The sequence below is a fragment of the Microcoleus sp. Pol11C2 genome (genome assembly GCF_036701505.1).
GTDB lineage: Bacteria > Cyanobacteriota > Cyanobacteriia > Cyanobacteriales > Microcoleaceae > Microcoleus.
Map to the genome: position 1 here is coordinate 1 of NZ_JAUBQX010000025.1, position 91062 is coordinate 91062.

Here is a 91062-nt window from a genome sequence, read left to right on the forward strand (position 1 = left end):
TTTTGAGCCAAAATTCTCATGAAACTACTGCTCGATCGAACCCTCGATCGATTTATGAATGATGTGCGCTCGCTATAGAATTTTCTGAGGTTAGATAATTTGTGCCAGCACCAAGATGATTATAAGCAGAATAGTGTGAAATACGATTTGGCATTAGGTCGCAATAATTGACCTAGATGGAATTGACCGCGATGCAAAACTCGGCAAATCCCCTCGCCACGTCCTGCGAACCCTCAGAGGCCGCTTAAATGCCACCCTTCATGCCCCGGATGGCGAAGCAATATCGTCGAGTGACAAGCTGCGATCGAAAATTTCTTCTAAACCCGAACATTGGGCCGCCGCGCGCAAATTGTCCAAGCAAGTCAGCAGCGACGACGTGATATTTTGTACGGGCGAGGACGGGATTCCAGTGGTGGCGGTGTGTGGTCAATTGCCCGATCGCCCGAAAATTCTTGTACATTTCCACAAGGTCGATCGGTCGCGCGGTCGCCTCGCCCTGAAACGATTCGGTTTGGCTGACAAAATTGACGTATTCATGGTCAATCCCCGCCCTCAAACAAACTTCCTCCGCAGCTATTGAGCTATACTTGAATCGCGCATTTTAGTGCTTCTAGAACAGACAGACACCCAATTTCTCACACCGCGTTCCGTTTCTGAAAAAGCGGCAAACAATTGTTAGCGTCGCATTATAAAAGTGCGACTACCGACTCTTAACAGCAGCAAATGCTGACTTAGATGTTGACGTAAAAATTAGCGGTTTTTCTAAAGATACCAAGGCTTTATCGAAAGCTTTCCCCGATACTATGCCAGAAAATATTTCCCGCCAATTCTACGAATGGCTGGATTTAGTGCAGCTTTACCGCGATGCAGACGTAGTTGCAGTTTGTTTAGTGGACAATAAATATGCTGCAGGAGTGCAGGGTTTGGTGGAAGCCATGGCCTGCAAGCGACCGGTCGCCATTACTCGGACTCAAGGTATAATCGATTATTTAGCGGTGGATATTGCCAAAGTGGTAGATGTGGGAGATGCAGCAGGTTTGCGCGAGGCGATCGTCAATTTGCTAAAAAATCCTCAAGAAGCTGAATCTCAAGCGCAGCGGGGCTAAGAAATGGTTGTGAACCAGCACAGCAGCGAACGTTATGTCGATGTTTTAGCCCAGAAGTTGCGATCGCTTTAATAAAACTGTAGGGTGCCCCTCGGCGCACCATAAACCACGTCCGCAGGATGCACAATGCACACCTTACTGATACAGATAAAAAACCCAACTCTTTATTACCTAAGTCATATTTAAAAAATCATGAATTATGAGTTGCAGTTCCTAATTAAATCTCACAGCAGTTACTTACCTAGTAAATAAACCGGGTTTGACAAAGATAATCGAAAGGCTTAAGGAAGTATTTTCGTTCATCAAACCCGGTTTCTGTGTCTAAAAAGGTTTCACTCAAAACTCCGACATCAAAACTATTAAGACTCCCGTCCACTCGCCCACTTATCCCGCCATTTCACAGTCCCTTCCGAAACTAAAACCCAGCGGCGACAAACCAGATTTTCTCGCAGCGGCGACAGTCCTTCCCGTAGCAGCGCATACTTATAAGAAATCAACTTCCCCGCACTTTCATTAAAAGGAATTTCCCCAAACCAAGTATTAGTATTGATATACTCTAAGGGGTAGCCCTTACTAATATCCCAATTCCCCAATTCAGGACAATCTCCAATCACCACAATTCTTTCCCCAGGCTGAGTTCTAACGCTGTTAAGCTGCGCCCGCACAATAGTTTTCGCCTTAACTCGCTCTCCGACGCGGCTAAAAATCATTACTTCCCGCGAACCCAACTCTAAGTTGTACAGCATTCCATCTTTAACTTCAAACTTACGGCGGGATAAAACCTCCGTATGCTCTCCATCAGGCAGCTCAGTATCCACCTCTTTAAGTGTGACAGAATTGCCACGGTTCATCGCTACAAACACTACGGAATCGCGATAGCGGCGCACGTAACAATAAACATCAGGAGTTAGATATTTTTGCCACTGACTCCCCATCGAAATAGCTGGATTCAGCCGCCGCAATCCCGACAGCAACCGCACATCTCGATAAATCGGCGAATCAGTATCCCACTTTTCCATCATCGGGCGGTTGTAGGGGTCGTTTCCCCCTTCGGTATCATCGTGAAGATACTGTTCGGTGCCGTAATAAATGCAGGGAATGCCGCGAGTCGTCATAATTAAACCTATCGCCAACCGCAGCATTTCTGGATCGGGATTCAACGACTGAAACCTCGGCATATCGTGGTTGTCAATAAAAGTAATCAACTCCGTCGCCCCGTAGTAGCGGTGATCCAAATTCAGGACATCTTGGACTAACTTAAATCCCGCCTCCGCACCCTTTCCCAATACTTCTCGAATTGCCACGCACAGACCAAAATCTAAAATAGTCATCCCCGACTCGTTGACAAATTCCACAGAACGATCGTTTCTAGGGTCGCTGTAAATCCATTCGCCAAAAATGAAAACATCAGGTCTGTGTGTTAAAATGTCAGCATTAAATTCCTGCCAAAACCAAATAGGCATATGCTTGACTGTATCAACCCGCAAAGCATCAACGCCTCTGTCCAGCCATTGTTTAATTGCTGACTTAATGTAATTGCGGTATGCAATATTGTTTTCGTTGAAAGTTGCTAAACCCGAGAGTTCGCAGTTTTGGACTTGCCATTCATCTTCCCAGTTTGTGACTTCGCCGTAGTGGTGATACCAGTCATCTTCATCGTCGTTAAAGTCAGCTATTTTTACGCCGTCGTCGTAAAGTTCCCCTTTTTTACCACTAAAATCTGGATTGCTGTGATTGCAGACAATATCGAGCACGAGTTTCATATTTCGCTGGTGCAACTCGTATACTAATTTGTCAAATACGGTATCTTTAGTTTCTTGTGTTTGGTTGATAGAAGGATTGTCGCCTGTGGCAATGAAGCGGGGATTTAGTCGCTTAAAATCTTTAGTCCAGTAGCCGTGAATTGCAGCTTGTTCGACAAATAATGCTTCAACTTGCTCGAACAGTGGAGTCAGCCAAACTGCGGTAACTCCCATATCTTTTAAGTAATCGAGTTTGTCGATAACTCCCTGCAAGTCGCCGCCCCAATATTTGCCCCAATCTTTGCCTTCTGGATCGTAAAGTTCTGGGTTGGGGCCTTCGTTATTTGCGGGGTCGCCGTCGTAAAAGCGATCGACTACAATGAAATAAATTGTTTCTTGTCGGAATTCAATGTCTCTGGTGTATAGGAATTCTAAATCGAGTTCGCTTTCTGACTTAACTTCTTCTACCAGAGAGTCAATTTTTTCTTCTGGTTCGCTAACTTCGTATTGAGAGGAAGTTTGATTGGGAGTGACTGATGTCATGAGATGTATTTTTTTATATTGTAAGATTGGTCAGTTATTCGGAGCTACAGTCGGAGATAGCTTTCCCCTCTAACTGACTTTTAGAGCATCATACGGAATTTACTCGTTTAATGAAATCTTCCTTTAGAGAGAGGGCAGGCTCATCCTTGAGTATTAGGTGGATGAGAGTTAATATTTAGCGTAATTATCAATCACAGAGGCAGAGCCTCAAAAACCAGTGCTACCAGGCTGAGCCTGGTAACGAGAAAAGGTGCACTCATTGTGTGATCGCACTTTTTCCCTTCCTTCTCTTCCTCCCGCAAGTTTTGGATATCTTCAACGCTCAAACCAGTAGTTTGACTAATCGTTTGATTGTCAAGGACATTGAGAAGTTGCCTAGCAATTTATAGAGCCTTTTCTCTCATTCCTAGCGCGAGTCCTTCTTCTCTGCCTCCTGGGATGCCTTGTTCTCTGCCTTGTGCGATGCGTTTTTCAATTCCCTTGAGCAAGACACGCTGCTGATCGAGAATAAACATTTCGTGTTCTTCTAAATATGCCAACTCCTCTGGATTCAAATTAGTTTCATGGGCAATCGCAAAGGCTTGCTGTATTTCCGATACTGTTTCCATTGTTGACGGCACTATTTCCAAGCTGGGAGCATTTTTCATAAAATAAATCCACTTATCAGTCAAATTTTATAACTCATCCAATTGTGTATTTTATTTGGGCAATTCGATAAATATCAGTTCACTCTATGGGGCGAGTTAATCAAATAAACTGTTTTTCTTCTTGAACACAAAATGAGAAATTACTTCTTGGTAATTGTTAAACATTTCAAAATCAGTAATTGTCAAAGCAATTAGAGATTTTAACTTAAAGTAACCTTGACCGCGAATCAGTTGAAAAGAGCGATCGCCCTACATTTACCCCAACCCTAGCTAACTACAGCCACCGCAGACTCTGGAACCTGAGAATGCTCCACCCGGAACACATTCGCGCTCAAATTAGCAACAACTTGTTTCCCCTGCTGCGTCAGTTCCAAATAGCCGATCGCATCCTTCACATACCGATGAACCACATTCCAATAAAACTTCGGATAACCATCCCGCAACTCCCCCGGATTCTGATAGCCCAAAATCAGATTCTGCCCAGTTTCCTCAAACTCGTAAAACAACGCAGCAATCTTTTGCAAATATCGCGGATCGCTCAACTGACCAATTAAATCCGCAGCGCGAACTAAACCCGGATAATTTACCGTATCTTGATAATCTTCGTCGGTCGGAACCGGGAAACGAGTCAGCTCAATATTATGCTTAACCAGCTCAGCATCAATCAATTTATGACCGCCAAAACGCTCGTCAATAAACATTTTTCCGCGATCGACATGATAATGCATCAAACTAGCATCCGTCGCCCCCGGAGGCAGCGTTAATTTCAGGTCGCCTATTCCCGTTGCATACAGTCCCAAATCTGTTCTATCTTGTCGGCAGACACCTTTAACATATCCGATATCGTGACATAGCAAAGCAATGTGGAAGTGCAGCCAATCTTCGCAGGAAACACCCCCTTCGCGGATGTGCTTCCCACCCAAAATTGCTTGTCCCACCAAGGTTACTAAAATAGTGTGTTCGACATTATGGTAAAGAGCATCGCTATTAGCAATATTTTCTAAAGCCATACTCGCCACCCAAGCAATAATCTCGCCATAGTCAGATTTAAACCCGCCATAAGTGTGGCGGTAGCCCTCAATCAGGCGATTGACAAAAGCCTTAATCAGCAGTTCAGTTGCGTTAAACATATTCAGTTCCCTGATCCCACCTAGATTATTAAATTATTTTTATAGTTATTGTTTTTGCTGCTACCGCTTGATGTTATTTTTGGCTTAAGCGCCACGATGGATACCCACTCCTATCGACAGGCATCCATTGATATTATCAACAATTATGGCTTAAATTAGGGCTCTCGCAACTACCAGAGCGACAGATCCCATAAATAATTGATATCAATGGGTGATCGAGGTACGACACCCCTCAATCAGCAGTAGAGGGTTACATCTTCGCCGCATACCTCAGTCGATTTTAGATGTTAGATTTACTCCACAGATACATCTGGGAGTTGGAACTAGGATCTAAAACTTTGGGTTGCTCACTACTCTTATCGGAAACTTGTATCTGTTCTGGCTGACCCCACCCCAAAACGAGAGAGATCAACAGCTTAACCCCATTAATTCCTCATACACAGGATTAAGCTTGCACATAGGCAGTATGTGGAAAAAATGGTGTCCCCATAACTAGATATCTCTCTCACAAGAACACCGGGCGAGTATAAGTTGGCACACCACTGAGTTACTGGTGGCTCTCCCACTGAAATGCTATCGAGCCACTGTGGCACTTGTTGCAAGAGGCGATCGCAAAAAGTTAAGTTTTGGCACTAATTTTTCGGGAAAATACTTGTAGTCAAGTTCATGATTCATCTCAGTAATAATTACTAACAAAAACTTATGAGTCACTCGACTTAATCCTCAACCAAACCCACTGTTACTCCGGTGACATGAATAAGTTTTATGGGTGACACTCACAGTAGCAAAATGTGATGCGAAGAGCTAGCATTTGTGATTTAAAACTCGCTAAAGTGTGAGACAGATCACGCTCTCTGTTGCATCCAGAATGTATATTTAGATAGATGGCAAGAAAATAAGACAGAATAAGTGCAGCCCTCCCTCGCAGATCCCCTCTCCCATCCTCTGCGATCTACTACTCTGTATACTTACTAATATAAGGTTTCAGGCAATGATTAAACAAAAACATAAATATGCCGACCTTGCTCAACTCCCCCACACAGATACCGTGCTGCAAAAACTCCCTGTAGAAGTTAAAGAATGGGCCCAAAGCTTGCCTTGGAACCAACGGCGCTATGTTTTGTCCCTCTGCTACATATTGTGTGCATCTACTCCCGACTTGCAAGCAGAATTTTTAGATAATTATACAGCCGACGGTTTAGTCTCAAAAATGTTTGAAGATGTAGATACTCTACACCGAGTCAAAGAGTATTTAATCAGATTTCGGGTCAAAAAACAATTAAACGAATCAGATTTAAGAAGCTACATCAAACAATTTTATATCCACTCAGCTCAACAATCGCGCCGAGAAACTGACCAATATTTAGAATCTGCACTCCGCTTCGTCTTGAGTACAGAAGAACGTAATAATGTTTTTAACTACATTTTGGGCTTTGAATTTATTAAAATTGTGTTTCAAATGAGCTGGTTGCAACACGAAAGATTAGCGAGACTGCAAAAAAATCAGTCGCAGTTTATTGAAACCTATATCAAGCCGATTCAACACGCACACAGAATTAATGGCATAATTCTCCCGAAAGATGAGAGAATCTTTTTTGCCAGACGCACCTATTACGTTCAACTACCTAACATTTCCTACAGAAGGCTAATTGAGTTAGTTATGGCAACTTTTACTACAGAAATGGTGAGTAATTGCGGATTTTCAATCAGTCGCCACTCTCAAGCTCTGCGTTTTGACTGCGATTACATTTATGATCCAGAACCAGAAGAAGAAAGATTTCCTACTGACTTGCAATTTATTCATTGACTTGACGCAGTAAGGTGTATCCTAAGTTACTTTTTTCTCTTTATTTTTAGTTGAGCTTTGGGTACAGGAGAGTTTTTGAAGCATGGGACTTCTAGTCTGCCGGTTAAAACTGAATTTTTCAGTAAGATTTGATACCAAATAGGATGGCTGTATCAATTAACCCTCCGCTTGCATTTCTTCAATGTCAAACCAGCTAACTATCACTCCCGCTAGCGGAATCGCCAGAAATATACCTAAAAGTCCTGCTGATCTTGCCCCGACTAACAGTGCAAAAAATACCACTACCGGATTGAGGTTAAGGGAATTTTGCATCAGTCTGGGATGAATAAAGTTGTCTTGAATTTGCTGCAAAACAATGCAAGCTGCCAATACTTTTAAAGATAGCCACACATTTTGAGACAATACAATAAAACAAACTAAGCTAATTCCCAGCGTCGCTCCGATCCCTGGAACTAAATCAAACAATCCGATAATAAAGGCTAAAATCAAGGGAAATTTCACATCTAACAGCAGAAAAATTAAAAAACTTGCTGTTGTCAAAAATAACATTAATAGGATTTGTGCCTGAAAAAATCCTAAAAAGTTTTTCTCTATTGTTACGCTTAAACGCCTGTGCAGGTGTCGAGGTATAAATTTGAGAACTAACACCCACAGCCTCTCTCCATCAAGTAACATGAAAGAAGCCACCACCAAAATTAATATTAAATTCAATAAATTGGTTAAAAATACTTGTAAAAAAGCAATACTCGATACAACTCCCGCCAAAGCTTGATTTCGCAGTTGTTCCTCAATAACTCGCAGGTTAACTTGCAGGTTTCTCGCCCGCAGAAATGCTTCGATGCGCTCGGACAGAGGCGCCAGAGCATTCAAAAATTCAGTCATGCTGTCAATTAATTGCTGTCCTTGAGATAAAAGAGTGACGCCTACGGTGACGGTGAGACCGCCAAAAACTAAAATGGTGAGCAGGACAACGAAGGCGACAGCTAAACTTCTCGGTAAAAATCTTTGGAGAGTTCGCACCGGATAGTTGAGCAAAAAAGCCACGAGTGCAGCAATGGTGAAAACCGCGACGGCAGTTTCAAAGTAAGCTAAAAGTTGCAGTCCAGCCCAACCAGAAGCAAATAAAAGCAAAAACCGGACTAAGGCTAAATTGCTTAGCATATTCCAAAAATTGGGAGGGGTTCTTTCTTGCTCTTTCACAGGGATTTTTAGGGGTTAATAATAGCTCAAAACTATTGCAGAGTGATCTTTTAGAATCGCACCCAAGATATATCTGCGGCTATCCCCCTCAAGGCAGAAAACAGATGACGAACTGAGGCAGGAGTGGGTTCTATTCACCATAAGTTCGATCGTCACGAATGCCCAATGAAACACGCCCGCGATCAAACAAACAGCCTTTTTGACTTGAAAACCGCCTCGGAAACTCGTTGTGATGGCAGTATTTGTCGCGGCAGCCCGATCGCAACTAACACACAAACGCTCAAAGTTGCCGGCGCCGAAAAACCGGGTTTCAGTGCCAGTCGCGAAAAATTTCAACTCTGCCTCGTGGAAGATAGTATGAACAGGTCAATTTTTGGGATACTTGAAACTAGCACTCAACTTAGCTGAGGAACAAACGTGCTGCTATCAAAAGGCTTTGAAGTAGAAATGTATACCGGTACTCCCGAAGGTGAGGTTGTCGGTCTCTCCGATCGCATAGTTGCCGATCTAGAGGGATTTGTCCGGGAGCCTGATAGCCGTAATGTGGAGTACACGACCGCCCCGCTGTGCAGCTACGATCGCCTGTTGTGCGCCTTAGTCAAGCCGCGAGTCCGGTTGCGCGAGTATTTAAAACAATTGGGCGACTATACCTTGCTGCCGGGAAGTACCTTGTCTCTAGGAGGGAGCGATCGATTTTACAGATCCGATCCCAACAACCCCTACCACACCTACATCGAGCAAACCTACGGCACCAAAGTCGTCACCGCCAGCATTCACATCAACATCGGCATCTCCCAACCAGAAATGCTGATGCGGGCCATCCGCCTCGCCCGCGTCGAAGCACCGCTATACCTTGCCTTGAGCGCCTCTTCCCCCTTCCTCGACGGCGAAGTCACGGGCTATCATTCCACTCGGTGGGGTTTGTTTCCCAAAACTCCCGCCATCGTCCCCCTGTTTGAAAGTCACAAGCATTACATTCAGTGGACTGAAGAACAGCTAGAACTCGGCACCATGCAAAATGTCCGCCATTTGTGGTCTGCCGTGCGGCCCAATGGCGATCGTCGCCCCTACTGTCTCAACCGCCTCGAACTTAGAATTTGCGACCTCGAAGTCAATCCTCTGGCTTTGTTGGCCATCACTGCCTTACTAGAAGCTCGCATTTGGCAGATGATGGAAGACCCCAGCTTAGACCCCTTAGAACTCAGCACCTTACCTGCGGCCACCCGCAACCAAGACTTAGTTGCTCTCACAGACGCCAACGAAATTGCTGCATCCCGGCAAAGTTTGGATGCTCCACTAACCCACTGGCAAGACGGCAGGACTATTCTGGCACGAGATTGGATTGAGGAAATTTACCGCGAAGTGTGGCCTATAGCCAAAAAACGCGGCTTTAGTTGCTTTCTCTCGCCACTCAAAAAGATTCTCCGGGAAGGCAACACGGCCCAGCAGTGGTTGAAGCTACACGAGGGCGGTTCGGACACCCGCAGTATTATTCTGCAAGGGATTCAGGGGATGGCTCACCAAGAATGGGAGCTAGAAGACAACTTGTGCGCCCAGTTAGTTGCCTGAAGTACCCGCCGTTATTATAACGGGGGCTTTCACTAGCCCCCTGGCTATGCGTACTCAGCCAATACAGATAGCCCGCACCTCCCGGTCAAAAGTTGCAGAGCGACTCCCAAAAACAAATCAGAATATTTAATCAATGGAGTTCGACAAAGGTTATAAATAAAAGCTATAAGGTATATCTACCTGTGGGTGGTTTTTAAAATTTCTCAATAGTTGTATTGTTCGCTTTTAATTAGCTTCATGCCCCAACTTGTCTTGATTCACCCGCAAATCCCCCCAAATACTGGCAATATCGCCCGCACTTGCGCTGCCACAGGCACAGAACTGCATTTAGTGGGCCCGCTGGGGTTTGAAATTAGCGATCGCTACCTGAAACGGGCAGGCTTAGATTACTGGCCCTATGTCAACCTCCACTGCCACGAAGACTTAGCGGCTTTTCAGGCCTATCGGGAGCAGCGCGGGGGACGATCGATCGGATTCAGCACTGGCGGGCGATGCAATTACGCGCAATTCCAATTTCAGCCCAACGACTGGCTGATGTTTGGCTCGGAAACTGTAGGCATTCCCCAATTCGTCTTGGATGCCTGCGACGCCACACTTTTTATTCCGATGAGCCAGCCTGGAGTCAGGAGTTTGAACCTCTCCGTCAGCGCCACTGTGGGTTTATTTGAGGCTAAACGACAGTTGGGAGAGCTGGGATAAATCATTATCAACACATAAATATATAGATATTTAATAGCTGCCGGAGGGTGCCAAATCTCCATTTAAGTATAAGAAATTTGTATCAAAGGGGTGAAAATCTAGATAGCAGACATTAATATATTTTATTCATTCAAAAACAGATTGTTATCAGCAACACCAAATTACTCCCAAGATGATTCAGCAACAAAAACAGAGGATTTTAGCGATTTAGGGCGTGAGCGAGTACCAGCTTGGGTCTGAACACTATATCTAGTAAATATACGGTTGTAGGTTGTCCGGAAATTAGCCTAAAGTCTGATAATAGGTGAGAGTTCAGAGCCTTACCGGAACGAATATTTTATGTATTCGTTCCAGCTATTGCGGTGTAAGGCTTGTGGGGTTAATTGCAGCAGGTTTGACCGATAATTTTAAAATTTATGACGGTTTGAGCTTGTCTAAATTAAAAAAGCAAGGTAATCTGGCCTAAGCATGATAGCTGTCAACAATCAGAATATTTTTGCTTGTTGATTTAAACTCAGCGTCATGCGATCCCCTTGAGTGTTTCCAAGGACAGTTAGCGCTTCTCAGTAGGAGGTCGTTTTTTTGAAACGAACATATCCCCAAATTAAGCCTGTTCAGGCTAGTGAAATCGACAGAGACGGTTCTGCGGAACCATCCAAACAGACAACGCTCAGCACAGGCAGAGTTCGCTCTCTCGCCACAATCGGGCTGGCAATATCGGTAGGTGCTTCTGGCATCCTGCTACCGAGAAATGGAGACAGCGCTCGCGCGTCTGAACTCGCACCGACATCAGAATCCACCGCTGAAGTACAGCCAGTATCGGCCAACGGGTCCGCTACGTCCGCACAAGTTGACGGTTCCAAGGCCCAACAGCCCGGAGCACCTTCTGAGCCGGCGACGGTTAAGGTGCAGGAGGGGCAAAGCCTTTGGGAGCTTTCTCGGGATTATGAAGTTGAACCGTTGGTATTAGCAACTGCCAACGACATCCAACCCGATACCATACTCCAAGTTGGCCAACAGCTCAGAATTCCGACTGCGACGGAAGCCACACCACAACAGAACGCCGGCTATAGCACATCGGCTTCGCTAGAGCGCGCAGCGACGGTCAATCCCGAACAAGAGTTAAATCTGACTGGCTCCGAGCCATTGGATAGTGCAGCCATGACAGCGCTGCCATCAACCGCAGCGACCCCGCTGGTTACGACGGTACCGGAACAAAGTTCGATCGAGATCCCGAATGCAGACGGGGCGATCGACAGTTTGAAAAAACAGGAAAACCGCACCACAGAATCGGGTCGAACTATGTTCGGGTCGGAGGGGGGAGCAAATTTATCTACACCTGCGGCATTTTTGCCCGAGTCAGCAACGACGCTGACCTCCCCCGGATATGCAACTGGGACAACTATTCCTGACCTCGATGCCACACCTGTAATTCCCAATTCTGGGGGAGGTAAAGCAGCATCGCCAGATCAAGCATTCGAGTCAATTGAACAGTCTTTGGCAACACCCAGTTTGCCCTCGGCTGTGCTAGTCCCCCCTGCGGGAAGTACCGCCGCGCCGGCTGAGGTTCTCTACAGCGTGCGTCCGGGAGATACGGTAGATGCGATCGCCAAAGGTCACGGCGTATCGCCCAAAGATCTGATCTCCGTCAACAAGCTCGGCAACCCCAACTTGCTGAATGTCAATCAACGGCTCAAAATTCCCCAAGTTGGATTTAAAAATCCAGGGGTGGAGGTGGCAGCATCTTATTCTGCCTCCAACTCTACATCTGTCTGGGCAGCGAGTTCGGTTCCCGCATCTTTGAACCCCAGCTCGTCTACCTCGGAAATAGCCGGTGCTGGCGTTGCAGCACCCGCGCCCAAAGTGCCTGTTGTATCTCCCCTGGAGAACCTGGAAGGTCTGAACAATATTTCAGCGCCGATGGTTCCCCAAATTAACAGCATTCCGCTCACTCAAGTTTCCCAAACGATTCGCGATCCAGGGAAGCTGGCTCTTCAAGGCGAACCAACATTTACAGGTGCAGTTGACACCACTGCCCTGCCTGGGCCAGCCAGTGCAACTGCTACCGCCATCGCTACGGGAGAATACCCGCAGCCGCTCAGCTTCGTGGCAAATACTAGCGCTCAGGGTTCAAATGCCGATCCGACTAGCGCTTTACCAGAGTCGAATTCGGAGGCTCTCCCTACCGCAGAAGCTCTCAACCCTTATTCCGAACGATTGAGGGCAGAAGTTGTCCGGCTGCGAGAGGAATATCGTGCCTCGCGCAATTCGATCGGCCCCAATGCGGTGTCCCTGGCTCCAAATGACGGGTCCTCGGTCAACCCGTCTGAGGATATGCCAAGTGTCAATCCATATCTTTACACCCCCGACTATACTGAGGCGGTGCAGAATGAAATCAGCAGACCGCCATCGAGAGCGTGGTCTGAACAGGTTCAGAAGCAGCAGCAAGAGCGTTTAGACCCCGCTCGCGCAGCGGAACTGCAACCGATCAACCTGACGCCGACCTCTGCTGGGCAGCAGCCTGTGGTCGCAACTGCTCCTTTGGGAGCCGACGGTTACGATCCCCTAAGCAACCCGTCTTTGGGACGCATGGTTTCTCCAGAACTGCCTCCGCTTTCTAGCCCAGATACCTATCTGCCTAACGGCAAACAACAGTCGGCTAAGGGGTTTATTTGGCCGTCTAAGGGCGTTCTTACTTCTGGCTACGGCTGGCGGTGGGGACGGATGCACAAAGGAATTGATATTGCAGGGCCGATCGGCACGCCAATTGTGGCAGCATCAGACGGGGTGGTTACCTATGCTCAGTGGAACGACGGCGGCTACGGGTATCTGGTGGAAATTACCCATCCTGACGGCACTGAGACTGTCTATGCCCACAACAGCAGAATTTTGGTGCAAAAGGGTCAGAGAGTCGCTCAAGGGGAACAGATTTCAGAAATGGGCAGCACTGGCTTCAGTACCGGGCCGCACTTGCACTTTGAAATTCATCCCGCCGGACAGGGTGCTATCAACCCCATGGCTTTACTGCCCGACGATGCGTCCAGCGCTTCTCGGTAACGACTGGTCGGAAGTTATGGGTTTTGAATGATTACCAAAACTCATAACTTTTACTGTCACTTATTAGAAATACTGTTGTTTTAAAACAAGACATAGCTAGCCCTACCGTGCTACGATAGTAAATCGTGAAGTAGATTTGGCTCAGTGGCGCAGTGGTTAGCGCAGGGGACTCATAAGCCCAAGGTCGCAGGTTCAAATCCCGCCTGAGCCATTATTTAATCAAAAAAACTGCGCTCTCAAATTTGAGAGCGTTTTTTTTGATCGAGAAGATACTTGTAGTCGTTATGAGTATGATATATTTGTAACAGTTCGTAAAAAAGGAAACAAAATCTATGACCAGTGAATGCCTCCGGGTTGGTCAAGCTGCACCCGATTTCGCAGCAACAGCCGTAGTGGATCAGGAATTCAAGACAGTTAAACTGTCAGACTATAAAGGCAAAAAGTATGTAGTCCTGTTCTTCTACCCCTTGGACTTCACCTTTGTGTGCCCGACTGAGATTACAGCATTTAGCGATCGCTTCGAGGACTTCAAGAAAATCGATACCGAAATCCTCGGCGTATCCGTTGACAGCGAATTCTCTCACCTCGCTTGGATACAAACAGACCGCAAATCAGGCGGTGTCGGCGACCTCAACTATCCCTTAGTTGCTGACCTCAAAAAAACAATTAGTTCTGACTACAACGTCCTCGACCCAGAAGCAGGCGTTGCCCTCAGAGGTCTGTTCATCATCGACAAAGAAGGCATCATCCAACACTCTACTATTAACAATCTTGCGTTCGGCCGCAACGTGGATGAAACTCTCCGTACTCTGCAAGCTATCCAACACGTCCAGTCTCACCCCGATGAAGTTTGTCCCGCCGGCTGGCAGCCCGGTGACAAGACTATGACTCCCGATCCAGTCAAGTCTAAGGTATTCTTTGCTGCGGTTTAAGCACATTATATTTGTACGGACACGGCGCTGCCGTGTCCGTACCCGCAGAGGCATTATTTAAGCGGATTTTTAATTACCAATTAGCAATTAGCAATTACCCAATTAGGAAATATGCTGACTTCTACTAATTTTAGCGGCTTGTTAAATGAGCGGTTTTTCCAAAATTTATTGCCTGTTCCGGCTAGTAATGTTCTGAAGCTGGGACAGATGACGCCAGACTTTGAATTGCCGGATATTAATAATGGCAAATTGGTGCGGCTGTCGAATTATCGGGGCGATAAGCCGGTAGTTCTGGCTTTTACGCGAATTTTTACTGAAAAGCAATATTGCCCTTTCTGTTTTCCTCACATTAAAGCTTTGAATGAAAACTGGGAAAAATTTGCCGATCGCAATATAGAATTATTGATGGTTGCCAGTACCAACGATCGCCAAAGCCAAATTGTGGTTAGAGATTTAGGCTTGAAAATGCCTCTGCTTTCTGATCCAGGCTGTAAAGTATTTCGGGCTTATCAAGTCGGTCAGGCTTTAGGTGCTCCTTTGCCGGCTCAGTTTGTTTTGGGTGCAGATGGAAAACTCCTCTTCAAACATTTGTTTTCTTTCATAGACCACAATGCTAGTGTGGACACTTTGCTGAAATATGTCGGTAAGGAAACCGCTGCTGTGTCCTAATTTGGAGTTTTTCACCGCTGATGTACGCTGGTTTAGGCTCATCAGCGGGATTTTTTCGCAGGTTGACACTGGCTGCGACCCCTCTTTAGTAATAAATACTTATTGTGCCAATTTCAATGGCGGAATGTTGCCATGTTGGCTCGACATTAATCTAGGCTATAGCTTGAAGGTACTTAGTACAAGTTTAAGCCAATGTCGTCTCCCAAAGGTCGATCGAGCAAAATTGAATTGAGCGTCTTAGCGTCGCATCCTGAGTTGTTGAGAGGTTTAGATGCGTGGCTGCGGCTAGGTTTACTTTCGCCCGCTGAGGTTGAGGAATTGTGCCGGCAGTATTTAGTCTGCCCGCTTCCCGAGCCCGCTGTAGATATTTCTGAAATTGAGGGCCCGCGAGATCCTATTGCCGAGCCAAAAGTACCTGCCTTATCAACGCAAAAAGCAGTACCTAGCAGCAGGGAAAGCGTTGCTAGGCCCACAGAAACTACTCAAACCCCTAATTTTATCGCTCAAATTTTGCACTCGCTAATGGCCGAAATTAGCGTGGTGTGGCTGTTGTTTTTAGGAGTGTTCATGGTAGTTGTCTCCTCTGGAGTCTTAGCTGCCAGTCAGTGGGAAAGATTTCCGGCCGCCGGACAATATGGAGTTTTGTTAGCTTATACTTTAACCTTTTGGGCAATTAGCAGTTGGGCAAACAGACAGCAGAATTTGCACTTGACTGCTCAAACTTTGCAAGAAGTGACGCTGTTGCTAGTGCCGATCAATTTTTGGGCAATGGATACTTTTGGATTGTGGCGGTATCCTTGGGATTGGGCGGTAGCAATCGCAGCAGCACTTATTTTGACTTGGATAACTGCCCGGATTATAAAAGATCAATATCAAAGCTTTTCAGGAAAAAACATCACTCGCTCGATCGCCCTAAATCACTTGGGATTGAGTTATTTGCACTGGGGGTGGGCATTGGCCGGCTTTTCCCTTACTGCGGTTTATGTAGGTACAGTGGGTACTGCTGCTACTACAGTTTATCAAGTTCAGCAACAACGATTGCAATCTATCCAACGTGGGGGAAATACTGAAACATTCCCCCCTGCTTTCAGTTTGAGCAGAGATTTTCTGACTTACAAAAAAGCGGCTTTAGTAGCTTATTCGTTAGGAATTTTACTGGGTCGAGCGATATTTGTCAAGGATGTAAATATCGCTGAAATGGGTTTAGCTTTGGCGATTTGTGGCGTGCTTTTAGCATGGCTGGATTGGCAGCACCCCCTCGCATCTGGGACTATTGAAAACAATATATCCGACCAGCCAAATCCCAGCAATTTTTTTAAATGGCAATTAGCGGGAATGGGTTTGTTAGGTTTGGGGTACCTGGTTTGTTTTCGCGACATTCCGCTACAGGCGATCGCAGTTAGCTGCTTGGCTGTTTGGTTTTTTTATAAACGTTTAGTGCGGTTTGGGCAAGAGTTTGATTTGCTAATGCTTGAGGCGGTGGGACTTCAGAGTATTTGGCTGTTTTGGCGAGTGCTTCCTTTAGGGATTAAAACACAAGTTGTAGCCTTTTTAACTCAGCTTACAAACTCTCAGGAAACTCCTTGGGCTTTTTGGGGTGTTCTGCTGTTGCCTTATTTAATTTTAATGGTAAGTGCAGCGCAGTGGCTCTACCGCAAGCGAAAGTTTCAACTTGCCAGTTTTGGCGAAAACCTGGCTTTCGGTTTGGGGAGTGCTTTAACTATTATTAGTTTTGTCAATCCGTTTTGGCGAGCGCTCAATTTATTGGTATCTACTTTAATTTTAGGTTGGATAACTTGGAAATACGTAATTCCCGATAATTACCGGCGAGTTTCGAGACCTGCTTCTGCTGTTGAACAACCGGGAAATCCGGCAATTTTGGTTGCCATAACTCACATTATTGGTTTAGGCGCGATCGCTTCGGCAATTGACTTATTTTTTCCCAACCAGCTACCAAATATTTGGTCGGCAATATTATTAATTTTTATGACGGCTGAATGGGGATTTTTTGTCTGGATGAAAGCGGCTAATTCCCGAGAAAGTTCTGCGTTTTTCCGCTGGCCTCCTGCATGGTTCCAAAGTTCCTGGTATCTGGGCTTAGTATTAGCAGGATTTAGCTTTGTCTTGTTGCAAAATTATTTGATTGCGGGTACTGCCACTCATCGCCCTCAGTGGAGTTTGCTCTGGCTGGCGACTCCTTTAGCTTTGACTGCTGTTGCTAAATATACTGAGAGTCCTCACAAACAAGTTGCAAGTACCTTTAGTGCGATCGCTTTAATACTCGCACAAGTTCTAATTTTTATTTTTCCGGGATATCGGTTAATTGGTTTGGGCTTGGCAGCCGGATTAATGTTGGTTAATACTTACTATTTAGTCGAGTTACCAGCGGCTGCAATTGGAGTGGGGTTTGGCTTGAGTTTCGTAGCTGCGGTGATCGATCAATTAGGTTTTGTGTCTGGTTGGCTTTGGGGAATTGCCGGGGCGATCGCACTTTTGTCTCTGTGGTTGCTTCGCACCATAATAGTTCGTTTTTCCAGCCGTTTGCCTGAGTCTTCTCAATTAGCTGAAATTTACGAGCGAGCTTTAGATGGGTGGGCAATCTTATTGGCAAGCTTGCTGTTAACAACTATTACTTTTTATTCCTTTGACTTCTACGCAGGCAGTAACTTGAGTTCCTCGCCCTCTGCTGAAGTTTTGGCTGCTATTTTGGTGATAATGGCTGCGATAATTTTCCGAAGTTTACGCCAACTTTCCCCTCTGGCAATTTATGCCTTGGCTTGGAGTTTAGAGTTGTTGACAGCAGTCGGTTTGAGTTTTGTCGATCGCACTACGATTAATTTAGCAGTTGCTAATATCGCTCTCGGATTGTTTACTCAATTATTGGGTGATGTGTGGCGGCGCCGCCACCGCGATCCAACAATTTTACCTAGCATTCATATTATACCTTTGGTTTACGGGGTATTGGGTTTAACTTTCCGATCGCACACTTTGACGAATTGGACTGGTTTAACTGTGTTGGGGGCGTCTTTAATTGCGATCGGCATTGGTAGGCGGGAGCCAGAATTCAAACCGTTGGTTTATTTAGGATTAATTGGCGTGTCCCTTGCTGCTTACGAATCGCTACTCTATCAACTTTTTCAAACACCGGGAGGAGCTTTTGGCGACGGCTTAATTGTCCTGGCCACTCTCGGGACAACTTTAACCTATATCTATCGCATTTTATCTCCTTGGCTCAGCAATTATTTACATTTAACCCATGCAGAGTTAAAAATATTTGCTCACCTGCACTGGGTTGTGAGCAGTTTGCTGCTGATTTGGGCTTCTGCCGATGATATTAAGTCCGGCCTAAGTTTAGGATTAGTCACTGGTGCTTTATTAGTTCAATACGCTTTCTTGCAAGGGCGAAATAATCTCGATCGCCAATGGGCAGAAATTTGGATTTACTTGGGCTGGCTAGAAGCCTTTGGCATCCGGCTTTATTGGATCAATACGCCTTTAGTTAAGTATATTTCCGGGCCGCTGGGGCCTTGGAAAGTTGCCCTCGCTTCTCTATTAGCCTATTTCATTTACATTTTGCCTTGGGACAACTGGGGTTGGTCAAAAAAACCTTGGCAGGTAATTGCTTCGCTGATTCCAATAGTTACTATTTTGGAAAGTCCGGCTAAGTTTTATCCGATTAGCTTGCTGATAGCTGCCACCTTCTATGTTTTCCTGGCTTGGGAAAGGCAGGAAGTCCGTTTTACCTATGTGAGTGTGGCGATAATTGACTGGATAATGCTGCGGTGGTTCTGGCAAATAGGATTGACTCAGCCAGAGTTTTATGTTACTCCTTTAGGACTTTCTTTACTTTACATTACTCAGTTCGATCGCACTCTCAAATTACCAGCACAAAAACCGCTGCGCCACACTCTGCGAATGCTCGCAACTGCGCTGATTTGCGGGATGCCTCTTTTGACTCAGCAAAGCCACGGTTTAGTTGCAGGAGCTTTTAGTTTAGTGGCGATTGCAGCGGGTTTGGCGCTGCGAGTTCGGGCGTTTTTGTTTGTGGGAACGGCTGTATTTTTAATCAATGTTTTCTATCAGTTGGTGGTTCTGATTTTCGATTATCCGCTGATTAAATGGGCGATTGGTTTGGCTTTTGGGATTGTGTTTATCTGGATTGCTGCTACTTTTGAAACTAGGCGCGATCGCATTTCTGCTTTTGTGCAGCATTGGGTTGGGCAATTGCAATCCTGGGATTAGATTCATCGATAAGTTGCTTTTTTTTAGTGATATTTAATGAAAAACCCGGTTTCTCAAAGAAACCGGGTTTTTAATCAACAGTATTTATCCGTCTGTGGAGCGCATTAATGGCTCAATGCGAATTCTGGCAATTTCGGCTCAGATGAACCATCGGGTACTACCTTAACCTGACCGTTTTCATCCACATCAACGATCGCCTTTTGGCCGTCTTTCAGCTTCCCAGACAGCATTTCCTCAGCCAGTACATCTTCCAACAACCGCATGATTGCGCGGCGTAAAGGTCGAGCACCGTAGCTGGGATTGTAGCCTTCTGTAACTAACAAGTCCTTGAACCGTTCCGTCACCGACAAAGTAATACCCTGTTCGGTTAAGCGGCTGAAGACTTGTTGCAACATAATGTCCGCAATCTGCTTGACTTCTTCCCTGTTCAACTGGCGGAAGACGATAATCTCATCCAAGCGGTTGATAAATTCGGGACGGAAAAACTGTTTCAGTTCTTCGTTTACCAAGCTGCGAACGCGGTTGTACTGACCGTCTGCGGCACTTTCAGCAAACTCGAAACCGAGACCGCCACCACCTTTTTCAATCACTCGCGAACCGATGTTTGAGGTCATGATCAGCAGTGTATTCTTAAAGTCTACTGTCCGACCTTTAGCATCCGTCAAGCGGCCGTCTTCCAAGATTTGCAGCATCATGTTGAAGACATCCGGGTGAGCTTTTTCGATTTCGTCGAACAAGATGACCGTGTAAGGACGGCGCCGGACTGCTTCTGTTAGTTGGCCGCCTTCATCGTAGCCGACGTAACCGGGAGGCGAACCGATGAGTTTGGAAACCGTGTGGCGTTCCATGAATTCGGACATATCTAACCGAATCATGGCTTCTTCAGAACCGAAGAAATAAGTTGCCAGGGCTTTTGTAAGTTCCGTTTTGCCGACGCCTGTGGGACCGGAAAAGATGAAACTGGCGATCGGGCGATTTGGATTTTTCAAGCCTACCCGCGCGCGACGGATAGCCCTAGAAACTGCGCTGACAGCTTCTTCTTGACCGATCAATCGCTGGTGCAAAGTATCTTCCATGTGCAGCAGCAATTCCGATTCCGATTCTGTCAGCTTGCTGACTGGTACTCCCGTCCAATTAGCCACGATGTGGGCGATGTCTTCTTCGGTGACGATGGGAGAAGTTTTGAGTTGGCTTTTGTTGATCGTAGCTTCGGCGATTTCGGCTTCAATTTCTAATTCGCGATCGCGCAATTTTCCAGCTTTGTCGAAGTCTTGCTCGCGCACTGCTGCATCTTTTTCTTTTGTTACTGCAGGCAGTTGCTTTTTGAGTTCTTTAACTTCGGGCGGGGTTTGTGAATTCATCACGCGGACGCGGGAACCTGCTTCGTCAATTAAGTCGATCGCCTTGTCTGGCAAAAACCGATCATTAATGTATCTGTCTGACAGTGTAGCGGCTGCTTCTAAAGCTGCGTCGGAAATTGTCAGTCTGTGATGCTGTTCGTAAGCCGATCGCAACCCGTACAATATTTCTATTGTTTCAGCCACGCTCGGTTCGCCGACTTTGATCGGTTGGAAGCGGCGTTCTAAGGCAGCGTCGCGCTCGATGTGCTTGCGATATTCGTCCAAGGTAGTGGCGCCGACACACTGCAATTCACCTCTAGCAAGGGCGGGTTTGAGCATATTGGAGGCGTCCATGCTGCCTTGAATTGCGCCTGCACCGACTAAGGTGTGAATTTCATCAATTACCAGAATGATGTTGCCGGCAGCGCGAATTTCGGCCATGATTTTCGTCAGCCGTTCTTCAAATTCGCCTCGGAACTTTGTACCAGCAATCAGCGAACCCATATCGAGGCTGATTACTTGTTTGTCTTCTAAAATTTCCGGGACGTTTCTATTAACAATCCGCTGGGCTAAGCCTTCGGCGAGGGCTGTTTTGCCCACTCCCGGTTCGCCTACTAACACTGGATTGTTCTTCGTGCGGCGGCCTAGCACTTGGATCACGCGCTCGATTTCATTTTCGCGGCCCACTACGGGGTCGAGTTTGCCGGTGGCCGCTAACTTGGTCAGGTTTGTGCCGAATTCTTCTAAAGTTGGGATTTTGCGATCGCCACTATCTCCCCTAGCTCCGGGTACCGCCGCGACTTCTCCCACGGCACGAATTACCTGCGTGCGGACTCTCTGGCGATCGATCCCCAAGTTTTGCAGCACCTTCGCCGCCACCCCTTCATCGTCCTGAATCAGCCCCAGCAGGATGTGCTCGGTGCCGATGTAATTGTGGCCTAACTGTCGCGCTTCGTTCAGCGCCGTCTCAAAAATGCGCTTGACGCGGGGCGTAAAAGGAATTTCCGGTGGGAGGAACCCGGAACCTCTACCGATGATATTTTCGATTTCATTGCGCGCCTCTTTCAAGTTGAGGCCCATATCCAGTAATACTTTTGCAGCGATGCCAGTGCCTTCGCCGACGAGTCCCAGAAGAATTTGCTCGGTGCCTACAAAATTGTGACCGAGGCGTCGCGCTTCCTCTTGGGCTAGCATGATTGCTTTAATGGCTTGTTCTGTAAAGCGTTCAAACATATTTTTTCTATCCTACTGTCTTGGCGAGGGCTGTATCGCTGCTGGTGAGGAGCGATTTGGAACACTACACAAATTATAGATGTAAATTTTTGTGTATTTCCTTCTATAACAATGTATCTTGCTAAAGGGGTAGGGACAGTGGGGAGACCCGAATAGTAGGGGTGTGGTTGCCGTCCGCTGTCGATCGGATATTAATTGAGAATAATAGTAGCAAAATGGCTTTATTGCCTGAATACTATCATTTTATGTAGAAATTATATTCTTGTCCGAGTAAATAAAGCTTGATTTTTCTTTGCCTAAGTACATGGTTGAATTAAGCATATAACAGTTGCCCTGTCAAGACTGGTGACGGTTGAGAGTGGTCGTGCCGTCAGCCAACAGCCCACAGTCAACAGCGAACAGCGAGTAGAATCAGATATATTTTCAACTCTGAGGAGAACTCCATGCAATTTCTCTCGCAATACCAAATCCACTCCACTCTCCACGAAGGTATCGAAACGATTATTTATCGAGGAAAAATCCCCACCCACCAGGATACAACCGTACTCAAAATCCTGAAAGCTGAATATCCTACACTCGATGCAATTACCCGGATCAAGCACGAGTATCGCATTCGCCAACATTTAGACCATCCGGGCCTAGTTAAAGTCATTAGCCTAGAAACCTTTGATAACCGTCTCGGCTTGCTTTTAGAAGACTTTAATGGCGAATCTATCGATCGCCTCATGTCCAGACAAAAGCTCGAAGTCATCACCTGTGTGAGGTTTGGCATCCAACTCATTAAAACCTTAGAATATCTACACCTTCAAAAAATTATTCACAAAGATATTAAGCCGAGCAATATCATCATCAACAGCAAAACAGGAATTATTAAACTGACAGATTTCGGGATTGCTTCACGATTGTCCAAAGAAACTCCCCCAATTAATAATCTTAACTCAATAGTCGGTACTTTTGCTTATATGTCTCCAGAACAAACCGGGAGAATGAACCGCACCCTCGACTACCGCACAGACTTTTATTCTGTCGGAATCACTTTATATGAAATGCTTACAGGTCAATTGCCATTTATGAGCAACGACCCTTTAGAAATAGTTTACAGTCACATAGCTTCTCAAGCAATTTTACCGCATCAAATTAATTCAGACATTCCACCCGCCATTTCACAAATTGTGATGAAATTAATGGCAAAAAATGCCGAATATAGATATCAAACAGCAGGCGGATTGTTAGCCGATTTAGAAATTTGTTTACATCAGTTAGAAACTACAGGCCAGATCGTCGATTTTACGCCCGGAAACTTAGATATATTGAGTCAGTTGTTGATCCCTCAAAAATTGTACGGTCGGGAAACACAAGTCAGCGAACTATTGGCAGCATTTGAACGTGTAGCTAATCCTTGCGAGGAAAATTCTTGGCCTTCCCAAATTGAACTGATCCTAGTGTCGGGTTATGCAGGTATAGGCAAATCTGCCGTAGTTAGCGAAATTCAAAAACCCATCACCAAACAGCGGGGTTATTTTATTTCAGGTAAATTTGACCAATTCAAGCGGAATATACCTTACGCATCTTTAATTCAAGCTTTTCAATCTTTGATCCAGCAGTTACTTGCCGAAAATAACAAAAAATTACAAGATTGGCAACATAAACTTTTAGCCGCACTAGGCGATGCCGGACAAGTAATTATTGACGTGATTCCCGAACTAGAATTGGTAATTGGCAAACAGCCTGCCGTTGCAGAACTTGCCTCCACAGAAGCACAAAACCGCTTTAACAGGCTATTCAAAGAATTTATCCACGTATTCGCGCAAAAAGAGCATCCATTAGTTATATTTATCGATGACTTGCAGTGGTCAGATTCAGCGACATTGAAATTAATGGAATTGCTAGCGACTGACCCAGATAGCAAATATTTACTATTTATTGGAGCCTATCGAGACCATGAAGTTAGCTCTACACATCCTTTAATGCAAACAGTAGAGTACCTTCAAAAAACGGGTATTATTATCAACAATTTAGTCTTGGAACCTCTTTCTTTAGCCCAGGTTACTGAGTTAATTTCTGAGACATTGAATGACTCAGAAAGGATTCAACCTTTAGCGGAGTTAATTTGGAATAAGACTGGTGGGAATCCTTTTTTCTTGACGCAATTGCTCAACACTCTTTATCAAGAAAAACTTTTGAGATTTGACTTTTCCCGGCTGCTGTCTCCCGGAAGAAGAGGGGAGTGGCAGTGGAACATTGAGGAGATTCACGCTATTGGCATCACAGATAAGAGTGTAGTTGAACTGGTAGCCAGTCGGATTCAACAATTGCCAGAGACTACACAACAAGTTTTGAAATTGGCTGCTTGTGTTGGGGACAAATTTACTTTAGATGTTCTCTCTACTGTGAACGCAAAATCTCCATCAGTCACGGCGACTGAACTTTGGGATGCTTTGCAAGCAGGGTTAATACTTCCTTTGAATGAGAGTTACCTCATTCCTTTATTTTTAGATGGAGAAGGAGGAGCTAATTTAACTTTCGATTCTTCCCGAATCAGCTATAAATTTTTGCACGATCGCGTCCAGCAAGCTGCATATTCGCTGATTCCTGATGATGAAAAGAAAGCCACTCATCTTAGCATCGGTAAATTGCTGTTGGAAAATACGCCCGCCGATAAAGTAGAAGAGAAAATTTTTGATATTATCAACCAGTTAAATGTAGGAATTGATTGTCTGATCCTGCAATCAGAAAAAGATGAATTAGCAGGATTAAATTTAATTGCTGGACATAAGGCAAAAGCAGCTAATGCTTACGAACCTGCTGTTAAGTATTTGAATGTGGGAATGTCGTTATTAGCACCTGATAGCTGGGACCGCAACTATAGCATGACGCTGCGCTTGTATGTAGAGACGCTAGAAGCGGAATATTTAAACACCAACTTTGAGCAAGCAGAAGTTTTGGCAGAAGTGGTTTTGCGAGCGGCTAAAAACCAGCTTGACATAGTGAAAGTGTATCAGCTCAAGATCCTATTTTATCAGGCTCAAAGCCAGATGCTAAAAGCTGTTGAAACAGGTCTAGAAGTGCTGGAAATGCTGGGACTCAACCTATTAGACAACGAAACCATTGCAGTGCCAAAATTGCCGCGAATTGAGGAATTAGAAAACCTGCCAGTTATGACAGATCCATATCTACTGGCAGCTATGGAAATCCTGACAGCCCTCTATCCTCCTGCTTATATTGCTAAACCTGAAATTGTGTCCTCCCTCGTCTTGACTATGGTCAATCTTTGTATCGATCGCGGTCATTCAGCATTAGCTACTTTTCCCTATACTCTTTATGGAATGATTCTGTGCGGCATCGAAGGCGACATCGAAGCTGGCTACTACGCTGGATTAATCGCTTTAAAGCTGCTAGAACAATTTAATGCTCGCCAACAGAAAGCTAAGGTTTATGTAATGTTTAATGGTCATATAAGAATCTGGAAAGAGTCTACTAAGAATACACTTGCTTCCTTTATAGAAGGAATGAAATTTGGTGTCGAAAGTGGAGATTTAGAATGGGCAATTTATAATTGTAAGCACTATATTACCAATTTATTTTTGGTGGGGGAAACGCTAGAATATGTCGAAGATAAACAAACCATTTATATGGAGTTTTTACTAAAAAATAAACACGAATTTGCCCTAGGTTATGCTCAAATTTGGCAAGTAACTGCTTCAAGCTTAAGAAGCAAAACAGCAGAGCAAGTACGGTTAGTTAGCGGCAGGTTAGATGAACCTGCTGTGATGTCCCGTTGGCAGAAAGAAAATAATAGAATGTCGCTGTTTGCAGCGTATGTTGGTAAATTGATCGTCCTTTATTTATTGAAAGATTATGCTGCGGCTGTTGCCCGCGGTAAATTAGCGGCAGAATATGCAGATGGGGCGATCGGCTTAATCACTGTTGGGGTACACAATTTCTACTATTCGCTGGCCCTCCTTGCTCACTATCCTGACAGTGACAATCAAGAAGCATACCTAGCTATTGTTAACTCTAATCAGCAAATTATGAAAAAGTGGGCCTACCATGCACCCATGAATTATCAGCACAAGTACGAGTTAGTTGAAGCTGAGAAAGCTCGACTTTTCAGCGATAAACTTGCAGCCATGGATTATTATGACTTAGCTATTAAAGGAGCGGCTGCTAACGGTTACATCCAAGAAGAAGCATTAGCTTATGAATTAGCTGGAGAGTTTTATCAATCTTTGGATAAAGAGATAATTGCTCGCTCTTATCTGACAAAAGCTTATTATGCCTACCTCCGCTGGGGAGCTATAGCAAAAGTTAAATACTTAGAATCCCGTTATCCTTATTTAGTCGATCGCCATCAAGACGCAAGATATAAAAATGTTGTCACCACTGCCAAAACTACTATCAACAATAGTTTGGTGCTGGATTTATCAACAGTTGTCAAAGCATCTCAAGCTGTTTCGAGCGAAATTATTCTCAGCCGCTTGCTAGAGAAGCTCGTACAGCTTGTAAAGGAAAACGCAGGCGCTCAAAAAGTATTATTTCTTGCCAAGACAGGTAATCAATTATTCATAGAAGCTGGACTTACAGGTCAGTTTAATGATGTAACCGTGTTACAATCTCTCCCGATTGCCGAATCCGAGAGCCTCCCCATTTCATTGATTAACTATGTAGAAAGAACCCAAAAATACTTGGTTTTAGATGATGCTACCCGATCCGAGCAATTCCAATTTGACCCTTATATTGTAGCCAATCAACCCCTATCTATCCTGGTATTGCCAATTATCCATCAAGGCAACCTTACGGGAATTTTTTACTTAGAAAATAATTTAACAAAAGGTGCTTTTACTAGCGACAGGGTAGAAATTTTGGGAATCCTGTCTGCACAAGCAGCTATTTCTCTAGAAAATGCTCGTTTTTATAATATTCTGGAAACGCGAGTAGCCCAAAGAACTGAGAATTTGCATACTGCACTGGAAGAACTTCGCCACACTCAAGTGCAGCTAATTCAAAGTGAAAAAATGTCCAGTTTAGGTCAAGTGGTCGGGGGAATTGCTCACGAAATTAATAACCCGATTAACTTTATTTATGGAAATTTATATTACACCAACGAATACGCTGAAAACTTACTAAGTCTACTACGTTTATACCAAAATAATTACCCAAATCCCGTGTCCGAAATAGTAAATGAAACAGAGCAAATAGATTTAGATTTTTTAATGAATGATTTTACTAAAATGATAGATTCAATGAGAGTGGGCGCTGCGAGGGTTCGCGATATTGTGCTGTCGCTGCGAAACTTTTCTCGGCTCGATGAATCTGATAAAAAATGGGTTAATATTCACGAAGGTATCGACAGCACATTGATGATTTTGGATCACAAATTCATTGATATTCAAGTGATCAAGGAGTACGACAATTTGCCTTTAGTTAACTGCTATCCGGGAGAAATTAATCAGGTATTTATGAATGTACTGACCAATGCGATTGATGCTTTTTGTCGCGAAGGTGGGAGTGAAGTTGACTCGAAACAGACTCCGACAATTCAGATTTGCACTGAAGTTGCGGAAGGAAATCAAGTAGCGATTCGCATTGTTGATAATGGTGTGGGGATGAATTCGGAGGTGCTGGGTAAAATATTCGATCCGTTTTTTACTACTAAAGAGGTAGGTAAGGGGAGTGGTTTGGGATTGTCTATCAGTTATCAAATTGTTGTAGAACAACATGGAGGAAAGTTAATTTGCAAGTCGGAACATGGACAGGGCAGCGAGTTTACTATACTGCTGCCGTATTGATGAATTAAAGCCATCGTGAAAGCAACTGTTTAATTACTTCCACAAAGCCGATCGCAATTTGGATCAACGGCCAACCCACAAAACAAATTAACACCGCCCAGCGAGTTTGAATATCCAAACCTTGGCGAACCGCCACAATTACAGCTAGCAAACTCCAGACAGCTAATATCCGCTCTATTCCTTCTCCCAGCAAGGGAATTAAGGTTAAAAAATTCAGCACTTGGGGCGCGTAAGCAAAGCCGATCGGAACCAACAACTCGCCATAAGTTACGTGTCCCGGCTTCAGCCACTCCCCGATTTTAAAGATAGTGAAAGTCCAAAAATAATAACCCCCTGCCACTGCCAAACCATCTATCCAAAGTGCTAAAAATAACACTGATAGCTCAGTTCGATTGATTAACAAGATGACGGCGCTGCCCAAAACGCGGGACAGCGCAGCTAAAATTACAATTGTTAAAGCTATGCGCTTAGTTCTGCCAGTGTAGGGAGTTTTTTCGTAAAAATTGCCGTTCAAAGAAAGTGCGTTCCAAAGCGTTGCGCCCAAACCTGCAATTGAATCTTCTCCCTTCACGTTGAACTCCTGCTCCTCAAGATAGTTGACAACTTTTACAAAATAAGCTCTAATACAGCAGAATCACCGAACAATTTCTAGGTAATTAAGTAATTAATTGGCATTCTACCAGATTTTATTAAATGCTAAGATTGATTTTACGGATACTTGCATGGCTGCGCGGGGGAAGTTTAAATTTGTTGATCATCGCAGGTGTAATCCTGATAATTTGGGGCATTCTTTCGCCGGTGGGGACTGTTATATGGTGGCTGAATCAAAGTGCCGAAACTTTGGGTATCAAGAAAAATCCGCCGGAGATATTGCCCTCTAATAAGGGCAATCTAGAAGCGCGCAAGTCTTCGCCACTCAATTGCTATATCATCTTTTTACCGGGAGTTGGCGATTTTTCGGGGGACGAATTAACCCCTGGCGAAGAGTTCTTTCTCAAGCGTTTAGTTACAACTCACCCGCAGTGCGTAGCAGTGGGCGATGTTTTTCCTTATTCAGCGTCTAACAAAAGTTTAGGAGGAGAGCGGTGGCTAGCTCCTTTTTGGCGGTTTGCAGAACAGGCACAAAAAGGGCCGATTGCGGGGAATATATTCATCAAAATTCGCAACCTTTGGAGGTTTGCAATTTCTCTAGATTATCGCTACGGCTTTGCATATAATCAGGGAATTGCTAATGCAATTATCGATCGCATGAATGCTCAATCTCCCATTTCCGTTAATTCTAAACAACCTTTGAAAGTTATTTTAATTGGCACTAGCGGCGGCGCACAAGTTGCTTTGGGTGCTACTCGCTATCTTAAAGAATGGCTGAAGGCAGAAATTACGGTTGTTTCGGTTGGGGGCGTGTTTTCTGGAGAAAATGGTTTTGCAGAAGCCGATCGCGTTTTCCATTTTCGTGGCACTCGCGATTCAATTGAGGATATTGGCGGCATAGTTTTTCCGAGTCGCTGGTACTGGTACGCAACTTCTCCTTTCAATCAAGCTCGTTTGCAAGGCCGCTATGCAGAAGCTTTGAGCGGCCCTCACAAGCACGACGGCGATGATGGATATTTTGGGGAAAATCTGGCGGCGGACGGTAAAAAGTATGTAGATATAACCCTGGACAAGATTAATCAATTGCCTGTTTGGTCTAAGGGCGCGTCCGATTGATGAGTTCTTGCATATTCAATGCCTGTACAATTATAATTAAGTTAGGAGGAAAGTTTTTAGTTTTAATTTATTCATAAATAGAGGAGTAGCGTTCATCATTAAAAACCAATTTTATTATAGTCAATAATAATAAAAATTTTCTGGGCAGTTGCTCAGAGGAACGCCAGGAATATACAAGTTAAATACACAACCGCTTAGTCATTAGTCATTAGTTATTAATTGTGTCATTGTTGGTTTTGCGTCGCTTGAAGCTTGGTATTGTTGCCTTCTTTGTCTCTACCGCAATTCCCGATGCCCGATGCCCAATTCCCTATTCCCAATTCCCTATTATCAATGTCTCGACCAACATTATATATTGCCATCACGAATCACGGATTCGGCCACGCTGTCCGAGTTGCGTCCGTAGCTGCAAAAATTCAAGAATTAAATCCAGATATCTTACTAATTATCACAACAACAGCACCTCGCTGGCTGCTAGAATGTTATATTGGTGGCGACTTTATCCACCGTCCCCGCGCTTTTGATGTGGGTGTCGTGCAAGCTGACAGTTTGAATATGGATAAAGACGCGACGCTGGAAAAATTGCGGGAAATTCGGAAAAAGCAAAATTCCCTAATTGCGAGCGAAGTTACTTTTATCAAGCAAAATCGGGTGGGTTTGGTGCTGGCAGACATTCCTCCTTTGGCAACGCGAATGGCGGCAGCGGCTGGCGTTCCTTGCTGGATGATGAGCAATTTTGGCTGGGATTTTATCTATCGAGATTGGGGCGGGGAATTTGTAGAAATGGCAGATTGGATTGGTGAATGTTTCGGAATGTGCGATCGGCTTTTTCGTCTTCCTTTGCACGAACCGATGGCAGCTTTCCCCAATATTCAAGATGTGGGCTTGACTGGCGGCAATCCTCGCTACAGTAACGAAAAAATTCGGGAAGTATTCGGCATCGAAACACCGCTGGAAAAAACTGTATTGTTGACTTTCGGCGGATTGGGTTTAGAGGAAATTCCTTATCAAAATTTACAGCAATTTAGCGACTGGAAATTTATTACTTTTGATGCGGGAGCTCCCGATTTGCCGAATTTGATTTATGTCAAAAATCAGGAGTTTGCACCATCTTTCCCGATTTTACCGCGTCCGGTCGATATTATGCCTGTCTGCGGCCGCTTAGTTTCTAAACCGGGATACAGCACTTTTGCGGAAGCTTTGCGCTTGGAAATACCTGTTGTTTCTATAATGAGAGAAGGTTTTGCAGAAGCTGCGGTGTTGCTGGAAGGGATTCAAAATTATGCGGAACATCAAATTTTGACGGCGACGGAGTTTTTTGAGGGCGATTGGGAGTTTTTGCGACAACCGCTGCATCCGCCGCGTTGGTCGGATAAATTGGATAAGAATGGTACGGAGGCGATCGCCCAAGCTGTTGTAGACTATTTTTCATAAGTGCAATTAGAAATCGCTCTTACACAAACAAAGTCTACCTCCGCCGACAGAAGACTTTTGCATCAGTCTCATCCAAAATCTAAAATCTAAAATCGAATGAATCACTATCAACAGATACTCAAGATTCAAACTACAGGGAAATCTCTGTGCAAAATCACTCCTAAGATAGAAGATGTGGTGGCGAATTCAGGTATTAAAACGGGACTTTGTAGTTTATTTTTGCGCCATACTTCTGCTAGTTTGGTGATTCAAGAAAATGCTGACCCGGATGTACTTAAGGATTTGGCTAACTTTTTGGCTAAACTGGTACCGGAGGGCGATCGCTACATTCACGATGCGGAAGGCCCAGACGATATGCCGGCGCACATTCGCACTGCGCTGACTCATACTTCTGAACAAATCCCGATCGATCGCGGCAGGTTGCTGTTAGGAACTTGGCAGGGAATTTACCTGTGGGAACACCGCCAGCGGGGTCACATTCGCGAATTAGTTGTTCACGTCAGCGGCACTTGATCGGAATTTGTACCTCGCTGATTTTAGTTGCTTCCGGCGTCATCGGGGAATTGTAAAAAAAGCGGCGCGGCGGCCCGACTATTTCGTATTCGGGATGTTCTTGAAGCCAATCTTTGAGTTTCTGGAGGTTATTTTCATAGCTTTCCCAAGTGTAGGCCCCGCGCACGCCGATGCTGACAACTGTCATCGGAGAAGTATCTGTGACTTCTACAGCGGAGTTAACGCTGCTGGGGGCGATATTTGGTGCGGGATAGAGGAACGAAACTTCTGCTTGGGGAACTGCATCGATTTGCCCGGAAGTTTCCGTGTAGCGCGCTTCTACTGGCGTTGTCATCGCTATTTGGTTGTTGCTGATGTGTTGAAATAAGGGATTGAAGGCAATGCCAGTTGCTTGTCGCAAATCGCCCGCGTGGGTGTAGGTGACAGCGCGGTAATGAGGATATTGTTTAACTTCTATGACCCCAATCTGTGCGGGTTCAGGGAATCCAGTAGGTAATACCATTTGAGATTTAAAAGTTTAGATTTTACATTGAATAATGGGGAAGACTTACTCCGCAAGGGTTTGGAACTTGCTTGCAGTTGCATTATTTTTGGCAACTGGTATAAATAGGCTGAGATTGTTTGCAGACAATCGTTCAGGTGGCACAATTAGTTTAGCAGTTATTTAAGGCGCTGCTAACTATCGATCGCCTAGAATTAGTTGAGAGATTATTAATTAACCTCGTAATAATACGGACGGCACTGAGTAACCAGAGAAACATTAATCTAGTTGTGCTTGAAAAATTAGCGTTTTTCCGGTGTTTGCTATTTGTGTCGGAAAATATTCCGCTGTTGGGCCCATCGAGCTGTGCGTTCTCAGTTATTGGGACGCTTATCGCGTTCAGTAACGCCTATCAATTATATCGCTTTCAGGGAATGACGTATGAAAAAGATTCTAGTGATTGAGGACGAGCAAGTAATTCGCGAGAATATTCTCAAACTCCTCAAAGCTGAAGGTTTCGACGCGAGGGGTGCAGAAAATGGAGCACAAGGTTTATATGCGGCAGTGTCAAATGTTCCCGACGTGATTATTTGCGACGTGATGATGCCAGAACTTGACGGGTATGGGGTGCTGATGGCCTTGCGATCTAATCCTGTTACTGCTACAGTACCTTTTGTTTTTCTCACCGGTAAAGCCGATCGCTCTGAAATGCGACAAGGTATGGAATTGGGAGCAGATGATTACCTGACTAAACCTTTTAGTAAAGCTGAACTGGTGGGCGCGGTATCGAGCCGTTTGAAAAAACAAGAAGCTGTCGCAGAACAGTACAATATTTTGCGATCGCAAAGCAGCGAATTTATCCAAAATACTGCCGACAAATTAGAGCAGATAAGAAGCCGTTTGTGCAACGCACTGGAACGAGAAGAATTCCAAGTTTACTATCAGCCGCAAGTCAATGTCCAGACAGGTAAGATTATGAGCGCAGAAGCTTTAGTGCGCTGGGTACATCCAGAAAAAGGGCTAATTTCGCCTGCCGAATTTATTCCCCATGCCGAAGAAACTGGCTTCATTGTAGAGTTAGGCGAGTGGGTTTTGCAGACAGCTTGCCAGCAAATGCAAGTTTGGCAAAATGCTGGTTTTCCGCTCCGAATAGCTGTGAATCTGTCGCCGCGCCAATTTCACCAACCGGATCTCAGCAGCAGAGTTGCCCAAATTTTAGCAGAAACTGGTTTGGAAGCGAGCAGTTTGGAATTAGAGCTGACAGAAAGTTTGATGGTAGAAGATGCCGAAAGTGCGATCGCGACTTTGCAACACTTGAAAAATTTGGGAGTTTGTATATCTCTTGACGATTTCGGAACTGGGTATTCTTCTTTAAGCTATCTGACGCAATACCCTTTCGATACTTTAAAAATAGACCGCTGTTTTATCAGCAATATCACCGATGGTTGCACAAATGCAGCGATTGTGAAAGCTATTATTGAAATGGCGCACAGTCTCTGTCTTGAGGTAATTGCCGAAGGAGTTGAAACAGAAACCGAAAAAGATTTTCTCTGGCGCTATAAATGCGATATAATGCAAGGATATTTGTTTAGTCCTCCTTTGGCTGCAGCGGATTTTGAACAGTTGTTGAGGGCAGGAAAATAGAATACCTATTAAGTCAATATTGAGCCGACAATTAAGTGCGATCGGGGTGAAATATGGTTTTAGAATCCAGCAGTAACGTTGACACACTCAAACCCAGCAATAAAAAAAATAAGGATGTTTACATAGCTGTTCAACTAGCTCTAGTGATAGTGTTGTTAGCTATTTTGTCCAAATTTTTTGTCATTGTCAACGCTGGAGAACGGGGCGTGGTGATGCAGTTTGGTAAAGTGCAAGAACAGGTACTCGGAGAAGGGATTCACCTAATATTCCCCACAGTTTATACTGTAAAAAAATTGACCGTCAGGGTACAAAAACAGGAAAGTTCCGCTGAAGCTTCCTCCAAAGATTTGCAAGATGTTTTTACAGATGTAGCGCTCAACTGGCATATTATTCCAGAAGAAGCAAATGCTATTTTTCAACAAATAGGTGACGAGAAAGAAGTCATTGCTCGCATTATAGATCCGGCGGTTGAAGAAGTATTAAAAGCAGTGATGGCAAAATACACGGCTGAAGAAATAATTACTAAACGGGGAGAAGTTAAAGCCGCAGTTGATGATTATTTGACCTTGAGGCTGGTTACATATCACATTGCCGTTGACGATATTTCTTTAGTACACGTTCACTTTTCGGAGCGGTTTAGCGAGGCGGTGGAGGCGAAACAAATTGCCGAACAGGAGGCAAAAACAGGGGAATTTTTAGCGCTGAAGGCAGTAAAACAGGCCGAGGCTAAGGTGAATTTAGCCAAGGGAGAAGCCGAAGTGCAAAGGTTGCTGCGGGACAATTTGACTCCGGAACTTTTGGAAAGGCAGGCTATAGAAAAATGGGATGGGAAATTGCCGCTGATTGTTGGTGATGGGGGTAAAAATTTATTGGACTTGAGGAAATTGGTTGAGAGATAATTATAATCCTGGACGCACAGGTGGGGAGAAACCGGGTGTTTTTACGACACAATACACGGCCTTTAGCTTCTTATGTCGGTAAAAAAACTCGTTTCTTGAGTATTGGTGCGTAAGTGCTCAATTAGCAATTACCAGCACCTTAAGTTAATATCTGTTCAAAAGCTTTAGTAATTGCAGTTTGAAAACGCTGTCGGTGCTTCAGTTTTAAAACTGGTTTAATTATTTCAAAACATACATTAGAACTTGGTTGGCTATCTATAATTTTAATCGCTCGTAGTGTAGATAGCTGCAATTCTTTTTTTACCATCAATTCAGGAATAGCGGCTGCACCTGTGCCACTTTCCACCACTGCTTTTACCATTTCACTGCTATTCAAAACTAAAGTTACATTCAATTCATTGGGATTAATGCCCCAACTTTGCAAAGCTTGTTCCAGCATTTGCTGAACTCCAGAACCAGCTTCTCGCATCACCCAATCCGTTTCCGCAATTTCCGCTAAACTCACATCTGCACGTTCAAACCAAGGGTGAGATTTGCCAACTACAATCAGCAAGCGTTCGCTGCCTACAACTTCTTCTTCCAGAGTGATCTTAAGCGAAGCTTTGATGTCTCCCGTCACTAAACCCAAATCAAATGTTCCCGTCGCCGTCCCTGCACAAATTTCTTCGGCATTTGCCAAAGTACAATTCACGCAAATACCAGGATATTTTTGTTTGAACTTGCTAAGTTTATCAGGCAACCAATAATTGCCAATGGTCAGACTGCAACCCAAGTTTAAATCGCCTCGTTGCAAGTCGTTCAACTCCCGCAAACCTCTCTCAGTCAAAGCAACTTGGTCGAGAATTTTCTGAGTTTCAACTTGCAGCAACTTCCCAGCATCTGTGATTTCGATGCGGCGGCCGATGCGGTGAAATAGTTTTACTCCGTATTGCGCCTCTAAGCTTTGGATTGTCGCGCTGACAGCGGGTTGGGTGATGTAAAGTTCCTCCGCTGCGCGGCTGAAGTGCAGGTGTTCCGCGACAGCTAGAAAAACTCGCAGTTGGTCAAGCGTCATTCCGGCCATGCTGAGTACCCTTTTACTAAATACAGTTATTTTTTGAGATTAAAATCTCTGGCGGCTAAACTTTGACTTGAACTTTTCGATCGAGTCTCTGGTACAGGTTGGAATTCCCCAAAAATCACGGTTGCCAGCCGGTATTTGAAGTTTACTTTTAAGGTCAAGGGTTTGAGCTTTTGACGACAGATAGGTCTGCTATTCCAACAGTTATTTTGCCGCGGCACTGCATCACTTGTATTTATTAATTCGATAAAAAACAACATTTGATTCTACCCCTCAAGAGCCTTAATGTGATACTTAAGCTTCTAACGCAGGGCCCCATGCTGAAGCAGCACCGACAAGTTTAAGCCGATCGCCAAAAGTCGATCGACAAAAAGAGAGAAGATAAATGACCAAGAAAACGCAAAAAAATCACAGTCCCCACGGCTTAAAGCCGGACTGCCTCTCCTTCGGGGAGGTTTTAGCTCAATCCTTTGCCGTCATTGCACCTACAACTATACCAGCATCTAATATAGGGTTAATTGTCGCTCTTTCGGGTAACGGGGCTTGGCTGAGCTTTCTCATCGGCTTGATAGGCCTAGTATTTGTCAGCATCAATATCAACCAATTTGCGAGTCGATCGGCTTCTGCAGGTTCTCTTTATTCTTATATTGTTAAAGGACTTGGCCCGACTGCCGGCGTAATTTGCGGCTGGAGTTTGGTACTCGCTTATCTATTTACTGCGATGGCCGTTTTGTGCGGTTTTGCCAACTTTACGGGTATTTTCATCGGTCATTTAGGCATCCATCCCTCACCGATTACGCTGTTATCGATCGGGGCTGGCGTTGCTTGGTATGCAGGTTACAAAGATATCCAGCTTTCAGCTATGGCGATGCTGTGGCTAGAGGGGGCATCAGTGGCGGCGATCGCACTTTTAGGAATTATCATCTGGGCGCACAAAGGTTTTGCATTAGATATGTCCCAACTGACTTTGGAAGGCGTAACTCCGGGGAACATAGCGACGGGGCTTGTCTTAGTAATGTTTGGTTTTTCTGGTTTTGAAAGTGCTACATCTCTGGGCGACGAAGCGAAAAAACCCTTAAAAAATATCCCCAGAGCTGTCATGGGCAGCGCTGTAATGGCAGGCTTATTCTTCATTTTGATGACCTATATTGAGGTTTTGGGTTTTAGCGGTACGGGAGTTTCTATTACTAATACTGAAGAACCTCTGAGTTTTCTAGCGCAACAAGTGGGCATGGGGTGGTTGGGAGAGTTAGTTGCTTTCGGCGCTTTATTTAGCTTTTTTGCTTGCGTGCTCGGCAGCATCAATCCCGCGGCGAGAGTGTTTTTTATGATGGCGCGACACGGTTTGTTTCACTCTTCATTAGGTGTAGCGCATTCATCTAATAAAACTCCCCACGTTGCAGTAACGATGTGTACATTTCTGACATTCTTGGTGCCGGCTGTGATGTCTATGTTTAACATCAAACTGTTCGATTGTATGGGTTATTTGGGGGCAATTTGCAGCTACGGATTTTTAACCGTGTACGTCTTAATTTCGATCGCAGCCCCGGTTTACCTGCACAAAATTGGTAAATTGCGTGTGCGGGATGTAGCGTTCTCGGCTGTGGCGATCGCATTTATGATGATTCCGATTGCGGGCAGCGTGGGCATTCCCGGCAGCACTATGTTCCCACCTCCAGAAGCTCCTTACGATGCCTTTCCTTACTTGTTCTTGATGTACTTGGTGGTTACTTGCGGATGGTTTTTCTGGCAGCGGCTGCGTTCTCCTGAACTGACGGGATCGATGCAGCAGGGTATTGACGCAATTCACGCCAAATTCGAGGAAGAAAATGCAATTTACGGTGGTGTTCGATTGAAAGCAGTTCCCTTTGACAGCGATCGTTTTTGATTAGCAGTTACCACTTCGCTGTTCGGAGAAAGAGTTTTTAAGCAACTGGGTTTTTACTGAGATACTGCAGCATTGTCGATCGGCATTTCAAGGGCGTTGCTCAAATCTACAGCCCACAATAAAATTTAATTTTTGTGGAACGGGCATCTTGCCCGTTCCGAAGATACGAACCCAGCAAGTACAACGAAATAAAAAATCGGAGGAGACACAGAAATGAATGAATTACTAACAGCAATTTCTACGGGTATGACAGCTTTTACGGCTACGAATCTAGACGATATTCTGATTCTGCTGCTGTTTTTCTCACAGGTGAATGCAGTATTTCGGCACAGGCATATCGTCTTCGGTCAGTTTCTGGGTTTTACTGCACTGGTTTTTGTTAGCCTTCCGGGCTTTTTTGGCCGCTTAATCTTTCCGCCAGATTGGATCGGAATGCTGGGTTTGCTGCCAATTGCGATCGGGCTTAGCCGCTTACTGAATTCCGAAACTGACGATTCGGAAGCTGAGGCAGAATTAGAGCAATCTGAGAAATCTTTTTTTAGCAGTTTTCTGTCTCCTCAAACTTACAGCGTAGCAGCGGTGACGGTGGCAAATGGGGGCGACAATATCGGCATATATGTGCCGCTTTTTGCTAGCAATACTTTAGAAAGTTTGGCGGTGGTTCTCACTGTATTCTTCGGGATGGTGGGCGTTTGGTGCTACGCTGCTTATCGGTTAATTCAGATGCGGGCGATCGCAGATACTTTGACTCGCTACGGCAATCAGCTTGTGCCTTTTGTTTTAATCGGATTGGGAATGGCGATTCTGGTTAAAAGCGGCACTCTGGCAAGCCCAACTTTAAGTATAATATCTTTAGTGGGTTGCGGTTTCTGTTTGATAACTATGAGCAGAAGTAACGCCAGGGAAACTGAAGTTTAGAAAAATTGAAGGGACAGCACATGAATTGGATTGCAGCAGCGATTCTTGCCGGGATTACATCTTTTGCCGCAACCAATATCGACGATATGGTGATTTCGATGCTGTTCTTCGCCCAGGTAAATGATACTTTCCGCCCCCGGCATATCTTTGTCGGTAAGTACCTCGGATTTGCAGCACTCATCGCTGCTAGTTTGCCCGGTTTTTTTGGCGGTTTAATTGTGCCGAAAGCTTGGATTGGCTTGCTGGGTTTGGTTCCGATCGCGATCGGCATTAGTCACTTAGTCAAGAGAGATAATGAGGAAAATGACGTACAAGCGGTATCGGGCGAATTTAACCGTCAATCTAACTCATCTGTGGTGTCAAAACTCGCCAATCTTTTCAACCCCCAAACTTTGAATGTGGCGGCGGTAACAGTGGCCAACGGGGGAGACAACATCGGCATCTATTTGCCACTGTTTGCTAGCAGCGATTTGCCGAGCTTGGTGGTGATTTTGGGGGTTTTCTCGGTGATGGTAGGTGTTTGGTCTTATGTCGCGTACCGGTTAACTCGCCAAAGGGCGATCGCTCATATTTTGACTCGCTATACCAAGGCTGTTGTCCCTTTTGTCTTGATTGGTTTGGGAATATTCATCCTGATTGAAAGTGGTAGTTATCGGCTGCTCCCGCCATTTCAATCTAACTAACGCTCAGCCAATTTTCCGCTACGTTCATCCCTCTCTAGATAGATAATTTGCCATAAGTCACAAGTCCTAACTCATCACTTTTTCCTTAAAAATTGTTTGCTTAAAAAATGCGCTAAATCGCTTGATTTTAATCAACAATTATGCTAAGTTAATAATGAAGTGAGTGACCCAGCTAAAAGCAGCTTCAAACTAATTTAGCCTCAAGTATTCACGCCACTTAAAACCATCTTTTAAGCTAGCCAATTGCCCGACTTAGGCAACAATACACCTATTGTCTCAAGAAATCCTGTAGTGGTGAATCAAACTGAGCTAAAAACTTGACGATGAATCGCTAAAAGCTCGCCCTATCGCTTCGCCACTACCCCACGCTGAGCGACTTGGACAATAGGTATAATGCAAAAAAAACAGATTTTTTGCTTCTGCAAAATTTGGTTTCTCAGGCAAACCCGTTAAATAGATATCGTTTTTGCCTAAGTCCTAAAATAGCAAGCAAACAGAAAGTTGGAAAAAACCTGACAATCGAGAAAAGGAGAAAAATTGTGAAAATCTTCAAATTTGTTTTAGTGCTCTTGGTAATGACCGCCAATTTAGTATTCGTTCCCCCATCATGGGCCGATGCTCCAAAAACGCCGAAATATGCCAGCAATCCCGATTACATAGAGGTGACTCAAGCTCTGAACACTCTCAGGACAGCGAAAGATGCACCCAATCTCGCCCAGACTTATACCCCTGAGCAACTTCAGCAAAAAATTGCTCAATTGGAGTTTCAAAAATACACTTTAGAAACTGGAAAACCTTGGGGTCAGTGCCGCAACGAAACAGGAAAAACCCTGGCCGTCTACGGCCCGAAAGCCAAAAAAGCTGCTTCTTCTACTTACGAGAATGGTCTTTATTTTCTAGCTGACGGCCAAACAACTGAACATAAATGGGATTGCGATGGAATTTATCTACCCAGCGATATCAAAGCAACTGATTTAAGAACGACAGATCAACCTTCAGAAGAATTGACGGGCGGTCTAGCTGTTAAGATAGTTGACGGAACTCAAGTTGTAGCGAGAGCTAATCCCGATACGGGGGCTGTAGAGTTTAACGTTCCTACTGCTAAAGTTTTCCAGCCGGGGGATGCGAATTGGTTTGTTCCTGATGTGACTCAGGCTTACATAGATACGCAAGTTCCCAACGCACCTACTGAGGAAAATGATTAGTTTTGGTGAAGTTGTAATGCACTCGGCTGTGTAAAGCCCGTTGCAACGCAAAATCCCGCCGGGTATCGCTCCCGGCGGATAATCATCCAAGCGAAAATATATCGGTTTACCTTCTTATTTCCCGTTAAAATTAAAAGGTTGATCTATGCTATTAAATTGGAAATCCACGAAAGTAAATACAGAAAAGATTAAGCGACCAAATCCGTCGCGGGTGCGGGATCACTTGGCCAACGAGCGCACTTATTTAGCATGGATGCGGACAGCAATATCGTTGATGGGTTTTGGCGTAGTTATCGTCCGCCTTCGCACCTTTCATCCCCCTCTACTCCCAACTCCCGGCAATGGCTGGAAGTTGGGTTTGCTTTTTTCAGCAGTGGGTTTGCTGACGGTGTTATTCTCAACTAAGCACTACTTTGGCGTCCGTCACGATATCGATTACGATACTTATGAACCTACCGATCGCTGGGTAATTCTTTTTAGCCTCGCGATCGCCATCCTAGGGGCTGGGGTAATTTATTATATGTTCACCGTTCCTTCTAGCTCATTTGGTTTGATGGCACCTGAATAATGGTGGCGGTTTAATATGAATATTAAAGAATTCGATCGCGTGCAATTATCGTTCAAACCGATGCAAGTAGATGATGAGAAACCACAGCAGCACAATCTGTCGCGGGCGATCGATCGATCGGCAAATGAACGCACCTTCTTAGCCTGGATGCGGGCAGCTATCGCACTCATGGGTTTTGGCGTCGTCATCATCCGACTTCGCGTCGTGCAAATGCCCGTACAGTACCGCCAGGCGATGGGGTGGAAGTTGGGTTTAATCTTCTCTCTAATAGGTTGGGTGACAGTCTTAATCTCAACTAAGCATTACTTCACCGTTCGCCACCAAATTGACCACGATACCTACAATCCCCCAGACGCAATGGTTTTATTGTTCAGTTTTGCTGTGGGCTTATTGGGAATTGGAGTAATTTATTCGATTTTGGCAGTCGCCCTCGCCCCAAGTAGTTCTGTCATACCCGATTGATTGTCAACAGGAGTTAATTATGAACAGCGATACAGTTGCCACGATCGCTTCCATTCTCATCTTAGGTGCTGCTATCTGGGCCACATTCGTAGTGATCGAGACTGTCGCGAAAATAGTCCCTAAATTGCTGGGCGTGACAGTCGCGATCGGGCTTTTGCTCGTTTACCTGCAATTTTACTGGGGCATAGATACTGCATATCTTTGGCAAACAGTCAAGCATTTGCCTGAAGCTTTCAATTTCTCGCTCTCAGTCTAAACAGACACCAGCCAGCATTCTCAACAACCTCTCCCTCATCGATATTTTTGTACCCGAAAGAAAGTAGATTGAGCCGAACGCCCCGCAAATACGGTAACTTTATCGACTTACTAGACATAACCGATTTAGGCTGTTAAACTACGGTAAGTCGATCGAGTAATGAGTTATTAACGTGGAAAACGCTAAAAAAGTCATTGAAGAGTACCAGCTTGCAGGACAACTGACCCAACAGTTGCCACAAGCTAAGGGCTTTAAGGAAGTCTGGTTTAAAAAAATCCGAGGCGGGCTGCTTCTGGCAATTGGATATTTGCTATCACCGCTGTGTTGGTGGAACGACATATTTTTCAATCTGCCAATTGCCTACGCCTTTGGGTATATCTGTAGTTGGCTTTCCGCAGATTTACTGTTTCCTTGCACAATAGTCGGCTACTGGCTTTCCAATATTGCGGGAATTCTATTGATGCAGCTAGGAACTTTAGATGTTTTTACAGACAAACCCAAGGAAAAAAACCTCAAAAAAGAGTTATTGACGGGTTTAGTATCATCAACCGCCTTCACTGTTGTCATTGTGGCATTGATTCATTTTAATGTTCTCGAAACTCCCGATTTCTTTGCCGACCAGCAGTCGGTTAACCTCAGCTCTGTTTTACCTGTGACGCTCGTCACTTCAAGGTAGAATGCCGAATATAAACCCCATAAATGAATCCAGGGTTTTTCATCAGTTACACAGGTACATATAAGAAAATCAGGGAGCTTTGATACTACAATTTATGTAGTCTTGTTCATTTGCATTTACTTGTTTTTACCAATAATATTGTTCCTGAAAACGCGGCTAGTCAAAAGCCTTTAAAAGACCAATTTTTGGTAATAATTATTGAAATGCAAGTGAGATTTAGCCTGTGTAGCTGTGTTGTTGTAGCCGCCCAAGTTATCTATTTGTTGGTTGGCAGCGCTTAAATACACAGTTTTTGGGCATAACCGTGAACTACTTATTACTATCATTTCTCAGCTTTTTCGTGGGCATTATCGTTGGTTTGACCGGAGTTGGCGGAGCCTCGCTCATCACCCCAATGTTAATTTTTGTTTTCCAGGTTCCGGCATCAATTGCTATTAGTTCGGATGTCGTAGCTGCTACACTGATGAAAGTTGTTGGCGGCTTCAAACACTGGCAGCAAAAAACCCTCGACTTGCAAGTAGTTAAGTGGCTGGCTTTGGGCAGCGTGCCCGGTTCGCTGACTGGCGTGTGGATTTTACACTGCATCAAATCCAGCGGAAGTCAGGACTTAGACAGCATATTGCTGCGCGTTCTCGGAGTAGGGATCGCCCTAATTGTCACTTTATCGCTGACCCAATTAGTGGTCAAAACATTTTTCCCTAAGTTTAAATGGCCTGCGACCCCAAAATGGGACTTAAATACTAATTATGGCCGTATTTGTACTGTGAGTGCAGCAGCAATTTTAGGCTGCATAGTGGGAATAACTAGCGTGTCTTCCGGTGCGATGTTTGCACTGTTGCTGATTGCTTTTTTCCGCCTGGATACTTCTAAATTGGTGGGTACAGATATTTCCCAGGCGGCAATTTTGTTGATGTTTACATCTCTGGGACACCTCAGCCTCGGAACAGTAGACTGGAGTTTAGTATTGCCAATTTGGTTGGGTTCGGTGCCGGGAGTTTTGGTAGGTGCTAAATTCTGCCAAATTATGCCTCAACGCCCGCTAAAGTTTGTTATTTACGGAATGTTGGCGATGGCTAGTTGGAAGTTGTATCAAGTCTGAAAAGTAGGGGCGATCGCCCCGTGGCTACCCCAAATTTGGAAGGGGCAACCACGGGGCGATCGCGCGACCTACAATTTAATAATTGCTGACTAATGATTCGAGTTCGCGGATCGTCGGCAATTCTAAATCTTTGAACAAGACTGTACTGAGGTAGCGTTCGCCATAAGAAGGCTGCACAAAAACTATCAATTTTCCAGCATTTTCCGGACGCTTGCCGACTTGAATTGCGGCACACAAAGCGGCGCCAGCAGAAATTCCTGACAACAATCCTTCTTCTCTGGCCAGCCGACGGCTGTAGGCGATCGCATCTGCGTCGCTAACTGCGATCACCTCATCAATTAACTCGGGTTTCAAAACTTCCGGGATGAATCCTGCACCAATCCCTTGAATTTTGTGAGCACCAGATTTGCCTCCAGAAAGCACGGGGCTGGTGGCTGGTTCAACTGCGATCGTCCTAAAACTCGATTTCCGCTGTTTAATTACCTCAGCAACTCCCGTAATCGTACCGCCGGTGCCAACTCCAGCCACTAAAAAATCTACTTTACCCTCTGTATCTTCCCAAATTTCCTCGGCCGTGGTTTCTCGGTGAATTTTCGGATTAGCGGGGTTGCGAAACTGTTGCAGCATGAAAGCGTCGGGGGTTTCTTCTACAATTTCTTCCGCACGGGCGATCGCGCTTAACATCCCTTCATGTCCCGGAGTTAATTCCAACCGAGCTCCGTAAGCCTTTAACATCGATCGGCGTTCCGTACTCATCGTATCCGGCATAGTTAAAATCAGACTGTACCCTTTCGCCGCCGCGATCATTGCCAAAGCAATTCCAGTATTGCCTGAAGTCGGTTCAACTAAAATAGTTTTCCCGGGTTGAATTAACCCCGCCTCTTCTGCAGCCTGAATCATGCTCGCCGCAATCCGATCTTTCACCGAAGCAGCCGGATTCATCCCTTCCAATTTAGCCACAATTTGAGCCACTACTCCTTCGGCTTGGGGAATTTTATTGAGCTGAACTAAAGGAGTTCTGCCAATTATTCCTGTAACATCCTTAGCAATTCTCATGGCTTAATTTCTCTCCCTTTAAATGTAGTACATGGGATGTGCTTGTTTGCGAATATCCCGCTGTTCGCACAAATCTTGTAATGTGTATTTGCCCAAAACAGCCCAAGATGCCTGTTGAGCTTCCTGCCAGATTTCTAGCACCGCAGTTTTTTCTATTGTTACAGATTCCGAAACTTTTTGAGTCTGGCCGCTGCCGTCGCCTTCGAGTGTCGAAAACACCTCTAGCAAAGTAATCTGCCAAGGCTCTTTCGCCAGCAAATAACCGCCTTTAGCACCCCGCAAACTCTGGACAATACTTGCACGCCGCAGCACGGCAAGAATTTGGTCTAGATAGCGTTCCGGTATCTCTTGAGAAGCAGTAATTTCGTTCACTGTTAGGGGCGAATCCTTCGGGTGGTGGCTCGCCAGTTCCAAGAGCGCTAACAGGGCATATTCTACTCTAGAAGATAGTTCCACATTCCCCACTGGCGATCGAGTTTAAATTGTACATTATATCATAGTACACAATTCCGGTAGGTGTACAGGTGTTAGTATATTTTTATTACAAAAACGGTTGGAGAAATCCCGTGAGCAACGTAAATGTAGGTTTAAGCTGTCGGCACTGTCGGTATTACGAGCAGCACGGACACAGGGGCGGAAACTGCCTGATGCTCGGCGTGGGGGTACAGGGTGGGTGGAAAGCTTGCTCCTTCTTGGTTCCACCCTTTGCACCGTCTTGGGAAGGCCCAGAAGCGGGTAGAGCAGGAGAGTCTCAAATGTTGCAGGGAGCGAGTATATTAAAGGCAATACCGCCGCCTTAAAGTAACTATTAAGTAGGTAGGCGGATATATGCTGTCTCATCGTTAAGTTTATTCATACTCACCTACTTAACGGTAGTCAACAGGTGCGAGATATCGCATCTGTCGGCAGTGAGAAGAAAGAAATCAACACAAAGAAAAAAGCAAGTGCGATAGTCGCCTTTGCTTTTGAACTTATTGACCAGTGGAGGAGAAAATTTAATAAATGCAAATTCTCACAAAACTGGGTTTAAAACCCCGTCCTTTTAGGACGGCTTTCTCTTAATTTAGGGATACGCCCGTACTTGTGTTTGTAGATTTTTGTGAATAATTAGGCAATATTAAGCCAGTCCCGCTAGCATAAAGATATCGTGATGAGGTCGAAGTCATGCTAGTTTTTGAGTTCAAAGCAGTCGGTAAAAAACAGCAATTTGACGCTGTAGACGAAGCAATTAGAACGGTGCAGTTCATCCGCAACAAAGCATTGCGCTTTTGGATGGGAAACACAAAAGTCGATAAATACGGCTTAAACAAGTACAGCGCTGTTCTAGCTAAAGAATTCCCGTTTTGCGATGACTTAAACAGCATGGCTCGCCAATCTAGCTCAGAAAGAGCGTGGTCGGCGATCTCCCGATTCTATGACAACTGTAAAAAGAAAGTCCCAGGAAAAAAAGGATTTCCGCAATTCCAGAAAGACAACCGCTCGGTCGAATACAAGACTACTGGCTGGCGTATGGCAGATGACCGGAAATCTATTACTTTTACCGATAGGAAAGGAATCGGGAAACTCAAATTAAAAGGAACGCGCGACTTGCATTTCTACCAGCGCAGTCAAATCAAGCGAGTGCGCTTGGTAAAGCGAGCAGACGGATATTACGTCCAGTTCTGCATTCAAGTTGACCGCTCTGAGAAGATTGAAATTACTGGCAACGCCATTGGATTAGACGTGGGACTAAAAGAGTTCTACACAGATTCCAATGGTGTTGCAGTCGAAAATCCGCGATTTCTCCGCAAGTCCGAGCGCAGGTTAAAAAAAGCCCAAAGACGAGTTGCCAAACGAGTCAAGGGTTCGCAAAATAGAAAAAAGGCTAGAGTGATTTTAGGAAAGCGCCACCTCAAAATAAGTAGGCAACGTAAAGATTTTGCCGTGAAATTGGCAAGATGGGTGATCCAGTCTAACGACTGTGTAGCCTACGAAGATTTGAGGATTAAAAATATGGTGAAGAATCACTGTCTAGCAAAATCGATTAACGACGCATCTTGGTATATGTTCCGAGTTGGGCTGGAATATTTCGGCAAAGTATTCGGAAGAATTACGATTGCCGTGCCAGCCAATGGAACAAGTCAAGAATGCTCTAACTGCGGAACAATTGTTAAGAAAACTTTATCAACGCAAACCCATGCTTGTCGGTGTGGATGCGTATTAGATCGTGATTGGAATGCCGCTAAAAATATTCTAAGTCGAGGATTGAGTACGGTGGGGCACACCGGAACTTGGATTTTGGATCCGAACGCTTGTGGAGAATTGACCGCTACCGATGTTGAAGTAATTCTGCATCGGCAAGTCGATTCTGCGAATCAAGAATCCCCTCGCCTTTAGGCAGGGGAGTGTCAAATTTCGTAGTGCCACACCTCACAAGGTTGCAGAATAATCCGGTGGAGTGGCAGACGATCGATCAAGCCTTGCTGCTCAAAATGACCGAGGGTGCGAGTGACAGTTACGCGACTTGTACCGATAATTTCTGCAATGTCCTGATGTGTTAAAATCATATCGATCAGATGTCCTCGCTCTACCTCAGAACCAAACCTCTTAGCCAGCCAAGTTAATAGTTGATAGAGCATAAAATCAACTCTTTTGTAACCTCGCATTACCATAAAGTTTTCAGCCTGCTGAATGTGATTGAGCAAAATATCTCTATTTAGCCAGCGATCGCCCGATAGTAAAATTGCCTCGACTTTAGTGAGGCATTCAATTTGAAAAGGATCGCATTTTGATATCGCTTTGCCGATCGTATCACCAGGCCCCCACAATCCCAAGGTGATAATTGTGCCATCTTCAAGCCAGGTTACAGTTCGCACTACTCCAGTTTCAATTCGCCACAGAGCATTGCTTCTGTTGGGCAAGTGCGAGCGGCGAGGAAATATATGTCGGCTCGTCTCATCAAAAGTTTTAGTGGAAAGAGAAGCAATAGTCATAGCGAGTTACTTAAGGAACCAAAGTTAGTCTGTACAATGGCAGCAGGATAGGGTTGCGGGTAAAAATCTATATAAATTAAAGCTTTACTAGATTCCTGCACCGTCTAAAAACTGTGTAATAAATAAATCCGAAGACAGAAATAATTCATTTTTTTCTCTCTCTGCTTGCTCTAATTGAGTTGCTTTGTTCGGAGAGAGTTGAGATTTCAAAAAAGCAACTTGATCTTCTAAATCCTTAATTCTATCGAACAAAGCTCGAATCGCTTGAGCTTCCAAATCCGGTATTCCTTGAGAATTTAGAGCATCTTCCGCCTGCTTTTTCCGAGAGATAATGCGACCGGGAATTCCCACAACAGTGCAATCGCTAGGGACATCCCGCAGCACTACCGAACCCGCCCCAATCCGAACATTATTGCCAATTTGAATATTGCCTAAAACTTTAGCACCGGCTCCCACGACTACATTTTCTCCCAGCGTCGGATGCCGTTTTCCTATTTCTTTACCCGTGCCGCCAATGGTCGCTCCTTGATAAATTACAGCATAATCTCCAACGATCGCAGTTTCGCCAATTACCACCCCCATGCCGTGGTCGATAAACACGCCCCTACCAATTTTTGCTCCTGGGTGGATCTCAATACCTGTTAAAAAGCGGCTCAGTTGGGAAATCAAGCGGGGTACAAACGGCAGGCCAGCGGAATAAAGCCAGTTTGCTGTCCGGTGCAAAAAAAGTGCTTGCAGTCCGGGATAGCAAAATAATACTTCCAGCCAGTTGCGGGCCGCGGGGTCGCGTTCGTAAATAATTTGCAAGTCACTGAACATATTTACTCTCGCCGTGTTTGGGTTATACAGTATCCGCAGTGCCAACGGTTTAAGCTGCATAAAGCAGTATTGATTGTGGCATTCTTACATATAATACTATAATCCGACCAAATTACAGTAGTTAATGAGAAAAAAATTTTCCTTCCCCAGCCCTTTCTAAGCTGCCTCGGATATTTTCCGCGAAACAAACGGTACAGCTTGTCTGACTTCTTGCCGCAGCGGAATCTCGATCGAGAATTCCGTCCCCACTCCCGGTGCCGAATCGCAGCGCAGCGTACCTTTGTGCTTTTCTACGACAATTTTATAGCTGATTGACAGTCCCAATCCTGTCCCTTTTCCCACAGGTTTAGTCGTAAAGAAGGGGTCGAACAGCCGTTTTTTGACATTTTCTGCCATACCGGGGCCGTTGTCAGATATCCGCACAATTATTTTATCGGGGATGGAATATTCTGTGGTTATGGCGATCGCGATCGGATTGGCTTTCGCTGCTTTGGGCCCGCGATCGAGGTTGTAACTCTCAAGAGCGTCGATCGCATTAGCCAGAATATTCATAAACACCTGATTTAATTGTCCGGCATAGCACTCTACTAAAGGTAAATTGCCGTAGTTTTTAACAATCTCGATCGGCGGGCGATCGCCTGTAGCTTTCAGGCGGCTTTGCAGAATTAGCAGAGTGCTGTCAATGCCTTCATGGATGTTAACAGGTTTCATTTCGCTTTCATCTAAGCGAGAGAAATTCCGCAAAGATTGGACGATTTGAACAATGCGATCTGCTCCTATTTTCATCGAAGACAGCAGTTGGGGTAAATCTTTCCTGAGAAAGTCAAAGTCAACCTTTTCTAAATACTCTAAAATTTCCGCTGCAGGGGATAAATAGTGTTTTTGGTAGAGTTTTACCAACTCCAACAAATCGCTAGTATATGCGCTGGCGTGGTGGATATTGCCGTAAATAAAACTAATAGGATTGTTCACTTCGTGGGCGACACCAGCGACTAACAAACCCAAACTAGACATTTTTTCCTGCTGAATTAGTTGACTTTGAGTTTGCTGCAATTCTTGCAAAGTTTGTTCTAGACGTTGAGATTTAGCTGTGCGTTCTGCTGCTATTTTTTCAATTAAAGCGGTATAATTCCACAAGCTCATTAGATAAAGTGTCGCCGCCAAAGTTAAGATTGTCCCAAAAATTAAAACAGTCAAAGAACGCCAAAATCTTAGAGGATTAATGTACTCTGGCGTTAGCCGCAGTTGCAGCAACCACCTGCGATTTTCAATATTGAGAATGCGGGTGCAACTGCTGCCATCCGGGCAGTAAGCTCTTTCCCCAATTAGGAGTTGATTTTTAATGTTTTCGTCGGTGACGATCCTTTTAGTCTTTGCTTCGTAAAAAGCTAGAAATTTTTCTGCTTCAGGAGCCATAGCATCTTGAAGATACACATTAACAAAGTTGAGTTGAGTTTCCTGTAAAGCTGACTTAACAATAGCATCAACGAGCAAAATTCCCAAAGCAAAACCTTTCAAATTTTCTGGATTTCTAGCAGGTAAATTTTGCGGCAATTCTGCAGTATCGCCAGCCGACATTGGACTAAAAATTGGCAGAAAGAAGAAGACGCTTGGTTGATTTTCTGAAGACCATTTTTGGCGATGAGTCGCGATAATTTCTTGTCTTTTGGCGGCTTTTTCTAACGCTAGCCGATTGGCAGTCAAATCTAAACCTAAATCTATTTCATCAGTCAGGAATTGCGGAGAGTCAGAAACACTGGGCAGCCAAGCGATCGCCTTCAGGCTCGGATGGCGGTATAGGGCAGAACCAATAAATGTCTTCATTTCTGGTTTTTTAACGCCGTCAAATACGCTGTAAAATGCTCCAGCAGCACGAATTATTTCTAAATTGCCGCTAACATCTCTCTGAATGTCTGTAGCTATTTTGTCCAGCCTGTCTTGCAGTTCGGCTTGCATGGATTTGTATTCCCAATTGTACGCAACTGAAGAGGCGATCGCAGACAGTCCCAATCCTGCACAAAGTGTTAATCCTGCCTGGAGGTAACGGCGATAACTAAGTAAAGTGCTAGTTGCTAAATTCTTGAATTTGTTAGCAGTCATATTCTTCACCTATCTTTTTTTTAGTTCTTCCAGCCTCTGCCTGGGATTTCTCGTTTTTCTTGTTCTCAGGCTCTGCCTGGGAATGAATTTCAGGAAGCTCTGCCTCCGATTTAGAGCCACGAGACAGCATTACCAGGCACAAGCCTGGTAACGATATGGGAGCAGTGTTTTGTAGAAGCGCCCGGATAGTATTTTGAGTAAGATGCAGTCGCTGATTTAAATTGAATAAGCAGGAAAAGTCATCGCGTGTTTGGGCTTGACGTAAACTTGCTGATCTCGCGTTAACTGTAGAGAATCGAAGCGCTCGCGACTCACGTAAGCTGTTACTACCTGCTCGGATTCTAACACTAACTCGGTTTGTATTTCCCGCCCTAAATGAATGATGCGGCTGACTTTTGCTAATGAAAAACCCGACTCCGGCTTAGTTTTAATTTCCACGTCGTGGGGGCGCAAAAACACTAATTCCGAATGAGCGGCGCCATTATGGCGAGGCGTTGGGGCGTGGCTGGCGAACAAACCCGCAGCATTCGAGAGTACATTGACAGGCCCAATAAAACTCATCACAAAAGCTGACGCCGGTTTGTCGTAAATTTCAGCAGGAGTGCCAACTTGTTCGACTCTACCTTTGTTCATGACCACAATTTCATCGGCTACTTCCATAGCTTCTTCTTGGTCGTGAGTCACAAAAACTGTGGTGATGTTAACTTCTTTGTGAAGGTTGTGCAGCCACGATCGCAATTCTTTGCGGACTTTAGCATCTAATGCTCCAAAAGGTTCGTCTAGCAGCAGCACTTTTGGTTGAACTGCTAGAGCTCTGGCCAAAGCAACCCGCTGCCGCTGGCCGCCGGAAAGTTGCGAAGGATAGCGATCGCCCAAACCTGTCAACTGCACTAAATCCAAAAGTTCATCAACCCGCCTGCTAATAGAACCTTTAGGAACTTTGCGAATTTCCATCGCAAAAGCAATATTTTTCCGAATAGTCATGTGTTTGAATAAAGCGTAGTGCTGAAACACAAAACCGATATGGCGTTCCTGCACCGACTGATGAGTAGCATTTTCACCTGTCAGGTAAATCTCACCGCTGTCCGGCGGTTCTAGCCCCGCGATCATCCTCAGCAGAGTCGATTTCCCGGAACCGGAAGGCCCCAACAGCGCGACTAAAGATCCCCTTTTAATTTCCAAATTCACGTTGTCAATTGCGTGGAAGGAGCCGAAGTGTTTCGATACGTTCTGAACTGTAATGCTCATGAGTTTATTTACCTATTTTAGGAGTTAAAAAAGTAAACTCCGCTTATCTGACAGATTTACAGTAGTATATCCTGAAAATAATATTTTGCAAGGTCTGTAACTTTTTGTATAGGATCTCGATGCCCTCCTGATGGGGACTGCGTTTCAAAGTTGAGACTGGCGGGCCGTCCGAGTTAAGCCGTCCGCGTTTCGAGATGTGGCTGTATCGTTCAGTTGACAGTTGACAGTTGACAGTTGACAGTTGACAGTTGACAGCACGCGGGGCGACCTCTACCTGGAAGGAAGAGATTGGAGTAATGAATAGTCTTCTTTTAATTTCTCCCGATCGGGGTTTGGGCTTTAAACCAATTCTTTCTGGTAAAGGCGATAAATGCGATCGTCAGTCAATTAGGGAAAAATTAAATGTCCCCGCCCGCAGTATGCAGGTTAAAGGCCCAACAGCTTAGCAGCAATGGGTGTTTTGCGGTAGTCTGCTAGCCTGACGATTCTCCGACTCCCGACAATTGGTCAGTCCCGGCAATATTGAAGATTTCAGGTACGAATTGCTCAATCTGAACTGCGATCGCCCACAATTTATATGACAATAGTTAGTTCATAAGCATACAGGCTTCAGCTTTGACAAACTACCAGAATAGTAAATTCTAACCAGAACACCACTATGGGAAAACCAACAGGCTTTATCGAATTCTTGCGCGAATTGCCCTCTGAACTCTCACCAGTCGAGAGAGTCCACAACTGGGACGAATTTCACCTACCGATGGAGGAGGACAAACTCCGCACCCAAGGCGCGCGCTGCATGGATTGCGGCATTCCGTTTTGCCACACGGGCACAATTATCAGCGGCATGGCAAGCGGCTGCCCGATTAACAACCTCATCCCCGAATGGAACGACCTCGTATATCGCGGACTCTGGAAAGAAGCCCTAGACAGACTCCATAAAACCAACAACTTCCCCGAATTCACCGGCCGCGTCTGTCCCGCACCCTGCGAAGGCGCTTGCGTGCTCGGCATCAACAACCCGCCGGTGACGATTAAAAATATCGAAGCCGCAATTATCGATAAAGGCTGGGATGAAGGCTGGATTACTGCCGAACCGCCCGCCAAACGCACCGGCAAAAAAATCGCCGTCATCGGTTCCGGGCCCGCCGGTTTGTCCGCCGCCGCGCAACTCAACAAAGCCGGTCATTGGGTAACAGTATACGAAAGAGCCGATCGACCGGGCGGCCTGCTAATGTATGGCATCCCCAACATGAAGCTAGACAAAGAACAAGTCGTAATGCGCCGCCTGAAAGTCCTCGAAGACGAAGGCGTGACATTCGTCTGCAACACCGAAGTCGGCAAAGACTTACCAGCAGAACAACTGCTAAAAGAATACGACTCCGTTGTGCTCTGTACTGGCGCCACCAAACCCCGCGACTTGGGCATCCCCGGCCGGGAATTAAAAGGCATCCACTTCGCAATGGACTTCCTGACAGCCAACACCAAAGCAGTTTTAGACAAGAGTACAAACGATAACTTCATCTCCGCCGAAGGCAAAGATATCGTGATCATCGGCGGCGGCGACACCGGCACCGACTGCGTGGGCACCTCCATCCGCCACGGCTGCAAAAGCCTGGTACAGCTAGAAATCCTGCCGAAACCGCCCTCGGAACGGGCGGCCAACAATCCCTGGCCCGAATGGCCGAAAGTCTACCGCCTCGACTACGGCCAAGAAGAAGCTGCAGCCAAATTCGGCGACGACCCGCGCGGCTATCTCACCACGGCGACCAAGTTCGAGGGCGACGAAAACGGCAATGTCAAAGCTGTGCACACCGTTGAGGTGGAGTGGACGAAAAACGAGAAAGGCCAGTTTATTCCGAACCACATCCCGGGCACGGAAAAAGTGTTGCCGGCGCAGCTTGTCTTGCTAGCGATGGGCTTCCTCGGCCCGGAACAGCCCTTGCTGGATGCGCTGGGATTGGAACGGGACGCGCGCAGCAATGTGAAAGCCGAGCACGAAAAATATACAACCAGCATTCCGGGAGTTTTCGCGGCTGGTGACTGTCGCCGGGGACAAAGTTTGGTGGTTTGGGCGATTAACGAAGGGCGCGGCGTGGCCCGGGAGTGCGACCTTTATCTGATGGGGAGCACTGATTTGCCTTAGTTGGTAGGCATCGGTCGATCGAGATTGTTTGATTTCCGATAATTTATTAGGCCCCTAGGGGCGGGTTTACGAGATTATGGATTTTTAAATCAAAAATATTGTAAACCCGCCCTTTGTACCTTGAAATAGGTAGATTGCGATTGACCGTTGGGTGGGGGCGGGTTTACGAGATTATGGATTTTAGGCAAATATTGTTGGTGAAACCCGCCCCCACCCAAGCAATAACCCTCAACCAAAATTCAAGGGATCGACATCAATAGTTAAACTAACAGAACGCGGCGTGCGATCGCGCAAGCCGATCAAATCCGACAAATCCACCGACTCATCCAAAGGCAACTTCAGCAAAATCTGCCACCGATACCGATTTGCCACCCGCATAATCGCCGCAGGTGCAGGCCCCAACAACTCACACCCGGGTACAGACAATCGCTCAATATACTCCTGACAAACAGACGCCAATTGTACGGCAGTCACCGCCACTTCCGCCGCATCTACACTGCTCAATCGCAACAAAATCAGCCGCCCCGAAGGAGGATAATTGAGCGCCGCTCTTTCTGCTAATTCTGTTTCCACGAAACCTGCATATTCGTGCCGCCTAACTGCTTGAATTACCCGGTCTTCGGGAGTGTAAGTTTGAATAATTACCCGCCCCGGATCGTCGCCTCTGCCTGCACGGCCCGCGACTTGAGTTAATGTTTGAAAAGCTCGTTCGCTTGCCCGATAATCCGATAAGTTAAGCAACCCGTCAGCAGACACAACTCCCACCAAGGTGACTCCAGCTAAATCTAACCCTTTCGTCAGCATTTGCGTACCCAACAAAATGTCAGCTTCCCCATTGGCAAATTGCGTTAACAATCGGCGGTGATCGCCCTTATTTCTAGTCGTATCGCTATCGAACCGAATTGCCCGCAATTCGGGAAATAATCTAGTTAATTCCTGTTCTACTCGCTGAGTACCGCTACCAAAGTTTTTAAAGTAAGGAGAACTGCATTCTGGGCAGTTTTGGGGGTGTCGTTCCGTGTGGTTGCAGTAGTGACACCGCAACACTTCTGCGGTTGCTTCGCCGACGTGGTGATAAGAAAGCGAAACATCGCAGTTCGGGCATTCCATCACATAGCCGCAACTCCGACAAGAGACAAAGGTACTGTGTCCTCTTCTGTGAATAAATAGAATACCTTGCTGTTGTCTTGCTCTCAATTGTTCGAGGGCATTTTGCAGGGAAGCGCTGAAAATTGAGCGGTTTCCTTGCCGCAATTCTTGGCGCATATCGACGATTTCCACAGGCGGCATCGGGCGCGAATAAATGCGATCGGGCAATGATAAATAATGGATATTTGGTAACGAGTAATAATCTCGGCGCGTCCCGACAAAAGTCTCTAATGCTGGCGTTGCGGAACCTAAAATTAAGGGACAATTTTCTAATTCGGCCCGCCATTTGGCAACGGTGCGGGCGTGGTAGCAGGGGGCTGGTTGGTCTTGTTTGAAGCTGCTGTCGTGTTCTTCATCGAGGATAATTAAGCCGAGGTGAGGTAAAGGTGCAAAAATGGCCGATCGCGTGCCGATTACAATTTGCGGGGTTCCAGTCAGCATCTGACGCCATGTATCGTAACGTTCGCCGTCGGATAGGGCGCTGTGGTACACGCAAATTTGCTCGCCAAAACGGGCTCGGAATCGATCGGTAAGTTGCGGTGTGAGGCCGATTTCGGGAACGAGTACGAGGGCGGATTTGCCGCTGGCTAAGATTGGGGCGATCGCCTGCAAATACACTTCGGTTTTCCCGGAACCTGTAACGCCGTGCAGCAGCACTTGACGGAATCCCGAAAAAGAGTTAATAAACGCTAGGGCTTGAGATTGAAAATGAGTTAAAGTTTTGGGTGCATCGGGCAATTGAGAAATTCCGCGATCGCGCCTGAGAACTTCCCTTTGATCGATGACAACGCTACCTTTTTGTTCCAAATTTTTGACAACAGAAGAACTCGCGCTGCAAATTCTCAGCAAATCGTTCATCCACATTTCACCGCCGCCGCGCCGCAAAACTTCCAATACTTCTTGTTGCCGCTTGGTTAAATCTGTGACAAACGCACTAGCAATTAATGTTACTGCCGGTTTGAGTTGTGGTTTAGGAGGATTGGGCGGTTCTAAATAACTTTCTACCCAACCGCGTTTCAATAAATCTTTCAATCCCCGATAACTTCCCTTAACTTGGCGCTGGAGGTATTGCCAAGTGTAATCGCCGTTTTTTTGAGCTTGCAGCAACTGCAAAATTTGACTCGCGGCGGGATTGAGAAATGTTTCGGCATTCGGAGAAATTGCGTTCTTAATTAAGCGAATTCTGCGCACGGAACGGCTTAACAAACCGGGCGGCAGGGAGGCTCTAATTACTTGAATTAAAGGTGTGCAATAATAAGTGGCAGTGCGTTCGAGTAATTCCCAGTAAGTCGGTGGGAAAAATCCCGTACTGACAACATCTTCGACATCTTTAACTCGCGCCGGATCTAAGTCTGGCGGCAGTTGAGAAATGAACCGAATCGCGATCGCGCCTACCTGTTGACTGCCAAAGGGTACACTCAAAATATCCCCTGGTTGCACGGTAAGTTCCGCAGGTAAACGATAAGTAAATAACTTATTTTCCTCCGCAGAGGAGTCCCCTGCAACCCTGAAAGGAGAGTCCACCAATACCTCGATCCACTCTGCCCGCACGGTGGGGCGCTGTGGCGGTTCGCTGCTGCCGTAGGATGCCCCGGCCTCTGCCGCTATAGGGGTTGACAAACCAAAAGTGACAGTAGACATAGGGTTGCACATCAAACTAGGAGGAGCCGCAGTCAAAGGGAGTTTTCATTATCCCTCAGTTTAGCTCGATCGATCGATCTTAGCTGCGGGAATTGGCGATCGGAATCTCGATCACGAATTCAGTCCCTTCTCCAATTGCGGATATGCACTCCAACCTCCCGCCGTGTTTGTCCACAACAATCTGATAGCTAATTGACAATCCCAAACCCGTCCCGTGACCAACTTGTTTGGTGGTGAAAAACGGGTCGAAAATTTTCCCTTTTACAGATTCATTCATTCCCATACCATTATCTTTGATGCTAATTCTTGCCCAATTTTGGGAAATAATAGAAGTAGTAATGGTCATTTGGATAGGGTTGGCTTCTATCTCGTCCAGTGAAGACTTTTGCTCTCGCTCCCGCAGGGCATCAACAGCATTATTAATGATGTTCATGAATACCTGATTTAATTGCCCCGCATAACACTCTACCTTGGGCAAATCTCCATAATTTTTAATAAAATTAATGGTTGAATGACCGGGTTTTTCTTTAGTTAAATGCTGCAAAATTAACAAGGTGCTGTCAATTCCTTCGTGAATGTTAACTGGTTTTTTTTCACCTTCATCTACCCGCGCAAAGTTGCGTAAAGTCAACACGATTTCGCGGATGCGCTCGGAGCCAACTTTCATTGACGAAAGAGTTTTTAACAAATCTTCGCGCAAAAAGTCGATGTCAATTTTTTCCAGAAAAGCTTCCATCTCTGCATCTGTTTCGGGATACCTATCCTGGTACATTGCTAGCAATGTTAAAATGTCGCCAGCGTAGTCATTGACATAGGTAATATTGCCGTAGATGAAGTTAACTGGATTGTTGATTTCGTGGGCAATACCAGCTACCAAAATGCCCAAAGCAGACATTTTTTCGGCTTCGATCAATTTGAGCTGCGTTGTTTGCTGGTTTTCCAGAGCTTTTTCTAGCGTAGAGATTCTTGCTTTTAAAATATTTTCTGAATCTTTAAATTCTTCAGTGAGTATTTTTAGCAAAGATTCTTTTTTTTGATTAATGGCTTGTAATTGGCTGCGATCGGTTTCCGAAGTTTCCAGTTTTTCCTGCAGGATTCTATTTTCCTTTTCCAGCTCTTTGATTCTGTTGTCCCAATCTGTTGGTTCCATCGGCTATTATTTTGAAAGTAAAAATAGTGTCATAACAGTTTTATTAGAAAATTTAGTTGCACCCTTTACCTAGTTAGAATTTCGGCGCACATCGCCTAGCCAATTGTGTCCGAATAATTCAACACTTCCTTTATTTTGGTCGATCTAAAAATCTTATCTAATATAGATTCAAAATGTCAACATATTAATAACAAATCTGGTTAAAACCGATCGCTACTTTTATTCCCCGCTCTCGCATTTGCTGGGTTTTCATCCGATTATTGATAAATAAGCAGCGCGATCGCAAACTTCTAAAGGCGGGCCCAGCGCTAAAAATTGCCCGATTCACACAACCTTTGTACAAAACCCGCCGGCGTTGCTGGCGAAAATATTAAATGTGAGTGCGATCGACCGGGGGCGACGGGAAAAGTGCGATCGACTGGGCGCGCGATCGCCCACAAGGAAACTCAAGTACCAAGCCACTTGCTCTATCCCAGAACGCAATCACACTATACCATTGCTGAGAAATCTCACTTTAATGTGTCGATCGTACTCACACACCCGCACCATTTTGTGTTAAGAACTACTACTTGTGACAACATCGACACAGCCGTTTATATTTGGAGAGTAATTGATGTCAGGTAGCGAAGTTCGTGCCGATTTTTGGATGAGCGAGTACATTACCCCTTGGGATATTTACGTTCACGGCGTCATCGCGGTGCTCGCTTACAAGAAAACAGCCTATCAAGAAATGTATGTCGTTCAGACCGGTACTTACGGCAAAGGCTTAGTTTTAGACGGTAAGTGGCAATCTTGTACAGGCGACGAGTTTCTGTACCACGAACCACTGGTGCACCCAGCCATGATTTGTCACGGTTCACCCAAAAAAGTCCTCGTTCTCGGCGGCGGAGAAGGAGCTACAATTAGAGAAGTGCTGCGCTGGAAAACAGTTGAAAAAGTCGTGATGATCGACATTGACGGCGAAGTAGTAGAAGCTTGTCGCGAACACCTGCCCGAAATGCACCAAAATGCCTTTGATGACCCCCGCTGCGAAGTAGTAATCGGCGATGCTTTGGACTATTTAGATAAAACTGACAATGATTGGGATATTGTCATTTCTGACTTGTCCGATCCCATTGAAGAAGGCCCATCTTTCCAGTTGTTTACCAAAGAGTATTTTGAGAAAGTTCGCAAGGTAATGTCGCCTAACGGATATTTCGTAGTGCAAGCGGGTCCAGTTTCTCCGGCCGAAATGAAAATGCACGCTCGCATTGTAAATACCCTGAAATCTGTTTTTTCCAATGTTCAATCCTGCACCAGCTTTATTTCTACTTATGGAGCTCCTTGGGGTTTTGCCGTAGCTTCTAATCAAGAAATAAATACGCGACCAGAACCCGAAGTTACTGACAAATTACTCGCCGAGAAAACAACTGGCGGGTTGCGGATGTTGGACGGGATTACACTGTTGGGGTTGATGCAAGTTCCCGGTCACTTACGACAGGTAATCGCCGCTGAAACCGAAGTTTACACTATGGCAGCACCGCCTAAGTTTTTCGGGAAAGGTTCGGTTGGTCAGTGAAGTTAAATTGAAACAGAAAACTTGTTGGGAGTAACTGAGATGAACCATTTAACTCCCATAGTCGCTGCCATTTTTCTTCCCCCTGTGGGCGTATTTTTGACTGTCGGCATCGGTACTGATTTTTGGATCAACGTGGTTCTCACGTTTTTGGGCTTTATTCCCGGCATCATTCACGCTGTTTAGGTGATTGCTAAGCACGATCGAGCTTAACTTGAGGGCAAATCCAGTTTTTGGATAATAAACAGGCTAGAGAAAATAAATTTTCTTTGGCCTGTTTTCACCAATTAATCTGGATTAAATCTGCGTTCATCCGCGTTTATCTGCCGACATCTGCGGTTAAAAATAAAAAAATCTAATTCTTATGACAATTAGATTGCACCTCAATTTCTTCACAAACCAATTCAGCAATTTTTTTAGCCGCCCCCGATTCTCCTCGAACCGCACGCAAACGATCGCCCATTTGTGCTAATTTTTCAGGATGGCTCAAATAGTCGATCGCCAATTGAGCAATTACTTCCGGTTCCAGCTTCCCAATTAACTCCGGCACAATCTCCTCCTGTGCCCAAATATTCGGCCAAGCATAAAGCTTTCCCTTTCCCAATTGCCAGATTAACCAATTAATCGCAGTCGCAAAAGCTGAACCGACTAACGGCAAATTTGCCAGCAATCCCGGCAATCCGTCCCAAGCTTTCATCGCATCCAATTGCTGCGTCGGAATCAAAACAATCATCGGTACAGCTAACGAACCCAATTCGGCAGTATTCGCGCCCACAGTAGTTAAACACAGGCTGCATTCTGATAGCAAATCGTAGGCTGGCGTCTGCGTCCAAAGTTCTACTTGCAAGTTATTTGCTGTCTGCAAAAATGGCCGTTCTGTTAAATGCAGTTCGGCGCTAGCGTTCTCAAATAAATGCAGGCAAGGATTTTGTTTGGGGTCGGCAAAACCTGCTAAAGTTTGCACATCTAAGGTAGGAGCAACGGGAATTACAAAGCGAGTTTCAGGGCGGCTGCGATGGATGGATTGGGCGATCGACAAACATAACGGTACACCTAAAGCTAATTTTGCGGCTTTAGAACCGGGCAACAATCCAATTAATTCTATTTTCCGTAGGGGCGGTGCCCCCGTGCCCGATTTCCCGTTCGCTACTTCGGAAATCAAATCTCCGACAACTGTAAATTTCTTAACATATTTTTCGGGAATTTTAGCAAAAACTTCCGGTTTCATCGCCGCAAACTTATCAATCCAGTGATACCACCGCGCGTCCCATTCAGCATAAATAACAGTGCGATATTTTAGCCTTTTTCCAATCACAACCGTAAAAAATTGATCGCCGCCTAAAAATAAAACAACTCCTGTTTCGTGCCAATCCCAATTTTCAGCAGTTTTGCCCGACAATAAGAATGGAAAAAAATGCTCCGGCGCCTGCACTCTGTCCACTTCTGGGTAGGAACCTGCGATTTGCGCTTCTTTCCCCGTGGCGTGCGGACAGGGGGACAGCACTACAGAGATGCGGGCTTGAGTACCCGCGTTTCCCAATTGCTCGCGCAAAGCTTGCACGGCGGGACGTACCCAAGTTGCCAATTCTCCAGGGCCGTTGGAGAGGATTAAAATATCGACTGTCATAGGATTTAATATTTGAGAGGATACAAGGGAGAATTTATGACAGATTTAATTGATGCCGTCAAGACGGGTGATGTTGCGGCTGTAGAAAGTGCGATCGAACAGCGTGCAGATATCAATGCCAAAGATGAGGAAGGTGCGACTGCTTTGACGACGGCGGCTGAGGCTGGCAATTCGGCGATCGTCAAAAAATTGCTCGCTGCTGGTGCGGATGTCAACAGTCACGACAATGACGGGTGGACGCCGTTAATGAGTGCCGCTGCTGCCGGACATACGGAGATTGTACAGCTTTTGCTGGAGGCGGGGGCGGATGTTAATGCTAAAACTAATTTTGGTTTGACGGCTTTGATGAGTGCTGCAGGTAGCGGGCGCACTCAAGTTGTGGAAGTTTTAATCGATAAAGGAGCTGATATCAAAGCTAAGGATAATAATACTTGGACTGCGTTAATTTGGGCGTCTTCGGAGGGTCACAAAGATACTGTTGAGGTTTTGAAGCTAGCGCGCGATCGCCATTAAAGACTTAGAAACCGGGTTTATTCGAGAAACCCGGTTTCTGGAGGGTACAATCAATTATCGCACTCCCCAGCAGCAATAAGGCAAATCCCCAATAGCTTCGAGATTTCTAGCTAAGTAAAAGTAGATTAGCTCTAGATTCTGGTAATAGATTCAACTTGAGATTTCCGCCACCTTCAATAACTGCGATCGTGTCAAAGCTACTAATTCCCGAACTTCCATCTGGAAAGTAGACGAACAAGCCGTTCGTTTGGATAGCTAAATCTCGATTGTTGTTGATGGGAAATATCAAGAATTTATCTAAAGAAGGTTGGATATCGCTTGTTGCTAGCTGAATGGTATCCTGACCTTGGGTAAAGTTACGAATTGTAGCAAAACCTGGTCCGATATATAACTTTGTTGGGGAACTGTATAGCTTACCACCACCGCCTACTAAAACGTCTCCGAGCATGAATCGATCGTAGCCGCTACCGCCAGTGAGAGTATCGAATTCATTACTGCCCTCACTTTCATAATTTCGGCCGGGGATGGAAAAGCCATCACTGTTTGCAACATAACCTACTTCAACTCCAATTAATTCGGTATTTCCCACCCCAGCACCGGTGATGATGTCATTGCCGGAAGTTCCGATAAAAGTCGCAGAGCGACTTGGATCGCTTTTCCCAAAATTGAAGTAGTGTTCGCGACCGGTTTTCCAGGCTCCAGAGTTGACCAACGGCACAATATCGGGGTTTTTCAGTAAGTATTCCGTTTCAAAAAACGAAGTTCCAAACTGACCGTCTTTGATGCCGAATTCAATGAAATGCTGGTAGCCGTTTTTAAAAGTTCCATTCTGAATAAACGGCTGCAACTGTCGGTTACTTGCGAGATAAAACGCTTCGTCATACTCAGCCGATACGCGAGTGCGACCTTCTTCGTAACCGTATTGGATAAAGTGGTCTAGGCCGGTCGCAAAAGGTGCATTTGGGTTGTTGGGGGTGCGGACTAAGGCAGCGATGTCTGGGTTGCGAGCAAGGTAAGTAGCTTCGTCAAAATAGCGCGATACTTTGGTTAAGCCGCCGGCTTGACCGAATTTTTCAAAGTGTTCTAATCCCGATTTGATGACTCCTGCATCAATGGCTGGTTTGACCCAAGGATATTGAGCAAGGTAGTATTTTTCGTCAAAAATTGCGTAACTAGCCATGTTTTTCGACTGCGGCTTTAATGAGCTGTTTATGCAATTTATCAATCATCAGGAACTGACACAATACCCGATCGGGTGATTTTTTCCAAGTTCCGTAGGGTGCGTTATTAACGCACCTACCCTGTTAATTGAGAAAGAGATAACCGAAGTTCCGGTTATTTAAGGAATAGGTAGAAAGTGTCGTTCCCGTTTTGCTGAGTTGTAGACACGACTAAATCTCCTCCGCCCTCAATCCTACCAATAGTCTCAGATCCTGGGGTTAGGATTAACAACTCGTTACCACCACCACTTGTTCTGTAGATAGCGGGTGAGCCTGCCAACTGGATCTTGTCATTGTCTTTATCAAAGTTCCGAATTGTAACTATACCGGGGATACCCGCATAGAGTGTACGGGATGTGGGATTACCCGAGGTAGCAGGAACTCCGAGTACGAATGTATCCTTCCCAGGGCCACCGATCAGGACATCAGATTCAGACAATCCAAAGCTTTCATACTGCCGATTGCCTTGGGGATCGATACCTACTTCCACTCCAATCAGTTCGGTATTTCCCACACCAACGCCGGTGAGCACATCATTGCCGGAACTTCCGACAAAAGTTGCGGATCGGTTAGGCTCGTTTTTGCCGAAATTGAAGTAGTGTTCCCGACCAGTTTTCAAAGCTCCCGAGTTGACAAACGGCACAATGTCGGGGTTTTCTTTTAAGTATTCCGGTTCAAAAAATGAAGTCCCAAAACGACCGTCTTTGAGTCCGAATTGAATGAAATGCTGGTAGCCTGATTTGAAAGTTCCGTTCTGAACGAATGATCGCAACTCTGAGTTATTTGCCAAATAAAACTCTTCGTTGTACTCAGGCGATACGCGGGTGCGACCTTCTTCGTAGCCAAACTGAATAAACTGGTCTAAACCAGACGCAAAAGGCGCGTTTGGATTGTTTGGGGTGCGAACCAAGGGAGAAATCTCTGGATTTTGAGCTAGATAGGTTTCTTCGTCAAAGTAACGCGATACTTTGGTCAGGCCGCCACCTTGACCGAACTTTTCAAAGTGTTCTCTCCCGGATTTTATAATTCCTGCATCAATAGCAGGTTTCACCCAAGGATATTGCGAAAGGTAGTATGGCTCGTCAAAAATTTCATAATTAGTCATAAGTTTTGCTTCCAGCTTAGTCTGCTTACTTGTCGGTTAAACTTGACCCACTACTAACTCTACTAACTAAGTATGTCAAGTTAATTATTGTTAAGCCGATTGTATTATTTTTATGGCAAACACAACAGCACGATCGCCCATTTTGCGAATGTGCGATCGTACTCCCCAGCAGGCCAATGCCAATCCCGAATAGCTGCGATGTTTCTATCCAATTAATAGGGTCGCAAAAGGCGATTGTGGTAATAGATTCAACTTGAGATTTCCGCCACCTTCAATAACCGCGATCGTGTCAAAGCGACTAACTTGGGTAACTCCATTTTGAAAATCGGTGGGAAAGCCGTTCGTTTGGATAGCTAAATCTCGATTATTGTTGATGGGAACTAGCAAGAATTGCTCTAAATCATACCCTGCTAGCTGGATGCTGTCCTGACCTTGGGTAAAGTTCCTAATTGTAGCAAAACCTGACCCGATGTAGAACTGTGAGACTCCGGCCGGGTTCCCCTTACTGCCTACTAAAGGTGTACCAAGTACAAATGTATCGCGGCCGCTACCGCCAATGAGAGTATCGAATTCATTGCTGGCATCACTTTCATAATTTCGGCCGGAGCCAAAGCCATTACCTGTACCTAAACCTACTTCAACTCCAATTAATTCAACTTTTCCCACCCCGGAACCAGTCAGGATGTCATTGCCGGAAGTTCCGACAAAAGTTGCAGAGCGGCTAGGCTCGTTTTTCCCGAAATTGAAGTAGTGTTCCCGACCTGTTTTCAACGCTCCAGAGTTAACAAACGGCACAATATCGGGGTTTTTCAATAAGTATTCCGTTTCAAAAAATGAAGTCCCAAACTGACCGTCTTTGATGCCGAATTCAATGAAATGCTGGTAGCCGTTTTTAAAAGTTCCATTCTGAATAAACGGCTGTAACTGTCGGTTGTTTGCTACATAAAACGCTTCGTCATACTCAGGCGATACGCGAGTGCGACCTTCTTCGTAACCGTATTGAATAAAGTGGTCTAGCCCGGTTGCAAAAGGGGCGTTTGGGTTGTTGGGAGTGCGGACTAACGCAGCGATATCTGGATTGCCTGTTAGGTAAGTATCTTCGTCAAAATACCGCGATACTTGAGTTAAGCCGCCGGCTTGACCGAATTTTTCAAAGTGTTCTCTTCCTGATTTGATAACTCCTGCATCAATGGCCGGTTTGACCCAAGGATATTGAGCAAGGTAGTATGGTTCGTCAAAAATTGCGTAGTTAGCCATGTTTTTTTCGGGCGGCTTTAATGAGCTGTTTATGCAATTTATCAATCATCAGGAACTGACACAATACCCGATCGGGTGATTTTTTCCAAGTGTCAAATCTCACTTAAGCTCTATCGTTTCTAGCCGAGGAAAGTAAGACTGACTGGAGGACTAAACGGATTTATCATCCCAATCGGTTGCAGAGTTAGATTTGATCCGCCCTGAATTCTGGCAAGTGTATCTCCCGATTTTTGAATTAATAAGTCCGCCCCTGATGGAAATATACTCAGTTCATTAAAGCTTTCCACCAACTGAATAAAATCTTTTCCTTTTTCAAAATTGACAATCCTGGCCTCCCCACTGCCCGTATAGAAATCTACCCGGCTGATCAAACTACGTCGGTTGTTGGGAACAGCATCTCCGAGCACGAAGTAATCAATGCCAGAAGTGCCAATCAATGTATCGAATTCAGTGGTAGTCAGGAAAGGCTCTCTCGTGATGTCATCCAATTTCAAAGCGTCATACTTATTCTTATTAATGCCAAAAGGTGGACTTGGGCCGGCGAAAGCTACTTGCAGTCCGATAATTTGATTTTTTCCCGCTGTAAATCCCGTGACGATATCATTACCGTTGGTTCCTGTAAAAAATCCGTATCGATTTGACTCAAATTGCCCAAATTTTAGATAGTGTTCTCGACCAGTTTTTAAACTTCCAGTCTCCACAACTGCCGCCACATCTGGGTTATCTCCCAAGTAACGTGGTTCAAAGAAACTTGTCCCGTACCTACCTTCTGTTTTTCCGAATTGGATAAAGTGTTGACAGCCGGATTTAAAAGTTCCGTTCTGTATGAATGGAGTTATTTCCGGGTGGCGCTTTAAATAAAAAACTTCGTCGTAGTCAGGCGATACTCGCGTGCGGCCTTCTTCGTAACCAAACTGGATAAAGTGGTCTAAACCTGAAGCAAAGGGTCGGTTTTGGTTGTTGGCGGTGCAAACAAATGGTGCAATATCTTGATTTTGAGCTAGATATGTATCTTCTTCAAAATACCGCGATATTTTTGTGAGGCCGGCGGCTTGACCAAATTTTTCAAAGTGTTCTCTTCCAGATTTGATGATTCCTATATCAATGGCTGGTTTCAGCCACGGATATGAAGTAAGGTAGTATTGTTCGTCAAAAATTGCGTAACTAGCCATGTTTTTCTCCTGCGGCTTTAATGAGGTATTTATGCAATTTCTCAATAATCCTGAACTGAGACAATACCCGATCGGGTGATTTTACCCAAAAGTCAAATCTCACTTAAGCTCTATGCTTTCTAGCCGAGGAAAGTGAGACAGACTGGATCGCTAAATGGATTTGTCATCCCAATCTGTGGCAGATTTAGAGTTGCTCGGCCTTGACTTGTGGCAATTGTATTTACCGAGTGTTTAATTAATAAATCTCCACATGATGGACTAAGGCAAACCATCCCTAGCTGCGATATTTCTACCCAAGAAAAGATCTGATAACACCAGATTCTGGTAATAGATTTAAATTGAGATTGCCGCCATTTTCAATAACAGCGATTGTGTCAAAGCGACTAGCTAGGAAAACTCCATTTTCAACTGCGGGAAAGCCATTCGTTTGGATAGCTAAGTCTCGATTATTGTTGATTGGAAACACTAATAATTGATCGAAGGGAATCCCTATCTGGATGATATCCTGGCCTTGAGTAAAGTTCCGAATTGTAGCAAAACCTGCGCCAATGTAGAACTGTCTGGATGAGAGGGTTCCTCCCCTGAAGCCAACAATATCACCAAGCACGAATTTATCGCGGCCGCTACCGCCAGTGAGAGTATCGAATTCATTGCTGCCGTCACTTTCATATCGTCGTATGCCGTTAGGGGCTTCTACGTCAACTCCAATTAATTCCACATTCCCCGCCCCGAAACCGGTGAGGATGTCATTACCAGAAGTTCCCACAAAAGTCGCAGAGCGGCTTGGCTCAAATTGTCCAAACTTGAAGTAGTGTTCCCGACCAGTTTTCAAGGTTCCAGATTCGACAAACTGCCGAATGTCGGGATTGTTCCCTAAGTATCCCTGTTCCAAGAAAGAAGTAGGCAACCGACCGTCTTTGACCCCGAATTGAATGAAATGCTGGTAGCCATTTTTAAAGGTTCCATTCTGAATAAACGGCTGCAAATCTTGGTTAGTTCCTACATAAAAACCTTCGTCATACTCAGGCGATACGCGAGTGCGACCCTCTTCATAACCGTATTGGATAAAGTGGTCTAGTCCGGTCGCAAAAGGCGCGTTTGGATTGTTGGGAGTGCGGACAAAGGGTTTAAGGTCTGGATTTCCATCAAGGTAAGTATCTTCATCAAAATACCGGGATATTTTCGTGAGGCCGGCGGCTTGACCAAATTTTTCAAAGTGTTGTCTTCCAGATTTGATTATGCCTGCATCAATGGCTGGTTTCAGCCACGGATATTGCGAAAGGTAGTATTGTTCGTCGAAGATATCGTAATTCATAGTTTGCTATTTAAAGTAAAGTGCGATCGTACTTTTTTATAGAACCATCGCCCACCGCCAATAAAAAATCATTAGTCATTAGTCATTAGCTAATGACTAATGACTAATGACTAATGACCAATCAGCAATGACCAATGACCAATGACTATCCAATCAAGAAAGTACCATTACCGTTAGATTCTTGGAAAGTTAAACCCAAGCTTGCTCCTCCTTCAATCACGCCGAGCACATCTCCAAAACGTTGGATTGACAAATTGCTACCAATGGGAGTCAGGCTGTAGCCGTTTAAAGAAGTTCCTTGCAGTTGGATAAAATCGCTTTCTATGTCGAAGTTGCGAATCGTAGCTTGACCGTTACCTAAATACAGCGGTGTCGAGATGACATTCCCGGCTGTAGCAGGAACTCCGAGTACGAATGTATTAGTTCCCGGGGCGCCAATCAGGACATCGAATTCATTGGTGCCAAAGCTTTCATACTGCCGGTTGCCTTGGGGATCTATACCTACTTCCACTCCCACAAGTTCGACATCCCCCACGCCAACACCAGTTAAAATATCGTTGGTACGGGTGCCGACAAAAGTCGCGTCGCGGGCAGGCTCAAATTGTCCAAAATTGAAGAAGTGTTCCCGACCCGTTCTCAAGTTTCCAGAGTTGACAAACGGCACGATGTCGGGGTTTTCTTTTAAGTATTCCGGTTCAAAAAATGAAGTCCCAAACCGACCTTCTTTGGATCCGAATTGAATGAAATGGTCGAAGCCGGATTTGAAAGTTCCGTTTTGAATAAACGGTTGAAGTTCAGAGTTGTTTGCTAAATAAAAGGTTTCGTTGTATTCGGGTGATACTTGGGTGCGGCGCTGTCCTTCATCGTAACCGAACTGGATAAAGTGATCGAGGCCAGTCGCAAAAGGCGCGTTTGGGTTGACTGTGCGGACGAAGGGTGCGAGGTCTGGATTCCCAGCAAGGTAAGCATTTTCGTCAAAATAACGCGAGACTTTAGTTAGACCGCCTTCTCGCCCGAATTTTTCAAAGTGTTCTCTCCCAGATGAGATGACTCCTGCGTCAATGGCTGGTTTGACCCAAGGATAGGAGGCGAGGTAGAATTGTTCGTCGAAAATTGCGTAGTTAGCCATGTTTTCCCCCTAAAGTTTTGATGAGTTTGAGATTCTATAGCAATTAGTTTTCCATCAACTCGATCGCCGATCAGGAATTTACACAAAACAGACGTTACGAAATGGTTTTAAATTCCTGCTAAAATGTCAATTTTGATGACGCAACAATTATCGCAAGGCTACATTCTGCTTTCAGAAATTATGCCTTTTTCCCCTCAGTTAATTGCTCGATCGCCAGTTTGATAAATTATACAAAACTTGGAACTTTTTTCAGGATTTTTTTCTCAATTGTTGGTTAATTTTTAATTATTTTTATCCAACTCATTAATCCTATTCACAAAATTAATAATATGTCAAGTAAATTTTTGTAAATAAAAAGTGGAGTATTTGCTCAAGGAATTTATAAAAAAATGTAACGAAAATTTGACGTAAATTTGTCGAATTGTGTCATGTGCAGGCTCAAATCGCCTAATGGCAAGCGTTTTCTGGTAAAAATGCTTATGGGATAAAAAAATTCCCGATTCCCGAAAACAGCATCTTAAAGGAGCCTAACCGGATGTTCACTCACGTCAAGCCCACCATTCGCCACGTCGTGCCGGAAAACTTGCAGGGGCGATCGCTCATGAAGGTGGTCTATGTCGTACTGGAACCGCAGTATCAAAGCGCCCTGTCGGCAGCGGTTCGATCGATAAACAAGAAAAATCCGAATCTGGCAATAGAAATCAGCGGCTACCTGATCGAGGAACTCCGCAGCCCGGAAAATTACGAGGCCTTCAAGCGGGATGTGGCGGATGCCAATGTATTTATTGCTTCTCTAATTTTCATTGAAGATTTGGCCGAAAAAGTGGTAGCGGCGGTGGAACCGCTGCGCGACAGCTTGGATGTCGCCGTCGTCTTCCCATCGATGCCAGGGGTGATGCGACTCAATAAAATGGGCAGTTTCTCGATGGCACAGTTGGGACAAAGCAAAAGTGCGATCGGCGAATTCATGAAAAAACGGAAGGAAAAATCCGGGAGTTCCTTCCAAGACGGAATGCTGAAACTGCTGCAAACTTTGCCGAAAGTGCTGAAATATTTGCCCATCGACAAAGCCCAAGATGCGCGCAACTTCATGCTGAGTTTCCAGTATTGGCTGGGGGGTTCCCAAGAAAACTTGGAAAACTTCTTGCTGATGCTGTCACATAAATATGTATTCAAAGGTCAGGAACAGCTAACTTTTCAAGAGCCCGTTGTCTACCCGGATATGGGAATTTGGCATCCTTTGGCACCGTCCATGTTTGAGGATGTAAAAGGATACCTCACCTGGTACAACGCCCGCAAAGATATTTCGGCAGACCTCAAAGACCCTCTCGCACCTTGCATCGGCTTGGTGTTGCAGCGGACTCACTTAGTCACGGGAGATGACGCGCACTATGTAGCAATGGTGCAGGAATTGGAGGCAATGGGGGCGCGGGTGGTGCCGATTTTTGCCGGCGGTTTGGACTTCTCGAAACCAGTCGAAACTTTCTTCTTGGAAGTTGGAACCAAAGGTGTTGCGCCGCTGCCCATAGTTGATGCGGTCGTTTCTCTGACTGGTTTTGCTTTGGTGGGCGGCCCGGCGAAACAAGATCACCCAAAGGCGATCGAGACTTTGAAAAAATTAAATTGCCCTTACATGGTGGCTTTGCCGCTGGTTTTCCAAACGACGGAAGAGTGGGAAAATAGCGATTTAGGCTTGCACCCGATTCAAGTTGCTTTGCAAATTGCCATTCCCGAGTTGGATGGCGCGATCGAACCGATTATATTGTCGGGAAGAGATGGCGCAACTGGCAAGGCGATCGCCCTGCAAGATAGAATCGAAGCAATTTCCCAGCGCGCCATGAAATGGGCAATGCTGCGCCGCAAACCAAAATTAGATAAAAAAGTTGCGATCACAGTTTTCAGTTTCCCGCCGGACAAAGGCAACGTCGGAACAGCCGCTTATTTGGACGTTTTCGGCTCGATTTACCAAGTATTGAAAGCCTTAAAAGGCAACGGTTACGACTTGCCAGAACTGCCGGAGTCCGCAGAAAAACTGATGCAAGAAGTCATCCACGACGCAACAGCCCAATACCAAAGCCCGGAATTAAATGTTGCTTACCGGATGTCGGTAGCTGAATACGAAGAATTCACTCCTTACTCGGAACGCTTGCAAGAAAATTGGGGCCCGCCTCCGGGACATTTGAACAGCGACGGACAAAATTTGCTGATTTTCGGCAAACATTTCGGCAATGTGTTTATCGGAGTGCAACCTACTTTTGGATACGAAGGCGATCCGATGCGGTTGTTATTCTCTCGTTCCGCCAGCCCCCACCACGGTTTTGCTGCTTACTATACATATTTGGAGCGCATTTGGGGTGCGGATGCGGTGCTGCACTTTGGCACTCACGGTTCGCTAGAATTCATGCCCGGTAAGCAGATGGGAATGTCTGGGGAATGTTATCCCGACAGTTTGATCGGCAAAATTCCCAATATCTATTATTACGCCGCCAACAATCCCAGCGAGGCAACAATTGCCAAGCGCCGCAGTTATGCTGAAACAATCAGCTATCTGACTCCTCCGGCTGAAAATGCTGGTTTGTACAAAGGTTTGCAGGAACTCAGCGAGTTAATTGCTTCTTATCAAACTTTGAAAGAGACTGGGCGCGGTGTGCCGATTGTTGACGCGATCGTTGAAAAATGCCGTTTGGTGAATTTAGACAAGGATATCGCCCTACCTCCCGAACAAGAAAGAGGGGTTGCTGCGGGAATGACTTCGGAGGAACGGGACAATTTAGTTGGCTTGGTTTACCGCAAGTTAATGGAGATTGAGTCGCGGTTGTTACCTTGCGGTTTGCACGTTATCGGTAAGCCACCGACTGCGGAAGAGGCGATCGCAACTTTGGTGAATATCGCCAATTTAGACCGCGAAGAAGATGGACTCATCAGCTTGCCGCGGATTATTGCTAACAGTCTCGGACGCGATATCGGCGAAATTTACACCAATAGCGACAAAGGCATTTTAACTGATGTCGAATTGCTGCAAAACATCACCTTGGCCTGTCGGGATGCCGTTGGCGCTTTGGTGAAGGAACAAACCGACGCTGAGGGCCGAGTTTCCCTTGTTTCTAAGTTGAATTTCTTCAACATGGGCAAGAAAACACCTTGGATTGAAGCCTTGCACGCCGCAGGTTACAAAAAAATCGATCCAGAACCGATTAAACCGCTGTTTGAGTATCTGGAATTCTGCTTGCAGCAAGTTTGTGCCGACAACGAATTAGGCGCTTTGTTGCGCGCGTTAGAAGGCGAGTATGTTCTGCCTGGCCCCGGTGGCGATCCGATTCGCAACCCGGATGTTTTGCCGACTGGCAAGAATATGCACGCTTTGGACCCGCAGTCAATCCCTACAACGGGGGCGGTTAAGTCTGCTAAGCTTGTAGTCGATCGGCTGTTAGAAAGACAGCGCGTTGATAACGGCGGAAATTACCCAGAAACGATCGCCGTTGTGTTGTGGGGAACCGACAACATCAAGACTTACGGCGAATCCCTCGCCCAAGTAATGTGGATGGTGGGAGTGAAGCCAGTTCCCGACGCATTGGGCCGGGTCAACAAACTCGAATTGCTTTCTTTAGAAGAGTTGGGACGCCCTCGGATCGACGTAGTAATTAACTGTTCTGGCGTATTCCGCGACTTGTTCATCAACCAAATGAACCTGTTAGATAAAGCCGTGAAAATGGCAGCGGAAGCCGACGAACCCTTAGAAATGAACTTCGTCCGCAAACACGCCCTGAAGCAAGCGGAAGAAATGGGAATCAACCTGCGACAAGCAGCAACCCGGGTATTTTCTAATGCCTCTGGTTCCTATTCATCTAACATCAACTTGGCGGTGGAAAACAGCACTTGGGAAAGCGAAGCCGAGTTGCAGGAAATGTACTTAACTCGCAAATCCTTCGCCTTTTCTTCCGACAATCCGGGAACAATGGAACAAGACCGGAAAATTTTTGAATCATCCTTGAAAACTGCGGAAGTCACCTTCCAGAACTTGGATTCTGCGGAGATTTCCCTAACTGACGTGTCGCACTATTTCGACTCCGATCCGACTAAATTGATCGGCAGTTTGCGCGCAGATGGGAAGAAACCAGCATCCTTTGTTGCTGATACAACCACAGCGAACGCGCAGGTGCGGACGCTATCAGAAACCGTGCGTTTAGATTCGCGCACAAAGCTGCTGAATCCGAAGTGGTACGAGGGGATGTTGTCGCACGGTTATGAAGGCGTGCGGGAGATTTCTAAGCGTCTGGTGAATACGACTGGATGGAGTGCGACGGCGGGCGCTGTGGATAATTGGGTGTATGAGGATGTCAACACTACGTTTATCCAAGATGAGGAGATGCAAAAGCGTTTGCTGAATCTGAATCCTCATTCTTTCCGCAAGATTGTCAGCACTTTGTTGGAAGTGAATGGCCGGGGTTATTGGGAGACTTCGGAGAACAATTTGGACAGGTTGCGTGAACTTTATCAGGAGGTGGAAGACCGGATTGAGGGGGTAGAATAGGATAGTTTGGGGCAGGCTTTTGGGCCTGCCCATCTTCCCAACTATAAAAGAGGCACTATGAAAGCGCTAATCTAACGAGCCTAAAAGCCTGATTAGGTAAAGCTTTTCGGTCTACTGCAGCACTTAAAGTACAGAACATGGGTTATAATATAGGTAGGCGTCTTGCCTAACTCGTAATTATCAATCAAAGCGGTAACTACATATGTCTAGAAAGAAATTATCTAAGGAGAGTAATAACCCTGACCAATTAGAGCTATTTGATTTATCTAAGTTTGATGTTAAAAATAATTCAACCTCGGTTGAAGTGGTACAATCTACCCCTCAAACAGATACCGAATCCTACATGAAAGCCGTAGATGAGTCTATAAATGATACTAATACATCAGTTTCCTCGAATGAGATAGATAAAAATAAAATTTCAGAATCTGGTAATACAACAGAAGCTGCTTTCAATAGATTGCCCGATGAAATTTTAGAATTAATTATACCGGAAACTTATGAGGAAACCCTACAACAAGAAGTTAATCAACAAAAAATATCTCAAAACTTAGCCCTTATGGCACAGTTTATTACGCCTGTTATCGAATTTGAAGAAAAGATTATTCAAGTAGTCAGTCAAATAAAACTATCGGGTTATCTATTATTTTTGTACGGTATTTCAGGAGTGGGAAAATCAACTTTCATAAGTTCCTTGGAATGGCGTTCACATATTCCTATTAAAAAAATCCACTCCATTAATGCTAGAAAATTACCTTCTGATAATTCTGATGTCAAACTTAAAGAATTATTAAAACGTATTAATGAAGTAACAGAAACTTTTTTTCAAGAAACTAATAATCGACCAGAACAAGAAAAGTTTTGCATAGTCATTGATTATTTAGAAAATTTACAAGACGAAGATGAAAAAAATGTTAGAGCTTTTTTTCGTGATTTAAATGGACTATTTCGTGAATATCCTATTCTAATTATTTGGCCAGTAACAGATAAGCAAGATTTAGAAACTATGCAAGATTTTGCCAAAAGTTTTTCTAGTACAATGTTTCATCAAAAAATACCTACTCTTGAGTTTACCGGACCACCCATAGAAGAATATCCAACTATTGCTAAGAACACAATTGCATTTTTTAACCAAGGAAGAACTTGTTACGATTTTCAATTAAATGATGAGGATTTTAATAACATTATTAAGAATAAATATGAAGAAAAACCAAAAGATAGACTTATTATCAGGGAATATTTAAGAGAAATAAGAGATCTTTCGCGAGATAGAACACAATATACACAACAGTTGATGCAGACTGTCCCTAAACCGACAGAAGTTTGGTTTATATTTTCTTACCCTGAAGCAGAAAGTGTTGTAGCTCAATTTGCTAAACAGTCTGATAACATTAACGAAATGTGGAACGCAAATTACAATGCGCTTTTCACTTATATTAAGGAAAATAATCAAAGAAAAGCTGATTGGAAACCTGGTCGTCTTACTCTCGCACTTAATGGCATATTAACAACAAAAATTATGTACTTGCCAACAAATGCTTTAGTGAGTTGCATCGCTGCCTATTCTAAAGAAGCAAAAATTCCTATTTCTAAAGAAGACTTTCTTCAAGAATATGGTGTTCTTAATCATTGGTTTGCCAAAAGAAATGCTAAAAATACATTATCTACTACTCCTTTATATTTGCAATTATTAAGTCGCCCTATCACCGCTGGAAAACGTAAAAGTGGTACTGTAGAAAAGGGATTAACAAATGCTACAATACCTTTTCAGAAAATCAATAAAGATATAGTCAATAACAAAATCAGCGATAGCCTGTTAAATAAAAGCCTATATTTAGCTCTACAAGATTTATATCAAGAATCAAATTTATCATTTAGCTGTGAGAAACCCCACCCAAATTTACCAAATATTAGACCTGATATATTAGTAAATGCTAAAAATGAGAAATATATTGCCCTAGAGTTTTGTTATACCGTTAATGATACTCCTGGCCATTTAGCAGGCTACGTTTTAAGCAAATTGAATACCTACATGAAGCAATTAGAACAAAGTTTTGGCTTTGAGAGTAATTTTCGATGAGTATTTCGACTACAGAGAAACGTGGCTTAGATAAGAGAGGACAGCGATCGCCCTTTTCTTCCCAAAGTACGATCGCCCTTATCTTCCCCAAAGTACGATCGCCCTTATTTTACCCAAGTACGATCGCCCTTATCTTCCCCAAAGTGCGATCGCCCTTATTTTCCTATCAGCCGATCGTACTCTGCGTGCGTGCGTACCAATCCAAAACCACAAAATACCTATTTCAATTTCTACACCCAACGCCAGATAAGTCTATCCAGCCCTTACATACCAATACTTACCAACCTTCTTAAAATGCAGAGAAGGATGAGACGGATCTGCCTTCAGCAACTCATAACACTGATCTGCTGTAGCTTGTACATTTGATGGCAAAGCATTGTAACAATCCCAAAATTTTCGAGTAGTGTAGTGCATTAAATCTCTCGATAGTTACCACTTTCAAAATCAGCGATCGCTTCTGCTGCTAAAGCATCCAGTTTACCCTCAGCAATATCTTTCTCTAGCTGGACATCCCATCGTTTGTAATCCAAATTTAGAAACCACTCTAACAACTCTCCTATCTGGTTCGGCGGAAGTTGGAGAATCGCATTTTCTATCTGTTCAATAGTCAACATAGGGTGTCTTAAGTTACACGAAATTTAGTTAATTTTTTTTGCTTGCTCTATATTATCTCTCAATTGGGAATTATGGGAAAAGCGATCGCCCTTTTCTTCGCACAGTACGATCGCCCTTTTCTGTCCAAAGTGCGATCGCTCCTCTTTCTTAAGCCTCAAATGGGTTAATTAGTGTGAGCTCAGCAATCCACCGAAAATCCCTTACATTTCTTGTCACCAAAGTTCTGTCATGTACCAAAGCTGTTGCCGCAATAATAGCATCCCCAAGTGTCATTCTCCTCATCTGTCGCAACAGCACTGCGCGATCGAGTATAGCGTTAGAAATTGGTAGAACCTCCACCACAGCAAAGAATTCCTCAAAGTACAATCTATACTCTTCAGTTAGCCGATGATCACCCAAGAGTTCAACGTAACTTATTGCAGATACAACTATGTCATTTTCGCCAAGAAAATGCCTAATCTGCGAGTTTTCTGGCTGGGAAGCGTAGATAATAATATCACTGTCTAGCAGCATTCATTATTCATCCCTACCTGGAAGTGGACGGTCTTGACGCAAATCTCGCTGCCATTCCACTGGATCGCTAATATCAGCAAAGACATTATTTGCTGCAAGTTTTTCCAATATTTCAACTATTCTCTGACGGCGAAACTCCCCACTTAAAGTCGATCGCTCTTCTTGTAAAGTAACGTAAACTCTGACAGGGCGATCGCCTTGTCTGGGAACCTCATTAGCCCATTCTAAAACGTTTCCCTTCAATATAGCCTCAAATATTCGCTGCATCGCTAATATCAAATATTCTTTATCTCTACTCTTCTAACCCTTTTGAGCATTAAAGCTACTTGTTGGATTATACCAGATAGTCTGAAATTTTGCTCCTGCGGCCCTGATTTTTCCTGCATGGCGATCGCCCTCAACTTCCCCTGCATGGAAATTTAGTTTTGAGGAAGGTTGGCAGTAACTTTAATGCTATCACCTACGCTTCAAGCTCAGCACACTGAGAAAAAAGCTCGACAAAACCATCTGCAAACCGACAGTCAGGCAAGTGAGCGAGGGAATAACCAAACGCAGAGTTTTAGAAGGGTCGAGAGAACCGAAAGCTGTTTTGCTCCAGATAGTTAATGATAAGAACGAGCCAACTATTCCGATTAAAATCAGCGTGACTCCGACAATCAATCCTGTCTCTAGGGTGACATAGCGAAATATTTTGTTGAGTTTGGGGTCTTCGGGCAGAAATTTCTCGCTGATGGCGAAAATTTTGGTGAAAAAAGCGAAAGTTACTGCTTGAAAACCGATGATAATTGCGATCGCAGCATACAGCAGCGTGTGTACATCAAAGCTAATACTACCAATCTTTTGAGTACCAGGTAATAGCCAGATGCCCACAATTAGACCCCAAATTATCAGCGCCACACCCGGATACAAAAACAGCCACCGAGGACTGTAAAGCAGCAAAAAACGGAGGTGCCGCCAGCCATCTCGCCAAGTTCGCAAGTGCGGCGGCCGGCTGCGACCGTCGGGAGAAAGTACGGTGGGGACTTCAGCGATTCGCAGCTTGTACAGAGAAGCTTTGACGACCATTTCGCTCGCAAATTCCATCCCCGTTGTTTGCAAGTCGAGTTTCAAAATTGAGTCTCTCCTGAAACCCCTGAGTCCGCAGTGAAAGTCGCCGACTGGACTCGCGAAAAATAACTGCCCAACCCACGTCAGCACCGGATTTCCTAAATATTTGTGCAGCGGCGGCATTGCACCCGGTTTGATGCCCCCTTGAAATCGGTTTCCCATTACTAAGTCGAAACCTTCTCGCAATTTGTTGACAAAAGCACCGAGGTTGGAAAAATTGTAGCTGTCGTCAGCATCGCCCATGATAATATAAACTCCGCGCGCTGCGATGATGCCTCCCATCAGGGCGCTGCCGTAGCCTTTTGCTGCTACGGGCACAACTCTCGCTCCCATTCTGGTAGCGATATCTTGAGAACCGTCAGTGCTGCCGTTGTCTGCTATGATGACCTCGCCTGCAATATCAAGTTCGCGCAGCGAGCTCAGTGCTTTCTGTATGCAGATTTCTAAAGTTTCTGCTTCGTTCAGACAAGGCATGAGTATCGATAGTTCTAGAGTATATTCTCCGCTTGGGTTGGTCTTTTCTGCCATATATTTGTTCCACTCTCGATCGCGATCGACCATACTTGATTTTCCCGTATCTCTGCTTAAAATAGTAGTGGTGAATAAAACCTAACAAAACTTAATTAAAGTTTTTCAGGTTTTTGGGAACGGCAATTTTTGATTGTACTATAGGTTAGTAAATTTATGAGTAGAAGCGTTTTTATGTTATTGCTTGCTGCAATATTGTGCGGCGTCGCAGGTCAATTTAGTCTGAAGGCAGGAGCTAAAATATTAGGGCCCATTGGCGCTGCTAATTTAATAGAAAAAATTATAGCAATGGCTACTCAGCCGTTGATAGTAGGTGGTCTTTCTTTGTATGCAATTTCTTCGATCGGCTTTATTGTAGTTTTGTCGCGGGCAAACCTTAGCATAGTCTCGCCTTTACTGTCAATTAGTTACCTATTTACTGTTTTAGGTGGCAAACTGATATTTCACGAGCCTTTGCCGCCGCTGCGGTTAGTAGGCGTGGCGCTAATTATGACGGGAGTAATTTTTGTACTCAGAGGTCAAGCAGGGGGAGTGACTGGAGGCAACTAGCGCTCGCTTTTGATATTGATGTTTGAGTCCTGAGTTGATAAATTAAGCTAAAGGGTGCGTCCAAGTATTACCTTATGAATCGATACCGAACTCACAATTATGAATTATTATCTTCTTTCTTTTGCATGGGGAATTTGCATTCTTGTATCCCTGATTGGCTGGGGTGGAGCGGTCAACCGCATCCTTTTTCCCGATTACAGAGTTGACTGGGGGCAAAGAGCCGCTTGGGGGATAGCTTGGAGTGTTATATTTGGGGGTTTATTAAATGTGACATGGACTATTTCACAAGCAACTATTTTAATATATATATGCTTGGGCGCACTTTACGGAATAATAGATGCCTGGGGCAATAAAACTTCGATCGCCGACGATCTGAATCGGTTAATTAATGCTTTCAAAGAAAATATTTTTTTTGCGATCGGGACTGTTATCGCTTGCCTTATGACTGCTGTGCAATACAGTGGTTCGGTTTCTTGGCATAAATTTAATCTTCACGATGACTACCACGCCTATTTTGTATTTCCCCATAAAATGCTTCAAATAGGTTCTCTTGGTTCCGATCCTTTCAGCGAAAGAAGACTGGTATCTGCACTGGGAGGACAATCATTCTTGCATACGTTCAGTCTGAGCGTGTTGGATGAAAGAAGTTTATATCTTATCGATCCCGGCTGCGCCTTAATCATAATGATAGGGCTAATTATCGGATACTGTCAGCAAAAAAAGATTTCAAAAAACTCGACACTAATGATTGTGTTCGGCTTTTTATCAATAAGCCGCGTTCCTCATATAAATATAACGGGTATATTAATTGCGGTATGTCTTTTCTTGAGCTTATTTAGAGTTTTTGAGGGGGAGCACCTCAAAGGAACAAATATCGAAAGTAATGCTGCGATTATAGGATTGCTTGCAGCCGCCATCTGCGCTTTAAAAAGCACATTTATTCCCCCGTGTATTATTTTATTCACTTGTAGTTATTTTTTTTATATCCTTGGAAGCCACATAAAGCGTAAAGCAATTTACGAATTTTGTTTGGCTAGTATTTTATTGGCTATGTTTATTTTACCCTGGTCGATATCACTATATCAGTCATCAGGGACTTTACTATATCCCATATTTGGTAGAGGTTTTCATGGTTCTGTATACGGAGGATCGGTCAAGCTTCCTAACAGTGAAATTCCCCCAAACCTAGCAATTCAACTCACGCTGTATGCAATTTTAACAATTATTTCTATACCGACTGTGTTGGCAATTAGATTTGGGATAATTGGTCTCGGTAAAAAGCCAATTTTTCGGGAAGCAACCCTCTCTATTTTTATTGGTGCAGTCACGGGAAATGCGGTGATATTATTTTCTACAGGAGGGTCAGATATCTACCGCTATTCATATCCGCTATTAGTAGTGATGTTCGTCATATTAATCTCAGTTTTGGGGGAAAATATCCCGCCAAATAACTTAAATATAAAAATTAAAAAAAATGCCTTTAGCGGAGCACTAATTTTGGCTTTCTTAGTAGCACTCGGTTTTCAGAGTTACAAGAATTTGGGAAAATTTCAAAACCCCCTAGATAGAATATCTCGGCGGTTAAATAATCTACCTTTAGTGATACCACAAGAGCGCGATAAATATGCAAGAATGCTAGATTCGGTTCCGGAAAAAGAAATAGTTTTAACAAGACTTGACAAACCTTTTTTAATGAATTTTAGGAAACATACAATCTGGATTGCCGACTACCCAGGCGGGGCTAGCCTTCCGCCCGGTATGCCTTCATTTAAAGGAGAAGAAAAGCTAGCAGATTATCTAATTTCAAAATCGATTAAATATGTTGCATATTCTTACGCTAATGAAGCGAATTTTCCTAAGAAATCTTTACAAGTTAGACTCAGCCCCAAATGGCCTTTCTGGCTACGAAACCAGGCCTTGAACACTTTTGAATTTCAAGATAGCTTACAAAAACTTGGCGAAAGTCGCAAGCGGATTTATGATGATGGAGAAAATTTTGTAATTGATTTGTCAAGGAATAAAAACCAGTAGTGACATCAGTTTGATTTTTAGCAATTAAAATAGATGAGCAAACATCAATTATTGAGCGATCGCACCGCAGTTCTTGCTACCATGCACCAAAAAGAACGGGTAATGGCTCCCATTTTGGAACGAGAATTGGGTGTAAATATCCTAGTACCTGCGGAGCTTGACACTGACACTTTCGGCACATTCACCCGAGAAGTTAAACGCTTAGGAACACAAATAGAAGCTGCTCGCCATAAAGCACAAAAAGCCCTAGAAATTGCGGGCGAAACTCTTGCCTTTGCCAGCGAAGGTACTTTCGGCCCTCACCCAATGATGCCGTATCTGCCAGCTAACAGAGAAATAGTAATTTTATTAGATCGAGCCAACAATCTAGAACTCATCGGCGACTCTTTGTCTGTTGAAACTAACTACAGTCACGAGTTAGTTTCCAGTATAGAAGAAGCAGATGATTTTGCTAAAAAAGCTGGATTTCCCGAACACGCGCTGGTGGTTATAGTTGGCGACGCTGCACTCGGTAACGGCGAAATTGTCAAGGGCATTAGGACAGAAAAACAACTTTTTGACGCTGTGACAGCAGGCTTAAAAAAATCGTCAACCGGCCGAGTTCATATCGAAACAGATATGCGGGCGATGTACAATCCAACTCGGATGAAAAACATCGAAAATTCAACTCTCGATTTAGTTAAAAAATTTAAGCAATTCTGCCCGGAGTGCGGTTGGCCGGGATTCGATATTGCTGAGATGAAAATCGGATTGCCCTGCGAACTTTGCTATTTTCCGACTCAGCTAGCGCGATCGGCAATCTATAAATGCAAAAAGTGCGGTTATACTAAAGAAAAACTATTTCCCGACGGTCGAGAGACTGCCGATCCTTCTCTTTGTCAATATTGCAACCCTTAGAAAAATAATTGCACAAAAATAGTAAAGTTTGTCACAATATTATTGATAGTTCCTTAATTAAATTTACTAATGATAGCCATAGAAACAGAACGCAACTGGAAACCCGTTATTAAAGAATTCGAGGCTGTAGTCGGCAAAAATGGTGTCGTGCAGCGCCGCGAAGAATTGATTGTCTACGAGTGCGACGGACTCGCCAGCTACCGCCAGCGCCCCGCCATGGTGGTATTGCCTCGAACTACCGAGGAAGTGGCGCAAGTGGTCAAAATATGCGATCGCAACTCAATTCCCTGGGTTGCTAGAGGCGCAGGCACCGGCCTTTCCGGCGGCGCTTTGCCCATAGAAAACTGCGTGCTGATTGTCACAGCCCTGATGCGAAAAATCCTGAAAGTAGACTTAGAAAATCAGCAAGTAGTAGTGCAACCGGGAGTAATTAATAACTGGGTAACGCAAGCAGTTAGCGGCGCCGGTTTCTACTACGCGCCAGATCCTTCCAGTCAAATTGTTTGTTCGATTGGCGGCAACGTTGCCGAAAATTCTGGTGGGGTTCACTGCCTCAAATACGGAGTCACAACGAATCACGTTTTAGGATTAAAATTGGTACTTCCCGACGGTTCTATTGTCGATGTCGGTGGCGAAATTCCCGAAATGCCCGGTTACGATTTAACTGGTGTATTTGTCGGTTCCGAAGGCACTTTAGGAATCGCCACAGAAGTTACTCTCCGAATTCTCAAAGCGCCGGAATCGATTTGCGTTCTCCTAGCGGATTTTTCCAGTATAGAATCAGCGGGCGAATCGGTTTCCGATATTATCAGCGCTGGCATTATTCCCGGCGGCATGGAAATTATGGACAACATCAGCATCAATGCTGTGGAAGATGTGGTGGCAACTGGATGTTATCCCCGCGATGCGGCGGCAATTCTACTCGTAGAAATCGACGGTTTAGAAGTGGAAGTTGCCACAAACAAACAGCGGATTGCCGATATTTGCAAGCATAACGGAGCGCGAAATATCACGACCGCAAGCGACCCGGAAACGCGCCTAAAAATTTGGAAAGGGCGGAAAGCTGCTTTTGCGGCGGCAGGTCATCTCAGCCCGGATTATTACGTGCAAGACGGCGTAATTCCGCGAACACAAATGGCTTATGTTTTGAAAGAAATTGAGGGGTTGAGCGAGAAATACGGTTATCGGATTGCTAATGTATTTCACGCGGGAGACGGGAATTTGCACCCGCTGATTCTGTACGATAACTCGGTAAAAGGTGCGCTGGAAAAGGTGGAAGAATTGGGCGGAGAAATTCTCAGGCTTTGCGTGAAAGTTGGGGGAAGTCTTTCGGGGGAACACGGCATCGGTGCTGACAAGAAGTGTTTTATGCCGGATATGTTTTCCGAGATAGATTTGGAGACGATGCAGTGGGTACGTCAGGTGTTTAATCCGAAAGGTTTGGCGAATCCTGGGAAGATGTTTCCGACGCCGAAGACTTGCGGGGAAGCGGCGAGGGCTAAGGTTGAAACTTTTAAGAAGTTGGAGGGTGCAGAGGTTTTTTAATTAGTTATTTATGCGGGTAAGGTGAGCAGAAAAGCACCTGACAATTATCTCTACAATGGGGAGGCAAAGCCTCTAAGTATGCGTTCCCAGCCAGAGTCGGGTAACGAGAAAAAACGATTTTTCTCGTTTTTTAGGAGTGCGAACGTCCCGCTCGCTTATTTGCCTGTATATCAAGTTGGTAAAGCGCGGATTGCCCATTCTGCGCTAAGGTGCGATCGGAATTTTGATAGTAAATGCCGTGCCCTTGCCCAATTCCGAAGTACAATATAATTCGCCTTTGTGCCTTTCTACAATAATTTGATAGCTAATTGACAAACCCATTCCCGTGCCTTTACCAATGGGCTTGGTAGTAAAAAATGTATCGAAGATCTGCTGTTTGACTTGCTCAGTTATTCCCGGGCCGTTGTCGGCAATTTTAATTTCTACAAAATTGCCTACCACTTCCGTACCAATCCTAATCTGGCTAGGATTTTCTAGTATTTCTTGACAATTTTTCCTATTGTTCGCATCTTCTAAAGCATCGATCGCATTGCTGAGAATATTCATAAAAACTTGATTTATCGGCCCAGCAAAACACTCAACAGTCGGCAATTCTCCGTATTGTTTTACAATTTGAATTGGCGGCTTTTCTCCCTTCCCTTTCAAACGGTGATTGAGAATTAACAGCGTGCTGTCAATACCTTCGTGGAGGTTAACGGGTTTCATCTGTGAATCGTCATGGCGCGAAAAGTTCCGCAGCGACTGCACAATCTGGCAAATCCGCTCGACACCAACGCTCATTGAAGACAGTATTTTAGGTAAATCTTCAGCTAAAAAATCGAGTTCATTTTCTTCTCTTTGCTGTTGAATTTCCGCGACTGGATCCGGATAATGCTTTTGGTAAAGTTCGACGTGATGAAACAAGTCTTGAGTATAATTTGTGAGATGAGTGAGATTGCCGTAAATGAAGCTGACTGGGTTGTTAATTTCGTGAGCGACGCCGGCAAGTAGCAAGCCCAAACTAGACATTTTTTCGCTTTGAACTAATTGGGAATTAGTGGCTTTGAGCTGGTTAAGTGTGGCTGCTAGTTGAGCGGCTTGTTCTCTACTTTGTGCTTCGGAAATATGCAAGGCTTCTTCAGCTTGTTTGCGCTCAGTAATGTCTCTCTGTACGCCAATAAAATGAGTTAATTTGCCCAGTCGATCGCGCACGGGAGATATTGAGAAACAATTCCAGAAAACGGTTCCGTCTTTGCGGTAATTCTTTAATATTACCTTGCATTCGCTTTCTGTTTGCAAGGCTTGGCGAATTATTTCTACTGCCGCCGGATCGGTATCGCTTCCGTGCAAAAATCGGCAGTTTTTTCCGATAATTTCCTGCCGCCGATAACCTGTCATGCTTTCAAATGCGGGATTGCAATAAATAATTGGATTTTCGGGGTCAGTGGCGTCAGAAATCGTAAATCCGGTGCTAGTAGCTGCTATAGCTCGATCGTACAACCAAAGCATTTCTTCTGCGCGCTTGCGATCGGTAATGTCCCGCAGCGTAGCTAAATAAGCCATTTCTCCATCCCATTCCGTTTCCACCACCCGCATTTCTACTACAGCATTTGCTTTTTGCTTGCGAATAGCTTCAACTTCTGTTTGCACGACGCGAGTTCCTGGCGCTTCTGTTTTTCCAACTTGGGGAATAATATCCGTCGCCATCTCAAGGTCGCAAGCTGAAACTTCTACTACTAAATTGCCAAAAAATGCTTGACCTAGAAGTTCCTCTGCCGTGCAGTTAAACAGCGCTTCTGCTGACGGGTTGGCAAAACAAATAAGTCCTAGCTTGTTGACGATTGCGATGCCGTCGGCATTTTTTTCTATCACATTCCGAAACCGAGATTCGCTAGCTTTCAAATCCTGCTTTAGCTGTTCCATTGCTCGCTCCATCTGCTGCAATTCACACAGGCTAAGACTATAAGCTTCGGAAATATTTGCCTCAGTCGAAGTCTCGGCTCTTTTTTTTGTTATCTGTTTGTAGCCTGTTCTATTGGTCAGATTTGGAGCAGTTTTTTTGTTGTTCCTGCTAATATTACTGACTTTATTTTCTGGCTCGGCTTCTTGAAAAAACATATTTCTACCCTACCCAATTATTTTTGACATTAACGTATTGCGATCGCCCAATTTTCCGGGGAACTTAGGGAGATAGCAATTTACACCCGATGCTAGCACATTACTTTTCTAATTCATCCTAAAACTTCGTTAAAATTCCTGAGTAATCGCCCTATAATTATCTATTACGTTTTATTAAGTAATTTCAACAACATTGACACTTACGTAGCGATACGAAAGGTGCAAGCTGGAGATGGCTTCAATCCCCCTCGCACTCACAAAATAATCAGTTCCACGCGCAAGTCCTAAATATTTAGAAGCCACGGGTCAGTATAAATTATTATATAATTTTGAAAAAAAATATACTTAAAAATGAGCGGACTCATCTTTAAATTTTCAAAAATAATCATAATTAGCCATTACCAAATCATCTCCCTGCAGGCAGATGTGATATAGAATATAACCTATCTATTTTTGCGATCGCAACTTCAAACCAATGGCACGTCTAGCACTTCTGAGCACATCCAATAAAAGCGGACTAATCGACTTAGCGCGCAGTCTAGTAGAAGAATTTGAATTTGACATAATTAGTAGTGGCGGGACAGCAACAGCCCTCAAAGAAGCAGGCATCCCAGTGACCAAAGTTGCGGAATATACTGGTTCTCCCGAAATTTTGGGAGGGCGAGTCAAAACACTTCACCCGCGAATCCACGGAGGTATTTTAGCACGCCGCGATGTACCGGAAGACCTCGCAGACTTAACAGCAAATCAAATTCGGGCGATCGATCTAGTTGTAGTCAATTTGTATCCATTTGAAGAGACAATTTCTAAGCCAGGAGTTACTCTAGCAGACGCAATTGAGCAGATAGATATCGGCGGGCCGGCAATGTTGAGAGCCTCAGCTAAAAACCACGCTCATTTGACAGTGTTGTGCGATCCAGAACAGTACAATACTTATTTAAAAGAACTGCGGGAAAATGGCGGCGAAGCATCCTTAGAGTTTCGGCAAAGATGTGCGCTAGAAACCTTCAAACATACAGCAAACTACGATCGCGCGATCGCAACTTATCTCAGCAGCAGCCAATCCGCTGAAAAATCTGCGCTACCAGACGAGTTTAATTTATCAGGAAAAGAGTTGCAAACTCTGCGCTACGGCGAAAATCCCCATCAAGCCGCCTCCTGGTATCAAAGCGGAAGTACACCGACAGGCTGGACGACTAGCACCATCCTGCAAGGCAAAGAATTAAGCTACAATAATTTAGTAGATTTAGAAGCAGCAAGGCGGCTAATCGTAGAATTCCCCGACACACCCGCCGCCGCTATTCTGAAGCATACAAATCCTTGCGGCACAGCCTTGGGGACAACTATTTCTGAAGCTTATCAAAAAGCCTTCGACACCGATTCAGTCTCAGCTTTCGGCGGCATTGTCGCCCTCAACCGCCCCATTGATGCTGCTACCGCAACGGCGTTAACTCAAACATTTTTAGAATGTATTGTCGCGCCGGGGTGCGAACCAGAAGCAGAAGAAATTATCAAGAAAAAGGCGAAAGTTAGAGTATTAATTTTGCCTGATTTGACTCAAGGGCCGCCACAAACTGTTAAAGTTATTGCAGGCGGTTTGCTGGTGCAAGACTCAGATAATATAGTAGAAGAAACTAGCAAATGGCGGGTTGTTACTGAGAAACAGCCGACTGCGGGAGAGTTGGAAGAATTGCTGTTTGCTTGGAAAGTAGCGAAACACGTCAAATCAAATGCGATCGTTGTGACGCGCGATCGCACTACAATCGGTGTCGGCGCCGGACAAATGAATCGCGTCGGCTCAGTTAAACTAGCATTAGAACAAGCAGGAGAGAAAAGCAAAGGAGCGATTTTGGCTAGCGATGGTTTCTTCCCCTTCGACGATTCAGTCAAAACTGCGGCTGAGGCGGGCATAATTGCGATCGTCCAACCGGGCGGAAGTATGCGCGATCGAGATTCCATTGAAGCCGCCAACCAACTTGGAATCACAATGGTTTTCACTGATATCCGCCACTTCTTGCATTAATTAAGTTCGTAGTCTAGTAATGACATCTTAGGTATCTGTCACGAACAGGGAAGATGCCTATTCCACAAAGAGTCAATTCTCTTGTGGGGTGGGCTTCTAGCCCGCCCTCAAGCAATGATTGAATTTTTGTTCTTCCATCTTCCATCTTCCTTCTTTCTTCTCCCATCCATCCATCCGTTACATCCGTCGAGCGAATCCGTTGCCGAACTTCCTTCTTCTATAACTAACGGCTATGAATACCACAATTCAACAGCAAATTAAACCTGAAGACGTAAAAGTCAAAATCCTGCTCACTGGCGGACATCAGTGCACCGTCACGCTCAAATCTGATACACCATTATTCCACAGCCTGATCAAAACATTAGTCGATCGCACCCAACAAACACTCAGTTTTTCGCCCTTATTTCAAATCCCCATAGACGACGGGCGTTCCACCCTTTTTTTTCCCGGCGAACACCTAGTGGGATTAGTCACAGAACCCCCAATTTACTTGCAGCAACTGCAACCGCAGCAGCCAGAAATTCCCGTAGAAATTCCAGCCACAGAAATTCCCGCCCCTGCGCCGCCTGTGAATGACGATTTAATATCTCGCTACGCCCAAATAGACAACTTTTTGACCCCTGCCGAAAAGAACAAACTCCTTAAATATGTCTTAGCAAAAGAATCAGAATTTGTGAGTACCAGCACCTCAACAAATGCCGAAGATTACCGCCGTTCGATGGTACTCCACTCGTTCCCCGAATTTTCGGAACTGATGGTTAATCGTATCAAAGCAATTCTCCCCGACGTGCTGAAAAGTTTAAATATTCCGTCATTTCCCCTGGGTGAGATAGAAGCTCAGCTAACCATGCACAATGACAACAACTTTTATAAACTTCACAACGACAGTGGCTCGCCAGATACCGCCAGCCGATTTTTTACTTACGTGTACTATTTCTATCGAGAACCCAAGGCTTTTTCAGGTGGCGAGTTGCAGATTTATGACAGCAAAATTGAGAACAATTTTTATGTTGCTGACCAGACATTCAGAACCGTTGAGCCTCGCAATAACAGCATTGTATTTTTTCTAAGTCGCTATATGCACGAAGTTTTGCGAGTTAGCTGTCCCTCAAAAGCTTTTGCTGATAGCCGCTTTACTATTAACGGCTGGGTACGCAAAGCAAATTGAGGTTAATTCATAGTCCAGGACGCACTAATTACCAAATTTTGTCATTCTGAGTGAAGCGAAGAATCTCAAATTATTGCCACACCGTTACAATGCGTAAGTCCCGATATGTGAGATTTTTCACTTCCCCCCTACGCTCAGAATGACAGAATTACCTTATTCAAAACGATTTCATTCTTACTCCAGTGCTCCAGCACTTTTGAGCAATTTCACCACATTAGAATAACCCTTAAACTCAGCCAGCATTAAAGCTGTATAATTTCCCGGATTTTTGTGGTTGAGTTCTGCACCAGAATCAATTAAAATCTTTACTGCATCAGGATAACCCCGATGCGCTGCCCACATTACAGCGGTTGCGCCCGAATCATCGAGCAAGTTGACATCCGCACCTTTTTCGACTAATAATTGGACGATCGCAATATAACCGCGATCGCACGCTTTCATTAAAGCAGTTTTCCCCAAATCCGCCGGGACATTGGGATCGGCACCGCCGTCAAGCAAAGCCTTCACCGTCTCGGTATGTCCGTGAAACGCAGCCAGCGTCAAAGCCGTCTCCCCAAAGTTTTTCGCATTCAGAAAATCAGCCCGATTTGAATTTACTTTTTGCAGCAAAGCCGATACGATCGCACTATGGCCGTGAACAGCCGCCACCAGTAAAGGCGTATCGCCCAACCGATTTCTAGAACCGACACTAGCACCTCGGTTTAAGAGCAATTCCACCACATCTTCGCAGCCCTCAACCACGGCAAAATTCAAAGCAGTTTCATCATCTTTATCCTTAGCGTTAATATCCGCGCCAGCATCGAGTAAGATATGGGCGATCGCCGCATTTCCCCCAGCAGCAGCGGCCATCAAAGCCGTGCCCCCATCTCCATTTTTCACATTCGCATTAGCACCCCCACTAAGCAAAGTTTGCACCACATCAGTATTGCCGGCATCCGCAGCCAAAGTTAAAGCAGTTTCTCCGTTTTTGTCGGGAATTTCGACATCAGCGCCAGCCGCCAACAGCGCCTCGACAACTGCCAAATTTCCCGCCGTCGCAGCCAGCATCAAAGCAGTTTTGCTCTCTAGATTTTTAACATTAGCATCCGCCCCACACTTGAGCAAAATTCGCACAATTTCAGCGCTTCCTTGACGGACAGCTAAAAACAGCATAGAATTGTCAGCAACAGCACCCGCATCCACCAAAGCTTTTACAACAGCTAGATGACCGGATAAAGCAGCTATTTTCAGAGCTGAATCTCCATCTTTATCTTGGACATTTACATCAGCATTAGCATCAAGTAACATCCGCACAACATTGATATCGCCCTTCAGAGAAGCCGCCATTAAAGCCGTACTTCCATCATCATTTTTAGCATTAACATCAGCACCTGCAGCCAACAACAGCCGCACAGAGTCAGCTTGTTTGTGAGCCGCCGCCAGCATCAAAGCTGTCAAGCCAAAACGCCTGCTCACATGATTGACATTAGCGTCATTGTTTAGTAGAGTACGCACGATTTCTGTATAACCCTTTTGGGCCGCAAACATCAAAGCCGTCGTCCCCTCAGAGTCTTTGGCGTTAGCGTTAACATTCTTAGCGAGTAAAGCTTGGACGTGAATAATGTTGCCAGTCTTGGCGGCTTGAATCAATACAGCGTCTTGTTTAGTGGCAGGCATAATAGTCTCTCATACCGTATATTTTTACCGTCGCACGAGACGGCCAGACTGGTATGCTAAGTTTTATGAAGTATGTTTGCTAATCCTCAGAACACTATGAATCTCGAAATTCCTCAGTCAGTGAAAGTTTGGAGCCAATTCATCCACCCAGTTTTAATGTGGGTACTGCTGGCTATCTCATTTTATGCTTTGTATCTGGGCATTCAAATCCGACGTACCAGAAGTGCGGAAGGCGAACTCAAAAAAGAGTTAATTAAGGGCAAATTCAGCATCAAGCACCACCAGATGGGTTCTTTGCTGTTAGCCTTGATGGTTACGGTGGCGATCGTCGGGATGGGTGTCACCTACATCAACAACGGCAAGCTATTTGTCGGCCCGCACTTGCTAGCAGGGTTGGGAATGATGGCCTTAATTGCGATCGCAGCCTCGCTGACTCCTTTGATGCAAAAAGGCAGTGATTGGGCGAGAAACACTCACATCTTTCTGAATATTGTGCTTTTGGGGCTGTTTGGCTGGCAAGCGGTATCAGGCGTGGAAATCCTGCAAAGAATTATCAGCAAAATGTGAGGATTTGGGTAAGATTGCTAATTGCTAATTGCTTTAGGGCGATTAGTGATTAGCAATTAAATTGTGATATTTTTTAGTTGTTTAATAGCCAAGCTTTCCTTTGGATGATATAATAGAATAAAGTTAAACTGAGCGAACAAATTATAAGATTAATTAGGGAGCTTTTTCAAATCAAAAGAAGGAAAGCCATGCTAGAAAACCTGATCAAATACTTTGTCTACGCAACAAAAGGCTATATTACAAAAATGCAGTTAATCAAGTTTTTGTACTTAGCCGATCTTTATGCGGTCAAATGGACAAACAAGCAGCTTACTGATTTAGATTGGCGTTTTTATCACTATGGGCCTTGGAATGAAGGCATAGACGCTGCTTTAAATCAAATGAATGGCAAAGAGATTTTTCAAGAATCTCAGGGAAAAATTATATTCATCAGACTTGGTGAGAGAGCAGGTAATGTGGATGATTTAAAGTTACCTTTAGGTCTGAAGCTCATGCTTGACAACATCAGGAGAGAATGGGCGGGTGCAGGAGAGGATAAACTGGATCAGTTACTAGAATATGTCTATAACACTGCTCCCATGCTTGAGGTTAGATATAGCCACCAACCAGAGGAACAGGTGAGACTTAATCTGTACAAAGAAAGAGAAAAGTTAATGAGTGAATTGGAGTGAGCGAGTGGCTGGACAAAAACCGCGTCAAGGTTGGATTTATTGTAATTGCTCAACTAGGGGAAAAAAGGGAGCCATGAATAGAGAGGGCTTGTTGAATAGCTTGATAAGCAGTTAAGCC

General features: G+C 44.8%; 74 protein-coding genes, 1 tRNA gene and 1 pseudogene. 44 read left to right on the forward strand and 32 right to left on the reverse strand.

From position 1 onward, the window contains the following. Nucleotides 1–244 precede the first annotated feature (244 nt). Nucleotides 245–556, reverse strand: a complete 312-nt coding sequence (locus QUA42_RS15800; protein WP_333138100.1) for a hypothetical protein — start codon at nucleotides 554–556, stop codon at nucleotides 245–247. A 247-nt stretch (nucleotides 557–803) separates the two neighbouring features. Between QUA42_RS15800 and QUA42_RS15805 the strand changes: the two genes are divergently transcribed. Next, complete coding sequence (locus tag QUA42_RS15805; RefSeq protein WP_445301326.1) at nucleotides 804–1106, forward strand: glycosyltransferase; 303 nt, start codon at nucleotides 804–806, stop codon at nucleotides 1104–1106. Nucleotides 1107–1465: 359 nt separating this feature from the next. Here QUA42_RS15805 and QUA42_RS15810 read toward each other — a convergent pair whose 3' ends face one another. The 5 genes and pseudogenes from QUA42_RS15810 to QUA42_RS15825 all read right to left on the reverse strand — a co-directional run bounded on the left by QUA42_RS15810 (nucleotide 1466) and on the right by QUA42_RS15825 (nucleotide 5879). Continuing rightward, nucleotides 1466–3391, reverse strand: a complete 1926-nt coding sequence (locus tag QUA42_RS15810; protein ID WP_333138101.1) for an alpha-amylase family glycosyl hydrolase — start codon at nucleotides 3389–3391, stop codon at nucleotides 1466–1468. 383 nt (nucleotides 3392–3774) lie between these two features. After that, nucleotides 3775–4038 carry a hypothetical protein gene (locus QUA42_RS15815; RefSeq protein ID WP_333138102.1) on the reverse strand — a complete coding sequence of 88 codons (264 nt, stop codon included), beginning with the start codon at nucleotides 4036–4038 and terminating at the stop codon, nucleotides 3775–3777. A gap of 266 nt (nucleotides 4039–4304) precedes the next feature. Then, complete coding sequence (locus QUA42_RS15820; RefSeq protein WP_333138103.1) at nucleotides 4305–5168, reverse strand: Npun_R2479 family HD domain-containing metalloprotein; 864 nt, start codon at nucleotides 5166–5168, stop codon at nucleotides 4305–4307. Nucleotides 5169–5576: 408 nt separating this feature from the next. Beyond that, a pseudogene (locus tag QUA42_RS27825) lies at nucleotides 5577–5651 on the reverse strand (Mo-dependent nitrogenase C-terminal domain-containing protein); the annotation flags it as partial. Between the two features lie 90 nt (nucleotides 5652–5741). Further along, the gene (locus QUA42_RS15825) at nucleotides 5742–5879 is read right to left on the reverse strand and encodes a hypothetical protein (protein WP_333138104.1); all 138 of its coding nucleotides are present in this window, start codon (nucleotides 5877–5879) and stop codon (nucleotides 5742–5744) included. Between the two features lie 280 nt (nucleotides 5880–6159). On the opposite strand from QUA42_RS15825, the gene QUA42_RS15830 reads away from it, so the two are divergent. Then, the gene (locus tag QUA42_RS15830) at nucleotides 6160–6975 is read left to right on the forward strand and encodes a cobyrinic acid a,c-diamide synthase (RefSeq protein ID WP_333037746.1); all 816 of its coding nucleotides are present in this window, start codon (nucleotides 6160–6162) and stop codon (nucleotides 6973–6975) included. A 156-nt stretch (nucleotides 6976–7131) separates the two neighbouring features. Here the strand turns inward: QUA42_RS15830 and QUA42_RS15835 are convergent, their stop codons facing one another. After that, complete coding sequence (locus tag QUA42_RS15835; protein WP_333138105.1) at nucleotides 7132–8175, reverse strand: AI-2E family transporter; 1044 nt, start codon at nucleotides 8173–8175, stop codon at nucleotides 7132–7134. 165 nt (nucleotides 8176–8340) lie between these two features. Between QUA42_RS15835 and QUA42_RS15840 the strand changes: the two genes are divergently transcribed. From QUA42_RS15840 to QUA42_RS15875, 8 genes are all read left to right on the forward strand, one after another. Further along, on the forward strand, nucleotides 8341–8583 hold the full coding sequence (locus QUA42_RS15840) for a hypothetical protein (protein WP_333138106.1): 243 nt from the start codon (nucleotides 8341–8343) through the stop codon (nucleotides 8581–8583). Nucleotides 8584–8592: 9 nt separating this feature from the next. Next, nucleotides 8593–9744 carry a glutamate--cysteine ligase gene (gshA, locus tag QUA42_RS15845; protein WP_333037750.1) on the forward strand — a complete coding sequence of 384 codons (1152 nt, stop codon included), beginning with the start codon at nucleotides 8593–8595 and terminating at the stop codon, nucleotides 9742–9744. Nucleotides 9745–9981: 237 nt separating this feature from the next. Continuing rightward, nucleotides 9982–10443 carry a tRNA (cytidine(34)-2'-O)-methyltransferase gene (locus QUA42_RS15850; protein WP_333037752.1) on the forward strand — a complete coding sequence of 154 codons (462 nt, stop codon included), beginning with the start codon at nucleotides 9982–9984 and terminating at the stop codon, nucleotides 10441–10443. Between the two features lie 582 nt (nucleotides 10444–11025). Beyond that, entirely contained in the window at nucleotides 11026–13500 is a 2475-nt protein-coding gene (locus QUA42_RS15855; protein WP_333138107.1) for a peptidoglycan DD-metalloendopeptidase family protein, read from the forward strand. A 138-nt stretch (nucleotides 13501–13638) separates the two neighbouring features. Then, a tRNA-Met gene (locus QUA42_RS15860) sits at nucleotides 13639–13711 on the forward strand. A gap of 121 nt (nucleotides 13712–13832) precedes the next feature. Next, nucleotides 13833–14432 (forward strand): peroxiredoxin, encoded by a 600-nt coding sequence (locus tag QUA42_RS15865; protein ID WP_190663488.1) that lies wholly within the window; start codon nucleotides 13833–13835, stop codon nucleotides 14430–14432. Nucleotides 14433–14543: 111 nt separating this feature from the next. Further along, nucleotides 14544–15101, forward strand: a complete 558-nt coding sequence (locus tag QUA42_RS15870; protein WP_333138108.1) for a redoxin domain-containing protein — start codon at nucleotides 14544–14546, stop codon at nucleotides 15099–15101. Between the two features lie 192 nt (nucleotides 15102–15293). Beyond that, complete coding sequence (locus QUA42_RS15875; protein WP_333138109.1) at nucleotides 15294–19343, forward strand: hypothetical protein; 4050 nt, start codon at nucleotides 15294–15296, stop codon at nucleotides 19341–19343. A 104-nt stretch (nucleotides 19344–19447) separates the two neighbouring features. Here QUA42_RS15875 and QUA42_RS15880 read toward each other — a convergent pair whose 3' ends face one another. Continuing rightward, complete coding sequence (locus QUA42_RS15880; RefSeq protein WP_333138110.1) at nucleotides 19448–21916, reverse strand: ATP-dependent Clp protease ATP-binding subunit; 2469 nt, start codon at nucleotides 21914–21916, stop codon at nucleotides 19448–19450. Between the two features lie 443 nt (nucleotides 21917–22359). Here QUA42_RS15880 and QUA42_RS15885 point away from each other — a divergent pair, with 443 nt between their 5' ends. After that, on the forward strand, nucleotides 22360–27705 hold the full coding sequence (locus QUA42_RS15885) for an AAA family ATPase (protein WP_333138111.1): 5346 nt from the start codon (nucleotides 22360–22362) through the stop codon (nucleotides 27703–27705). Between the two features lie 4 nt (nucleotides 27706–27709). Here QUA42_RS15885 and QUA42_RS15890 read toward each other — a convergent pair whose 3' ends face one another. Further along, a complete protein-coding gene (locus QUA42_RS15890; RefSeq protein WP_333138112.1) occupies nucleotides 27710–28276 on the reverse strand; it encodes a hypothetical protein in 567 nt (188 codons plus the stop codon). Between the two features lie 122 nt (nucleotides 28277–28398). Here QUA42_RS15890 and QUA42_RS15895 point away from each other — a divergent pair, with 122 nt between their 5' ends. The 3 genes from QUA42_RS15895 (at nucleotide 28399) to QUA42_RS15905 (ending at nucleotide 31359) form a co-directional block, all read left to right on the forward strand. Further along, nucleotides 28399–29412 carry a hypothetical protein gene (locus QUA42_RS15895; protein ID WP_333138113.1) on the forward strand — a complete coding sequence of 338 codons (1014 nt, stop codon included), beginning with the start codon at nucleotides 28399–28401 and terminating at the stop codon, nucleotides 29410–29412. Between the two features lie 333 nt (nucleotides 29413–29745). Continuing rightward, entirely contained in the window at nucleotides 29746–30846 is a 1101-nt protein-coding gene (locus QUA42_RS15900; protein WP_333138114.1) for a glycosyl transferase, read from the forward strand. A 96-nt stretch (nucleotides 30847–30942) separates the two neighbouring features. After that, entirely contained in the window at nucleotides 30943–31359 is a 417-nt protein-coding gene (locus tag QUA42_RS15905) for a secondary thiamine-phosphate synthase enzyme YjbQ (protein ID WP_333062634.1), read from the forward strand. Here QUA42_RS15905 and QUA42_RS15910 read toward each other — a convergent pair. Beyond that, nucleotides 31346–31861: a heme-binding protein gene (locus QUA42_RS15910; RefSeq protein ID WP_333037769.1), complete on the reverse strand. Its 516-nt coding sequence runs from the start codon at nucleotides 31859–31861 to the stop codon at nucleotides 31346–31348. The genes QUA42_RS15905 and QUA42_RS15910 overlap by 14 nt on opposite strands. A 420-nt stretch (nucleotides 31862–32281) precedes the next feature. Here QUA42_RS15910 and QUA42_RS15915 point away from each other — a divergent pair, with 420 nt between their 5' ends. Together QUA42_RS15915 and QUA42_RS15920 are read left to right on the forward strand one after the other, a co-directional pair. Next, nucleotides 32282–33484 carry an EAL domain-containing response regulator gene (locus QUA42_RS15915; RefSeq protein WP_333138115.1) on the forward strand — a complete coding sequence of 401 codons (1203 nt, stop codon included), beginning with the start codon at nucleotides 32282–32284 and terminating at the stop codon, nucleotides 33482–33484. 53 nt (nucleotides 33485–33537) lie between these two features. Then, on the forward strand, nucleotides 33538–34383 hold the full coding sequence (locus QUA42_RS15920; protein ID WP_333138116.1) for a prohibitin family protein: 846 nt from the start codon (nucleotides 33538–33540) through the stop codon (nucleotides 34381–34383). A gap of 139 nt (nucleotides 34384–34522) precedes the next feature. On the opposite strand, the gene QUA42_RS15925 is transcribed toward QUA42_RS15920, so the two are convergent. Beyond that, nucleotides 34523–35446 carry a LysR family transcriptional regulator gene (locus QUA42_RS15925; protein WP_333138117.1) on the reverse strand — a complete coding sequence of 308 codons (924 nt, stop codon included), beginning with the start codon at nucleotides 35444–35446 and terminating at the stop codon, nucleotides 34523–34525. Nucleotides 35447–35828: 382 nt separating this feature from the next. On the opposite strand from QUA42_RS15925, the gene QUA42_RS15930 reads away from it, so the two are divergent. The 9 genes from QUA42_RS15930 to QUA42_RS15970 all read left to right on the forward strand — a co-directional run bounded on the left by QUA42_RS15930 (nucleotide 35829) and on the right by QUA42_RS15970 (nucleotide 43198). Then, nucleotides 35829–37331 (forward strand): APC family permease, encoded by a 1503-nt coding sequence (locus QUA42_RS15930; RefSeq protein ID WP_333138118.1) that lies wholly within the window; start codon nucleotides 35829–35831, stop codon nucleotides 37329–37331. A 213-nt stretch (nucleotides 37332–37544) separates the two neighbouring features. Continuing rightward, a complete protein-coding gene (locus QUA42_RS15935; protein WP_333138119.1) occupies nucleotides 37545–38249 on the forward strand; it encodes a cadmium resistance transporter in 705 nt (234 codons plus the stop codon). A 20-nt stretch (nucleotides 38250–38269) separates the two neighbouring features. Then, nucleotides 38270–38932 carry a cadmium resistance transporter gene (locus QUA42_RS15940; RefSeq protein WP_333138120.1) on the forward strand — a complete coding sequence of 221 codons (663 nt, stop codon included), beginning with the start codon at nucleotides 38270–38272 and terminating at the stop codon, nucleotides 38930–38932. A gap of 539 nt (nucleotides 38933–39471) precedes the next feature. Then, a complete protein-coding gene (locus QUA42_RS15945; RefSeq protein ID WP_333138121.1) occupies nucleotides 39472–40137 on the forward strand; it encodes a hypothetical protein in 666 nt (221 codons plus the stop codon). Between the two features lie 145 nt (nucleotides 40138–40282). Next, a complete protein-coding gene (locus tag QUA42_RS15950) occupies nucleotides 40283–40705 on the forward strand; it encodes a DUF202 domain-containing protein (RefSeq protein WP_333068952.1) in 423 nt (140 codons plus the stop codon). Between the two features lie 15 nt (nucleotides 40706–40720). After that, nucleotides 40721–41167, forward strand: coding sequence for a DUF202 domain-containing protein (locus QUA42_RS15955; protein ID WP_333138122.1), 447 nt, complete (start codon nucleotides 40721–40723; stop codon nucleotides 41165–41167). 19 nt (nucleotides 41168–41186) lie between these two features. Further along, nucleotides 41187–41423: a hypothetical protein gene (locus QUA42_RS15960; protein WP_333138123.1), complete on the forward strand. Its 237-nt coding sequence runs from the start codon at nucleotides 41187–41189 to the stop codon at nucleotides 41421–41423. Between the two features lie 172 nt (nucleotides 41424–41595). Further along, nucleotides 41596–42099 carry a hypothetical protein gene (locus QUA42_RS15965; RefSeq protein ID WP_333138124.1) on the forward strand — a complete coding sequence of 168 codons (504 nt, stop codon included), beginning with the start codon at nucleotides 41596–41598 and terminating at the stop codon, nucleotides 42097–42099. Nucleotides 42100–42403: 304 nt separating this feature from the next. Further along, complete coding sequence (locus QUA42_RS15970; protein ID WP_333138125.1) at nucleotides 42404–43198, forward strand: sulfite exporter TauE/SafE family protein; 795 nt, start codon at nucleotides 42404–42406, stop codon at nucleotides 43196–43198. A gap of 75 nt (nucleotides 43199–43273) precedes the next feature. On the opposite strand, the gene cysK is transcribed toward QUA42_RS15970, so the two are convergent. Continuing rightward, entirely contained in the window at nucleotides 43274–44254 is a 981-nt protein-coding gene (cysK, locus tag QUA42_RS15975; RefSeq protein ID WP_333138126.1) for a cysteine synthase A, read from the reverse strand. Between the two features lie 18 nt (nucleotides 44255–44272). Then, nucleotides 44273–44710 (reverse strand): Rrf2 family transcriptional regulator, encoded by a 438-nt coding sequence (locus QUA42_RS15980; RefSeq protein WP_333138127.1) that lies wholly within the window; start codon nucleotides 44708–44710, stop codon nucleotides 44273–44275. Between the two features lie 110 nt (nucleotides 44711–44820). On the opposite strand from QUA42_RS15980, the gene QUA42_RS15985 reads away from it, so the two are divergent. Further along, the gene (locus QUA42_RS15985; RefSeq protein WP_333138128.1) at nucleotides 44821–45054 is read left to right on the forward strand and encodes a hypothetical protein; all 234 of its coding nucleotides are present in this window, start codon (nucleotides 44821–44823) and stop codon (nucleotides 45052–45054) included. Between the two features lie 364 nt (nucleotides 45055–45418). Continuing rightward, nucleotides 45419–46630: a transposase gene (locus QUA42_RS15990; protein ID WP_333138129.1), complete on the forward strand. Its 1212-nt coding sequence runs from the start codon at nucleotides 45419–45421 to the stop codon at nucleotides 46628–46630. 11 nt (nucleotides 46631–46641) lie between these two features. Here QUA42_RS15990 and QUA42_RS15995 read toward each other — a convergent pair whose 3' ends face one another. The 4 genes from QUA42_RS15995 to QUA42_RS16010 form a co-directional block, all read right to left on the reverse strand. Next, complete coding sequence (locus QUA42_RS15995; RefSeq protein WP_333138130.1) at nucleotides 46642–47226, reverse strand: Crp/Fnr family transcriptional regulator; 585 nt, start codon at nucleotides 47224–47226, stop codon at nucleotides 46642–46644. Between the two features lie 87 nt (nucleotides 47227–47313). Beyond that, entirely contained in the window at nucleotides 47314–48045 is a 732-nt protein-coding gene (gene cysE / locus QUA42_RS16000) for a serine O-acetyltransferase (RefSeq protein WP_445301327.1), read from the reverse strand. A 156-nt stretch (nucleotides 48046–48201) separates the two neighbouring features. Beyond that, a complete protein-coding gene (locus tag QUA42_RS16005; RefSeq protein ID WP_333138132.1) occupies nucleotides 48202–50145 on the reverse strand; it encodes an ATP-binding protein in 1944 nt (647 codons plus the stop codon). Nucleotides 50146–50361: 216 nt separating this feature from the next. After that, entirely contained in the window at nucleotides 50362–51393 is a 1032-nt protein-coding gene (locus tag QUA42_RS16010) for a sulfate/molybdate ABC transporter ATP-binding protein (RefSeq protein ID WP_333138133.1), read from the reverse strand. A 296-nt stretch (nucleotides 51394–51689) separates the two neighbouring features. Here QUA42_RS16010 and QUA42_RS16015 point away from each other — a divergent pair, with 296 nt between their 5' ends. Both QUA42_RS16015 and gltD read left to right on the forward strand, forming a co-directional pair. Then, nucleotides 51690–51839, forward strand: coding sequence for a hypothetical protein (locus QUA42_RS16015; protein WP_333138134.1), 150 nt, complete (start codon nucleotides 51690–51692; stop codon nucleotides 51837–51839). A gap of 212 nt (nucleotides 51840–52051) precedes the next feature. Further along, entirely contained in the window at nucleotides 52052–53536 is a 1485-nt protein-coding gene (gene gltD, locus QUA42_RS16020) for a glutamate synthase small subunit (protein ID WP_333138135.1), read from the forward strand. 228 nt (nucleotides 53537–53764) lie between these two features. On the opposite strand, the gene priA is transcribed toward gltD, so the two are convergent. After that, entirely contained in the window at nucleotides 53765–56326 is a 2562-nt protein-coding gene (gene priA / locus QUA42_RS16025; protein WP_333138136.1) for a primosomal protein N', read from the reverse strand. Nucleotides 56327–56405: 79 nt separating this feature from the next. Further along, nucleotides 56406–57476 (reverse strand): ATP-binding protein, encoded by a 1071-nt coding sequence (locus QUA42_RS16030; protein ID WP_333138137.1) that lies wholly within the window; start codon nucleotides 57474–57476, stop codon nucleotides 56406–56408. 315 nt (nucleotides 57477–57791) lie between these two features. On the opposite strand from QUA42_RS16030, the gene QUA42_RS16035 reads away from it, so the two are divergent. The 3 genes from QUA42_RS16035 to QUA42_RS16045 are packed head-to-tail and all read left to right on the forward strand — an operon-like array spanning nucleotide 57792 to nucleotide 59217. After that, complete coding sequence (locus QUA42_RS16035; protein ID WP_333138138.1) at nucleotides 57792–58100, forward strand: hypothetical protein; 309 nt, start codon at nucleotides 57792–57794, stop codon at nucleotides 58098–58100. Continuing rightward, nucleotides 58090–59034, forward strand: coding sequence for a fused MFS/spermidine synthase (locus QUA42_RS16040; protein ID WP_333072784.1), 945 nt, complete (start codon nucleotides 58090–58092; stop codon nucleotides 59032–59034). The genes QUA42_RS16035 and QUA42_RS16040 overlap by 11 nt, the downstream gene beginning before the upstream one ends. A 39-nt stretch (nucleotides 59035–59073) precedes the next feature. Next, a complete protein-coding gene (locus QUA42_RS16045; RefSeq protein ID WP_333138139.1) occupies nucleotides 59074–59217 on the forward strand; it encodes a YqaE/Pmp3 family membrane protein in 144 nt (47 codons plus the stop codon). Between the two features lie 169 nt (nucleotides 59218–59386). Here the strand turns inward: QUA42_RS16045 and QUA42_RS16050 are convergent, their stop codons facing one another. Continuing rightward, complete coding sequence (locus QUA42_RS16050) at nucleotides 59387–60658, reverse strand: lipid-A-disaccharide synthase (protein WP_333138140.1); 1272 nt, start codon at nucleotides 60656–60658, stop codon at nucleotides 59387–59389. Nucleotides 60659–60694: 36 nt separating this feature from the next. On the opposite strand from QUA42_RS16050, the gene QUA42_RS16055 reads away from it, so the two are divergent. Further along, nucleotides 60695–61171: an ankyrin repeat domain-containing protein gene (locus QUA42_RS16055; RefSeq protein WP_333138141.1), complete on the forward strand. Its 477-nt coding sequence runs from the start codon at nucleotides 60695–60697 to the stop codon at nucleotides 61169–61171. A 106-nt stretch (nucleotides 61172–61277) separates the two neighbouring features. Here the strand turns inward: QUA42_RS16055 and QUA42_RS16060 are convergent, their stop codons facing one another. From QUA42_RS16060 to QUA42_RS16085, 6 genes are all read right to left on the reverse strand, one after another. Continuing rightward, entirely contained in the window at nucleotides 61278–62351 is a 1074-nt protein-coding gene (locus QUA42_RS16060; protein ID WP_333138142.1) for a calcium-binding protein, read from the reverse strand. A 155-nt stretch (nucleotides 62352–62506) separates the two neighbouring features. Next, nucleotides 62507–63496, reverse strand: a complete 990-nt coding sequence (locus tag QUA42_RS16065; RefSeq protein WP_333138143.1) for a calcium-binding protein — start codon at nucleotides 63494–63496, stop codon at nucleotides 62507–62509. 204 nt (nucleotides 63497–63700) lie between these two features. Next, the gene (locus QUA42_RS16070) at nucleotides 63701–64753 is read right to left on the reverse strand and encodes a calcium-binding protein (protein ID WP_333138144.1); all 1053 of its coding nucleotides are present in this window, start codon (nucleotides 64751–64753) and stop codon (nucleotides 63701–63703) included. Nucleotides 64754–64872: 119 nt separating this feature from the next. Continuing rightward, nucleotides 64873–65925, reverse strand: a complete 1053-nt coding sequence (locus tag QUA42_RS16075; RefSeq protein ID WP_333138145.1) for a calcium-binding protein — start codon at nucleotides 65923–65925, stop codon at nucleotides 64873–64875. A 289-nt stretch (nucleotides 65926–66214) separates the two neighbouring features. Further along, nucleotides 66215–67240, reverse strand: coding sequence for a calcium-binding protein (locus QUA42_RS16080; protein ID WP_333138146.1), 1026 nt, complete (start codon nucleotides 67238–67240; stop codon nucleotides 66215–66217). Nucleotides 67241–67385: 145 nt separating this feature from the next. Next, nucleotides 67386–68369 (reverse strand): calcium-binding protein, encoded by a 984-nt coding sequence (locus QUA42_RS16085; RefSeq protein WP_333138147.1) that lies wholly within the window; start codon nucleotides 68367–68369, stop codon nucleotides 67386–67388. A gap of 535 nt (nucleotides 68370–68904) precedes the next feature. Here QUA42_RS16085 and QUA42_RS16090 point away from each other — a divergent pair. From QUA42_RS16090 to QUA42_RS16100, 3 genes are all read left to right on the forward strand, one after another. Then, a complete protein-coding gene (locus QUA42_RS16090) occupies nucleotides 68905–72900 on the forward strand; it encodes a magnesium chelatase subunit H (protein WP_333138148.1) in 3996 nt (1331 codons plus the stop codon). Between the two features lie 202 nt (nucleotides 72901–73102). Next, complete coding sequence (locus QUA42_RS16095; protein ID WP_333067713.1) at nucleotides 73103–74977, forward strand: ATP-binding protein; 1875 nt, start codon at nucleotides 73103–73105, stop codon at nucleotides 74975–74977. Continuing rightward, on the forward strand, nucleotides 74974–75270 hold the full coding sequence (locus tag QUA42_RS16100; RefSeq protein WP_333067712.1) for a hypothetical protein: 297 nt from the start codon (nucleotides 74974–74976) through the stop codon (nucleotides 75268–75270). The genes QUA42_RS16095 and QUA42_RS16100 overlap by 4 nt, the downstream gene beginning before the upstream one ends. Before the next feature lie 120 nt (nucleotides 75271–75390). Here QUA42_RS16100 and QUA42_RS16105 read toward each other — a convergent pair whose 3' ends face one another. From QUA42_RS16105 to QUA42_RS16120, 4 genes are all read right to left on the reverse strand, one after another. After that, nucleotides 75391–75591, reverse strand: coding sequence for a hypothetical protein (locus tag QUA42_RS16105; protein ID WP_333067711.1), 201 nt, complete (start codon nucleotides 75589–75591; stop codon nucleotides 75391–75393). A gap of 148 nt (nucleotides 75592–75739) precedes the next feature. Continuing rightward, nucleotides 75740–76105, reverse strand: a complete 366-nt coding sequence (locus tag QUA42_RS16110) for a type II toxin-antitoxin system VapC family toxin (RefSeq protein ID WP_333067709.1) — start codon at nucleotides 76103–76105, stop codon at nucleotides 75740–75742. Nucleotides 76106–76108: 3 nt separating this feature from the next. Further along, nucleotides 76109–76372 carry a hypothetical protein gene (locus tag QUA42_RS16115; RefSeq protein WP_333067708.1) on the reverse strand — a complete coding sequence of 88 codons (264 nt, stop codon included), beginning with the start codon at nucleotides 76370–76372 and terminating at the stop codon, nucleotides 76109–76111. A gap of 189 nt (nucleotides 76373–76561) precedes the next feature. After that, nucleotides 76562–77773, reverse strand: coding sequence for a glycosyltransferase family 2 protein (locus tag QUA42_RS16120; RefSeq protein WP_333138149.1), 1212 nt, complete (start codon nucleotides 77771–77773; stop codon nucleotides 76562–76564). A gap of 123 nt (nucleotides 77774–77896) precedes the next feature. On the opposite strand from QUA42_RS16120, the gene QUA42_RS16125 reads away from it, so the two are divergent. The 4 genes from QUA42_RS16125 to glcD all read left to right on the forward strand — a co-directional run bounded on the left by QUA42_RS16125 (nucleotide 77897) and on the right by glcD (nucleotide 82762). After that, nucleotides 77897–78289 (forward strand): transporter, encoded by a 393-nt coding sequence (locus QUA42_RS16125; protein WP_333138150.1) that lies wholly within the window; start codon nucleotides 77897–77899, stop codon nucleotides 78287–78289. 99 nt (nucleotides 78290–78388) lie between these two features. Then, the gene (locus QUA42_RS16130; RefSeq protein ID WP_333138151.1) at nucleotides 78389–80320 is read left to right on the forward strand and encodes a hypothetical protein; all 1932 of its coding nucleotides are present in this window, start codon (nucleotides 78389–78391) and stop codon (nucleotides 80318–80320) included. A 33-nt stretch (nucleotides 80321–80353) separates the two neighbouring features. Further along, nucleotides 80354–81217, forward strand: a complete 864-nt coding sequence (locus QUA42_RS16135; protein ID WP_333138152.1) for a DUF6671 family protein — start codon at nucleotides 80354–80356, stop codon at nucleotides 81215–81217. Between the two features lie 69 nt (nucleotides 81218–81286). Beyond that, complete coding sequence (gene glcD, locus QUA42_RS16140) at nucleotides 81287–82762, forward strand: glycolate oxidase subunit GlcD (RefSeq protein WP_333138153.1); 1476 nt, start codon at nucleotides 81287–81289, stop codon at nucleotides 82760–82762. A 204-nt stretch (nucleotides 82763–82966) separates the two neighbouring features. Here the strand turns inward: glcD and QUA42_RS16145 are convergent, their stop codons facing one another. Further along, the gene (locus tag QUA42_RS16145; RefSeq protein WP_333138154.1) at nucleotides 82967–84859 is read right to left on the reverse strand and encodes a PAS domain S-box protein; all 1893 of its coding nucleotides are present in this window, start codon (nucleotides 84857–84859) and stop codon (nucleotides 82967–82969) included. Between the two features lie 475 nt (nucleotides 84860–85334). Between QUA42_RS16145 and purH the strand changes: the two genes are divergently transcribed. Both purH and QUA42_RS16155 read left to right on the forward strand, forming a co-directional pair. Further along, nucleotides 85335–86882, forward strand: a complete 1548-nt coding sequence (purH, locus tag QUA42_RS16150; protein ID WP_333138155.1) for a bifunctional phosphoribosylaminoimidazolecarboxamide formyltransferase/IMP cyclohydrolase — start codon at nucleotides 85335–85337, stop codon at nucleotides 86880–86882. A 232-nt stretch (nucleotides 86883–87114) separates the two neighbouring features. After that, nucleotides 87115–88050, forward strand: a complete 936-nt coding sequence (locus QUA42_RS16155) for a 2OG-Fe(II) oxygenase (RefSeq protein ID WP_333138156.1) — start codon at nucleotides 87115–87117, stop codon at nucleotides 88048–88050. A gap of 174 nt (nucleotides 88051–88224) precedes the next feature. Here QUA42_RS16155 and QUA42_RS16160 read toward each other — a convergent pair whose 3' ends face one another. Continuing rightward, nucleotides 88225–89706, reverse strand: a complete 1482-nt coding sequence (locus QUA42_RS16160; protein WP_333138157.1) for an ankyrin repeat domain-containing protein — start codon at nucleotides 89704–89706, stop codon at nucleotides 88225–88227. 96 nt (nucleotides 89707–89802) lie between these two features. Here QUA42_RS16160 and QUA42_RS16165 point away from each other — a divergent pair, with 96 nt between their 5' ends. Continuing rightward, on the forward strand, nucleotides 89803–90273 hold the full coding sequence (locus QUA42_RS16165; protein ID WP_333138159.1) for a DUF4079 domain-containing protein: 471 nt from the start codon (nucleotides 89803–89805) through the stop codon (nucleotides 90271–90273). Between the two features lie 188 nt (nucleotides 90274–90461). Continuing rightward, nucleotides 90462–90944: a type II toxin-antitoxin system antitoxin SocA domain-containing protein gene (locus QUA42_RS16170; RefSeq protein WP_333138161.1), complete on the forward strand. Its 483-nt coding sequence runs from the start codon at nucleotides 90462–90464 to the stop codon at nucleotides 90942–90944. Nucleotides 90945–91062 lie beyond the last annotated feature (118 nt).

Coding starts and splice junctions, on each gene's coding strand:
- QUA42_RS15805 (WP_445301326.1), top strand. CDS start 804: ATGCCAGAAAATATTTCCCGCCAATTCTACGAATGGCTGGATTTAGTG.
- QUA42_RS15810 (WP_333138101.1), bottom strand. CDS start 3,391: ATGACATCAGTCACTCCCAATCAAACTTCCTCTCAATACGAAGTTAGC.
- QUA42_RS15815 (WP_333138102.1), bottom strand. CDS start 4,038: ATGAAAAATGCTCCCAGCTTGGAAATAGTGCCGTCAACAATGGAAACA.
- QUA42_RS15820 (WP_333138103.1), bottom strand. CDS start 5,168: ATGTTTAACGCAACTGAACTGCTGATTAAGGCTTTTGTCAATCGCCTG.
- QUA42_RS15830 (WP_333037746.1), top strand. CDS start 6,160: ATGATTAAACAAAAACATAAATATGCCGACCTTGCTCAACTCCCCCAC.
- QUA42_RS15840 (WP_333138106.1), top strand. CDS start 8,341: ATGAAACACGCCCGCGATCAAACAAACAGCCTTTTTGACTTGAAAACC.
- QUA42_RS15850 (WP_333037752.1), top strand. CDS start 9,982: ATGCCCCAACTTGTCTTGATTCACCCGCAAATCCCCCCAAATACTGGC.
- QUA42_RS15865 (WP_190663488.1), top strand. CDS start 13,833: ATGACCAGTGAATGCCTCCGGGTTGGTCAAGCTGCACCCGATTTCGCA.
- QUA42_RS15870 (WP_333138108.1), top strand. CDS start 14,544: ATGCTGACTTCTACTAATTTTAGCGGCTTGTTAAATGAGCGGTTTTTC.
- QUA42_RS15875 (WP_333138109.1), top strand. CDS start 15,294: ATGTCGTCTCCCAAAGGTCGATCGAGCAAAATTGAATTGAGCGTCTTA.
- QUA42_RS15880 (WP_333138110.1), bottom strand. CDS start 21,916: ATGTTTGAACGCTTTACAGAACAAGCCATTAAAGCAATCATGCTAGCC.
- QUA42_RS15885 (WP_333138111.1), top strand. CDS start 22,360: ATGCAATTTCTCTCGCAATACCAAATCCACTCCACTCTCCACGAAGGT.
- QUA42_RS15895 (WP_333138113.1), top strand. CDS start 28,399: ATGCTAAGATTGATTTTACGGATACTTGCATGGCTGCGCGGGGGAAGT.
- QUA42_RS15900 (WP_333138114.1), top strand. CDS start 29,746: ATGTCTCGACCAACATTATATATTGCCATCACGAATCACGGATTCGGC.
- QUA42_RS15905 (WP_333062634.1), top strand. CDS start 30,943: ATGAATCACTATCAACAGATACTCAAGATTCAAACTACAGGGAAATCT.
- QUA42_RS15910 (WP_333037769.1), bottom strand. CDS start 31,861: ATGGTATTACCTACTGGATTCCCTGAACCCGCACAGATTGGGGTCATA.
- QUA42_RS15915 (WP_333138115.1), top strand. CDS start 32,282: ATGAAAAAGATTCTAGTGATTGAGGACGAGCAAGTAATTCGCGAGAAT.
- QUA42_RS15920 (WP_333138116.1), top strand. CDS start 33,538: ATGGTTTTAGAATCCAGCAGTAACGTTGACACACTCAAACCCAGCAAT.
- QUA42_RS15925 (WP_333138117.1), bottom strand. CDS start 35,446: ATGGCCGGAATGACGCTTGACCAACTGCGAGTTTTTCTAGCTGTCGCG.
- QUA42_RS15930 (WP_333138118.1), top strand. CDS start 35,829: ATGACCAAGAAAACGCAAAAAAATCACAGTCCCCACGGCTTAAAGCCG.
- QUA42_RS15935 (WP_333138119.1), top strand. CDS start 37,545: ATGAATGAATTACTAACAGCAATTTCTACGGGTATGACAGCTTTTACG.
- QUA42_RS15940 (WP_333138120.1), top strand. CDS start 38,270: ATGAATTGGATTGCAGCAGCGATTCTTGCCGGGATTACATCTTTTGCC.
- QUA42_RS15950 (WP_333068952.1), top strand. CDS start 40,283: ATGCTATTAAATTGGAAATCCACGAAAGTAAATACAGAAAAGATTAAG.
- QUA42_RS15955 (WP_333138122.1), top strand. CDS start 40,721: ATGAATATTAAAGAATTCGATCGCGTGCAATTATCGTTCAAACCGATG.
- QUA42_RS15960 (WP_333138123.1), top strand. CDS start 41,187: ATGAACAGCGATACAGTTGCCACGATCGCTTCCATTCTCATCTTAGGT.
- cysK (WP_333138126.1), bottom strand. CDS start 44,254: ATGAGAATTGCTAAGGATGTTACAGGAATAATTGGCAGAACTCCTTTA.
- QUA42_RS15990 (WP_333138129.1), top strand. CDS start 45,419: ATGCTAGTTTTTGAGTTCAAAGCAGTCGGTAAAAAACAGCAATTTGAC.
- QUA42_RS15995 (WP_333138130.1), bottom strand. CDS start 47,226: ATGACTATTGCTTCTCTTTCCACTAAAACTTTTGATGAGACGAGCCGA.
- cysE (WP_445301327.1), bottom strand. CDS start 48,045: ATGTTCAGTGACTTGCAAATTATTTACGAACGCGACCCCGCGGCCCGC.
- QUA42_RS16005 (WP_333138132.1), bottom strand. CDS start 50,145: ATGACTGCTAACAAATTCAAGAATTTAGCAACTAGCACTTTACTTAGT.
- QUA42_RS16010 (WP_333138133.1), bottom strand. CDS start 51,393: ATGAGCATTACAGTTCAGAACGTATCGAAACACTTCGGCTCCTTCCAC.
- QUA42_RS16015 (WP_333138134.1), top strand. CDS start 51,690: ATGAATAGTCTTCTTTTAATTTCTCCCGATCGGGGTTTGGGCTTTAAA.
- gltD (WP_333138135.1), top strand. CDS start 52,052: ATGGGAAAACCAACAGGCTTTATCGAATTCTTGCGCGAATTGCCCTCT.
- priA (WP_333138136.1), bottom strand. CDS start 56,326: ATGTCTACTGTCACTTTTGGTTTGTCAACCCCTATAGCGGCAGAGGCC.
- QUA42_RS16030 (WP_333138137.1), bottom strand. CDS start 57,476: ATGGAACCAACAGATTGGGACAACAGAATCAAAGAGCTGGAAAAGGAA.
- QUA42_RS16040 (WP_333072784.1), top strand. CDS start 58,090: ATGTCAGGTAGCGAAGTTCGTGCCGATTTTTGGATGAGCGAGTACATT.
- QUA42_RS16045 (WP_333138139.1), top strand. CDS start 59,074: ATGAACCATTTAACTCCCATAGTCGCTGCCATTTTTCTTCCCCCTGTG.
- QUA42_RS16050 (WP_333138140.1), bottom strand. CDS start 60,658: ATGACAGTCGATATTTTAATCCTCTCCAACGGCCCTGGAGAATTGGCA.
- QUA42_RS16055 (WP_333138141.1), top strand. CDS start 60,695: ATGACAGATTTAATTGATGCCGTCAAGACGGGTGATGTTGCGGCTGTA.
- QUA42_RS16060 (WP_333138142.1), bottom strand. CDS start 62,351: ATGGCTAGTTACGCAATTTTTGACGAAAAATACTACCTTGCTCAATAT.
- QUA42_RS16065 (WP_333138143.1), bottom strand. CDS start 63,496: ATGACTAATTATGAAATTTTTGACGAGCCATACTACCTTTCGCAATAT.
- QUA42_RS16070 (WP_333138144.1), bottom strand. CDS start 64,753: ATGGCTAACTACGCAATTTTTGACGAACCATACTACCTTGCTCAATAT.
- QUA42_RS16075 (WP_333138145.1), bottom strand. CDS start 65,925: ATGGCTAGTTACGCAATTTTTGACGAACAATACTACCTTACTTCATAT.
- QUA42_RS16080 (WP_333138146.1), bottom strand. CDS start 67,240: ATGAATTACGATATCTTCGACGAACAATACTACCTTTCGCAATATCCG.
- QUA42_RS16085 (WP_333138147.1), bottom strand. CDS start 68,369: ATGGCTAACTACGCAATTTTCGACGAACAATTCTACCTCGCCTCCTAT.
- QUA42_RS16090 (WP_333138148.1), top strand. CDS start 68,905: ATGTTCACTCACGTCAAGCCCACCATTCGCCACGTCGTGCCGGAAAAC.
- QUA42_RS16095 (WP_333067713.1), top strand. CDS start 73,103: ATGTCTAGAAAGAAATTATCTAAGGAGAGTAATAACCCTGACCAATTA.
- QUA42_RS16100 (WP_333067712.1), top strand. CDS start 74,974: ATGAGTATTTCGACTACAGAGAAACGTGGCTTAGATAAGAGAGGACAG.
- QUA42_RS16105 (WP_333067711.1), bottom strand. CDS start 75,591: ATGTTGACTATTGAACAGATAGAAAATGCGATTCTCCAACTTCCGCCG.
- QUA42_RS16110 (WP_333067709.1), bottom strand. CDS start 76,105: ATGCTGCTAGACAGTGATATTATTATCTACGCTTCCCAGCCAGAAAAC.
- QUA42_RS16115 (WP_333067708.1), bottom strand. CDS start 76,372: ATGCAGCGAATATTTGAGGCTATATTGAAGGGAAACGTTTTAGAATGG.
- QUA42_RS16120 (WP_333138149.1), bottom strand. CDS start 77,773: ATGGTCGATCGCGATCGAGAGTGGAACAAATATATGGCAGAAAAGACC.
- QUA42_RS16125 (WP_333138150.1), top strand. CDS start 77,897: ATGAGTAGAAGCGTTTTTATGTTATTGCTTGCTGCAATATTGTGCGGC.
- QUA42_RS16130 (WP_333138151.1), top strand. CDS start 78,389: ATGAATTATTATCTTCTTTCTTTTGCATGGGGAATTTGCATTCTTGTA.
- QUA42_RS16135 (WP_333138152.1), top strand. CDS start 80,354: ATGAGCAAACATCAATTATTGAGCGATCGCACCGCAGTTCTTGCTACC.
- glcD (WP_333138153.1), top strand. CDS start 81,287: ATGATAGCCATAGAAACAGAACGCAACTGGAAACCCGTTATTAAAGAA.
- QUA42_RS16145 (WP_333138154.1), bottom strand. CDS start 84,859: ATGTTTTTTCAAGAAGCCGAGCCAGAAAATAAAGTCAGTAATATTAGC.
- purH (WP_333138155.1), top strand. CDS start 85,335: ATGGCACGTCTAGCACTTCTGAGCACATCCAATAAAAGCGGACTAATC.
- QUA42_RS16155 (WP_333138156.1), top strand. CDS start 87,115: ATGAATACCACAATTCAACAGCAAATTAAACCTGAAGACGTAAAAGTC.
- QUA42_RS16160 (WP_333138157.1), bottom strand. CDS start 89,706: ATGCCTGCCACTAAACAAGACGCTGTATTGATTCAAGCCGCCAAGACT.
- QUA42_RS16165 (WP_333138159.1), top strand. CDS start 89,803: ATGAATCTCGAAATTCCTCAGTCAGTGAAAGTTTGGAGCCAATTCATC.
- QUA42_RS16170 (WP_333138161.1), top strand. CDS start 90,462: ATGCTAGAAAACCTGATCAAATACTTTGTCTACGCAACAAAAGGCTAT.